At 62.3% G+C, this 111264-nt stretch carries 106 protein-coding genes, 3 tRNA genes, 2 rRNA genes, 1 pseudogene and 1 riboswitch (2 of these 113 running past the window's edge); of the genes and pseudogenes, 68 read left to right on the top strand and 44 right to left on the bottom strand.

From position 1 onward, the window contains the following. From AB7813_RS17305 to AB7813_RS17290, 4 genes are all read left to right on the top strand, one after another. Positions 1-1672, top strand: partial view of a propionyl-CoA synthetase gene (locus tag AB7813_RS17305; RefSeq protein WP_439065155.1) — the 3' portion only. Its footprint begins 239 nt before the window's first position; only the last 1672 of its 1911 coding nucleotides appear in the window; its start codon lies off the left edge, out of view; the stop codon is at positions 1670-1672. 64 nt (positions 1673-1736) lie between these two features. After that, complete coding sequence (locus tag AB7813_RS17300; RefSeq protein WP_439065154.1) at positions 1737-2003, top strand: hypothetical protein; 267 nt, start codon at positions 1737-1739, stop codon at positions 2001-2003. Between the two features lie 180 nt (positions 2004-2183). Then, on the top strand, positions 2184-2876 hold the full coding sequence (locus AB7813_RS17295) for an OmpW/AlkL family protein (RefSeq protein ID WP_439065153.1): 693 nt from the start codon (positions 2184-2186) through the stop codon (positions 2874-2876). Between the two features lie 222 nt (positions 2877-3098). Beyond that, positions 3099-3317 (top strand): alkylphosphonate utilization protein, encoded by a 219-nt coding sequence (locus tag AB7813_RS17290; protein ID WP_011665834.1) that lies wholly within the window; start codon positions 3099-3101, stop codon positions 3315-3317. A 3-nt stretch (positions 3318-3320) separates the two neighbouring features. On the opposite strand, the gene AB7813_RS17285 is transcribed toward AB7813_RS17290, so the two are convergent. After that, positions 3321-3659 carry a potassium channel family protein gene (locus AB7813_RS17285; protein WP_184512154.1) on the bottom strand — a complete coding sequence of 113 codons (339 nt, stop codon included), beginning with the start codon at positions 3657-3659 and terminating at the stop codon, positions 3321-3323. A gap of 166 nt (positions 3660-3825) precedes the next feature. Here AB7813_RS17285 and AB7813_RS17280 point away from each other — a divergent pair, with 166 nt between their 5' ends. After that, a complete protein-coding gene (locus AB7813_RS17280) occupies positions 3826-4416 on the top strand; it encodes an SMI1/KNR4 family protein (RefSeq protein WP_439065152.1) in 591 nt (196 codons plus the stop codon). 102 nt (positions 4417-4518) lie between these two features. Here AB7813_RS17280 and AB7813_RS17275 read toward each other — a convergent pair whose 3' ends face one another. Beyond that, a complete protein-coding gene (locus tag AB7813_RS17275; protein ID WP_089267677.1) occupies positions 4519-5214 on the bottom strand; it encodes a DUF1013 domain-containing protein in 696 nt (231 codons plus the stop codon). Positions 5215-5459: 245 nt separating this feature from the next. On the opposite strand from AB7813_RS17275, the gene ispH reads away from it, so the two are divergent. Genes ispH through rnhA form a run of 3 tightly spaced genes read left to right on the top strand, consistent with a single transcriptional unit; the run spans position 5460 to position 7857 of the window. Next, the gene (gene ispH, locus AB7813_RS17270; RefSeq protein ID WP_089267676.1) at positions 5460-6425 is read left to right on the top strand and encodes a 4-hydroxy-3-methylbut-2-enyl diphosphate reductase; all 966 of its coding nucleotides are present in this window, start codon (positions 5460-5462) and stop codon (positions 6423-6425) included. Between the two features lie 5 nt (positions 6426-6430). Further along, positions 6431-7411, top strand: a complete 981-nt coding sequence (locus AB7813_RS17265) for a homoserine kinase (protein WP_439065151.1) — start codon at positions 6431-6433, stop codon at positions 7409-7411. Next, positions 7408-7857 (top strand): ribonuclease HI, encoded by a 450-nt coding sequence (gene rnhA / locus AB7813_RS17260; RefSeq protein ID WP_089267674.1) that lies wholly within the window; start codon positions 7408-7410, stop codon positions 7855-7857. The genes AB7813_RS17265 and rnhA overlap by 4 nt, the downstream gene beginning before the upstream one ends. A 191-nt stretch (positions 7858-8048) precedes the next feature. On the opposite strand, the gene AB7813_RS17255 is transcribed toward rnhA, so the two are convergent. From AB7813_RS17255 to AB7813_RS17230, 6 genes are all read right to left on the bottom strand, one after another. Next, positions 8049-8534: a peroxiredoxin gene (locus AB7813_RS17255; protein ID WP_439065150.1), complete on the bottom strand. Its 486-nt coding sequence runs from the start codon at positions 8532-8534 to the stop codon at positions 8049-8051. Between the two features lie 205 nt (positions 8535-8739). Beyond that, positions 8740-9285: a DUF924 family protein gene (locus AB7813_RS17250; RefSeq protein WP_439065149.1), complete on the bottom strand. Its 546-nt coding sequence runs from the start codon at positions 9283-9285 to the stop codon at positions 8740-8742. A gap of 54 nt (positions 9286-9339) precedes the next feature. Continuing rightward, a complete protein-coding gene (locus AB7813_RS17245) occupies positions 9340-11028 on the bottom strand; it encodes a long-chain fatty acid--CoA ligase (RefSeq protein ID WP_315844052.1) in 1689 nt (562 codons plus the stop codon). Between the two features lie 135 nt (positions 11029-11163). Next, on the bottom strand, positions 11164-12660 hold the full coding sequence (locus tag AB7813_RS17240) for a D-alanyl-D-alanine carboxypeptidase family protein (RefSeq protein WP_439065148.1): 1497 nt from the start codon (positions 12658-12660) through the stop codon (positions 11164-11166). A gap of 207 nt (positions 12661-12867) precedes the next feature. Then, complete coding sequence (locus AB7813_RS17235) at positions 12868-14664, bottom strand: glucan ABC transporter ATP-binding protein/ permease (protein WP_093757446.1); 1797 nt, start codon at positions 14662-14664, stop codon at positions 12868-12870. Positions 14665-14769: 105 nt separating this feature from the next. Continuing rightward, positions 14770-15843: an ABC transporter substrate-binding protein gene (locus AB7813_RS17230; protein WP_439065147.1), complete on the bottom strand. Its 1074-nt coding sequence runs from the start codon at positions 15841-15843 to the stop codon at positions 14770-14772. A gap of 253 nt (positions 15844-16096) precedes the next feature. On the opposite strand from AB7813_RS17230, the gene AB7813_RS17225 reads away from it, so the two are divergent. The 4 genes from AB7813_RS17225 (at position 16097) to AB7813_RS17210 (ending at position 18342) form a co-directional block, all read left to right on the top strand. Continuing rightward, positions 16097-16510, top strand: coding sequence for a hypothetical protein (locus AB7813_RS17225; protein WP_439065146.1), 414 nt, complete (start codon positions 16097-16099; stop codon positions 16508-16510). A 150-nt stretch (positions 16511-16660) separates the two neighbouring features. Then, positions 16661-17059 carry a phosphoribosyl-ATP diphosphatase gene (hisE, locus tag AB7813_RS17220; protein ID WP_089267666.1) on the top strand — a complete coding sequence of 133 codons (399 nt, stop codon included), beginning with the start codon at positions 16661-16663 and terminating at the stop codon, positions 17057-17059. A gap of 67 nt (positions 17060-17126) precedes the next feature. Then, positions 17127-17708 carry a YqaA family protein gene (locus tag AB7813_RS17215; RefSeq protein ID WP_089267665.1) on the top strand — a complete coding sequence of 194 codons (582 nt, stop codon included), beginning with the start codon at positions 17127-17129 and terminating at the stop codon, positions 17706-17708. A 46-nt stretch (positions 17709-17754) separates the two neighbouring features. Beyond that, a complete protein-coding gene (locus tag AB7813_RS17210; protein ID WP_244558551.1) occupies positions 17755-18342 on the top strand; it encodes a hypothetical protein in 588 nt (195 codons plus the stop codon). Positions 18343-18344: 2 nt separating this feature from the next. On the opposite strand, the gene AB7813_RS17205 is transcribed toward AB7813_RS17210, so the two are convergent. Further along, the gene (locus AB7813_RS17205; RefSeq protein WP_439065145.1) at positions 18345-18908 is read right to left on the bottom strand and encodes a TetR/AcrR family transcriptional regulator; all 564 of its coding nucleotides are present in this window, start codon (positions 18906-18908) and stop codon (positions 18345-18347) included. A 155-nt stretch (positions 18909-19063) separates the two neighbouring features. Here AB7813_RS17205 and AB7813_RS17200 point away from each other — a divergent pair, with 155 nt between their 5' ends. Continuing rightward, complete coding sequence (locus AB7813_RS17200) at positions 19064-19708, top strand: glutathione S-transferase (RefSeq protein WP_439065913.1); 645 nt, start codon at positions 19064-19066, stop codon at positions 19706-19708. Between the two features lie 22 nt (positions 19709-19730). On the opposite strand, the gene AB7813_RS17195 is transcribed toward AB7813_RS17200, so the two are convergent. Continuing rightward, positions 19731-19964: a hypothetical protein gene (locus tag AB7813_RS17195; RefSeq protein WP_184512146.1), complete on the bottom strand. Its 234-nt coding sequence runs from the start codon at positions 19962-19964 to the stop codon at positions 19731-19733. On the opposite strand from AB7813_RS17195, the gene AB7813_RS17190 reads away from it, so the two are divergent. The 7 genes from AB7813_RS17190 to AB7813_RS17160 all read left to right on the top strand — a co-directional run bounded on the left by AB7813_RS17190 (position 19942) and on the right by AB7813_RS17160 (position 28249). Beyond that, complete coding sequence (locus AB7813_RS17190; protein ID WP_439083953.1) at positions 19942-20910, top strand: NAD(P)H-dependent flavin oxidoreductase; 969 nt, start codon at positions 19942-19944, stop codon at positions 20908-20910. The two genes, AB7813_RS17195 and AB7813_RS17190, sit on opposite strands and share 23 nt — an antisense overlap. Positions 20911-20934: 24 nt before the next feature. Next, positions 20935-21708: a thioesterase family protein gene (locus AB7813_RS17185; RefSeq protein WP_439068638.1), complete on the top strand. Its 774-nt coding sequence runs from the start codon at positions 20935-20937 to the stop codon at positions 21706-21708. 79 nt (positions 21709-21787) lie between these two features. Then, positions 21788-23284: an ATPase domain-containing protein gene (locus tag AB7813_RS17180; RefSeq protein WP_089267662.1), complete on the top strand. Its 1497-nt coding sequence runs from the start codon at positions 21788-21790 to the stop codon at positions 23282-23284. A gap of 59 nt (positions 23285-23343) precedes the next feature. Next, positions 23344-25338 carry an ATP-binding protein gene (locus tag AB7813_RS17175; protein ID WP_439065144.1) on the top strand — a complete coding sequence of 665 codons (1995 nt, stop codon included), beginning with the start codon at positions 23344-23346 and terminating at the stop codon, positions 25336-25338. Positions 25339-25454: 116 nt separating this feature from the next. Next, the gene (locus tag AB7813_RS17170) at positions 25455-25703 is read left to right on the top strand and encodes a hypothetical protein (RefSeq protein ID WP_068729285.1); all 249 of its coding nucleotides are present in this window, start codon (positions 25455-25457) and stop codon (positions 25701-25703) included. Positions 25704-25806: 103 nt separating this feature from the next. After that, positions 25807-26484, top strand: a complete 678-nt coding sequence (locus tag AB7813_RS17165) for a hypothetical protein (RefSeq protein ID WP_184512142.1) — start codon at positions 25807-25809, stop codon at positions 26482-26484. 136 nt (positions 26485-26620) lie between these two features. Continuing rightward, positions 26621-28249, top strand: a complete 1629-nt coding sequence (locus AB7813_RS17160; RefSeq protein WP_089267659.1) for an inorganic phosphate transporter — start codon at positions 26621-26623, stop codon at positions 28247-28249. 239 nt (positions 28250-28488) lie between these two features. Here AB7813_RS17160 and AB7813_RS17155 read toward each other — a convergent pair whose 3' ends face one another. After that, entirely contained in the window at positions 28489-29649 is a 1161-nt protein-coding gene (locus tag AB7813_RS17155) for a patatin-like phospholipase family protein (RefSeq protein WP_439065141.1), read from the bottom strand. 205 nt (positions 29650-29854) lie between these two features. On the opposite strand from AB7813_RS17155, the gene AB7813_RS17150 reads away from it, so the two are divergent. The 4 genes from AB7813_RS17150 (at position 29855) to AB7813_RS17135 (ending at position 34086) form a co-directional block, all read left to right on the top strand. Further along, positions 29855-30637: a 3-hydroxybutyrate dehydrogenase gene (locus tag AB7813_RS17150; RefSeq protein ID WP_089267658.1), complete on the top strand. Its 783-nt coding sequence runs from the start codon at positions 29855-29857 to the stop codon at positions 30635-30637. A gap of 36 nt (positions 30638-30673) precedes the next feature. Beyond that, positions 30674-31447: an acetoacetate decarboxylase gene (locus AB7813_RS17145; RefSeq protein WP_439065139.1), complete on the top strand. Its 774-nt coding sequence runs from the start codon at positions 30674-30676 to the stop codon at positions 31445-31447. Positions 31448-31687: 240 nt separating this feature from the next. After that, complete coding sequence (locus AB7813_RS17140; protein WP_439065138.1) at positions 31688-32719, top strand: transporter; 1032 nt, start codon at positions 31688-31690, stop codon at positions 32717-32719. Between the two features lie 5 nt (positions 32720-32724). After that, positions 32725-34086: a carbohydrate porin gene (locus AB7813_RS17135; RefSeq protein WP_439065137.1), complete on the top strand. Its 1362-nt coding sequence runs from the start codon at positions 32725-32727 to the stop codon at positions 34084-34086. 141 nt (positions 34087-34227) lie between these two features. Here AB7813_RS17135 and AB7813_RS17130 read toward each other — a convergent pair whose 3' ends face one another. From AB7813_RS17130 to AB7813_RS17120, 3 genes are all read right to left on the bottom strand, one after another. Beyond that, entirely contained in the window at positions 34228-35244 is a 1017-nt protein-coding gene (locus AB7813_RS17130) for an LLM class flavin-dependent oxidoreductase (protein ID WP_439065136.1), read from the bottom strand. Between the two features lie 98 nt (positions 35245-35342). After that, positions 35343-36257 carry an alpha/beta fold hydrolase gene (locus AB7813_RS17125; protein ID WP_439065135.1) on the bottom strand — a complete coding sequence of 305 codons (915 nt, stop codon included), beginning with the start codon at positions 36255-36257 and terminating at the stop codon, positions 35343-35345. Positions 36258-36432: 175 nt separating this feature from the next. Continuing rightward, complete coding sequence (locus AB7813_RS17120) at positions 36433-37659, bottom strand: hypothetical protein (protein WP_441228245.1); 1227 nt, start codon at positions 37657-37659, stop codon at positions 36433-36435. A gap of 307 nt (positions 37660-37966) precedes the next feature. Between AB7813_RS17120 and AB7813_RS17115 the strand changes: the two genes are divergently transcribed. Further along, positions 37967-39184, top strand: coding sequence for an MFS transporter (locus AB7813_RS17115; protein WP_175366019.1), 1218 nt, complete (start codon positions 37967-37969; stop codon positions 39182-39184). 85 nt (positions 39185-39269) lie between these two features. Here the strand turns inward: AB7813_RS17115 and AB7813_RS17110 are convergent. Then, positions 39270-39354, bottom strand: a tRNA-Leu gene (locus AB7813_RS17110). Positions 39355-39531: 177 nt separating this feature from the next. Here AB7813_RS17110 and AB7813_RS17105 point away from each other — a divergent pair. After that, a complete protein-coding gene (locus tag AB7813_RS17105; RefSeq protein ID WP_439065133.1) occupies positions 39532-40065 on the top strand; it encodes a disulfide bond formation protein B in 534 nt (177 codons plus the stop codon). A 31-nt stretch (positions 40066-40096) separates the two neighbouring features. On the opposite strand, the gene AB7813_RS17100 is transcribed toward AB7813_RS17105, so the two are convergent. The 3 genes from AB7813_RS17100 to AB7813_RS17090 form a co-directional block, all read right to left on the bottom strand. Continuing rightward, the gene (locus AB7813_RS17100; RefSeq protein ID WP_439065132.1) at positions 40097-42367 is read right to left on the bottom strand and encodes a TonB-dependent siderophore receptor; all 2271 of its coding nucleotides are present in this window, start codon (positions 42365-42367) and stop codon (positions 40097-40099) included. A gap of 188 nt (positions 42368-42555) precedes the next feature. Next, the gene (locus tag AB7813_RS17095) at positions 42556-43620 is read right to left on the bottom strand and encodes an AbrB family transcriptional regulator (RefSeq protein WP_093757429.1); all 1065 of its coding nucleotides are present in this window, start codon (positions 43618-43620) and stop codon (positions 42556-42558) included. 115 nt (positions 43621-43735) lie between these two features. Beyond that, entirely contained in the window at positions 43736-44011 is a 276-nt protein-coding gene (locus AB7813_RS17090) for a PsiF family protein (protein ID WP_439065131.1), read from the bottom strand. Between the two features lie 195 nt (positions 44012-44206). On the opposite strand from AB7813_RS17090, the gene AB7813_RS17085 reads away from it, so the two are divergent. The 5 genes from AB7813_RS17085 to AB7813_RS17065 all read left to right on the top strand — a co-directional run bounded on the left by AB7813_RS17085 (position 44207) and on the right by AB7813_RS17065 (position 47568). Then, complete coding sequence (locus tag AB7813_RS17085; RefSeq protein WP_231079026.1) at positions 44207-44728, top strand: hypothetical protein; 522 nt, start codon at positions 44207-44209, stop codon at positions 44726-44728. 78 nt (positions 44729-44806) lie between these two features. Next, positions 44807-45190, top strand: a complete 384-nt coding sequence (locus AB7813_RS17080; protein WP_231079028.1) for a CidA/LrgA family protein — start codon at positions 44807-44809, stop codon at positions 45188-45190. Continuing rightward, positions 45190-45912, top strand: a complete 723-nt coding sequence (locus AB7813_RS17075; RefSeq protein ID WP_231079029.1) for an LrgB family protein — start codon at positions 45190-45192, stop codon at positions 45910-45912. Before AB7813_RS17080 ends, AB7813_RS17075 begins: the two co-directional genes overlap by 1 nt. Before the next feature lie 165 nt (positions 45913-46077). Beyond that, positions 46078-46857 (top strand): sulfite exporter TauE/SafE family protein, encoded by a 780-nt coding sequence (locus tag AB7813_RS17070; RefSeq protein ID WP_068729255.1) that lies wholly within the window; start codon positions 46078-46080, stop codon positions 46855-46857. Between the two features lie 33 nt (positions 46858-46890). Next, complete coding sequence (locus AB7813_RS17065) at positions 46891-47568, top strand: DsbA family protein (RefSeq protein WP_093757425.1); 678 nt, start codon at positions 46891-46893, stop codon at positions 47566-47568. 89 nt (positions 47569-47657) lie between these two features. On the opposite strand, the gene AB7813_RS17060 is transcribed toward AB7813_RS17065, so the two are convergent. After that, positions 47658-47873: a hypothetical protein gene (locus AB7813_RS17060; protein WP_068730379.1), complete on the bottom strand. Its 216-nt coding sequence runs from the start codon at positions 47871-47873 to the stop codon at positions 47658-47660. Between the two features lie 134 nt (positions 47874-48007). Between AB7813_RS17060 and AB7813_RS17055 the strand changes: the two genes are divergently transcribed. Next, entirely contained in the window at positions 48008-48664 is a 657-nt protein-coding gene (locus AB7813_RS17055; RefSeq protein WP_439083956.1) for a DNA-3-methyladenine glycosylase family protein, read from the top strand. Between the two features lie 38 nt (positions 48665-48702). On the opposite strand, the pseudogene AB7813_RS17050 reads toward AB7813_RS17055, so the two are convergent. Further along, positions 48703-49121, bottom strand: a pseudogene (locus AB7813_RS17050) (winged helix-turn-helix transcriptional regulator). A gap of 74 nt (positions 49122-49195) precedes the next feature. On the opposite strand from AB7813_RS17050, the gene AB7813_RS17045 reads away from it, so the two are divergent. Continuing rightward, positions 49196-49987, top strand: coding sequence for an SDR family oxidoreductase (locus AB7813_RS17045; protein WP_439083957.1), 792 nt, complete (start codon positions 49196-49198; stop codon positions 49985-49987). Positions 49988-50093: 106 nt separating this feature from the next. Continuing rightward, on the top strand, positions 50094-51188 hold the full coding sequence (locus AB7813_RS17040; protein WP_439083958.1) for a DUF2855 family protein: 1095 nt from the start codon (positions 50094-50096) through the stop codon (positions 51186-51188). Positions 51189-51198: 10 nt separating this feature from the next. Here the strand turns inward: AB7813_RS17040 and AB7813_RS17035 are convergent, their stop codons facing one another. Beyond that, complete coding sequence (locus tag AB7813_RS17035) at positions 51199-52953, bottom strand: chloride channel protein (protein WP_439083959.1); 1755 nt, start codon at positions 52951-52953, stop codon at positions 51199-51201. 221 nt (positions 52954-53174) lie between these two features. On the opposite strand from AB7813_RS17035, the gene AB7813_RS17030 reads away from it, so the two are divergent. Then, the gene (locus AB7813_RS17030) at positions 53175-53732 is read left to right on the top strand and encodes an HNH endonuclease (RefSeq protein WP_089267641.1); all 558 of its coding nucleotides are present in this window, start codon (positions 53175-53177) and stop codon (positions 53730-53732) included. Positions 53733-53756: 24 nt separating this feature from the next. Here the strand turns inward: AB7813_RS17030 and AB7813_RS17025 are convergent, their stop codons facing one another. From AB7813_RS17025 to AB7813_RS17010, 4 genes are read right to left on the bottom strand one after another with little or no spacing between them, the layout of a single operon-like run. Continuing rightward, entirely contained in the window at positions 53757-54734 is a 978-nt protein-coding gene (locus AB7813_RS17025; RefSeq protein WP_439083960.1) for a tripartite tricarboxylate transporter substrate-binding protein, read from the bottom strand. A gap of 57 nt (positions 54735-54791) precedes the next feature. Next, a complete protein-coding gene (locus tag AB7813_RS17020) occupies positions 54792-55688 on the bottom strand; it encodes a polysaccharide deacetylase family protein (RefSeq protein ID WP_441228244.1) in 897 nt (298 codons plus the stop codon). 36 nt (positions 55689-55724) lie between these two features. After that, the gene (locus AB7813_RS17015; RefSeq protein WP_309942758.1) at positions 55725-56621 is read right to left on the bottom strand and encodes a fumarylacetoacetate hydrolase family protein; all 897 of its coding nucleotides are present in this window, start codon (positions 56619-56621) and stop codon (positions 55725-55727) included. Continuing rightward, positions 56618-57313: a GntR family transcriptional regulator gene (locus tag AB7813_RS17010; RefSeq protein WP_439065127.1), complete on the bottom strand. Its 696-nt coding sequence runs from the start codon at positions 57311-57313 to the stop codon at positions 56618-56620. Before AB7813_RS17010 ends, AB7813_RS17015 begins: the two co-directional genes overlap by 4 nt. Positions 57314-57529: 216 nt before the next feature. On the opposite strand from AB7813_RS17010, the gene AB7813_RS17005 reads away from it, so the two are divergent. Both AB7813_RS17005 and AB7813_RS17000 read left to right on the top strand, forming a co-directional pair. Further along, positions 57530-58606 carry a phospholipase gene (locus AB7813_RS17005; protein ID WP_439083962.1) on the top strand — a complete coding sequence of 359 codons (1077 nt, stop codon included), beginning with the start codon at positions 57530-57532 and terminating at the stop codon, positions 58604-58606. Between the two features lie 101 nt (positions 58607-58707). Continuing rightward, the gene (locus AB7813_RS17000) at positions 58708-59679 is read left to right on the top strand and encodes a S1C family serine protease (RefSeq protein WP_120287257.1); all 972 of its coding nucleotides are present in this window, start codon (positions 58708-58710) and stop codon (positions 59677-59679) included. 85 nt (positions 59680-59764) lie between these two features. On the opposite strand, the gene AB7813_RS16995 is transcribed toward AB7813_RS17000, so the two are convergent. From AB7813_RS16995 to AB7813_RS16980, 4 genes are all read right to left on the bottom strand, one after another. After that, complete coding sequence (locus tag AB7813_RS16995) at positions 59765-60727, bottom strand: DUF1775 domain-containing protein (protein ID WP_439083963.1); 963 nt, start codon at positions 60725-60727, stop codon at positions 59765-59767. Positions 60728-60771: 44 nt separating this feature from the next. Next, complete coding sequence (locus AB7813_RS16990; RefSeq protein ID WP_439083965.1) at positions 60772-62970, bottom strand: TonB-dependent receptor family protein; 2199 nt, start codon at positions 62968-62970, stop codon at positions 60772-60774. Positions 62971-63040: 70 nt separating this feature from the next. After that, entirely contained in the window at positions 63041-63424 is a 384-nt protein-coding gene (locus tag AB7813_RS16985) for a DUF2946 family protein (RefSeq protein WP_439083966.1), read from the bottom strand. Positions 63425-63501: 77 nt separating this feature from the next. After that, positions 63502-64389 carry a cation diffusion facilitator family transporter gene (locus AB7813_RS16980; protein ID WP_175366000.1) on the bottom strand — a complete coding sequence of 296 codons (888 nt, stop codon included), beginning with the start codon at positions 64387-64389 and terminating at the stop codon, positions 63502-63504. Positions 64390-65041: 652 nt separating this feature from the next. Here AB7813_RS16980 and AB7813_RS16975 point away from each other — a divergent pair. Both AB7813_RS16975 and AB7813_RS16970 read left to right on the top strand, forming a co-directional pair. After that, positions 65042-65626, top strand: coding sequence for a L,D-transpeptidase (locus AB7813_RS16975; protein WP_439074535.1), 585 nt, complete (start codon positions 65042-65044; stop codon positions 65624-65626). A gap of 164 nt (positions 65627-65790) precedes the next feature. Then, positions 65791-66852 carry a DUF2252 family protein gene (locus tag AB7813_RS16970; RefSeq protein ID WP_439083968.1) on the top strand — a complete coding sequence of 354 codons (1062 nt, stop codon included), beginning with the start codon at positions 65791-65793 and terminating at the stop codon, positions 66850-66852. Between the two features lie 21 nt (positions 66853-66873). Here AB7813_RS16970 and AB7813_RS16965 read toward each other — a convergent pair whose 3' ends face one another. Beyond that, entirely contained in the window at positions 66874-67614 is a 741-nt protein-coding gene (locus AB7813_RS16965; protein ID WP_439083969.1) for an SDR family oxidoreductase, read from the bottom strand. A 124-nt stretch (positions 67615-67738) separates the two neighbouring features. On the opposite strand from AB7813_RS16965, the gene AB7813_RS16960 reads away from it, so the two are divergent. From AB7813_RS16960 to AB7813_RS16950, 3 genes are all read left to right on the top strand, one after another. Then, positions 67739-68632 carry a LysR family transcriptional regulator gene (locus AB7813_RS16960; RefSeq protein WP_439083970.1) on the top strand — a complete coding sequence of 298 codons (894 nt, stop codon included), beginning with the start codon at positions 67739-67741 and terminating at the stop codon, positions 68630-68632. Positions 68633-68640: 8 nt separating this feature from the next. Next, positions 68641-69531, top strand: coding sequence for a tRNA glutamyl-Q(34) synthetase GluQRS (gluQRS, locus tag AB7813_RS16955; protein ID WP_439083971.1), 891 nt, complete (start codon positions 68641-68643; stop codon positions 69529-69531). A 90-nt stretch (positions 69532-69621) separates the two neighbouring features. Beyond that, positions 69622-70884 (top strand): ATP-binding protein, encoded by a 1263-nt coding sequence (locus tag AB7813_RS16950; protein WP_439083973.1) that lies wholly within the window; start codon positions 69622-69624, stop codon positions 70882-70884. Here AB7813_RS16950 and AB7813_RS16945 read toward each other — a convergent pair. After that, positions 70811-71671 (bottom strand): YihY/virulence factor BrkB family protein, encoded by an 861-nt coding sequence (locus AB7813_RS16945; RefSeq protein ID WP_210269064.1) that lies wholly within the window; start codon positions 71669-71671, stop codon positions 70811-70813. The genes AB7813_RS16950 and AB7813_RS16945 overlap by 74 nt on opposite strands. 199 nt (positions 71672-71870) lie before the next feature. On the opposite strand from AB7813_RS16945, the gene AB7813_RS16940 reads away from it, so the two are divergent. The 5 genes from AB7813_RS16940 (at position 71871) to AB7813_RS16920 (ending at position 75543) form a co-directional block, all read left to right on the top strand. Further along, a complete protein-coding gene (locus AB7813_RS16940; RefSeq protein WP_068730376.1) occupies positions 71871-72065 on the top strand; it encodes a twin transmembrane helix small protein in 195 nt (64 codons plus the stop codon). Between the two features lie 33 nt (positions 72066-72098). Further along, positions 72099-72671 carry a cob(I)yrinic acid a,c-diamide adenosyltransferase gene (locus AB7813_RS16935; RefSeq protein ID WP_089267625.1) on the top strand — a complete coding sequence of 191 codons (573 nt, stop codon included), beginning with the start codon at positions 72099-72101 and terminating at the stop codon, positions 72669-72671. A gap of 138 nt (positions 72672-72809) precedes the next feature. Next, positions 72810-73559, top strand: coding sequence for an electron transfer flavoprotein subunit beta/FixA family protein (locus tag AB7813_RS16930; protein WP_089267624.1), 750 nt, complete (start codon positions 72810-72812; stop codon positions 73557-73559). Next, positions 73559-74494, top strand: a complete 936-nt coding sequence (locus AB7813_RS16925) for an electron transfer flavoprotein subunit alpha/FixB family protein (RefSeq protein ID WP_089267623.1) — start codon at positions 73559-73561, stop codon at positions 74492-74494. The genes AB7813_RS16930 and AB7813_RS16925 overlap by 1 nt, the downstream gene beginning before the upstream one ends. A 167-nt stretch (positions 74495-74661) precedes the next feature. After that, the gene (locus AB7813_RS16920) at positions 74662-75543 is read left to right on the top strand and encodes a 3-hydroxybutyryl-CoA dehydrogenase (protein ID WP_089267834.1); all 882 of its coding nucleotides are present in this window, start codon (positions 74662-74664) and stop codon (positions 75541-75543) included. A 279-nt stretch (positions 75544-75822) separates the two neighbouring features. On the opposite strand, the gene AB7813_RS16915 is transcribed toward AB7813_RS16920, so the two are convergent. After that, positions 75823-76206, bottom strand: coding sequence for a tautomerase family protein (locus tag AB7813_RS16915; protein WP_439059914.1), 384 nt, complete (start codon positions 76204-76206; stop codon positions 75823-75825). A 109-nt stretch (positions 76207-76315) separates the two neighbouring features. Between AB7813_RS16915 and AB7813_RS16910 the strand changes: the two genes are divergently transcribed. Further along, complete coding sequence (locus AB7813_RS16910) at positions 76316-77167, top strand: LysR family transcriptional regulator (RefSeq protein ID WP_439065115.1); 852 nt, start codon at positions 76316-76318, stop codon at positions 77165-77167. 72 nt (positions 77168-77239) lie between these two features. Beyond that, entirely contained in the window at positions 77240-77434 is a 195-nt protein-coding gene (locus tag AB7813_RS16905; RefSeq protein WP_439065114.1) for a putative motility protein, read from the top strand. A gap of 17 nt (positions 77435-77451) precedes the next feature. Here the strand turns inward: AB7813_RS16905 and AB7813_RS16900 are convergent, their stop codons facing one another. Further along, on the bottom strand, positions 77452-78420 hold the full coding sequence (locus AB7813_RS16900; RefSeq protein WP_439065113.1) for an AraC family transcriptional regulator: 969 nt from the start codon (positions 78418-78420) through the stop codon (positions 77452-77454). 68 nt (positions 78421-78488) lie between these two features. Between AB7813_RS16900 and AB7813_RS16895 the strand changes: the two genes are divergently transcribed. Continuing rightward, complete coding sequence (locus AB7813_RS16895; RefSeq protein ID WP_089267618.1) at positions 78489-79703, top strand: MFS transporter; 1215 nt, start codon at positions 78489-78491, stop codon at positions 79701-79703. Positions 79704-79744: 41 nt separating this feature from the next. Here the strand turns inward: AB7813_RS16895 and AB7813_RS16890 are convergent, their stop codons facing one another. The 3 genes from AB7813_RS16890 to tlpA all read right to left on the bottom strand — a co-directional run bounded on the left by AB7813_RS16890 (position 79745) and on the right by tlpA (position 81340). Next, complete coding sequence (locus tag AB7813_RS16890) at positions 79745-80122, bottom strand: VOC family protein (RefSeq protein WP_089267617.1); 378 nt, start codon at positions 80120-80122, stop codon at positions 79745-79747. 19 nt (positions 80123-80141) lie between these two features. After that, on the bottom strand, positions 80142-80501 hold the full coding sequence (locus AB7813_RS16885; RefSeq protein WP_089267616.1) for a DUF1428 domain-containing protein: 360 nt from the start codon (positions 80499-80501) through the stop codon (positions 80142-80144). Positions 80502-80653: 152 nt separating this feature from the next. After that, positions 80654-81340, bottom strand: a complete 687-nt coding sequence (gene tlpA / locus AB7813_RS16880; RefSeq protein ID WP_439083974.1) for a thiol:disulfide interchange protein TlpA — start codon at positions 81338-81340, stop codon at positions 80654-80656. Positions 81341-81469: 129 nt separating this feature from the next. Here tlpA and argH point away from each other — a divergent pair, with 129 nt between their 5' ends. The 4 genes from argH to AB7813_RS16860 all read left to right on the top strand — a co-directional run bounded on the left by argH (position 81470) and on the right by AB7813_RS16860 (position 87462). Next, complete coding sequence (gene argH / locus AB7813_RS16875; protein WP_439065912.1) at positions 81470-82867, top strand: argininosuccinate lyase; 1398 nt, start codon at positions 81470-81472, stop codon at positions 82865-82867. A 92-nt stretch (positions 82868-82959) separates the two neighbouring features. Then, a complete protein-coding gene (gene lptM, locus AB7813_RS16870) occupies positions 82960-83244 on the top strand; it encodes an LPS translocon maturation chaperone LptM (protein WP_068730373.1) in 285 nt (94 codons plus the stop codon). A 6-nt stretch (positions 83245-83250) separates the two neighbouring features. Further along, complete coding sequence (lysA, locus tag AB7813_RS16865) at positions 83251-84516, top strand: diaminopimelate decarboxylase (protein WP_068729188.1); 1266 nt, start codon at positions 83251-83253, stop codon at positions 84514-84516. A gap of 324 nt (positions 84517-84840) precedes the next feature. Continuing rightward, a complete protein-coding gene (locus tag AB7813_RS16860) occupies positions 84841-87462 on the top strand; it encodes a TIGR02302 family protein (RefSeq protein WP_439065112.1) in 2622 nt (873 codons plus the stop codon). A gap of 145 nt (positions 87463-87607) precedes the next feature. Here AB7813_RS16860 and AB7813_RS16855 read toward each other — a convergent pair whose 3' ends face one another. Next, positions 87608-87985, bottom strand: coding sequence for a response regulator (locus AB7813_RS16855; RefSeq protein ID WP_175365986.1), 378 nt, complete (start codon positions 87983-87985; stop codon positions 87608-87610). 15 nt (positions 87986-88000) lie between these two features. Further along, complete coding sequence (locus AB7813_RS16850) at positions 88001-88864, bottom strand: MJ0042-type zinc finger domain-containing protein (protein WP_439065111.1); 864 nt, start codon at positions 88862-88864, stop codon at positions 88001-88003. Positions 88865-88992: 128 nt separating this feature from the next. Between AB7813_RS16850 and ftsE the strand changes: the two genes are divergently transcribed. The 4 genes from ftsE (at position 88993) to AB7813_RS16830 (ending at position 92222) form a co-directional block, all read left to right on the top strand. Continuing rightward, entirely contained in the window at positions 88993-89652 is a 660-nt protein-coding gene (gene ftsE, locus AB7813_RS16845; RefSeq protein WP_068729180.1) for a cell division ATP-binding protein FtsE, read from the top strand. Continuing rightward, positions 89645-90616, top strand: coding sequence for a cell division protein FtsX (locus AB7813_RS16840; RefSeq protein ID WP_068729178.1), 972 nt, complete (start codon positions 89645-89647; stop codon positions 90614-90616). Before ftsE ends, AB7813_RS16840 begins: the two co-directional genes overlap by 8 nt. 80 nt (positions 90617-90696) lie before the next feature. Then, the gene (locus tag AB7813_RS16835) at positions 90697-91422 is read left to right on the top strand and encodes a YdcF family protein (RefSeq protein WP_093757394.1); all 726 of its coding nucleotides are present in this window, start codon (positions 90697-90699) and stop codon (positions 91420-91422) included. A 26-nt stretch (positions 91423-91448) separates the two neighbouring features. Further along, positions 91449-92222, top strand: coding sequence for a lysophospholipid acyltransferase family protein (locus tag AB7813_RS16830; protein WP_120287238.1), 774 nt, complete (start codon positions 91449-91451; stop codon positions 92220-92222). 7 nt (positions 92223-92229) lie between these two features. Here the strand turns inward: AB7813_RS16830 and AB7813_RS16825 are convergent, their stop codons facing one another. Further along, complete coding sequence (locus tag AB7813_RS16825; RefSeq protein ID WP_120287237.1) at positions 92230-92787, bottom strand: gamma-glutamylcyclotransferase; 558 nt, start codon at positions 92785-92787, stop codon at positions 92230-92232. A gap of 127 nt (positions 92788-92914) precedes the next feature. Between AB7813_RS16825 and AB7813_RS16820 the strand changes: the two genes are divergently transcribed. Then, positions 92915-94105 carry a DUF2125 domain-containing protein gene (locus AB7813_RS16820; RefSeq protein ID WP_439084265.1) on the top strand — a complete coding sequence of 397 codons (1191 nt, stop codon included), beginning with the start codon at positions 92915-92917 and terminating at the stop codon, positions 94103-94105. Between the two features lie 127 nt (positions 94106-94232). Here the strand turns inward: AB7813_RS16820 and AB7813_RS16815 are convergent, their stop codons facing one another. From AB7813_RS16815 to AB7813_RS16805, 3 genes are read right to left on the bottom strand one after another with little or no spacing between them, the layout of a single operon-like run. Further along, complete coding sequence (locus AB7813_RS16815) at positions 94233-95171, bottom strand: prephenate/arogenate dehydrogenase family protein (RefSeq protein ID WP_439059905.1); 939 nt, start codon at positions 95169-95171, stop codon at positions 94233-94235. 1 nt (position 95172) lies between these two features. Further along, a complete protein-coding gene (gene hisC / locus AB7813_RS16810) occupies positions 95173-96276 on the bottom strand; it encodes a histidinol-phosphate transaminase (RefSeq protein ID WP_093757389.1) in 1104 nt (367 codons plus the stop codon). Positions 96277-96302: 26 nt separating this feature from the next. Further along, positions 96303-97154 carry a chorismate mutase gene (locus AB7813_RS16805; protein WP_439083977.1) on the bottom strand — a complete coding sequence of 284 codons (852 nt, stop codon included), beginning with the start codon at positions 97152-97154 and terminating at the stop codon, positions 96303-96305. A gap of 203 nt (positions 97155-97357) precedes the next feature. Further along, positions 97358-97437: riboswitch (SAM riboswitch) on the top strand. 87 nt (positions 97438-97524) lie between these two features. Here AB7813_RS16805 and metX point away from each other — a divergent pair. From metX to AB7813_RS16790, 3 genes are all read left to right on the top strand, one after another. Continuing rightward, the gene (gene metX, locus AB7813_RS16800) at positions 97525-98727 is read left to right on the top strand and encodes a homoserine O-acetyltransferase MetX (RefSeq protein ID WP_439083979.1); all 1203 of its coding nucleotides are present in this window, start codon (positions 97525-97527) and stop codon (positions 98725-98727) included. Positions 98728-98729: 2 nt separating this feature from the next. After that, a complete protein-coding gene (metW, locus tag AB7813_RS16795; RefSeq protein ID WP_231079073.1) occupies positions 98730-99416 on the top strand; it encodes a methionine biosynthesis protein MetW in 687 nt (228 codons plus the stop codon). Positions 99417-99757: 341 nt separating this feature from the next. Further along, positions 99758-100390, top strand: a complete 633-nt coding sequence (locus AB7813_RS16790) for a TIGR02594 family protein (RefSeq protein ID WP_439083981.1) — start codon at positions 99758-99760, stop codon at positions 100388-100390. A gap of 6 nt (positions 100391-100396) precedes the next feature. On the opposite strand, the gene AB7813_RS16785 is transcribed toward AB7813_RS16790, so the two are convergent. Beyond that, positions 100397-101170, bottom strand: a complete 774-nt coding sequence (locus tag AB7813_RS16785) for an MOSC domain-containing protein (protein ID WP_120287234.1) — start codon at positions 101168-101170, stop codon at positions 100397-100399. Positions 101171-101401: 231 nt separating this feature from the next. Here AB7813_RS16785 and clpB point away from each other — a divergent pair, with 231 nt between their 5' ends. After that, positions 101402-104038: an ATP-dependent chaperone ClpB gene (clpB, locus tag AB7813_RS16780; RefSeq protein WP_439065108.1), complete on the top strand. Its 2637-nt coding sequence runs from the start codon at positions 101402-101404 to the stop codon at positions 104036-104038. A gap of 71 nt (positions 104039-104109) precedes the next feature. Next, positions 104110-104748 (top strand): NAD(P)H-binding protein, encoded by a 639-nt coding sequence (locus AB7813_RS16775; protein WP_439065107.1) that lies wholly within the window; start codon positions 104110-104112, stop codon positions 104746-104748. Positions 104749-104837: 89 nt separating this feature from the next. On the opposite strand, the gene AB7813_RS16770 is transcribed toward AB7813_RS16775, so the two are convergent. Further along, a complete protein-coding gene (locus tag AB7813_RS16770) occupies positions 104838-106901 on the bottom strand; it encodes a M23 family metallopeptidase (RefSeq protein WP_439065106.1) in 2064 nt (687 codons plus the stop codon). Positions 106902-107737: 836 nt separating this feature from the next. Between AB7813_RS16770 and AB7813_RS16765 the strand changes: the two genes are divergently transcribed. The 4 genes from AB7813_RS16765 to AB7813_RS16750 form a co-directional block, all read left to right on the top strand. Further along, positions 107738-109224 (top strand): 16S ribosomal RNA (locus AB7813_RS16765). Positions 109225-109439: 215 nt separating this feature from the next. Next, positions 109440-109516: transfer RNA gene (locus AB7813_RS16760), tRNA-Ile, on the top strand. A 108-nt stretch (positions 109517-109624) separates the two neighbouring features. Continuing rightward, positions 109625-109700 (top strand) — tRNA-Ala (locus AB7813_RS16755). A 457-nt stretch (positions 109701-110157) separates the two neighbouring features. After that, positions 110158-111264 (top strand): 23S ribosomal RNA (locus AB7813_RS16750); it runs 1713 nt beyond the window's last position. The 16S and 23S rRNA genes sit together here with 2 tRNA genes alongside, the layout of an rRNA operon.

Genomic DNA, 111264 nt, shown 5'->3' with positions numbered 1-111264 from the left:
CGACTCGCCGCTGACGGGTGAGGTCCGGAAATTCACCTATGCAGAGATGCTGCATGAGGTGCAGGTGCTCGGCGCCATCCTGCAGGATCACGGCGTCGGGAAGGGCGATCGCATCATCCTCTATATGCCGATGGTGCCTGAGGCTGTGGTCGCCATGCTCGCCTGTGCGCGCATCGGCGCGGTACATTCGGTGGTGTTCGGCGGTTTCGCGGCGAAGGAGCTCGCGACACGCATCGACGATGCGCGGCCGAAACTGATCCTGTCGGCGAGCTGCGGCATCGAGCCCGGCCGCATCGTGCAATACAAGCCGCTGCTGGATGAAGCGATCACGCTCGCCAGTGCGAAGCCGGATGGCTGCATCATCCTGCAGCGGCCGCAGCATGGCTGCGATCTGGTGGCCAGCCGCGATCACGACTGGGCCGAATTGCGCAGCAAGGCGATGGCGGCGAAGAAGTCTGCGGAGTGCGTACCGGTGCTGGCGACGGATCCGCTCTATATCCTCTATACGTCCGGCACGACCGGAAAACCGAAGGGCGTGGTGCGCGACAATGGCGGTCATGCCGTCGCGCTCGCATGGTCGATGTGGAATCTCTACGGCGTGAAGCCGGGCGAAGTCTGGTGGTGCGGCTCCGACATCGGCTGGGTGGTCGGCCATAGCTACATCGTTTATGCGCCGCTGTTCCATGGTGCGACCTCAATCATGTATGAGGGCAAGCCGGTCGGCACGCCCGATGCCGGCGCGTTCTGGCGTGTCATCTCCGAACACAAGGCCGTTGCTTTCTTCACGGCGCCGACCGCCTTCCGCGCCATCCGCAAGGACGATCCGGACGGCAGTTTCATTCGCAAATATGATCTCTCGCATTTCCGCACGCTGTTCCTGGCCGGCGAGCGCGCCGATCCACCGACGGTAGACTGGGCCGAGAAACAACTGAAGGTGCCGGTGATCGATCACTGGTGGCAGACCGAGACCGGCTGGTGCATCGCCGGCAATCCGGTGGGCCTTGGCCAGTTGCCGGTGAAGCATGGTTCGCCGACGGTGCCGATGCCCGGCTACAAGATCGAGGTCGTCGATGAAGCATCGAAGCCGCTGCCCGCCGGCACCATGGGCTCCATCGTGATCAAGCTGCCGATGCCGCCGGCCTGTCTGCCGACATTGTGGGAGCAGGACGCGCGCTGCAAGGAAGCCTATTTCAACGAATTCCCCGGCTACTACAAAACGTCCGACGCCGGATACCTGGATGAAGACGGCTATGTCTATGTGATGGGCCGCACCGACGACATCATCAATGTCGCCGGCCACAGGCTCTCGACCGGCGGCATGGAAGAGATTCTGGCCTCGCATCCCGACGTCGCCGAATGCGCCGTGCTGGGCATCAAGGATACCATAAAGGGCGAGGTGCCCTGTGGCTTCCTTGTGCTGAAGGCCGGCGTTGCACGGCCGGTTGCTGACATCGAGAAGGAAGTGGTCGCGCTGGTGCGCGACAAGCTCGGCCCCGTCGCGGCCTTCAAGCTCGCCATCGCTGTCGGTCGCCTGCCGAAGACGCGGTCCGGCAAAATCCTGCGCGGTACCATCAAGAAGATCGCGGACGGTGACAGCTGGACCATGCCCGCGACCATCGAGGATCCGAAGTCACTGGACGAAATCGGTGCGGCGCTGAAGGGCAGGGTCTGAGCAGACCTTACAAATCCCGCATTTCGCGCTAAACACGGCGTCACTCACGTGACAGGAACCATGCATGCGACTGACCTCGACCTCTCTCATCGCGCTGACGCTGACAGCAATGCTGCTCAGCGCCTGCGCGCGCCGCACCGATGTTCCGATGTCGAGCCTTGGCGATGACGATGACGCGATCTGCCGCGCCAATGGTGTCGTTGTCGGCTCGCCGGAATATGCGGCCTGCCGCAAGGACCGCGACGTTCAGCGCAGCAATGCCATCAATCGTGCCGACCGCGCGCAGCGCAATCTCGGCGAATACATGCTGAACAATCCGAACCGGCCGTAACACCGGCGATTGATATTCCGCAAAATTGTGTCTCCCAAAGGCAACGACCGCGCAGCGAGACGCTGTGCGGTCGTTTGCTTTTGATTGAGATCAACGTGTGAGCGCCGCAGCGAGCGTCTTTCGGATTTGATCGGGTGAGATCGTTCACCCCGAACGAATCGAAAGACAGGGCACTTCGCGATGAAGAGAATTCTGACGACCGTGTCGTTGCTGATGGCGGCAACGGCGATGACCAGCATGGCGACAACGGCAGGGGCCGCCGATCTTCCGGCCGCGACGCCGTACACCAAGGCGCCGTTGGTCGAGGCGTGGAATCCCTGGATGATCCGCCTGCGTGTGCTCGGCGTCATTCCGGAGAATGGCGGTACGGTTCACCAGGTGCCGGGCTCCAGCCTGAAGACCTCCGATCAGGTTGTTCCCGAACTCGACATCTCATATTTCTTCACGCCGAACCTCGCAGCCGAACTGATCCTTGGCGTCACCAAGCACCACGTCACCGGCGACGGCGCCATCGCCGGCCTCGATGTCGGCAAGGCGTGGCTGCTGCCGCCGACGCTGACCTTCCAGTATCACTTCACGCAGTTCGGCGCCTTCAAGCCCTATATCGGCGCCGGTGTGAATTACACCTGGTTCTTCAGCCAGAGTGCGAGCGGTGTGGGCGTAACCAGCAGCCGTCTGAAAGACACCGCGGCGCCGGTGCTGCAGTTCGGCTTCGACTACATGATCGACAAGCATTGGGGCTGGAACGTCGACGTGAAGAAGATGTGGATGCGCCCGGATTGGGAAGGCACGCTGGCCAGCGGCGCGGCGATCACCGGTCAGGTCAAGCTCGATCCATGGCTGGTCGGCACCGGCATCACCTACAAGTTCTGATCCCTGGTATTTCTTGCTTCCCCTCTCCCCTTGTGGGAGAGGGTGCCTGAGCGAAGCGAAGGCGGGAGAGGGGGCGTGTTTTGCACCACCCCCTCTCCCGTCTCGAACCCGCTTCGCGTGTTCGATCCACCATGGCGGACGAATTCGTCCGCCAGCTCCCGCCTTGCGCAGCTTCGCTGCGCGGGGAAAGGGGAAGACAGGCACCCCCGCAAAGGACGCATCATGGATATCAAGGTCAGGGATTCGAACGGCGCGCTGCTCGCCGAAGGCGATACCGTCACGCTGATCAAGGACCTCAAGCTGAAAGGCTCGTCCACCGTGCTCAAGCGCGGCACCGTGATCAAGAACATCCATCTCACCGACAACGAAGACGAGATCGAAGGCCGCACCGACAAGGTCAAGGGCCTGGTGCTGCGCACGGAATTTCTGAAGAAGGCGTGAGGATTACTTCTCACGCTTTCTGTCATCATATCGCTCTCGGAACGTCGAGAGCCGTGACAGGAACGCCAGCATCAGTCCGATGCCACAGATCGAGAACAGCATCGTGAAGATCTTGGCGATGGCCGTGGTCGGCGACAGCGTGGCGTCGCCAACCGTGGTCAGGGCCATCACACTGAAATAGGCGGCGTCGATCCATCGCCAGTGCTCGACAATGCGGAAGAAGATCGTGCCGCCGGTCATGGCGATGGCCAGCAGGAACAGGATCGCGCGAAATTCGGGATCGCGCAGGCCGCGGCGGAAGCCGGCCAGCAAGCGCATCAGACCAAGCCAGAGAGATGCCATCGTCGCCACTCCATGCGTTGCCGTCCATGCGCGATGTCGCAGGATTCGATGGCGTTTGGAAAGTGAAGATTATGCGTCGGGCGCGGCCATGAACCTTGCCTTACCTCTGCAGCACCAAGGAAGGCACCGCTCAGGCGGAATCCCTAACGCATAAGCGGAGTACATGATGGCGAACGAGTTCAGGTTCGAAGACTATCCCGATGCGATGACATTCAAGCCGGTGATGGACAAAGCCATAGCGGCCTTTGCCGCGGAGCAGGGCATCGAATTCTCGTCCGATTATACGGCGTTTCTGAAAGCGCATAACGGCTTCTATTTCGATCTCGACACAGCCAGCCCGCTGGCCGATGGCGTCGAGACATTCGATTCGGTGCGCTACCTCCGCGGTCTCGACACCGGCTTCGAATACAACGACCTGCGCGTGTTCCTCGCCGATGCCGATCTCTGGGACAAGGCCTTCCGTGCCTTCTGCTATCCGGTGGCGGAAAGTCACGGCGGCGATCCGATCGTCGAAATCTACAAGGGTAAGGCGAAGGGTAAGATCTACTTCGTCGATCACGAGGTCATCCCGGACGTCAGCGAACTGGCTGATGCAGGCGTGAACCTGGAGAATGCCGACGACGTCCTCGCTTACATGATCGACAGACAGGGCTGCTTCATCGAAGTCGCCACGTCGTTCTCGAATTTCATCGGCAAGCTGGTGGCATATGACGATGACGGCAGCATCAATGTCAGCATCCGTCGCCCGCTGGCGTGAGCGGGCGGCGCATCACCTGAAACAAAAAAAAACGCGGCGGGATGAACCGCCGCGTTTTCAATTCTGTCCTTGCCGCCGCGCATCTGCGCGCAGCGCAGGCGCTTATTCGTCGTCGTCCTGCTTCTTGCTGCCGCCGATGCCCTTCAGCTTGGCGAACACGGCGTCGACATTGAGGTCGCCGCTGCCGCTCTCGGCGGTCTCCAGCTCATCCTTGCGGGTGGTTTCCGAGGCCGGCAGTAGGGTCGCGCCGCCGTAAGCCTGGTCGGTCGGCTTTTCCTTGGCCGCGCGCTGCACCTCGAAATCGAGTTCGATCTGCGAGCACAGGCCGAGGGTCACCGGATCCATAGGGGTCAGGGTCGAAGCATTCCAGTGGGTGCGGTCGCGGATCGAGGCGATGGTGGTCTTGGTGGTGCCGACCAGCCGCATGATCTGGCTGTCTTTCAGCTCGGCATGGTTACGCACCAGCCACAGGATCGCGCTCGGGCGCTCATGACGGCGCGACACCGGGGTGTAGCGCGGGCCCTTCTTCTTGGCGGCTGGCGGCAGGATCACCTTGCTCTCTTCGAGCTTGAGCCGATAATTCTTGTCCTTCTCGCCCTTTTCGATCTCATCGCGGGTCAGCTGCCCGTTGGAAATCGGGTCCATGCCCTTGATGCCCTGGGCGGCGTCGCCGTCGGCAATGGCGCGGATCTCGAGCGGGTGCATCTTGGTGAAATCGGCGACCTGATCGAAGGTCAGCGCCGTATTGTCGACCAGCCACACGGCCGTCGCCTTTGGCATCAGCGGGGCATTGCTCATGGCACATCTCCTTTGCGCTTCGCCCACCTCTTTCGGAGGCGAAGCCGTCTGGTCATCGGTGATGACGGGAATTAAGGCTCTATATAATCTGTCAGAGGGCAACCGCGCAATGCCCGGCAGTTCGGCCTTGACAGCGCCGCAAACCGGCCCCAAGTCCTTATTCAGACAAGCTCTTTGGCTGAATTTTGCCAATCTGACCCATCGCACCTGCCATTTTGGTGCCCAGGCCCCTGGATCGCCCCGATATGACGACCAAACCGTCCCTGAAAATCGTTCTTTGTTCGCCGCGTGGCTTCTGCGCAGGCGTCGTCCGGGCGATCGATACGGTCGAACGCGCACTCGCCATCCATGGCGCGCCTGTCTATGTCCGGCATGAGATCGTCCATAACAAGTATGTGGTGGACAGCCTCAAGACCAAGGGCGCGATTTTCGTCGAGGAACTCGCCGAAATCCCGGACAACACCTCCGCGCCGGTAGTATTTTCCGCCCATGGCGTGCCGAAATCGGTTCCCGAGGATGCCCGTCAGCGCAATTTCTTCTCGCTGGACGCGACCTGCCCGCTGGTGACCAAGGTGCACCGCGAGGCGGCGATCCACTTCAAGCGCGGCCGTGAGATCCTGCTGATCGGGCATTCGCATCACCCGGAAGTGGTCGGCACCGTCGGCCAGCTGCCGCCTGGCGCTGTGCAGCTCATCGAGACCGCTGGAGACGCCCAGACCTTCCAGCCGAAGGATCCGAACAATCTCGCTTTCGTGACCCAGACGACGCTGTCGATCGACGACACCGCCGAGATCGTCGAAGTGCTGAAGAGCCGCTTCCCCACGATCAACGGGCCGCACAAGGAAGACATCTGCTACGCCACCACCAACCGCCAGCTTGCCGTGAAGAAGGTGGCGCCGGTGGTCGATGCGCTGATCGTTGTCGGTGCGCCGAACTCGTCGAACTCGCAGCGTCTGCGCGAAGTGGCCGAGCGCGAGGGATGTCGCGTCTCGGTGCTGGCACAGCGCGCGAGCGATCTCGACTGGAGCATGTTCGAGGGCATCACCAGCCTCGGCATCACCGCGGGCGCCTCGGCGCCGGAAGTGATCGTCGAAGAAATCATGGATGCCTTCGCGCAGCGTTATGAGCTGCATGTGGAGACGGTGTCGGCTGCTGAAGAAAACGAATTCTTCCCGCTGCCGCGTTCGTTGCGTCCCGAGGCCGCGGCGTAACCGCGATGGCGGTCTATACCGATGTTGCCGCCGATGATCTCGCGGATTTCCTGAAGAGCTACGATGTCGGCGAATTGCTCTCCTACAAGGGCATCGCCGAAGGCGTCGAGAATTCCAACTTCCTGATGCACACCTCCAAGGGCGCGTATATCCTCACGCTCTATGAGAAGCGCGTCGAAGCGGATGACCTGCCTTACTTCCTCGGTCTGATGGCGCATCTCTGCGCGCGTGGCGTGAATTGCCCGCAGCCGCAGAAGAATCGCGACGGTGCGGTCTATGCATCGCTCGCCGGCCGGCCCGCCGCGATCATCAACTTCCTCGAAGGCATGTGGCCGCGTCGTCCCAACGCGATGCATTGCGCCGGTGTCGGCGAAGCGCTGGCGAAGATGCATGTCGCCGGGCGCGATTTCCCGTTGGTGCGCAAGAACAATCTGTCGGTCGATGGTTGGCGCGGTTTGCTCGACCTCGCGGCGCCGCGTGCCGATACGGTTCAGCCCGGGCTGCGCGCTTTCCTGCAGACCGAACTCGACTATCTTGCCGCGCATTGGCCAACCGATCTGCCGGAAGGCGTGATCCATGCGGATCTGTTTCCGGACAACGTGTTCTTTCTTGGCGACAAGCTCTCCGGCCTGATCGACTTCCCGTTCGCCTGCAATGACATGCTGGCCTACGACGTGGCGATCTGCCTGAACGCCTGGTGCTTCGAGCCGGATCTGTCGTTCAATGCCACCAAGGCGCGCGCTTTCCTCAATGCCTATGAGGCGGTGCGTCCGTTGACCAGTGCCGAGCGCGCGGCGTTTCCGCTGCTGGCACGCGGCGCGTCGATCCGTTTCTTGCTCACGCGTCTGGTGGATTTCCTCAATGTGCCGGAAGGCGCCTTCGTGAAGCCGAAGGATCCGGTCGAGTATGTCCGCAAGCTGCGCTTCCACCAGTCGGTGACGTCGATGGCCGACTACGGCGTCGAAGTGGCGAGGCAGCCCGCGTGACCACTGCGACGCCTGTGACGATCTATACCGACGGCGCCTGTTCGGGAAATCCCGGTCCCGGCGGCTGGGGCGCGATCCTTCGTTTCGGCGATGCCGAGAAGGAATTGAAGGGCGGCGAGGCGCACACCACCAACAACCGCATGGAGCTGATGGCGGCGATCTCGGCGCTGGAAGCGCTGAAGAAGCCGTGTTCGGTGGATCTGCACACCGACAGCCAGTATCTGCGCAACGGCATCATGAGCTGGATTCACGGCTGGAAGAAAAACGGCTGGAAGACGTCGGACAAGAAGCCGGTGAAGAATGTCGACCTGTGGCAGCGCCTCGACGCCGCGCTGAAGACCCATGATGTGCGCTGGCACTGGGTCAAGGGCCATGCCGGCCACGCGGAGAATGAGCGTGCCGATCAGCTGTCGCGGGATGGGCTGGCGGAGAACCGGGGCCGGTAGAAGCGGGCTCTCTTTTCCCCTCCCCCCTCGTGGGGGAGGGTGCCTTCGCGAAGCGACGGCGGGAGAGGGGGCTGCATCCCCGCGCTCAAACCCTCTCCCGTCTCGAACCCGCTTCGCGTGTTCGATCCACCCTCTCCCGCGGCGCGCAGCTTCGCTGCGCTGGGGGAGAGGGGATGTAAGAGGGCTTTAGCTCACAGCTGGCCGAGCAGGGTGTCGCCGCCGGAGACTTCGACCTTGCCCGGTGCCGGCTCGAGGTTGAGCTTGGTCACGTTGCCGTCTTCCACCAGCATCGAATAGCGATGCGAGCGGATGCCGAGGCCGTTGCCCGATGCGTCGAGCTCCATACCGATCGCCTTGGTGAAGTCGGCATTGCCGTCGGCGAGGAACACCGCTTCGTCGCGCAGATCGGTATCTTTCTTCCAGGCGTTCATCACGAACACATCGTTGACGGAGATGATCGCGATGGTGTCGACGCCCTTGTCCTTGATGGCATAGGCGTTGAGGAAGATGCTCGGCAGATGCATTTTGTGGCAGGTGCCGGTATAGGCGCCGGGCACCGCGAACAGCGCCACTTTCTTGCCCTTGAAGATGTCGTCGGTGGTCTTCACGGCCGGACCTTCGGAGGTCATGACACGGAGCTTGGACTCGGGCAGCTTGTCGCCAACTTGAATGGTCATCGTCGATCTCTCCTGAAAGTAAGGGTGAGTGTGTTTAGACCGGCTGCATGACGCGGGCAATATTGAGGGGCGCTCAAAGGCAAGGCAGGGGCTTCTCATCTTCGTCATTGCGAGCGTAGCGAAGCAATCCAGAAAGCAACAAGGGAAGACTGGATTGCCGCGTCGCTTCGCTCCTCGCAATGACGAAGAGGGTCGGAGGCCAATTCTACCCGCCGAAGCCGCCGGCATCCAGAAACGCCTGTTCCTCCGCAGTGGTGTTGCGCCCCAGCACCCGGTTACGGTGGGGGAAACGGCCGAAGCGCCGGATGATGTCGGCGTGCTCGTCGGCGAATTTCAGATTGTCGGTCTCGCCGGTGGCGCGAAACAGTGCGCAGCAGCGCTCCTGATCGACGAGGTCTTCCGAATGCATCAGCGGCATATAGACGAACTGCTGCATCTGCTGGTCGACGCGCTGATCGACGCCGCGCGCGACGGCCCTGATCGTGAGCTCGCAAGCGAGGCGATCGCTGGAAAAGGCCCGCGCATCGTTGCGGAACATGTTGCGGGGAAACTGGTCAAGCACGAGGATCAAAGCGAGCGTGCCCTCGTCACTGGCCTCCCATGACGCAAGGTTGCCTGCGACGGCCTCATCCCACAGCGCGCGAAAGCGGCGGGTGATCTCGGCATCGAAATCGTCGTTCTTGGCGTACCAGCGGTCCCAGCCGGCGTCTGTCCAGAAGGCGATGATGTCGGCGGGAGTCGTTGCAGTCATGCTGAAATCCATAGGGTGGGCCATGCGAAAGCGGGCCCACCCTATAGCAGTGTGTCAGGCCGCTGAGGCCTGCTTCTTCTCGTCGCGGAGTTCGCGGCGCAGGATCTTGCCGACATTGGTCTTCGGCAAAGCGGTGCGGAATTCGATCTGTTTCGGCACCTTGTAATTGGTGAGCTGGGTGCCGCAGAATTTGATGATGTCCTCGGCGGTGACGTTCGGGTCCTTCTTGACGACGAAGGCCTTCACCGCCTCGGTGGTCTTCGGATCGGGCACGCCGATCACGGCGCATTCCAGCACGCCGGGATGGCTGGCGATGACGTCCTCGACCTCGTTCGGATAGACGTTGAAGCCCGAAACCAGCACCATGTCCTTCTTGCGATCAACGATCTTGGTGAAGCCATCGGGGCTCATGATGCCTATATCGCCGGTGCGGAAGAAACCGTCCGCGGTCATCACCTTGGCGGTCTCGTCGGGCCGGTTCCAGTAGCCCGACATGATCTGCGGACCCTTGGCGCAAATCTCGCCGGGCTCGCCGAGCGGCACTTCGTTGCCGTCGTCGTCGCGGATCGAGATGTAGGTCGATGGCACCGGCACGCCGATGGAGCCGTTGAACTGATCGACATCGGCCGGGTTGCAGGTCAGCGTCGGCGAGGTTTCCGACAGTCCGTAGCCTTCGGCGACGAAGCAGCCGGTCGTCTTCAGCCAGCGCTCGGCCACCGCCTTCTGCACCGCCATGCCGCCGCCGTTGGAAATCTTCAGCTTGGAGAAATCGACCTGGTCAAAACCGGGCGTATTCAGCAGGCCGTTATAGAGCGTGTTGACGGCCGGGAAGCTGTTGACCTGATACTTCATCAGCTCCTTCACGAAGCCCGGCATGTCGCGCGGGTTCGGGATCAGGAGGTTGACGCCGCCGGCGCGCACGGCCAGCAGGAAGCAAGCCGTCAGTGCGAAGATATGATAGAGCGGCAGCGCACAGACGATGAAAAGCTGGTCCACATGCGGCGGCTTGCGCAGCGCCGGCTGCAGCCAGGCATCGTTCTGCAGCACATTGGCCAGGATGTTGCGATGGCGCAGCGTCGCGCCCTTGGAAACGCCGGTGGTGCCGCCGGTATATTGCAGGAAAGCGACGTCGTCAGGCCCGAGCACCGGCTTCTTCATCTTCATGCTGCGGCCGGCGGAGACTGCATCGTTGAACCAGACGGCGCCCGGCAATTCATAAGCCGGCACCATTTTCTTTACCCGCCTGACCACGAGATTGACGATCACGCCCTTGAAGCCGAGCATGTCGCCCATGCTGCCAAGGATGACGTGCTTCACATTGGTCTTGGCGATCACCTGCTGCACGGTAGAGGCGAAGTTCTCCAGCACGATGATGGCTTCGGCGCCGGAATCCTTGAGCTGATGCTCGAGCTCGCGCGGCGTGTAGAGCGGGTTGACGTTGACCACGGCATAGCCGGCGCGCAGCACCGCGGAGGTGGCGATCGGATATTGCAGCACGTTCGGCATCATCAGCGCGACACGGGCGCCCTTGGCGAGGCCCTTGCTCTGCAGATAGGCGCCGAGCGCCAGGGACATTTCGTCGAGCTCACGATAGGTGATCGACTTATCCATGCAGATGAAGGCTTTGCGATCGCGGAATTTGGCAAAGCTCTCTTCGAGCAGATCGACCAGCGACGGATACAGGCTGACGTCGATGTCGGCTGGCACGCCTGCCGGATATTGTTTGAGCCAGATGCGCTCCATGACACTTCCCCCTCGATTTGATTATTTCGTCGAAGTATTGAGCAAAGCTGCCCTTGATAGCAAGGCGCGGCGCAACATGACGCAGCCGGAAACCGGCCGCGTTAACGATGATAGTTGAGCCTTGTCGACGAAGGTCTAAGTGCGCGGAGCTGCCGCAGCCGGCTTGGCTTCGCCGGTGGTAGCTTTCGGTGCGGGTTTGGCCGCTGCCTTCGGCTTGGCCGGCGTTGTGGCCGGAGCGCCGGTGGCCGCCGTGGCAGGCTTGGCAGCCGCGGGCTTGGCGGCGGCTGGCTTAGCTGCAGCGGCCGGTTTCGGCGCGGCTGCATCCGGTTTCACTGCTGCCTGTTTTGCAGCCGGTTTGGCCGCAGGCTTGGCGGCTGGTTTCGCCTCGGCCGATGCTGCGGTTTTGGCGTCCTTGCTGTCGGCTGCCGCGTCCGGCTTCTTGGCGGCGGTCTTGGTGCCCTTCTTGCCCTTGGGCTTCGGCGTCTGCCGGGCTTCTTCCACCGCATTGGCGGCGATCAGGTCAGCGCCGGTCTTCTTAGGCCCAATATAAACGATCACCGGCTCGACCGGTGCGGCGGCTGCGGCGATCATGTCGACCGGGCGCAGCGTTGGCGGCTGCAGACCGGCGGTGAAGAACGACATGGCCTGGCTGCTGGCTTCGTTGCTGGCGACGACTTCATCATCGGCGTCGCTGGCCGGGCGCTTGCGTTTCGGTCCGCACATCTCGTCGCGCAGGTTGGGCGGTGCGGCGTCGATCGGTGCGAGGGCATCCACGGTGCCGAGCGCCGGCTGCAGCCAGGTCAGGCCGCCTGTGCCGGTGTTGAAGCCGCGCTCCAGCAGCTGCGCTGCCTTGACGGCGCGCGCCTGGCCGGACGAGGCGCCGAGCACCACCGCGATCAGCCGCTTGTTGCCACGGGTGGCGGTGGCGACGAGATTGTAGCCGGAGGCGCAGATGAAACCGGTCTTCATGCCGTCGGCGCCGGGATAGCGGCCGATCAGCTTGTTGAAGTTCGGCGTGATGCGGCGGCCGAATTTGATCGCGGGAATATGGACGAAATATTCGTATTCCGGCAGGTCGCGAATGATCGCACGCGCAAGGATCGCGAGGTCGCGCGCCGAGGTCACCTGTTCGTCCGCGGGCAGGCCGTTCGGATTGACATAGTGGGTTTGCGTCATGCCGAGCTTCTGCGCCGTGGCATTCATCATCGCGGAAAATCCGTCGACGGAGCCGCCGACGCCTTCGGCGAGCACGACGGCCATGTCGTTGGCCGACTTCACCATCATCATCTTCAACGCGTTATCGATGGTGACCTGCGTGCCGGCCTTGAAGCCCATCTTCGATGGCGACTGCGCGGAGGCGATCGGCGACACTGTCACCACCGTGTCGAGGTTGATGCGTCCCTGCTTCACCGCCTGCAACGTGACATAGGTCGTCATCAGCTTCGTGACGGAGGCGGGGTGCCACGGATAGGTCGCGTTCTCGGCCTGCAGGACCTTGCCGGTATCGGCTTCGACGAGCAGAAGCGCTTCAGCACTGGCCGTGCGCGGCGCAGTCACGCCGAGCGCAAGTGCCGCGGTGAGAATGAACCAGTTGAGTGATAGCAGGCGGCGCGATGCGAAGTGAAACTGCACTATCCGATTCCGGTCCTTTGCGGCCCGCCTGCAGTGCTCCAGCACCGCGCGCAGCAATTCTTGGATTTGAGGTTCGGGGCTCTCATGTCGGTCTGCCGTCACGCGGTGACGGCTGCAAACCTATACCGGCCGAGAGCATCAGAACAGTGGCGAGCCGGTTAAATCGGTGATGAAAGGGGCCAAATTTCGACCGGTTCTCCAAAGACATCAAAGGGGTTCGGCAACATCGGGCAGCGCCATGCTGGCGCGTGCGTCCTCCTGAACCATGAACTGGGCGGCGGCCAGACTGGCGAAATAGCCGCCCTGCATCACGAGTTCATCGAAAGTTCCCGCTTCGATCACGCGGCCGTTCTCAAATACGAGGATGCGCGTGGCGTTGCGGATGGTGGACAGCCTGTGCGCGATCACGAAGGTGGTGCGGCCCTTCATCACTTCATCGAGAGCGACGTTGAGCTTGGCCTCGGTCACGGCATCGAGCGCGCTGGTGGCCTCGTCGAGGATCAGGATCGGCGGGTCCTTCAGCAAAGCGCGCGCGATCGACAGCCGCTGCCGCTCGCCGCCGGACAGCATGCGGCCGCGCTCGCCGGCATTTGTGTTGAAACCGTTATCGCTGCGCTCGATGAAATCGAGCGCCTGGGCGCGTGCGGCGGCAATGCGCAGCTCTTCATCGGTCGCGTCCGGTTTGCCGACGCGCAGGTTGTCGGCGATGGAGCGATTGAACAGCAGCGCCTCCTGGAACACGACGCCGATGTTCCGGCGCAGGCCCGACAGGGTGAGTGCACGGACATCCATACCGTCGATCGAGATGATGCCGGATTGCGGGTCGAAGGCCCGGTGCAGCAGTGCGATGGCGGTGGATTTGCCCGCGCCGGTGGCGCCGACGAGCGCGATGGTCTCGCCGGGCAGCGCCGTGAAGGACAGATCCGCGATGGCCGGCCGCTTGCCGTCATAGGAGAACGACACGTCGTTGAATTCGACCATGCCCTGCAGCCGGCCGGGGTCCATGGCGTCGATACGGTCGCGCACGGCAGGCACGGCATCGAGGACGTTCATGAAATCGCGCAGCCGCGGCGCCTCCATGAAGATGGTGTTGATGAAGGAGACCACCTGTTCGAGCTTCTGGATCAGCATCGTCGCAAAACTGACGAACATCACGATCTCGCCGACGGTGGTGAGACCCTGCTGATGCAGCGCGATGCCGACGGTGAAGATCGCCAGCACCGTGATGGTGGTGGAGGCGCGCGTCATCACCGAGACCAGTGCCCACCACGACAGCACCGGCATTTGCTTTTCGAGCAACTGGCTGGAGACGCCGCGCAGGCCCTGCACCTCGGCATCGATGCGCGTGAAGCTCTGCACCAGCGCGACGTTGCCCAGCGCATCGGAAGCACGCGCGGAAAGGTCGCCGTAATGCTCCTCGACGTCGCTCTGCATGCCCGATGTCTTGCGCACGACCATCGTGGTCAGCACCGTGAATACGACGCACAGGATCACGAGCAGGATGGCCAGTCGCCAGTTCAGATAGATCGACAGCGGCAGCAGCACGAACAACGAGACGATGGAGGCGAAATGTTCGCGGAAGAAGCCGAGCCAGACACGCCACAGCGCATCGGTGCCGGCCAGCATCACTTTCATCAGGCGCCCTGAATGCGTACCGGTGTGGAAGGTCAGCGGCAATTGCATGATGTGTTCGAAATAATCGGTCAGCACCGCCTGGCGCTGGCGATGTGCGAGGCGATCCGCATGAAGTGCCACCACCGCGCCGCAGACGATGGTGAACAGGCCGAACGCAACCCAGGCCGCCAATAGCGGCCAGGGCGATGCGCTGTCCGTCTGCATCGCTGCCGTCGAGAGATTGCCGGAGAGCACGTCGATGATCCGGCCGAACAGCACCGGTTCGGCGAATTGCGCGCCGGCGAGCAGCAGATTGGCGCCCGCAAGGATCCAGCCGAGGCGCTTCTCCTTGCCGAGCAGCTCCAGCACACGGGTGTAAAGACGGATCATGGGAGGTCACTCAGCGCAGCGCGAACGGGATAACCGATTGCGCATAGTCTAGGCGGGGATGGCAGCCGAATACAGCTTCGGGAAAAGTTGTTCAGTTGAACTTCTTCAGTTCATCTTGCGGCCGACCGAGCCCGGCAGGAAGCTGTCATCGAAGATGTCCGCGGCTGAGGGGCGCTTCTTGAAGGTAAAATCTTCGGCGATCTCGTTGAGTGACGTCTCAAAGCGCGCGGCGTCGATGCCACCCAGCCCGTCGCGGCGGACGTCGTCGGTCAGGATATTGTCGGTAATGGCAATGTGGAGCCGCGTCAGTTCAAGGTCGCGCGAACCGTTCTCCATCTGGGTCATGACGTCGGTGATCGCCTTGGCCGGATCCTGGATCGCCAACTGCGTCCCGGCGGTGACGGCGCGAATGAATGCTTTCACGGCCTCGGGTCTGGCGGTAGCGAATTTCGGATTGACGATCAGCGCGAGGCCATAGGCGGCAGACCCGAACTCGGCGAAACGAAACACCGCCAGGTCATCGGCGGGGACGCCGCGGTCGCGCAGGTTGACCGCCGAGAGATAGGAGAAGCCGGTGACCGCATCGACCTGACCGGCCGAGAGCATCGGTTCGCGCACCGCGGCGCTGATCCTCTCCAGCTTCACGGCTGCAAGCTTGATGTTGTTTCGCTTGGCCAGTGCCGGCCATAGCCGGATCGCGAGATCGCGATCAGCGACCCCAAGCACTTTTCCTTCAAGGCTGCCGAGCGAGATCACGCCGCGGCTCTTGCGGGCGACGATGGCATAGGGTGCTACGTTGAGTAGTACGAAGACGGCTTTCACCGTCGCGGCATCGGAATCGCCGCGATAGCGGATCAACGCATTGAGATCGGCCAGCGCCATGTCGCAGGCACCGGAGGCGACCCGCGCGATGGTCTCCTTCGATCCTGCGGCGACGGTGGTGGTTACATTCAGGTTCTCGGCCCGGTACAGGCCGCGGGCATCGGCCAGCACGAAGGGGGCGGCAATCGCATCGACCGCGCGATCGAGCGCAAACTGCATATTGGTCGGTGTCTTGTCGTCAGCCGCCCTGGTGTCGTCGGCGGCCTGTCCCGATGATGCGCAAAAAGCGACGGAGCCCAGCGCACTCAGCGAGAGGAGGACATGCCGCCGGGAAATGTTGGTCGCGTTTCTGGGCATCAAGATACTTAACGACTGACGGACCGGCAGTTACCCCGCCGGGCATGTCTGATTGATGGCGGTATGGTGCGACATCTTGCGCGTCGTTTCTAACCGTAAAAGGCTGAACGGGAGATGACTGCCCCGATTTGGACACCGATCGTTCAGCTGCCGTTGGGGTTGGGGAACCCATAGTGGCCGAAGTGGTTGGCTATACAGAGGCCCATAGGGCCAGACGACCACGGAGGACATTGAGATGTTCGTACGAAATAGATTGTTTAATAAGACCGGCCACGCCGCCATCGTGGCGACCGTCGCGGCCATGACGATCTCGGCAATTGCGCCGACCGGAGCATTTGCGGCACCTGTCGCCAAGAGCACAAGCCAGGCTGTTGCAACTCACGGCACCAGCGATGCGACCGATTTCAGCAGCGCGCGCCGTCGCCACTATCGCGGTGGCGGCAATGCTGCCGGCCTTGCGGCCTTTGGCGCCATCGTCGGTACCATTGGCGCAATCGCTGCCACGCAGAGCCGTCGCGACTATTACTACGATAATGGCCCGGGCTACGGCTACTACGGTGGTGGCCCAGCCTATTATGATGGCGGTCCTGCCTATTACGGTGGCGTGCCGTATCGCGGCTATGGCGGTGGCCATGGTTATGATAATTCGCGTCGTATGACCTGGTAGTTCGCGATCGGTCACAACTTATTCCGTCATGCAACTGTCACTTAACTATCAAACGCCGGTCGCGCTTGCGGCCGGCGTTTTGACGTCGTTGCAGACACTTGAAGGCCAGGCGTTAACGCGCCGGCCACGGCTTTGGGATAGTGTAGTTGTATGAGTGATTCGCTCGACCGACTTTATCAGGCGGTGATCGCGGCCAAGGATCTCGATCCCTCGGTCTCGCGAACGGCCCGGCTTTATCAGCAGGGGCCGGAAAAGATGGCGAAGAAGCTCGCCGAAGAAGCCATCGAGGTCGTCATCGATGCGATCAACCGCAAACCGGACGCCGTGATCCGCGAAAGCGCCGATCTTCTCTACAATTTGACTGTGTTGTGGGCGGCCGCGGGCGTGCGTCCTGAGCAGGTCTGGGCCGAGATGAGCCGGCGTGAAGACATGCTCGGTATCGCCGAAAAGCTCCCGAAACCGCCGAAACGGCCCAAATCCATCGAGCAAAGCGCTGCGCGGCGGCCAATTGTCGCGCTCGAAGGTCGTCGCCTTCGCAAGTTGAGTTAAGCTTTTCGTCTCGCGCGTGTCAGCCCAGCCATAGACAAATCGGCGTCAGGATGGTTCATCGCGAACCATGCTCAGACGAATGTATGACTGGTGTATCGACGCCGCCCACAAGCCCTATGCCCTCTGGATTTTGGGCATCGTGTCCTTCGCGGAAAGTTCGTTCTTTCCGGTGCCGCCGGATGTGATGCTGATTCCGATGGCGCTGGCCCGGCCACAGAAGGCCTGGCTCTATGCGGGCATTTGCACCATTACCTCAGTGCTCGGCGGCGTGGTGGGATATCTCATCGGCGCGGTGCTGTATGACTCCGTTGGCCAATGGGTCATTCATTTCTATGGCTACGGCGACAAGGTTGAGGCATTCCGCGCCGGCTATGCCGAATATGGCGCATGGATCATCCTGCTGAAGGGGTTGACGCCGATCCCCTACAAGCTTGTCACCATCACGTCAGGCTTCGCCAACTATAATATCTGGATGTTCATCGCGCTGTCGGTGGTTGCCCGCGGCGTGCGCTTCTATGTCGTCGCCATCCTGCTCAACCGCTACGGCGTCTGGATTCGCGAGACCATCGAGAAGCGTCTGGGTCTGTGGGTTGCGCTGGGCGTCGGCGTTCTGGTGCTCGGCTTCATCATCGCATTCCGGCTGTTCTAGATCTGGATGCTTCCCCCGGCGCAGGTGCCGGGATACGTTCCGCATCATGTTCGATTTGACCCGTCTGTTGGCTCCGGTAACCCGCAACTGCGTCGTCGCTGCGATCGCGGTGCTGACCGTGGGCGCAGCTACGATGTGCGCCTGGTCGCAGGCGATGCAGCAGCAGCCGGCTCCGCAGAAGTCGATCACGATTCAGGTTGTCCCGGCTCCCTCGGCCGCACCCCCGCCTGCCGCGGCTTTCGCGCCGGCTCCGATGGCTGAACAGGCGCCGCCGCCGTCACCGCCCCCGGCGCCCGAGAATCCCGGCCTGTTCAACGAGATCGGCAAGCTGTTCAAGAATTCCACCTCGCTGCTGCCGTCGCTGCCCACCATGCCGTCGCTCGGCACCGACAGCCTGACCAAGCTGAACACGGTGGTGAAGGGACGGGTGGCTTGTCCGGTCGCTGCCAATGGCGCACCCGACTGCAAGGCGGCCTCAGACAAACTGTGTCAGAGCAAGGGCTTCAAGGACGGCAAGAGTCTCGACACCGACGCAGCGCAAAGCTGCTCGCCCAGGGCCATGATCCCCGGCCGCGCGCCGGAGCCGGGCGACTGCAAGACGGAAAATTACGTCACCCAGGCGCTCTGCCAGTAGGTCTATGCCGGCAACAGACCCGCTGCGCGATAGCTCTCGATGAGCGCGTCATAGAGTGAGACATCCGCGCGGCTTCTTGCCATCAGCTGAGCGCCGGTGATGGCGGCGAAGATGGCGCGCGCACGCGGTTCGCTCTCATCAAGACTCAGCGCGGTCACAGCGGCGAGAACCTTGCTCAGCCATGCCACGTTGATATCGGTGAAGGTCCGGATCTCTTTCTTCACCGGCTCCGGCAGGTCGTCATACTCGGCGGCCATGAAGCTGCACAGGCACATGCGGTTGCTGCTCTCCAGCGCCTTGCGGAACGTGCCGGGATATTGGCGGAGGCAGGCGGCCGGATCCTTGGATTCGGCCAGCAGCGTCTCCAGATAGGCGGCCGAGTCCTCCCAATAGCGCCTGGCAACGGCGGCGCCGAGATCGGCTTTGCTCGGGAAGTGGTGGTAGATGCTCGCAGCCTTGATGCCGACCTCTGCCGCAAGATCACGGAAATTCAGGCCGCTATAGCCATGGGCCTGCGCGGTCAGTTTCGCAGCCACCAGGATGGCTTCTCTGGAATTCGAACTCATATCCCGGTCTCACAACCCCGTGTTTACGGCCTACCAAGTGATAGATAGGCGTTGACGCCTGTAAATCAAAGCCGTAAATCACCCTACCAACTGATAGGTAGGATAAACTAATGAATACTCAGATCTACAATGGCGACGCGACAAAGCTCCCGATGATGACGATTCACGATTGGAGCACAGGGCCTTACCCGGCGCGCGTCCGGATCGCTGTGGCCGAGAAGAACCTCCGATCGCGTATCAATTTTGTGTCGGTCGATCTCACGAAGGGCGAGCACAAGAAGCCCGAATTCCTCGCCAAGAACTATTCAGGCACGCTGCCGGTGCTCGAACTCGACGACGGCACTTTCATTGCCGAGTGCACGGCCATTACCGAATATCTCGACGGACTTGAGGGCGCTCCCGTGCTCACCGGGAGTACGCCGCGCGAGAAGGGCTTGATCCACATGATGAGCAAGCGTGCCGAGCTGGAGTTGCTCGACGCCATTAGTGTCTATTTCCATCACGCGACACCGGGGCTCGGACCCCACGTCGAGATCTATCAAAATGCCGAGTGGGGTTTCCGCCAGCGCGACAAGGCGCTCAGGGGGATGGCGTACTTTGACGGGGTGCTGAAAAAGCAGCCGTTCATTGCCGGCGAGTTTTTCTCGATGGCCGATATCACGGTAATTGGCGGTTTGATCTTCGCCGGTCTCGTGCAGCTCGAGGTGCCTGCGGAGTACGAGGCTCTCCACGCCTGGTACGCAAGGATGAACGAGCGTCCCAGCGTCAAGAACCGTGTGACGATGTCAGAACCCGCTTGATGGGGCGCTTGCCGACAATCGATCAGTCATCCCGATAATGGGGCGCCACCTGGATAATGTGGTGCCCCATTATTCCGCGTACCGGACGAACGCCGTTCAGCCCGGCTTTTTTCTCCCGCAGCGCAATTGCCATCCGCCCCACGCTTCTGGCATCGTCCGCCCGCACCCGGATCGACCGGGGGCAGGCGCGCAGGATCGCGCACAAATCAAGAAAAGAAGTCGAGGAATTTCCCATGTCGATGCCGGCTTTGTTCAAGAACCGCCTTTCGCTGCCCGTGATCGGTTCGCCGCTATTCATCATTTCGGTGCCGGATCTCGTCATCGCGCAGTGCAAGGCCGGTATCGTCGGCGCGTTTCCCGCGCTGAATGCGCGTCCGGCGGCGCTACTCGACGAATGGCTGCACCGGATCAAGGAAGAACTTGCTGCGCATGACAAGGCGCATCCGGATCGGCTCTCCGCACCCTTCGCGGTCAACCAGATCGTGCACAAGTCCAACAACCGGCTCGAGCAGGACATGGCGCTTTGCGAAAAGCATAAGGTGCCGATGATGATCACCTCGCTTGGTGCGCGTGAAGAACTCAATCAGGCGGCCCATGCCTGGGGTGGCATCGTGTTTCATGACGTCATCAATCAGCGTTTCGCGCACAAGGCGATGGAGAAGGGGGCTGACGGCCTGATCCTCGTTGCGGCAGGCGCCGGCGGTCATGCTGGCGAGATTTCGCCGCTCGCGTTCGTCGCCGAGACCCGGCAGTGGTTCGATGGTCCGATCGCACTGTCGGGCGCCATCGCCAATGGTCGCGCCATTCGCGCCGCGCGTATCCTCGGTGCCGACTTCGCCTATATCGGTTCGGCTTTCATCGCCACCACCGAAGCCAACGCGGTGCCGGGCTACAAGGACATGATCGCGGCCTCCGGCTCGGAAGACATCGTCTATTCGAATCTCTTCACCGGCGTTCATGGCAACTACCTGAAGCCGTCCATCGTCGCCGCCGGCATGGATCCGGACAATCTGCCGGAGTCCGATCCGACCAAGATGAATTTTGGCACCGACGCCAGTGGCGAGCGTGCCAAGCCAAAGGCCTGGAAGGAGATCTGGGGCAGCGGCCAGGGCATCGGCAGCGTGTCGAAGGTCGTGCCGGTGGCCGAGCTCGTTGCGCGCTTCAAGAAGGAATATGACGAAGCGATCGATCCGCCGCTCTGATCCTGCATTGAGAAGGCCGATCTGATGGACGCCATCTATCGCGTCGACGGCAATCATGTCGTCACCAGCCCGCATGCTGCGGGTCCGTGGAACGAGACCATGCAGCACGGGTCGGCGCCGTCGGCGCTGGTGACATGGCTTGCCGAGCAGATGCCCACCGCAAGCCCGATGCATGTGACGCGTGTCACCATCGACTTGTTGCGGCCGGTGCCGGTGGCGCCGCTCACTTTCGAGACCGAGGTGCTGCGGGAAGGCCGCAAGATCCAGCTGTGTGGCATTCGTCTCATGGCGAACGGCACCGTCGTGGTGCGTGCGACGGTGCTGAAGATCAGGGCGGAGGCGCAGGCGCTTCCGTCGGAGATCGCCGATCCGCCGGTCACGGTGCCGCCGCCGGATCAGGGTGGATTGCTGGAGCCACGTTACGCCAGCAGTCCCTTCGTCACCGGCATGACCATTCGCGCCGTGCGCGGCGGCTTCCTGTCGCTGGGGCCGGGCGCGATCTGGTACCGGGCCAACCGGCCGATCGTCGAAGGCGCCGGCCTCTCGCAGGTGATGCGTGCGGTGATCGCGGCCGACTTCAGCAACGGCTCGTCGCCGGTGCTGAGTTTCGACGACTGGACCTTCCTGAATGCCGACCTCACCGTGAGCCTGTCGCGTCCGCCGGTGGGCGACTGGATCCTGCTGGACGGGGAGAGCTGGATCGGGCCGGATGGCGCCGGTCTTGCTGCATCGAAGCTCGCCGATATCGATGGTTATTTCGGCCGGGCAGTGCAGAGCCTGGTCATTGAGAAACGTTGACGACCGCGCTTTTTAGAATTTTTGTCCTGGACAGGGAACCGATTGATATTGCCCCGGTTATCGCGCGTCAGGGGGCAGTATGAGTTCGACGCACGTGCAGGACGACAAAGCCAGGACCGGCATCTGGGGATTGGATAATATCCTCTCCGGCGGATTCTCCCGAGGTCACATTTTTCTGGTCGAAGGCGCGCCGGGGACAGGCAAGACCACGGTCGCGTTGCAGTTCTTGCTGGAGGGCGCGCGGATCGGAGAGAAGGGTCTCTACATCACGCTATCCGAGACGGATAGTGAGTTGCGCGATGGCGCAGCGTCCCATGGCTGGACCCTCGACAAGAGCATTGAAGTTTTCGAGCTCCTGCCGCCGGAAAGTCTGCTTGACGAGGATCAGCAACAGAGCCTGCTTTATTCGTCCGACCTCGAACTCGGCGAAACCACCAAGCAGATATTCGAGGCCGTGGAACGCACCCAGCCGAGCAGGGTCGTCTTGGACAGCCTGTCGGAAATCCGGCTGCTGGCGCAGAGCTCGTTGCGTTATCGCCGCCAGATACTGGCCATCAAGCATTACTTCGCAAAATTCGGCACGACGGTGATGTTGCTCGACGACCTCACAGCGGAAGTGGCCGACAAGACAGTGCACAGCGTCGCACATGGCGTGCTGCGGCTCGAAGAGCTGGCGCCCTCCTATGGCGCGGAGCGTCGGCGTGCGCGGGTGATCAAATATCGCGGTGTCAAGTTTCGCGGCGGCTACCACGATGCCACCATCACCACAGGCGGCCTTAACGTTTTTCCTCGGCTGGTCGCATCCGAATTCCGCAACAGCATGGATCGCAAGACCAAGTCGAGCGGCATTGCGCAACTCGACCAATTGCTGGGCGGCGGCATCGAAACAGGCTCGAGCACATTGATTCTCGGGCCCGCGGGCACGGGCAAATCACTCACTGCGATCGTCAATGTAGTCGCAGCGGTGAAGCGCGGCGAGAAGGCTGCAATGTTTATCTTCGACGAGGAGCTTGGACTGCTGTTCGATCGCATGAAGGGGATCGGAATCGATCTGCCTGCCATGCAGGAAAGCGGACATCTGTTTGTCGAACAGGTCGATGCCGCCGAATTGTCGCCCGGTGAATTCGCGCATCGCGTCCGTCGTCAGATTGACGAGCACAACATCAAGACCGTCGTGATCGACAGTCTCAATGGCTATCAGGCCTCGATGCCGGAAGAGAACTCGCTGATCCTGCACATGCATGAGCTGCTGCAATATCTCAACCGCAGGGGCGCAGCGACCTTCATGACGGTGGCGCAGCACGGCCTCGTCGGCGATATGAAGGCGCCGGTGGACGTCACCTATCTCGCCGATACCGTGATCCTGCTCCGTTACTTCGAAGCAAGCGGCAGCGTTCGCCGTGCGATGTCCGTGATCAAGAAGCGAACCGGTGCGCATGAGTCGACCATTCGCGAGTACCGGATCGACGGGCGAGGCCTCACGATCGGCGCGCCGCTCAGCGAATTCCAGGGCGTGTTGCGTGGCGTACCCATTTACAACGGTCAAAATTCTCTGCTTGAGGGATCCTCGGCGTGAAACCGGGGCGTTCCTCCGAGCGCGCTGTCATCCTTGCTCCCACAGGGCGCGATTCTGCAGTGGCTGCGGCATTAATCCGCGAGGCCGGTTTTTACGCGCAACCCTGCGCGGATTTTCCGACGCTGCTCGACGAGATCAAGGGCGGCGCCGGCGTGGCTGTCATTGCTGACGAGGCGATCAAGACCGTTGATCTGCGCGGCCTCGGCAACTGGCTGCATGATCAGCCGTCGTGGTCCGATTTCCCGATCATCCTGCTGACGCGTCAGGGCGGCGGACCGGAGCGCAACCCGGATGCCGCGCGGCTCGGACAGTTGCTCGGCAATGTGACGTTCATCGAGCGCCCGTTTCACCCGACCACATTGATTTCGATCGTCGGTTCGGCCGTCCGCGCGCGCCGGCGTCAATATCAGACGCGTGCCATTCTCGAAGATCTCGGCGACAGTCAGGGGCTGCTGCAGACGGCGCTCGATGCGGGACGGCTCGGCACGCTCGAACTGCATCTGCCCGAACTTCGGCTTGAGGTCTCGGATACGACCAAGGCATGCTTCGGCCGCCGGCCGGATCAGTCATTCACGTTCAGCGAGTTGCAGGCCGCGGTTCATCCCGATGATCGCGAGCAACGCCAGCAGGCGCTCGATGCGACGCTAATGGCCGGCGCGGACTACAATGTCGAATACCGCAATATCTGGCCGGACGGCTCGGTGCATTGGGTCGAGACGCGTGCGCGCATGGTCCGTGGGTCCGACGGCAAGCCGAAAACGCTCGTCGGCGTCTCCGTCGATATCACGGCGCGAAAGTCCGCCGATATCGATCGCGACAACTTGCTGGAGCAGTTGACGGCGGAGCGGTCTGCGCTTGCCGAGCTTACGGCGACGCTCGAACAGCGCGTCGAGGAACGCAGCAACGACCTGATGAAGGAAGTCGCGGCGCGCGAGAAGGCGCAGGACCAACTGCGCCAGGCGCAGAAGATGGAGACCATCGGCCAGCTCACCGGCGGCGTGGCGCATGACTTCAACAATCTGCTGATGGCGGTGATGGGTAATCTCGATCTACTGCGCAAGCGCATGCCGGATGATCCGCGCCTGAAACGACTGGTCGATGGTGCCATGCAGGGCGCCGAACGCGGCGCCTCACTGACGCAGCGACTACTGGCCTTCGCGCGGCAGCAGGATCTGAAAGCCGTGGCCGTCGATCTCGGTGCGCTGGTCCGCGGCATGAGCGATCTGCTCGAGCGCTCGCTAGGGCCGCGCGTGGCGCTGCGTCTCGATATTCCCGACAATCTGCCGCGGGCGCAGATCGATCCCAATCAGCTCGAACTCGCCATCCTCAATCTCGCGATCAATGCGCGCGACGCCATGCAGGACGGCGGCTCCATCGATATCAAGGTGAAGAAGCATAAGGTCGGCAAGGGCGACCCGATTCTGAAGCCCGGCGACTATCTCAAGGTGTCGATCATCGACAACGGCGCCGGCATGTCGCCGGAGACGTTGAAGAAGGCGATCGAGCCGTTCTTCTCGACCAAGCCTGTTGGCAAGGGAACTGGTCTCGGTCTGTCCATGGTGCACGGTCTGGCTGTACAGCTCGGCGGCACGCTCGATCTCTCGAGCGTCGTCGGCAAGGGAACGACGGCGACCCTCGTGCTGCCGGTCACCGACAGGAAGCCGGAGGCCGCCGATACGGCCCATGTCATGCGCCACGCCGCGCGCTCTGCCGTGATCCTGTTTGTCGATGACGATCCTCTCATCGCGATGTCGACGACGGAGATGCTGGAGGATCTCGGCCATCGCGTGATCCCCGCGACTTCGGGGCGGCATGCGCTGGAGATTCTGAAAAGCGACGAGCCGCTCGATCTGATGATGACCGATCACATGATGCCCGGCATGACGGGCATCGAGCTTGCGGCTTATTCCCGCGAAATGCGGCCGTCGCTGCCGGTCCTGCTCGCTACCGGCTATGCGGATTTGCCCGAAGGCGCTCAGCTCGATCTGCCGCGGCTTGCCAAGCCGTACCATCAGGATCAGCTCCGGGACCGGCTCGATCAACTGCTGGGCTAAGCCCACTCCGGCCGGGGTGGTATCAATCTGCCAGCGGCGCAGCAAAATTAACCATTCATTAAATCCTGTGGAACCAACAATGCCCCGATCGGGAATCAACCGATTCAGGGGCCATCATGGATATCGAAGCCTATTTCGCGAAGACGCCGGCCACGATCGAGGAGATCAAGGCACGCGTGGCCGCAGCTTTCGGCCGTCATCCGCTGTGCCGCGAGGTGCAGTTCGACATCGTCAGCACGCCCCGCGCCGGAAAGGGCGCAAACTGGACCATCAGTATGCAATCGGTCGCTCCGGATGCGCTGTGGGAAGCTTCCGATATCGTGAGCGATATCCAGGAAGCCTATGTTCTCGCCAACGCCGCCTGAACGTCTCTGAGTATTATCGCACCGTTCTGGTATGGTTAGGCCTTAATTAATCTCCATTTGTGAGGACAGGTACCTCTGGTAGTCCTGAATTTCGGAGACTGGCTTGACGCGTGCGCTGACCCTTCTTGTGCTGGGCTGCCTGTTGCTGACCGGCGTGGCTGTTGCGAGCATCCTCGGTCGCGATAGCATCCCATCGCTGTCGCTGTCATATGACGACAGTGCCGCGCAAAATTCGGTCGCGGTGTCGCGCGGACCGGTTTCCAATACGCAAGGCAAGAAAGACAAGTTGCCATTGGCCGGCGCCATGATGGCGTCGCTCGATCCGCAGCAGGTCCCGAGCGTTGACGGCAGTCCGTTGCGCCAGGCCTTTGCATCCGACAGTCCAATCGAAGTGCCCGGTTCGACGGTGCTTGCCCCGATCGTGGTGCCGCAGCCGACCGCCAAGCCCAAGGCCGCTGCCAAGCCGGTGCAGAAGACCTATACGCTGCTCAGCGATGCGCAGATTTCGGCGATCAAGACCCGGCTAAATCTGACGGCGTCGCAGGAATCGTACTGGCCCGGCGTCGAAGCGGCGCTGCGCAACGTGGCGCGCAGGATCCACGAGACCAAACAGGCCAGTCCGTCAGCCGGCGCGCCGCCGATCGATCCCGATAGCGACGAGGTGCAGCAGCTCAAGTCCGCTGCGATGCCGTTGTTGTTCCAGTTGCGTGAGGATCAGAAGCGCGAAGTCCGTGCACTGGCGCGCATGATCGGACTCGAAAAGGTCGCGTCGGCGATCTGACCCCTGTCATATACCGGCCGCATCGGTGACGCGGGACTGTCACAACCCGTAACAGACAAATTGTCGCGCCTGTCATCCGGGCTTCGCATCCGTGGTGCAGAGATTAACGCCTCTTAACCTGTAACGGGGGCGTTTCATGACCGATTTCACTGCCAATCAATCCATTTCCGGAGGCGCGGCTGTTGAGCCGGCGTCGCGGCCAAATCTCGACAAGGGTTTTAACCCGCTGACGATGATCCTGTTTTTCGGGATCCTGGCCGCCGGCCTCCTGTTCGTCGCCTACAGCATCTATGTCGACGTCAATGCCACCGGGACCCGCGTCACCAGCTATCTGCCCTACCTCCTGCTGTTCGTGGCGCTGCTGATCGCGCTTGGCTTCGAATTCGTCAACGGCTTCCATGACACCGCCAATGCGGTCGCCACCGTCATCTATACCCATTCGCTGCCGGCGGAATTCGCCGTGATGTGGTCGGGCTTCTTCAACTTCCTCGGCGTGCTGTTCTCCACGGGCGCGGTGGCTTTTGGCATCGTTTCGCTGCTGCCGGTGGAATTGATCCTGCAGGTCTCCAGCGGTGCCGGCTTTGCCATGGTGTTCGCGCTGCTGATCGCGGCGATCATCTGGAATCTCGGCACCTGGTATCTCGGCCTGCCGGCCTCCAGCTCGCACACGCTGATCGGTTCGATCATCGGCGTCGGTATCGCCAATGCGCTGATGCGCGGCCGTGACGGTACCTCGGGCGTGGATTGGGGCAAGGCCACCGAAATCGGCTACGCGCTGCTGCTGTCGCCGTTGTTCGGCTTTGCCTGCGCCGCCATCCTGCTGCTGGTGCTGAAATTCCTCGTGCGTAACCCGGCTTTGTACGCAGCACCGGACGGCAACAAGGCGCCGCCGTTGTGGATCCGCGGCATCCTGATCGCGACCTGCACCGGCGTGTCCTTCGCACATGGTTCGAATGACGGACAGAAGGGCATGGGCCTGATTATGCTGGTGCTGATCGGCACCGTGCCGACCGCCTATGCGCTCAACCGCGCATTGCCGGAATCCCGCGTCGCGCAGTTCCAGGTCAACTCCATCGCGGCCGCCAAGGTGATCGCAGCCAAGGGGGCCGGCCACAGCATCATCGGCGATCCCCGTCCGGCGGTGACCACCTATGTTTCGCAGCGCAAGATCAGCGAAGGCACCTATCCGTCGCTCGCCGTTCTCGTGCAGCAGGTCGGCGATCAGGTTCGCAGCTACGGCACGCTCGACAAGGTGCCCGCGGAATCCGTCGGCAACACCCGCAACGACATGTATCTCGCATCGGAAGCCATCCGCTTCCTGATGAAGGACAAGGAAAACGACCTCAACAAGGAAGATGTCGCGACCCTCAATGCCTATAAAGGCTCGCTCGATGCCGCGACCAAGTTCATCCCGGATTGGGTGAAGATCGCTGTGGCCATCGCGCTCGGCCTCGGCACCATGGTCGGCTGGAAGCGCATCGTCGTCACCGTCGGCGAGAAGATCGGCAAGACGCATCTGACCTATGCGCAGGGCGCTTCGGCCGAACTCGTGGCTGCGGCCACCATCGGCGCGGCCGACGTGTTCGGTCTGCCGGTTTCGACCACCCACGTGCTGTCGTCCGGCGTCGCCGGCACCATGGCGGCGAACGGTTCGGGCCTGCAGATGGCCACGATCCGCAACCTGCTGATGGCCTGGGTGCTGACGCTGCCCTGCGCCATCATGCTCTCGGCCTCGCTCTACGTGCTGTTCAGCCAGTTGTTCTGAGGATAGACGAGGCCGCTGCGGAAACGTAGCGGCCTCGCTTTTTTTGCACGGTCGAAAGAGAGGCCCGCGCCGTTAATGCGCGGGCTTTTTCTTGTGGGGTAAGTACCCTTCGCCGTCATTGCGAGCGCAGCGAAGCAATCCAGAAGCAAAAAGCGAGGATTGGATTGCTTCGTCGCAAGAGCTCCTCGCAATGACGGGGAGGGGCCGGCGCTGAGCTTTTGTGAGAAGCGCTGCTGCCTCTACGAACTGCTCTCGCGATGCACGTCGTGCACCACGATGCCCTTGCCTTGCTCCGGCAGCGCCAGCCAGTCGCGGCGCTTCAATGTGCGGCGGGTATCGTCGAGGCCGCTCTGCCAGTGCTCGCGCATCGAGGTCGCCGAGAACTCGTGGTCCTTGGAATCGCCCTCATAGGCCTTCTGCTGATAGATCATCTGCAGGATGGTGATCTCCGGCAGATCCGACAGGCTGTCACGCCGCGCGCGCTCCTCGTCGCTGAGCTGGTCGTCGGGAATGCGCTGCAAGATCTTGTAGAGCTCCGACTTCAGATTGTTCATGCGCCGATAGATGTCCGTGTTGTGGCGGGTGCGGGACGAGTAGACGATGTCCTTGTGCCGGGCCAGAACCTCCTGGATATCCCGGGGCAGCACGCCACGGGCGCTGAACAGGTCGACCTGGAACACCAGCGAGTTCATCCTGTCTTCCTGGTCGAGCAGGTGCTGCAGCGGCGTGTTGGAGACGATGCCGCCATCCCAGAAATGATCGGTGCCGATCTTCACCATCGGCAAAGCTGGCGGCAGTGCGCCTGATGCCATCACGTGTTCGGGCGCGATGACTTCCTTCTTGTTGTCGAAATACAGGAAGTTGCCGGTGATGACGTTCACTGCGCCGACGGCGAAGTGGGTCTTGCGCGAGTTGATGAGATCGAAGTCGACCAGTTCGAGCAGCGTGTCGCGCAGCGGCGAGGTGTCGTAATAGCTTGTCGCCGTCTTTGCACCGGCCGGGCTGAACCACGGATTGACCTCGTGCGGCTTGAAGAAGCCCGGCTGGCCGAGGGTCGTGGTCATGAAGGAGCTCGCGAGATTGCGGGCCTTGCGGTAGACGTCGCCGTCCGGTGTGTAGTGCCAGACCTTGCGGGCGGTGATGCGGTCCCAGAAGATCTGCAGCTTCTCCAGCCGGTCTTCCGGCGGATTGCCGGCGATGATCGCCGAATTGATAGCGCCGATCGATACGCCGCACACCCAGTCCGGCTCCATGCCTTGCTCATGTAGCGCCTGATACACGCCGGCCTGATAGGCGCCGAGGGCGCCGCCGCCCTGCAGCACCAGTGCTACACGATCGCAGCGGTCAGGGCGCCAGCCGGTCTCGGCCGTCATGTCTGAATCGGGTGTCCGCGCATCCATCTGGGTCTTCTCCTCAACGATCACATGATGTTGGCGGCAGAATTTAGATGAGCAGTGACGGCGTTGTGACAAATAGCAAATTCGATCATTGCGCATCAGTCCATGAAGCGCGTCACGCGGCTGAAGGAAATTCCTCATACCGCCGTCAAACAGGATCGCTAGCAAAGAAGCAGATATTAACGTTTTCTTACGAAGGGTTGCGCGCATGCTGTCTGGAAAGTCCGCCATTATCACCGGCTCCACCAGCGGCATCGGCCTTGGCATCGCGCGCGGCCTCGCGGCCAGCGGCGTCAATATCGTGCTCAACGGCTTTGGCGATGCCAATGAGATCGAGGCGATCCGCAGCGAGCTTGCCGACAGCCATCAGGTCCGGGTGCTCTATAGCGGCGCCAACATGGCCGACGGCAATGACATCGCGGCGATGATGGCACAGGCGGAGCAGGAATTCGGCGGCGTCGATATCCTGGTCAATAATGCCGGCATTCAATATGTCGCGCCGCTCGAGGAATTCCCGGTCGAGAAATGGGATGCGATCGTGGCGATCAACCTGTCGAGTGCGTTTCACACCACGCGTCTCGCCATCCCCCACATGAAGGCGAAGTCCTGGGGCCGTATTGTCAACATTGCCTCGGCCCATGCGCTGGTCGCCTCGCCGTTCAAGTCGGCCTATGTCGCGGCCAAGCATGGCATTGCCGGCTTGACCAAGACGGCGGCGCTGGAAGTCGCCGAACACGGCATCACCGTGAATGCGGTATGCCCGGGTTACGTGATGACACCGCTGGTCGAAAAGCAGATCCCGGAACAGGCCAAGGCGCGCGGCATCACCGAGCAGCAGGTGATCTCGGACGTGCTGCTCGCCGCCCAACCCACCAAACGTTTCGTGACCGTCGAGGAACTGTCCTCGGTCGTCAATTTCCTCTGCACCGACCACGCCCGTTCGATCACCGGCATCACGCTGCCGGTCGATGGCGGGTGGACCGCGCACTGAGTTTAAACCAGCGATTTCACACCCAAGGAGTTTCCGATGCGCCAGGAAGACATCCTCCGTTTGCCGTCGATGCCGATGGCCGGCCCGAGCTATCCCGCCGGTCCCTATCGCTTCATCAATCGCGAATTCCTCGTCATCACCTATGAGACCGATCCGGACCTGATCCGGATGGGTCTTCCCGAGCCACTGGAGCCGATCGAACAGCCGATCGTGCATTATGAGTGGATCAAGATGCCGGATAGTTCAGGCTTCGGCAGCTACACCGAGACCGGCCTCGTGATCCCCGCACGCTTCAAGGGCGAGGACGTCAACTTCGTCTCGCAGATGTATCTGGACGATGATCCGCCGATCGCTGCCGGGCGCGAGATCTGGGGCTTCCCGAAGAAATACGCCCATCCGAAACTCGAAGTGGTCAAGGACACGCTGACCGGTACGCTGGAATATGCCGGGCAGCAGGTTGCCATGGGCACGATGGCCTACAAGCACGGCGCCATGGCCGGCAACGGCGAGGCCACCCTTGCCACGCTGTCCAAGACCCAGATCAATCTGAAGCTGATCCCGGGCGTCGATGGCAGCGCGGAAGTCTGTCAGCTGGTGGCGATCAACCTGACTGATATCACCGTGAAGGGCTCATGGTTCGGCCCGGGCCGTCTGCATCTGATCCCGCATGTCAACGCGCCGGTCGCCGACTTTCCGGTGCGCCGCGTGATCGGTGCGCATCATTTCCTGGCCGATCTGACATTGCCCTATGGCCGCGTCGTCTATGACTACAACAAGCAGAGCGATACACTCGCCGAAGCCGCTGAATAGAGCATGATCCGGAAAAGTGGAAACCGGTTTTCCGAAAGATCATGCTCAAAACAAAGAGATGAGATGATGGTCCGATTTTTTCTAATCGGATCATCATCTCATCTCGGCTGACATATCCCTGTAACAAGGGTGTCATTAAGTGCCTGCGGCGGACTGACACAGTCGGAGAGCCGCAGGCAGATATTTTATTTTTTTGGTGGCGCATGCGTATTGCGTGGCGTGAAAAACGGTGGGTGTCCGATGCAGCTTGAAGTGCCGGTCACATCTGCAGAGGTGACGTCCACACTTGGCTTGACCGATCCGATCCCGGGTCTGGTCTGGGCCTTCCGGATCCATTCCGACGGCAAGCCAGAGCCGTTGCCGGTCGATGCCGGCATCGATCTCGTCCACGGCGGGTTGCTCTGGCTGCATTTCAACCTGACTGACGCGCGCGCGCTGCAATGGCTAGCGCAGATCTCATTGCATGCGCCGGAGCAGGCCCGTGCCTTGTTGCTGTCCAAGGACACATATCAGCAACTCCATGCCACCGATGACAGTATCTATGGTGTGATCTCGGACCTGTTGCGCGATATCGACGAGGCGACCGAAGACACTGGTTATCTGCGCTTCGTGATGACCGAGCGCTTGCTGATCAGCGGCCGGCATCACGCGCTGTGTGCCGTCGATGCGACGCGCCGTTCGCTTGAGCAGGGCCAGCGGGTCGACAGCATGGCCGCGCTGCTTGAGACGATCGTGGAGAATGTTGCCGACACCATGGACGGCGTCGCCGACAGTCTGGCGATATCGCTCGACGAGATCGAGGAGCAGGTGGTCTCCGGCGACTCCCGTGACATGTTGCAGAAGCTCGGCCGTCTGCGCCGGACCTGCGTGCGGCTGCATCGGCAGCTGTCCGGGCTGCGCATCGTATTCCAGCGGCTTGAGGCCAAAGGTCAGCGTGAGTTGAAACCGTCGCTGCAACTGCGTGCCGGCAAGCTGGCGCAGCGGCTCGATGGACTGGATCACAATGTGGTCGAGATGCGCGAACGCAGCCGGCTGTTGCAGGAAGAGCTGCATCTGCAGATCGAGGAACGCGGCAATGAAAGCCTTCGCGTTCTTTCAGTGCTAACCGCGCTTCTGCTGCCGCCGACGCTGGTCACCGGCATTTTCGGTATGAACACCAAGGGCCTGCCGCTGACCGATGTCGAAACCGGATTTCTCTGGGCCGGCGCGCTGATATTGATTTCGTCAGCATCGGCCTATGCCGTGATGAAGCGCCTCAAGATCATCAGGTAGCTATCATGGTTGGTGTGTTTTCGTGCTGGATGGTCCGTGCGATGATGGCGCTCGCCGGCCTTGTCGCCTGTGGCACGGTCTCGCTGTCATCGGCGCATGCCGGCGACTGGCGCGATAGCGGCCTGAAGCCGATCAATGACCGGCTCGCCGAATGGGGCGTTGCACTGTCGGCGACCTATATAGGCGAGGCGCTCGGCAATGCGTCCGGCGGCATCCGGCGCGGCGCGGTCTATGAGGGACGGTTCGATTTTGGCGTGGATGTCGATCTCGACAAGGCGGTTGGCTGGAGCGGCGCGACCTTTCACGCCAATGTCTATCAGATCCACGGACCTGGCCTGTCGCGCGACTATATCGGCAATCTGATGCTGGTGAGCGGCATCGAAGCGCTGCCGGCGACGCGGCTCTATGAATTCTGGATCGAACAGTCGCTGTTCGGCGGCAGACTGCTGGTGAAGGTCGGTCAGCAGCCATCCGATATCGAGTTCATCGACAGCAAGTATGACGATATCTTCGTCAATTCGGCGCTGGGCTGGCCCGGCATTACCGGCGTGATCCTGCCGGCGGGCGGACCCTCGCCGCCACTCGCCGTGCCGGGCGTTCGTTTCAAGGCCAGTCTGTCGGATGCGTTCACGGCCTATCTGGCGGTGTTCAATGGCAGTGCGGCTGCGCCCGGCCCGAATGATCCGCAGATCGCCAACGCGCATGGTCTCGCATTTCGCGTCAACGATCCGCCGTGGATCATCGGGCAACTGAAATATGCCTACAAGCTCGGCCCGTCGGAGTTGCCTGGATCGATCACCGGCGGCGGCTGGGTGCATCTGGCCGAATTCGATGACGAGCGCTGGACCGCACAGGGCCGGTCGCAGGCCGATCCGGCCGGCACCGGCGAGCCGCTGATGCGGCGCGGCAATCGCGGCGTTTTCGCCGTTTACGAACAGCGGCTCGCTTTCAGTGCACTCGGCCCGGACAAGGGCATCGGCTTCTTTGCGCGCACATCGATCAGCCCGTCCGATCGCAATCTGATCAGCTTCTATCTCGATGGCGGCATTCAGGTGTCGGGTTTCTCGGCAGAGCGGCCGGATGACAGGTTCGGAATCGCGATGACTTATGCGCGTATCTCGGATGGCGCGCGCGGGCTTGATCGTGATGTGCAGCTTTTCACCGGAATTCAATCGCCCATCCGCGATTTCGAAGCCGTGCTGGAAGTAACCTATCTCGCTGCGGTCGCGCCGGGTGTCGCGGTGCAGCCGGTGTTTCAATATGTGATGCATCCCGCCGGCGGCGCCGTCGATCCCAACGATGCCACGCAGACAAAGCGCATCAAGGACGCCGCGGTGTTCGGCGTCCGCACCACCATCAATTTCTAGAGTTTCTCGTCATTCCGGGATTTGCTAGAGCCGGCTTGCCGGCGGCGGCAAAGACCCGGAATCCCGTCATGTTCAACATTCTGAGATTCCAGGTTCGCGCGCGCGAAGATGCGCACGCGCCCCGGAATGACGAGTTTTTGGCTATTCAGCAGCTACGGCTTTCGGTGTCTTGGTGAGGCCCGCAGCCGCCTCGGCGATCATCTCATAGGACTTGAGCCGCGTGGCGTGGTCGTAGACGTCCGAGACGATCATCAACTCATCCGCGCCGGTCTCCTCGACCAGCGCGGCGATGCCGGCGCGAACCGTCTCCTTCGAGCCGATGATCGAACGCCGCAGCATGCCCATGGCCTGCATCTTCTCGGCCGGCGCCCAGTAGGTCTCGATATCCTCGATCGGCGGCGCGCTTAGCCCGCGGGTGCCGCGGAACATGTTGGTGAACGACATCTGCTGCGTGGTCCACAACCGCTTGGCCTCGGCATCGGTGTCGGCGGCGATGATGTTGACGCCGACCATCGCATGCGGCTTCGTCGACTGTTCGGAGGCTTCGAAGTGCTGGTGATAGATCTGCAGGGCCTGCAGCAACTGGTCGGGCGCGAAATGCGAGGCGAAAGCGTAGGGCAGGCCGAGCGCCGCGGCGAGCTGCGCGCCATAGGTCGAGGAGCCGAGAATCCATAGCGGCACGTTGGTGCCCGCGGCAGGCACCGCCTGCAGGCGCTGGTTTGGGCCGGCCGGGGCGAAATAGGCCTGCAGCTCCTGGATGTCCTGCGGGAAATTATCGGAATTCTGCAGCGAGCGGCGCAGCGCCCGCATGGTCATCTGGTCGGTGCCGGGTGCGCGGCCGAGGCCGAGATCGATGCGGCCGGGAAACAGCCGCGCCAATGTGCCGAACTGTTCGGCGATGACGATGGGGGCATGGTTCGGGAGCATGATCCCGCCGGCACCGACGCGAATGGTTTTGGTCCCCGCCGCGATATGGCCGATCACCACCGATGTGGCGGCGCTGGCGATGCCGATCATGTTGTGATGTTCGGCGACCCAGAAGCGCTGATAGCCCCAGCGCTCTGCATGACCGGCGAGATCCCGGGAATTGTCGAGCGCACCGCGCGCATCGGTGTCCTGGGTAACGCGGACGAGGTCGAGGATCGAAAGTGCGGTCATGACGGGGCTCCCATTGCCCTTGCCATGTGGGCATGGCTGGGGCGGATTGCCAGCCGGCTGCGCGCCCGGCATGGCAGCCCGGCGTTACTCCCGAGCTGTCAGGCCAGGCTCGCGTGGAAGGCGCGGACGATTGCGGCGCATTCGGCCGGCTTTTCCATCTGCATGAAATGCGAAGCGTCAGGCACGGTGGTGAAGGTGAAGCCGCCATCGCGCGCGAAGGCACGCTCCATGTCGACGAACGGGCTAGTTCTCGCCTTTGGTTCACCGGCGACGAGCTGCACCGGCAGCCTGACACTGCACATCCGCTCCCAGGCACCTGGGAGATCCTGCATGGTGAAGATGCTGGCCTCGAATTCCCTGGCGCAGGCGAGTTCATAGAGCTGCCTGTCGTCGTTCCAGCGCAGCGTGGATGCGGCGAGTGCCTGCAGTCCGGCATCGTCGACGCCGGCAAATGCCGAGCTGCGGCGATAGGACTCGAATAGCTCCTGCACATTCGGAAAGGTGGTGCGACGCTGCGCAGCGCGTCCGGCGAGTCTGTCATTTTCCGTGCGGAAACTCTGGAACTCGGGATAACTCGCTGGCGGCGTCGCCGGCGGCTCGAAGCCGACGAAGCCGATCCACGGCGTCTCGTATTCGGCGGCATGCAGCAGGGTCGTCAGTGCGCTCATCGAATGAAATGCGCCGAGGCTCGGCGCCGGGCCGAGTTCGCGCGTGATCCCTTGCATGATCGCCTCATAGTCGCGGATGAGCTGCGGCCAGACATGCGGGATGGGCTGGCGATACGGACTGCTCCGGCCGTGATGACGGAAGTCGAACACCACGGTCTCATAGTCATCCGTGAAGAGGCGCCAGAAGCTTTGAAAAGCATCGATGGCGAGGCCATTGCCATGGCTGCAGATGATCCGTGGACCTTTTCCATAAACGCGTATGCTGGCTGTGGCGCCATCTTCGAGCAGAACCTGAAAAGCGTGCGTCTCGGCCGCAAGGGCCGGAGCGGAAGGCGCATAGTCCATATGGGGGAGAATCCGTTATATTTTGGAGCAAAAGGCGAAGCTGTCGTATGCTTGGCCGGACCGCAGAGTCTAAAAGACCTTGTCTGAAAGACTTTGCTGCTCACCGTCAGTTCGTACGCAGTTTCAGGATACAAAGCGCGGCGGGGTGGTTCAAGCCACAGCAACTCATACCAGCTCAGCTGGAACGCCGGATGATCGCCACGCGCCCGTCCAGCGGGATCGTCGTGTGCCCGTCGGTCACCGGCACGCGGCGCCACTCGGCATCGTCATTCGGACGGTTGAAGGAGAGCGAAGCGGCAGGGCCATCGACGGCGATGTCGAGCGGCTCCGTGGGCACCGGGATGTCTTCAGCCTTCTCCACATTCCAGCAGCGCACCGCGCGCCATACCGCAAGCAGCGGTTGTCCCTGCGCATCCTGAAACGCGATATGCCGCAGGTCCGGTGCCGTGGATGCCACGCGTAGCGGCGGATCGTTGTTGGCGCGGCGTGCGCCTTTCAGTGCGGACAGGAGATTCCGGATCGCATGGTAGCCAGGCTTCGGCGAGCCGTCATTGCGGACGAGGCCCCAATGATGTTCTCCGTCATTGGGATCGGTACCGCCATCGAAGAATTCGTAGAGGAATGTCCGGAGAATGCCGAGGCGGAAGTTGTTGAGCAGCAGCCGTGGCAGATAGAGCGCCGCCGCCGTTTCCGAGACGCCGGAGGTACCGGGCTTCACGACATTGCAATAGCCGCATTCGGTTGCCAGTGCGGGTGCGCCGGGTTTGAACGCGTCGCGCATATTGTGCAGATACCAGGACACGGCGGCGTAGTCGTTGGTTGTTTCCGGCTCTTGCGCCTTCTGTACATAGGAATGGATCGCGACGGCATCGCTGAACTGCGCGGCCGGGCGCAGCAGCGCGACGTCGGCGGGCTTCCAGTTGATGACGCTTGGCGACAGCAGCGGCAACTCCGTCGCCGCATATCGCGCGCGCAGCGCATGGTGCACCTCGCGCTGATAGTTCACGACGACATTGCTCCAGCCCGGCTTCGCCAGCGGCAGCGACAGAAACCAGTCGCTGTTGCCCTCGTTCTGGCCCTCCATCGCCGAGACGCGCTCGATGCCCAATGCGGCGAGATAGGTCATCATCTCCGGCACGGTGTTGGTCGCCGGCGACACCACAACATTGAACAGGATGTTCGAGCGTTTGTTCAGCGCGCGCCAGCGATCGAGATCGTTGCTAGGTCGCAACTCGTCGCGCAGATGGCGAATGCCTGATGCCGCAAGCAGATCGTGAAACCGGTCGAAATGACTCGCATATGGCTCGCTGCTGATATGCACATTGACGCCGACGCTGTCGGTGAAGGTATCGGACGGGCCGGGAAGCGACAGCGCGACCAATGGACTGGAGCGCAGCATCATCGACGCCGCGCCTCCCCTCAGGATGGCTCGTCTGCTCAGGCCGGGCATTTCGATCTCGCACGCATGAAGCCCCAGTGACGCCTCGGGGCAGTCTGAGCCTGTTAGACTTAATAAACCGCCGATCGACAAGAGATGTTCTCGTCAGCGATCAACCGAATCGGTCCACTGGCCCGCAAGATCACTGTCATCGCGGCAACGAACAACTGTATGCGCTCGCAAAAACGTGAGCTGCGTTGGCCGTCGGCCTGTCGGCTCCGGCCCGTCCCGTGCGTCTTCCACTCTAAGACCGCTGAAGTGGAGACCAGGAATGACCAATTCTCACTATCGCTGGGTAATCGTCGCCGCGGGCGGCCTTCTGGGCTGCGTCGCGATCGGCGGCATGTTTTCGTTGCCGGTGTTCCTGCAGCCGATCGCGCGGGATACCGGCTGGTCGGTCACCGGTATATCCAGCGCCATGACAATTGGCTTCCTCGCGATGGCTGTCACCAGCATGATCTGGGGCACCTTGTCCGACCGATTGGGGCCACTCCCGGTGGTGTTGACCGGGTCGGTCGTCCTCGCGTCAAGCCTGGTGCTGGCGAGCCTCGCGACATCTCTGGTCGCATTTCAATTTGTCTTCGGGTTGATGGTCGGCGGCGCCACCGCCGCGATCTTTGCGCCGATGATGGCGACGGTCACCGGCTGGTTCGATACGCATCGCAGCCTGGCCGTCTCGCTGGTTTCGGCGGGGATGGGCATGGCGCCCATGACCATGTCGCCGCTGGCGGCCTGGCTCGTTTCGAACCACGATTGGCGCACCTCGATGCAGATCGTGGCCCTCGTCGTGGCCGCGATCATGATTCCAGTCTCGCTGCTGGTGCGCCGCGCGCCGGCGCTGGAGTGCGCGCCTTCCGCTCCATCCGCCGAGCCGGCGCGGGCAGAGATGTCGCGCGCGCAGGCGCTACGCTCGCCACAGTTCATCATCCTGCTGCTGACGAATTTCTTCTGCTGTGCCACGCATTCTGGGCCGATCATCCATACTGTGAGCTACGCGATCAGCTGCGGCATACCGCTTGTCGCTGCGGTCACGATTTATAGCGTCGAGGGTCTGGCAGGGATGGGCGGCCGTATCGCCTTCGGCCTGCTCGGCGACCGTTTTGGCGCCAAGCGTGTACTGGTCCTTGGCTTGCTCGCCCAGGCGTTCGGGGCGCTCGGTTTTGTCTTCGTGCGTGAGCTCGGCGGGTTCTACACCGTGGCGGCGGTCTTTGGCTTCATCTACGCCGGCACCATGCCGCTCTACGCCGTTCTCGCACGCGAAAACTTTCCGCTGCGGATGATGGGCACGGTGATCGGCGGAACGGCCATGGCCGGCAGCCTTGGCATGGCGACTGGACCTCTCGCCGGAGGTTTGATCTACGACGCGTTCGCCAGCTACGCTTGGCTCTATATCGGCTCCTGGATCATGGGGCTCGGCGCTTTCCTGATTGCAATGACATTCAGGCCGATGCCGGTGGCGAAAGCGGAGCCCGCACCTCTGCCGGCGTGAGGACAAATCCTCCAGTCGTCATTTGCGGGTAACGCGCTTTTCGGAAATATAGCCCGTCGTCAACGGATTATTGCTGATGAGCTGTTGGTGCCCCTGGCCGGAATCGAACCAGCACTCCTTGCGGAACTCGATTTTGAGTCGAGCGCGTCTACCAATTCCGCCACAGGGGCCTTCGGACGCCGGCCGGAGACCGGGGGCGCGAAGCGGGCGGAATATAGCGGGCGCTCCGGGCGGGTCAACCTGCGGTTTGGCCAGATTGGCCGCCGCGCACACTCCAGTGTGATCGGGGCTGCCTCGACAGGCTGGTGAGCCCGGGATAGGACGCAGCAGCCACTCCGGAGAGCACCGTGACTGCCCAGACCGCACACACCTCCACGCCTGCGTCGTCGAACCCGGCGCTGGTCGCTGCATTGGCGGTCGGTCTGATTGCATTGGCGACGCTGGCGGGGGCCTGGTTCTTCCAGCTGGTGCTGGATATCCGGCCGTGCCCGCTCTGCCTCGAACAGCGCTATGCCTATTATCTCGCGATTCCGCTGGCGGTGCTGGTGGCGATTGCTGCCGCCAGGGACGCGCCGCGCGGCCTGGTTGTGACCGGCCTCGTTGTGCTGGCGCTGGCGGCGCTCGCCAATGCGGTGCTCGGCGGTTATCACGCCGGCGTCGAATGGACATTCTGGCAGGGTCCAACGGACTGTTCGGGTCCGGTGGTCGATCTCGGCAAGGCCGGCAGCCTGCTGGAGCGCCTCGACACCGTGAAGGTGATTCGCTGCGACGAGGTGCAGTGGCGTTTCCTAGGCCTGTCGCTGGCCGGCTACAATGTGCTGATCTCGCTGGCGATGGCGGCGATCGCACTGTGGGGCGCCGGCAAGACCGCACGGCGCTGATCCGCCGCCGGTCGTGCCCGCTGGCGCAGCGCTACCAGCGATAGCGCAGCGTGCCGATCACCGTGCGTCCCTGGCTCAAATAGCAGTAGCCGGAATTGCAGACCGCAACCTGCTCGTCGGCGACGTTGTTGGCGTTGATCGAGGCCTGATAGCCCGCAAACTTCGGTCCAAGCCTGGCGAAATCGTAACGCGCGGCCAGATCGAACAGCGTATAGCCGTTGTTGCGTGAGGTGTTGTCGTTCGACGTCCAGGTCGCGTCGATATAGCGGACACCGGCACCGAGACCGAGGCCTTCAAGCGAACCGTTCAGGAAGGTGTAGTTCATCCAGCTTGACGCGGTGTGCTTCGGCGTCACCGCAGGGGTCTTGCCGAGCTCGGTCGCGATCGAGCTCTTGGTGATCTCTGCATCGGAATAGGTATAGGCCGTCACCGTTTCGAGCTCCGGTGTGAGTCGCGCGCGCGCCTCGAGTTCGAAGCCCTGCACGCGGATCTCGCCGACCGAGGCGTAATAGGCGATGCTGTTGACGAAGCCGGCGAGCTTGGCAGCGTTCTTCTCCTTGAGGTCGTAGATCGACGCCGTGAGCAGCACGTCGGGCCGTGGCTGATACTTCACGCCGCCCTCGATCTGTTCGCCTTCGGAGGGTGCCAGCACGGTGCCGTCGATGCTGAGCGACGTGACCGGCTGGAACGAGGTCGCGTAGCTCACATAGGGTGCGATGCCGTTCTCGAAGTGATAGAGCAGGCCGGCGCTGTAGGAGAACGCGTTGTCGTTGCGCGCACCTGTGACGGCGCCCGTATAGGAATTGATTTGCGTGCGATCCGCCCAGTCCTGACGACCGCTGAGCGACAGGTGCCAGTTGCCGAGTCGCATCTGGTCCTGCAGATAGACGCCGACCTGTTCCTGCGTCGAACGCGAACCGGACGTATAGCCCGGGGTTGGGCCGGCAATGCCGTAGACGGGATTGAGGATGTTGAGCGCATAGCCGGGATTCACGGCGCCCAGGCCGAGCTTGAAGTCCCAGGTATTGTGATCGTAATTCACGCCGAACAGTGCGCGGTGGGCGATCGGGCCGGTGGCAAAGTCGGCCTGCAGCGCATTGTCGGTTTGCCAGCTCGTCTGGTCGTCGCCGACGGCCACGGCACCGCGGTCATAGACGGTTGACGTTGCCGTCGCGAAGCTGCCGCTGAGATAGCGCGATTCCGCATGCAGCGTGCCGAACCGGGTGTGCTGGCGGAACGTGAAGACATCATCAAAGCGATGTTCGAGCTTGTAGCCGACCTGCGCCTGCTGCAGCCGCAGATAGTCGTATTTCGGATCGCTCGATCGCAGCTTGATGGTCGCGCCGTTGACGTTCACCAGCTGGCCGTCGCGATTGAGCATGGCGACGCTGGCGTCAGTTTCGTCCTTCTGCAGGATGGCATAGGCCGTCAGCGTGGTGTCGATGGTCGGTCGCCAGGTGATCGATGGCGCCAGCATCAGCCGTTCGTCGGCGATGTCGTAATTGGTCTCGCCGGCGCGGCCGAGGCCCACCAGGCGATACAGCAGCGACTTGTCGGAATTGGCGCCGCCGATGTCGAACGCCGTTTGCATGCGGCCATAGGTGCCGCCCTGCAGTGAAATCTCGTTGACCTGATTCTCGACCGGGAATTTGGATCGGCGATCGACGAGGCCGCCGGGGACGGACTGCCCATAGAGCACGGCAGCCGGGCCCTTGATCACCTCGATGCTGTTGAGCTGATAGGGTTCGGTCCGGAATGTGGTAAAGCCGGCGGCGAACTGCTTCAGCCCGTCGCGGAAGTCGCCGAGCGTCGTCGTCGAGAAGCCGCGGACATAGATCTGATCGAAACGCGGATCGTAGCCGAAGCCGCCGGTGGTGACGCCGGCTGTATAACGAACCGCCTCCGGAATGCTGGTGACGCCGCGATCATCGAGTTCCTTGCGGTCGATGACGCTCACCGAGCGCGGCGTGTCGATCAGCGGCGTATTCGTCTTCGATGCCGAGCTGGCCTGACCTGCGACATAGCTGTTGTTGTCGGCGCTATAGATGCGCTCATTAACCGATGGCGCGGGTGAAATCTGCGGTGTCGTCGTGCGTGTGCGTCGTGTTGCGCGTGCCGATGTCTGAGATCTCGCTGCTGTCGTGCTGCGTGCGCGCTGCTGTGGCTGCGGAGCATCCACCGTGACTGGCGGCAGGCTGGCCTGCGCGAATGCGTCACGCGGAAGTTCGATTGCCAATGCCATCACACTGACGGTGCAAAGCAGTGCAGTCTGCTTCGTCGATTTTCTTGTTCTCAATTTCATTTCAACGCCTCGATGATACTGGTCACGCCAGCTTGATCGAGCGTCTAACTTGATTGGTTCTGCGACGCACTACGGTGCGCGGTAGAATATATCTAGACCTTGCAACGCAGGCATCTGCGTCGCTGCAAGGCACTCATACTTGTTAGATCAATTCCATTGTTTCGATCGATGTCCGCGACGACTGAAGATCAATCGTCGATATCGTCCTGCGCCTTGCCGAACAGATGCACGATTCCGGGCGTGACGATCGAGACATAGATGAAGCGCGACAGATGATGCGCGCCGACGAATACCGGATCGATATGCAGTGTCAGCGCCAGTGCGAGCATGGCGTCCATGGCGCCGGGCGCGAAGGCGACGACGACATCGCTCAGCTTCACAGTCGTGGTGAGCGCGATGATCGTCACGAACACGGCCGAGATGGCGATGGCCACCGTGAATGAGCCGAGCGCCGCCCAGACATGGCTGAGAATGGTGCGCGGCGAGATCTTGCCGAAACGTGAGCCGATCAGGCTGCCGATGCCGACGAGAGCCGTGATATAGGCCCATTGCGGCAGCGTGCCGTGGACCCAGCCGGTGCCGTGCAGGACCGACGAGGCCATCATCGCGCCGAACATCCAGCTCGCCGGAAACTTGATCCAGCGCATGAACAGCGCGACGGCAACGGCCGCGGCAGCCAGTTCGGCGAGTGCGAGCGGCGAGGCTTCCGGTCCGCGCGACGGCAGCGGACCGTGGCCCATCAGGCCGGTGGCGGCGAGCAGCAAGGGGACCATGGCGGTGAGGATGATGACGCGAAAAATCTGCACCACGGCGATGCCCGGCACGTCGGCATTGCGCTCGGTGGCCAGCATGATGATCTGCGACAGCGCGCCGGGGCTGCCGGCCAGCAGCGCGGAGGTGCGGTCCCAGCCATGGACGCGCTGCAGATAGATGCTGCTGCCGAAGGTGGCGCAGAACGTGGCCAGCGCCAGTAGAGCGATGGTCACCGGATAGGCGCTGAGATTGTGCACCATCTCCGGCGACACCATCGAGCCGAGCGACAGGCCCAGTGTCATCAGGATGACATGGGCCATCGGCTGCGGCAGGCCGACCGGGCGGCCGAAGATGCCGTAAGCGGCGACCGCGATCATCGCGCCGGAGATCAGGCCGCCCGGCAATTCCGCCCAATAGAATAGCGCGCCGCCGGTCGTGCCGATGACGAGGGTCTCAAGGGTGGTGCGGATCTGAAGGGAGCTGGGAAGAGCGATGGCCATTTGCACGGAAAGCTGAAGGAGCCCGCTTTATGGCAAAGTCCGCACCTGTCGACAAATGCAGTGTGGTCTACCTGTCCCTCGCTTTCCGGGCGAGGGACAGGCGCATGACGAGAGTTTAGTTCGGTTTGGCGGTCTTCTTGCAATCCGAGCGGAATTTGCGGCGCTCGGTGCCATGCAGGCCCTTGGCATCGGCCTGTTTCGAACATTCGAGTGACGCTGCGGTGCGGGGTTTCTCGGCTGTCTTGTCCGCAGGCGCCATCTTCTCGGCGGGGGCCGCCTTGGCGGGCGCAGTCTTGGTGGCCGCCGGCGCAGGTGTCTGAGCGGTGGCCGCGCCGACCAGGAGGAAGGAGGCGACGGCAGCGGTAGCTAGGCTGGAAGCGAATCGGATCATGGCAGCACCTCGAATTGAACAGGGAGGACAGGGTGGGCGCGCCGGGCTGAACGGCAGGTGAATGAGTTGAAATATATCTGATGGTGCGATCACGATAATTTTTCGCGGGGAGCTGCGATGTCGTTGCCACATGCAGCGGTAGCGATAGGATGCCTTCGTCTACTTTTACTTTGTGTAGCAAAGGGAGAGAATGCCATGACAATGCCTGTCAAATTCGCCTGCGCGATTGCAGTATCCAGTTTTGCTTTGCTTGCCTTCAGTCCGGCCCATGCACTCACCGCAACTGAATGCAGTGCAAAATATCAGGCGGCCAAGACCGCCGGCACGCTGAACGGCCAGAAATGGAATGACTTCCGCAAAGCCGAATGCGGGACCGATGCCGCTGCGACGACGCCCGCCGCTGCGCCTGCTGCAACAGCGGCGCCGAAGGCTGCCGAAGCCAAACCTGCCGAAGCCAAGCCCGCAGCGGCTCCCAAACCTGCTGCAGCCCCCAAGCCGGCAGCCACGACAGCTGCGGCTCCGGCAGGCCCTGCCACCTTCCCGTCGGTGGTCGATCCGAAATACGCCAAGGAGACGGCTGGCAAAGCGCGGATGCACACCTGCGTGGATCAGTACAATGCCAACAAGGCCGCCAATGCCAATGGCGGCATGAAGTGGATCGAAAAAGGCGGCGGCTACTACAGCGAATGCACCAAGAAGCTGAAGGGTGCCGCCTGATCGGATCAGCCGCGCGCTGGGGTTGATCGACATCACTTGCTTCGCGGGCGATAACGATCCGTCACCCGCGGAGTCCCTATGATTGCCAGTCTGTCCCTGATCCTGCTGTGCCAGCTCGCTGGCGAGATCGCTGTGCGCGCTTTTGCATGGCCGGTGCCCGGCCCGGTGCTCGGCATGTTGCTGCTGCTCGTTCTGCTGTTGCTGCGTGACCGCGCCATGCTGTTCGCGCAGGGGCCGCTGCAGGGCGGCGGCGTGGAGAATGCCGCGAAGGGCCTGCTCGCGCATCTGTCGTTGATGTTCATTCCCGCCGGTGTCGGCGTGGTGCAGAAGCTCGATCTGCTGGCCGAGCATGGCACCGCCATCGTCGGCGTTCTGGCGGTCTCGGTCGTGATCACGCTGCTGGTGACGGTGGCGACGTTTCTCATCATCAGCCGGGTCATGACACGCGGGCGAAGCGCGTGATGACCGCCAATCCGTTCTCACTCTGGGTCTATCTTTCGCAGCAGCCGCTGCTGTGGTTGACCGTGACGCTGCTGGTCTATGCGACGGCGGATGCGCTGTCGCTGGCGACCGGCCGGCATCCGTTTGCCAATCCGGTATTCCACTCGATGTGGATCATCGCCGTGTTCCTGCTGCTGACCGGGACGTCCTACACGACCTATTTCAGCGGTGCGCAATTCGTGCACTTCCTGCTCGGTCCGGCGACCGTGGCGCTCGCGGTGCCACTCTATGAGAATCGCAAGGTCGTGGCGGCAGCGATCGTGCCGATGCTCGCCGCGCTGGTGGTCGGCTGTGCCACGGCGATCGTCTCGGTTGTGTTGCTGGCAAAGGCCTTCGGCCTGCCGCAAAATGTGGTGCTGTCGCTGGCGCCGAAATCGGTCACCGCCGGCGTCGCCATGGGTATCAGCGAGTCGCTCGGCGCTGACGCATCGCTGACCGCGGTGGCGGTGGTGCTGACCGGCATCATGGGCGCGATCATCGTCACCCCGATGATGAACCGCATGGGCATCACCGATTATCGCGCCCGTGGCTTTGCCGTCGGATTGGCGTCGCATGGGATCGGCACAGCGCGGGCCTTTCAGGTCGATGCGGTGGCCGGGGTCTTCGCCGGCATTGCGATGAGCCTGAATGCGCTGGTGACCTCTCTACTGGTGCCGCTCGCCGTCACCCTGCTGGTGCGCTGATGGTCACGACAGCGTTTTCCCGGCAGGCGGATTTGTGATGCCGGCTGCATGGAGCCGGGCCGGAAAGGTCATTATGGTCACACCGTTGCGCGCATGATCCGAACAAGTGGACACTGATTTTTTCGAAAGATCATGCTCAGATGAGAAGATGAGAATCAGCCGTTCATGATGACTGTGATGCAAGGGGCGCTCGGCCTGGCTTCGGGCGCACTGGTCGGCTTCTCGCTCGGCCTGGTCGGTGGCGGCGGCTCGATCCTCGCTGTGCCGCTGATGGTCTATGTTGTCGGCGTGCCTGAGCCGCATGTCGCGATCGGCACCAGCGCCATTGCGGTTGCGGCCAATGCGGCGGTCAATCTCGGCAATCATGCGCGTGGCGGCAATGTGCACTGGTCCTGCGCGCTGGTGTTTGCTGCTGCAGGAATCGCCGGTGCGCTCGGAGGCTCGATTCTCGGCAAGCAGGTGGACGGGCAGAATTTGCTGGCGCTGTTCGCGGTCCTGATGCTGGTGATCGCCGTGCTGATGCTGAAGACGCGCGCCCAAGTCGGCGAGCACCGCGTCGAGATCAGCATGTCGAACACGCCTTCGCTGCTTGCGCTGGGTCTTGTCACCGGCGCGCTGTCCGGCTTCTTCGGAATCGGTGGCGGCTTTCTGATCGTGCCGGCGCTGATGGCGGCCACGGGCATGTCGATCATGAGTGCGATCTCGTCATCGCTGGTGGCGGTCACCGCATTCGGTCTCACCACGGCATCGAGCTATGCCTGGTCCGGGCTGATCTCCTGGAAACTTGCGCTGGTGTTCATTCTGGGTGGTCTGCTCGGCGGACTGTTGGGAACCAGCCTGGCGCGGCATCTGTCGCTGCGGCGGGGCGCGTTGAATACCGTTTTTGCGTCTATCATTATCGTCGTGGCGCTCTATATGTTGGCCCGCAACATCTACATCACCTGAGCGCTGGCGCATGATGCGTCTTCGGAGAACATCATGACCGCCGCAATCCGCGAGACCTCGAAGACCGCCACGACACGGCGCGCTGCGCTCGGGCTTTTCGGTGGCGCCATGCTGCTCGGCGCGTCCGGCAAGGTCCTCGCGGCATCTGGTGCCGCCAAGGACGAAGACGTCCTTAACGAAGCCGCGGTACTCCGCGATCCGGACATCCCGGCCGCAGGTAACCCGAAGGGCGACATCACCATCGTCGAATATTTCGACTACCAATGCCCCTATTGCCGCAAGATCGCCCCCGACCTGCGCGCCCTGGTGAAGGAAGACGGCAAGGTTCGCCTGGTGTCGAAGGACTGGCCGATCCTCGGGCCGGTGTCCGTCTATGCGGCCCGTCTCGTGCTCGCTGCCAGATACCAGAACAAGTTCATCGAGGCGCAAGACGCCCTGATCAGCCTCGATACCAAACTGACCGAGGCGATCGCGCGTGATCGGCTCGCCAAGGCCGGTATCGATGTCGATCGCGCCGTCGCCGATCTGCAGAAAAATCAGGATGCGATCGTTGCCAAGCTGAAGCAGATCGATGAGCAGGCGACGGCTTTCGGCTTTAACGGCACGCCGTCCTTCATCGTCGGCAAGTTCCGGATTCCCGGCCCGATCACCAAAGAACAGTTCGTTCTTGCGATCGCCGATGCGCGTAAAGCCGCGGCTGCGAAGAAGTAAGCTTCAGCGGGTTCAGGCAGAAAAATGCCCCCGCTCATCGGCGAGGGCATCTTTGATCGGCTGAACCAGTCTTCTCGTTGCTGATGTGCTTACGACTTCACTTGCGAGGTCAGCTTGGCCCAATCCTGCTTGGTGCGCGTCTTCAGTGCTTCCCACTCATTGGCAGCAACATCCCAGTTGACGATCGTCCGGCGCTCCTGCGCCGTCTGGCCGTTCGCCACTGACGAGGTCGACATCGAATCGTAGATGTAAACGCCGATGCCCAGGATCAGCGCACCCAGGATCATTCCAAAAAACGTCCGCATGGCGGTAGCCTCCATTGAACGCAAACAACGCGACGTCCGGGGCTTTGGTTCCCGGTTGCATGGTGCGCTATTGCCGCAGCGCATTCATTGGCAGGATTGATCTTGCGGTCACGCCGTGGTGATCCTTGGGGATCATGACCGTCCATCTTACCGATCAATCCGTGCTCGACGACGCCGTTATGGAGCTGGTGAAGCTCGACCCGCGTCTGAAACCGATCCTGGCCATGGCCGGGATGCCGGCACTTCGGCAACGTGCGCCGGGCTTCGAAGGGCTTGCGCAGATCGTCTGCGGGCAGCAGGTCTCGGTGGCGTCGGCTTCAGCGATCTGGGGCCGCGTCTCGGGCGCCTTCTCGCCATTCGATCATCACGCCATCCGCAAGGCGCGTACCGATCGCCTGGGCCGGCTTGGCCTGTCGGCGGCGAAGATCAAGACGTTGAAGGCGCTGGCGCGCGAACTCGTCGAGGAGCGGTTGAATCTCGATGTGCTCGCCGAGGAAGACGCCGACGCCGCGCATAACACGCTGGTCGCATTGCATGGCATCGGTCCGTGGACGGCCGACGTCTATCTGCTGTTTTGTCTCGGCCATGGCGACGCATGGCCGGCGGGCGATGTCGCCATTCAGGAATCAATCAAGGTCGGGCTCGGTCTCAAGGAGCGTCCGACCGTGAAGCAGATGGCGCCGCTGGCAGAACTATGGCGTCCGCTGCGCGGTGCGGCGGCGCATCTGTGGTGGGCTTACTATCACGCCATCAAGAAGCGCGAAGGCGTGATCGGCAAACCGGCGAAGTGAACACGTCGCGGGCCGCAGCATCGACTGCGCGGGCCAGGCTATTCCTCGGCAGGAGGCGAGGTGGATGTCCCCATGGCAGATACTGCGGCGTCGGACGCTGGCTTCCATACGAGCCATGTGAGCAGTGCGTCGAGCGAAGGGCAAAGAGACTCGCCCCAATCCGTTAGCGCATATTCAACCTTCGGCGGCACCTGTGCATGCACGACGCGTCGAACGATGCCGTCGGCCTCGAGCTGCCGCAATTGCTGCGCGAGCATCTTCTGCGAGGCCGCAGGGATTGCGCGTTCGAGTTCGGAGAAGCGCAAAATTCGGCGCCGAACAGACGAAACAGGATTTCCAGCTTCCAGCGTCCGCCGATCATCTTCAGCGACTGCTCGATCCCGTCCGATGCGGTCGTCGCAGTCCACGGTTCCTTACCTGGAGGTAAGCCCCCCACTTTCTCGTGCGTTCTTGTCATTCGGCAAACATATCCGCATTTCCCTCGCAGACAATGCGCCGCGCTGTGCGGATGTGAAAATGAGGAACTGGACGATGACAAATCATCAGGCGGGCGGCGAACTCGCTGGCAAGCGGGCGCTCGTGACCGGTGGGACCAAAGGTATTGGTGCTGCCGTCGTCGCGTGCCTGCTGGCACAGGGTGCAGTGGTGCTCACGACAGCGCGCAACAGGCCGGCTGGCATGCCAGACCATGCCGGCTTCGTCGTTGCTGACGTTGCCACCGCCGACGGGTGCACGGCGCTCGCCGACGCGGTCCTGAAGCGCCTCGGCGGCATCGATATCATTGTCCACGTTGTTGGCGGGTCGTCCGCGTCTGCGGGCGGTTTCGCAAAGCTCGATGACGCTGCTTGGCAGCGCGCAATGGACCTGAATCTCTATGCTGCCGTCCGATTGGATCGCGCTCTGTTGCCGTCGATGCTGGAGCAGAAATCCAGCGTGATCATTCATGTCACTTCGATCCAGCGTGTGTTGCCGCTGCACGATGCCACGATGGCCTACGCGGCAGCGAAAGCGGCACTTGGAAACTACAGCAAGGCGCTATCAAAGGAAGTTAGCCCGAAAGGCATCCGCGTGGTGCGCGTCTCGCCGGGCTGGGTGGAAACCGAGGCCGCCGTCGGGCTGGTGCGGACGATCGCCGACGAGAACAGCATCGATTATGAGGGCGCGCAGAGAATGCTGATGGATTCGCTCGGCGGTATTCCGCTCGGACGTCCGGCTAGGCCGCACGAAGTCGGGGACCTCGTGGCATTTCTGGCATCGCCGCGCGCGGCATCAATCACCGGTGCAGAATTCGTGATCGACGGCGGCACGGTTCCCACGGTGTAGTCGAACAGCGTTTGAAACGGACGTTGTTTTAAACAACCCCGCTGTCGCAAAACAGACATTGGTGAAAGGAATGATCGCTGCAGGGAAAACGCAGCGGAGTTCGATCATGAACGCGTATACGCAATTCAACATAGCCAAGAATAATTTTCAGAACACCGTGCTGGTGCAGATGTCGCTGCCGCGACTGGACGAGCTGTCCGATGATTGCCTTCTGGTCGAGGTCGAACGCTTCGCTTTCACCGCGAACAACGTCACTTATGCGATGCTGGGTGATCGGATGAAATACTGGCAGTTATTCAAGGCGCCTGATGGCTTCGGCAATATTCCGGTCTGGGGTTTTGGCAGGGTGATCGCGTCGATGCACCCGCAGATCGCCGAAGGCGAGCGGCTGTTCGGTTATTTTCCGATGGCCTCGCATCTGGTGATCGAGGCCGCGGATGTCAGCAAGCGCGGCCTGCGCGACGGCGCGGCGCATCGGCAGGGCGTGGCGCCGGTCTACAATGCCTATGCGCGGGTGACGGACGATCCGGCCTTTGCCGGGCGCAATGGCGACTATCAGGCGTTGCTGCGGCCGCTCTTCATGCTCTCGTTCCTGGTCGATGATTTTCTCGCCGAGGAGGAATTCTTCGGTGCACGCACTGTCATTCTCTCCAGTGCCTCCAGCAAGACAGCCTTCGGTCTCGCGCATCTGCTGCACAGCAAGCGCAAGCCGGTTCGTGTGATCGGACTCACATCAACGGGCAATGCCGATTTCGTGCGGTCGCTCGGCTGCTACGACGATGTTGTGCTCTACGATCATATCGATACGCTGCCCGCCGATCAGCCGGTGGCCTTCGTCGATATGGCCGGGAATGCCGACCTGCGCGGCCGGCTGCATCGGCACCTCAAGGACAAACTCGTTTATAGCGGGCGCGTCGGGCTCACCCATCAGGATGCAGCGGTGGATGAGGAGCTTCCCGGCGCCAAGCCCTCATGGTTCTTCGCGCCGGACCAGATTCGCAAGCGCGCCAAAGAATGGGGACCGGGCGGCATTGATACCCGCTTCAACGCGGCGTGGTCGGGATTCCTGCCGCTGCTGGAACAGTCGCTCACGGTTGCCGAGAGCCGTGGCCCTGTCGCCGTCGAGAATATCTATCGCGATACACTGGCCGGCCGGGTGCCGCCCGATCAGGGGCATATGCTGTCGCTCGCGGGCGGCTAACGGCGGACCATCACATCTCGCCGAGGGCTTCGCGGCGGCGCTGCTCGGACTCTTCGGCGTAGCGCCGTGTCGCGTGGGCTTCCGAGAGCGTGCCGAGCACGCGGTGGCTTTCGGCCTCGACCACCGCCAGCGATTCCGCTTCGGCGCCCTCGAATACCACCATGGCGTCGCGGATGTTCATGTCCGGATGCAGGACGACGTCGCGACAATGCAGCAGGCTGTCGAGCCGAAAGGCTGTCACGTCAGGCGAATGCGCTTCAGCGACGATGGCGAGGCCGACATAGCGGCCTTCGGGATCGACGGCGACGACCTGGGTCTTCGAGCCGAGCGGGAACTTCTCGCGAAATTCGTCGAGCGGCATGGTGGAGTCGACAGTCGGCACGTCCGGGCGGAGCAAGCGCTTGACGGTGAGATCGCGGATCCAGCCCACGTCTGCGGCGCTGCGGATGGTCTCGCCGCGCAGATGCAGGCGCCATGTGGCGAAAGAGTAGCCGAACAGTTCGCGCGTCATCTGGGTGGAGATGATGACGGCGACCAGCACCGCAGTGGTGAGCCAGAGATTGCCGGTGGATTCGAGCGCGATGAAGGACATGGTGAGCGGGCCGCCGATTACGGAGGCCGACAGCGCGCTCATGCCGATGATGGTGTAGACGGCGGGATCGATGGTGAAGCCGGCGCCGATCGCATTGAAGCCGACCGCGAACAGATGGCCGCCGAGCGCGCCGAGAAACAGCGTGGCAAAAAACAGACCTCCACGAAAACCTGTCCCGAGCGAGATGATCGAGGCGAGCGTTTTCAGCGCCATCACGAAGGCCACCAATGCGACAGGATAGGCCGTCATGCCGCCGAAATGCAGCGCGCCGTGTCCGGATGCCATGACTTGCGGCGTCAGCAGCGCCATCAATCCGACCAGCAGCCCGCCCAGCGCCGGACGCAGCGGCGGCCACAATTTGATTTTGGTGAGCAGCGCTTCGGTCCAGGCGACGACACGCATGATGCCGATGCCGAAGGTTGCGGCGAAGACGCCGAGCAAGGCCGCCACCGCGAGGTCATGCCCGAGCACGTCGCCGAACCGGCCGGCAACGACGCCAAGCGACAGCGGATCGAAGGCATGGGCTACGAAATAGCCGGTCACCGCGGCAACGCCGACCGGCATCAGACTCGCCGATGTGTAGCCGCCGATCACCAGTTCGAAGGCATAGAACGCGCCGGCCAGCGGCGCACCGAATGCGCCGGCGATCGCGGCCGCCGCACCGCAGCCGACCATCACGCGCTGGTCGCCGCGACGCAGGTGGAAGGCGCGCCCGATAGAGGCACCGAGCCCGCTGGCGAGCTGGGTGTAGCCGGCCTCGAGGCCGACCGAGGCTCCGACGCCGCTGGACCACACGGTTTGCAGCGCGACGATGATGCTGCCGCGGAACGACATCCGCCCCCCATGGAGCGCGTTGGCCTCGATCGGGTCGACCTCGCGGGCCGGTCGCCAGCGCGAAAGCCACAGGAAGGCGACGCCCAGCAGCAGCCCGCCAAAGGTGGGAACCAGAATCGCGCGCACCGGATCGATCCAGAACTGGCTGGAGAGTCGCTGCCCCCATTCCAGATTGAACAACACCGCGTGAAGAACGCTGACCGCAGCGCTCATGGCGGCCACTACGAGACCCCCGATCACGCCGATCAGCGCTGCCAGAATCGCAAGGCTGGTTTCATGCGCACGGACAAAGGCGCGCAGCCGTTGCGGGGCCTCGAGATAGCGGGAGGATGGGACCATCGGGCAGCGTCCGGTATTTGCGGCCGCGAACCGGGCGCGCGCCACGGGGTTTAGCGGCAGGCGCTGCGACAGACCACCCGCAGTTCCCAGAAAAGCGACCCAACGCGGCGCTTTTGTGAGGGGATAAGGTCTGCCCTATGCCCTTCACAACCCTGTCACGCTGCCTGTAGTATGTGGAGACAGGTTGCTTCGCAGCCATATGTGGGGGTCAGGAGCGTTACTTGAACGCACATGTCTCGCAAGGCGGTTGGCCGGTTCTGGTCCTCAATGCGGACTTCCGGCCGCTGAGTTACTACCCACTGTCGCTGTGGTCGTGGCAAGACGCGATCAAGGCAGTGTTTCTCGACCGTGTGAATATCGTAGAGCACTACGATCACGCGGTGCGGAGTCCTTCGTTCGAATTTCAGCTGCCCAGCGTGGTGTCGCTGAAGTCGTTCGTGAAGCCGACGACGCATCCCGCCTTCACCCGGTTCAACGTCTTCCTGCGCGACCGCTTCTCCTGCCAGTATTGCGGCTCGCATGACGACCTGACCTTCGATCATATCATCCCACGCTCCAAGGGCGGCCAGACCACCTGGGAGAACGTTGTTGCGGCCTGTTCGCCTTGTAATTTGCGCAAGGGCAACATGACCACGCAGCAGGCGCGCATGTTCCCGCGCCAGACGGCGTTCGCACCGACGGTGCACCAGCTGCATCGCAACGGCCGGCTGTTTCCGCCGAACTATCTGCACGGCAGCTGGCTGGACTATCTCTACTGGGATACGGAACTGGATCCGTAGGCGTCGGGCGCTACGCCAAGATCGCTATTCCTGCTTCAGCTCGAGCTTGCGGATGATATCGCCCCATTTGGTGATCTCTCCGCGCACATAGGTCTGAGAGTCGGTCACCGAACCACCAACGGCCGCGAAGCCGATGCGGTCGAATTGTTCGCGAACACTTGCATCTGCAAGCGTCTTGTTCACGTCGGCGTTGAGCTTGTCGATGACGGGCTGCGGCGTCCTGGCCGGCACCAGGAATGCCACCCAGGTTGCATCCTCGTCGTCACTCAGTCCGAGCTCGCGCGCGGTCGGGACATCCGGAAGCGATGGCATGCGCTCGCGGCTTGTCACGGCCAGCGCCTTGACCTGTTTGCCCTTCACGAGCTCCATCGCCGCGGGCAAGGCGACGCTGGCCAGAGGCGTGTGACCGCCCATCACCGCATTTAGCGCGGGACCTGCACCCGTGAACGGCGCATGCACGATATTGGCCTTGGCGTTGAGCTTAAATATTTTTTCGGCCGACAGATGCGGCGTAGTGCCGACACCGGCAGTGCCATAGGTGAAGTTTTCCTTGGCGGCAGAGGCGATCACCTCGCGCAGGGTCGATGCTGTGAGACTAGGCGCGCCGACGATCAGATTGGGCGTGGTCGCCGCGACCACCACGGTCTTGAATTCGTCCGGCGAATAGCCGGCCTTTGCCGACAGGCTCGGATTGACGGCGAATGCGCTTGTCGTCACCAGCACGGTATAGCCGTTGGCTTCGGCCCTTGCAGCCGCGGCAGCCGCGATATTGCCACCGGCACCACCGCGATTCTCGATAACGACGGGTTCGCGCCACAGGTCGTTCAGTTTCTGTCCGACAATGCGCGCAATGATATCGGCGGGGCCGCCCGGCGCGAAAGCGACGAGCAGGCGCACCGGCTGCGCCGGGTAGGGCTGCTGGGCGACGGCGGGACCGATCGCCGTCAGCAGCGCAGCGGTGATCACGACCGCGCTGGATGCGCGCTTGAAGAAGTGCGTCATGAGATTCCTCCTCGATGTTTTTTCGGGAGGCTTTTGCGCCTCCTCAACGGGTGTGGTTCAGAACACCTCGTCCTTGAACCACCGGCCCTGCGCCAGCGCGTATTCGGCAATCTCCATACGCGTGCCGATCCAGATATCGTCGCGCTTGCGCGCCAGCTTGATCATGGCGTCGTAAACCCACGCGCCTGCCGGCCGACCGAACACATGGGTATGCGCGGTGACATCGAGCATGAACGGTGCCGCGTCGGCTTGGCTTGCATTGTCGAGGATGGCGCGGAACTGGTCGATCAGCGTCGCCGGCGCATTGCCGTAGCGGATGCTGTGCGGCAGATCGTTCACGTCCATCGTCAGCGGAATGCCGACGATGCGTTGTTCCGGCGCATCTTTCTGCGTGATAATCGAGGGCAGGTCGTCGTCATTGCAGTCGCCGAACCAGACATAGCCTTCCTCAGCGAGCAGCTTTGGCGAAATCAGGCTTCCGGTGCCACGTGGGCTGATCCATCCTTTCGGACGTTCGCCGGTGACGGCGGCGATGAGGTCACCGGTGCGGCGGATATTGGCGCGCTCACCGGCCTCGTCGAAATAGACCGGGATGACATCCATGCCATAGGAATGCGCCACGATCTCGTGACCGGCGGCATGAAGCTCCTTCAGCACGGTCGGGTGGGTTTCGGCCAGCACGCCGTTGACCATGATGCTGGTCTTCACATCGTTTGCGGCAGCGATGCGCGTGAGGCGCTGGATGCCGCGTACGGCGCCGTAGCTTGCCCAGGAATGCGCGTTGGTATCGAAAAAGCCGGGCTGCAACACGTTGCCCATCGGCCCGATGCCCGGTGCCTTGCCGGGCGACCAGGCCTCATAGGCCAGATTGAAGACGATGCCGATGCGTGCGCCATTCGGCCAGCGAAAGTCCGATGTTGCACGCTGCACGCGGAATGTCCGGGAATCACTCATGTTGTTGTCCTTGTTTTTGGCGCGTGCGGTGCCGTGTCAGGCCACGATGCTGTTGGACAGGATGCCGATGCCTTCGATCTCGGCTGTGACGCGATCCCCCTTGAGCAGGAAGCGCGGCGGCGTCATCGCATAGCCGACCCCGGACGGAGTTCCGGTGGCGATCACGTCTCCAGGCTCCAGCGTGAGGCCACGCGTCAGATGTTCGATGATGGCTGGGATATCGAAGATCATGCGGCTGGTGCGGCTGTCCTGGCGGACCTCGCCATTGACCGTGCTGAAGATCCTGATGTCGGCAACATTCGGCAGCGCGGACGCATGGACCACAACCGGCCCGAATGGGCAGGAGCGATCGAGGCCTTTGCCTTTGAACCACTGGCCGTAACGGCGTTGCATGTCGCGGCCGGTGATATCGTTGATGATCGAATAGCCGAACACATGATCGAAGGCGTTCTGCGCGGAAATATTGCTGCCCGGCTTGCCGATGATGACGGCGAGCTCGACTTCGTAATCGAGCTGTTCGGTGACATTGGCATGCTGCGGAATCGTCTCACCTGAAGCGATCACGGCGGTCGGCGGTTTGGTGAAGAATTCCGGCACGCTTGGCAACGGGGCGGGCGCCTTGCCCTGCGCGCGCATGCCTTCGTCGATATGATCCTTGTAATTGCGGCCAACACAGAAAACGTTCTTCTTCGGCCGCGGGATCGGTGCCATCAGCGTCAGAGATGCGAGTGCAACAAGGTTCGCGGCATTCGCGGTGGATGCGAGACCACGCACGATGGCGAGCCCCGCTTCGCCGGCTTCGGCGAGATCGCCGACATGGCGCGGCGCGGAGGCCTGGCCATCCGGCCACGCCTTCGTCAGATCGAGAACGTTGTCATCGGTCAAGAGGCCGAGATGCGATCCGTCTGCGGCTGCAAAAGTGAGGAAGATCATGGTGTGGTCTCATTCTGTCCGGGGAGGTCGAATTCTTTCAATGACGCCGCTGCCTGGTCGCGCAGCAAACGGACATGCCGTCGCGCGAGTGTTTCCGCGCGGTCGGGATCGCGCTGTGCGATCGCGTCGATGATGTCGTGGTGCTCATGAAACGATTGCGAGCCGCGATTGAGACGCTCGATAAAGCGCAGTCCCGCCATTTTCAGATGGCCGAATGAGTCCCATGTTTTGCCGAGCAGGGCGTTGCCGCTCTCTTTGATCATCAGCGCATGAAAGGCAGTGTTGGCAGCGGCATATTCGGTGGGGCGTGCCAGCGCGCCGGCTTCATCGAAATCGGCGAACACGGCCCGCAGGCGGGGCGCGACATCATTCGCACCGTTGAGGGCGACTTCGCGCGCTGCCAGACCTTCCAGCATTTCTCGGATCGACAGCCATTCGAGATATTCCGGCAGCGATGTCGGCATCAGCCGTGCGCCGCGGCGCGGGCGAAACGTGATCAGCCCTTCCTGCTCGAGCCTGCGCATGGCCTCACGTACGGGCGTCCGGCTGACCCCGAGCTCTGCCGCAAGCTCCTCTTCTCGAAGTCGCAAGGGGGCCGTGAGGCCGGCCGCACGCACCCCCAGCCGAACTTTCAGGGCCGTATAGACTTCGTCTCTCAGATAGGGCCTGGCGGCGATCGGGCTGATGCTCATGAATTTTGTATATGTATACAAAATCGAGAAGTCCATGGTATTTCAATGTTGCGTCGCAGCGATCTTGCCGAATGTGAGTGACTTGGCTGATCGGTAACTGGGGCTGACAGATCTCGCCGGCGCGGAGATGGCCGCTTTGCCGTCGTATCAGTATGGTCTCTGGCTTCTTGCTCGGTCCTGGATTGATGGGACCAAACGATCTGCCCGGAGCTTCCGATGAGCGACATAGTCGTCGACGATATCGTTGTTCTGCTGCCGCCCCTGCTGCAGTCGCTCGAGGCGCTGCAATTCGTTGCGCGCAATCTGCATCCGCCGACTTTCGGTGCCGTCATGGAAGCGGTGGGCGAGCCTGATCAGGCGCTCAAGGCGGTGCGCGCAGAGCTCAACGCATGGCCGGATGATTTTAGCGATCTACGGGCGCATCTCGATGCGGCGAGCGACGCGGCGCTGACGGCCTTTACCGGCCTGCGCGCGGCCCAGCAGCCCGGCGGCGATCTGCCGATGGTGTTTCGTGCGCTACGTCACGCCACGCGCGCGCAGGAATCGCTCTATGCCACGGTGGCGCGGCTGCCGCCGGTGAGTACGTTCTTTCTTCCGCCTGACATGCGCGAGAACACGGCACTGCTTGAACGACTGGCCTCGCCTTCGGCAGAGAACACCGGCGTCATTCATGATGGTGAGCCCGGACGTCGCGGCGGTTTCTCGATGTACGTGCCGGAGACCTACACGCCGGATCGTGCCTGGCCGCTGGTGATGGCGCTGCATGGCGGCAGCGGCAACGGCCGGGCTTTCTTGTGGAGCTGGCTCGCCGATGCGCGCAGCTCTGGCGCGATCGTCATCGCGCCGACGGCGATCGGCAGTACCTGGGCGCTGATGGGCGACGATGCCGATACGCCAAATCTTTCGCGCATTCTCGATCTCGTGCAGACGCGCTGGCATATCGATCCCGCGCAGCTCCTGCTGACCGGCATGAGCGATGGCGGCACCTTCTGCTATGTCAGCGGCCTGCGCGCCGAGTCGCCCTTCACCCATCTGGCGCCGGTGGCCTCGACCTTCCATCCGCTGATGGCGCAGTTTGCCGATGCAGATCGCCTGCGCGGCCTGCCCATCCATCTCGTCCATGGCCGTCTTGACTGGATGTTTCCGGTGCAGACCGCGCGCGAGGCACAGCAGGCGCTCACGATCGCCGGCGCCGATGTCACCTATCGCGAGATCGACGATCTCAGCCACTGCTATCCGCGCGAGGTCAATGCGGTGCTACTGGCGTGGCTCGCACAACGTCCCGGTGCGTAACCAAACGCCGCAGGGTCGCTAAGTTCACAGGCTGGACTTCCACGTCCGCGATCGGTTCTTATATGGCGGGGGCTACCCATCCCGGACAAAGGAGATTTTGCATGCCTTCACTGACCGAGTGGAAAGTGCCCCCGGGTGTGCAGCCGCGTGCTGAGGATTACGGATTCGACCTCGAACAGGCGCTGGAGGCGGTGGTTGGGCTGCATTGCATCATCCCGGAAGATGCTTTCACGGCAGATACGCTCGGCACCGAGCGCGCCGGCAATGGCGTGCTGATCGGTGACGGTCTCATTCTCACCATCGGCTATCTCATCACCGAGGCCGAAACGATCTGGGTGCATCTCGGCGACGGCCGCGTGGTGCAGGGCACGGCGCTGGGCGTCGATCAGGAAAGCGGTTTCGGACTCGTGCAGGCGCTCGGCGAGATCGACATCGCGCCGCTGCCGCTCGGCGAGTCGGCGAGCGCGAAGATCGGCGATCGCGTGGTGGTCGGCGGTGTCGGCGGACGCACGCGGTCCGTGGCCGGCAAGATCGCCGCGACACAGGAATTCGCCGGCTATTGGGAATACCTGCTCGACGACGCGATTTTCACGCATCCGGCGCATCCGAACTGGGGCGGTGCCGCCCTGATCAATGCCAAAGGCGAGTTGATCGGCATCGGCTCGCTGCAGATCGAGCGCGAGCACGGTGGCAAGAACGAACATCTCAACATGGTCGTGCCGATCGACTTGCTGAAGCCGGTCCTCGACGATCTCAAGACCTATGGTCGTGCCAACAAGCCGCCGCGGCCGTGGCTCGGGCTGTATGCCGCCGAGGTCGAGGACAAGGTCGTCGTTGTCGGGATCGCCAGGAAGGGCCCGGCGGCCCGGGCCGAGCTCAAGACCGGCGACGTGATTCTTGCCGTAAACGGTGAGGAGGTATCCGATTCCGTCGAATTCTATCGCGCACTCTGGGCGCTAGGTCCGGCCGGTGTCGACGTGCCGCTGACGCTCTATCGCGGTGGCGATACATTCGATGTCGAATTGGTATCGACGGACCGCTCCAAGATGCTGAAAGCTCCCCGGCTGCACTAACGCCAGGATACACGCGACGCAATCGCGGCCTGTCGTAGACATCAGGCGCACCGCAACATGTGCGGTGCGCGGCGTCTTGACGTGATCAGTGCGCGTGTCCGCCGCCGGCCGGTGCCGAGGCGCCGACGGCGTTGACCTCGAGTTCGATGTCTACCTTGCCGGCCTTCTCGAACTGTAGCTGTGCCTTCACCTTGTCGCCCTTGGCGAACGGCTTGGCGAGATCCATCAGCATCAGGTGATAGCCGCCGGGCTCGAGCTTCACGGTGGCGCCGGGCTTGATCTCGAGTCCGTCATTGAGTGGGCGCATCTTCATCACGCCATCGGTCACGCTCATCTCATGCACCTCGATGCGGCTGCCGCCGGTGAATGTGCCACCGAGCAGCTTGTCGCTGGTCTTGCCGTTGTTGGTGATGGTGAGATAGCCGCCGGCGACCTTGGCCGCGGGCGGTGTGGCACGCGTCCAGGGCGTCATGATCATCAGGTCGCCCGCATGGACCATGCCGGCCATCTGCGCCATTGCATCATGTGGTGATGCCGCGGCAAGGCGAACGATCGGCGCCGGTGATTTCAGACTGTGCGGATCCTGCCCCGCAGCCGGGATCTGCGCCCAGTCTTCCGAGCCCTGCTCGCAGGTCTGCAGTGTCGGCACATACAGCGGTGCATCAGCCTTCAATGCGGCAGGCAGATAGGCCGAGAATACGAACTCGTCATAGAAGTCGTTGTCGAGCTTCCCGGTCCAGGTGATTTCCTTGACGCCTTCCGATGCCTTCATGCCGTGCATGAAATCGTAGGACTGCGCATAGGCGCCTTTCTTCACGGCGATGGTCCAGCCCGGCTTCGGCATCGGCTTCACTGCGATCATCCCTTCCGGAATCTGCACGGTGATTTTCGTCGTCGGCGAGGCGCCACAGCCATGCGGCACGGCGAGCACCGCGCGATAGGAGCCGCCGACCGTGGCCGGGCCGCTCTGCACGAAGACATGGGCATAAGCAGGCGATGCCACTGCGCCCAGCGCAGTGAGAAGCAACAGCATGGAGCGGTTGGTCATGGAACGTCCTTTCGTGGATTGAAGCATAGCGGAATTCATCATCTTCACCACCTCGCCTTGACGCCGGCATAGATGGCGCGGCCGGTGCCGGGTTCGAACAGCGGCGATGTCGCCGTGGCCTGATTGAGAATGCTGGCGGAGGCGATGTAACGGGTATCGAGCACGTTGCGTGCTTCGATATAGCCTGAATATGTGCCGCCATTGTCGACGCCGGCTTTCAGGCCGAGCAGCGCATAGGGTTCGGTCTTCAGCGTATTGGCGCTGTCGACATAGTAAGCTTCCGGCACCCATTCGACATTGGGGCCGAGATAGAAGCCGTTGGCGTGCTTGTAGAGCAATTCCGCGCGCAGATAGTGCCGCGGCGCGCCCGGCAGCAGGTTGTTGCCGAAAGTCGCGTCATTGTCGAAGCGGAAGTCGTTGAACGTATAGGCCATGTTCAGCCAGAGCTTGTCGGGATGCGGCGAGGCATCGAACATGCCCTTGAACACGGCGATGCCAAGGCCGGCCTCGATGCCCTGATGGATGGTGCGATCCGCATTGGTGACGTTGCAGTTGCCGAAGGCGCTGTAAATGCATTGCAACTCGTCGGTGATGTTGGCGCGGTAACCCGTCAGCTCCCATGTCAGGTCGGGACGCCGTCCACGCGTGCCGATCTCATAGGTGGTCGCACGCTGTGGCCGGATGCTGGTGAAGGGAATCGTCGGGATGCCCGGGCCGTTCGAACTCTCGCCGAAGCTCGGCACTTCCGCACTGCGCGAGATATTGGCGTAGGCCTGCCAGGTCGGATCGATATTCCAGAGCACGCCGCCTTTCGGACTCCACAGGTTGAATTCGGTGGCGCCGGACTGGTCGCCATCGCTCAGGAAACGGTCCTGCCGATTGCGCGTGGCGTAGAGAAACTGTGTGCCGCCAATCAATGCGACGGTGGGCAGCACATAGAACGAATTCTCGACATAGACCGAGGTGTTCTTCGAACGGTCAATGGAGGACGACGCCAGCGCGCCCTTCTGGCCCGCGACATTGACATACTGGTTGTTGTCGATCCGGCCGTTGATGACATTCACGCCCGCGACGAACACGTTGCGATAGCCGCCGATATTGCGGTCGTCGGTGACCTTCGCGAAGCCGCCATAGTCTTGATAGCTGTAGTCCAGATACTGGAAGATCGGATGCATCAGGTGCCGATCGACGGCGAAGGCGCCGAAATCGATCGTGGTGTTGTCGAGACGGATGGTGGTTTTGTTGGCGAGGCGTACGGTGTCGATATTGCGCTGCTGATCACCGGTGAGATTGCCTGCCGCCGCGGTGGTCGGCGAATTCAGCGCGCTGTCTTTGCTCACCGAGCCGGGAATGCGCTGACGTACGCTGTTCGCATTGAGATAGAAACGCGTCTCGAAGTCCGGCGAGAACTGGTAGCCGACATTGCCGCTGACGCGGGTTGCCTCGCCATTGCTGTGATCGCGGAAGCCATCGGCGGACTGCGTCGAGGCCGTGATGAAACCGTCCCACGGACCATTGGCGCCGCCGGTGTTGGCTTGCAGGCGGCGGAAGCCGAAAGCACCCATGTCGACCGACGCGCCGTTCGGAAAAGGATCGCGGCCGGTGGGTGTCACGAAATTGATCGCGCCGCCGAGCGAATTGGCGCCGAAGCGCAATGCGTTGCCGCCCTTGAACACCTCGACATATTTATAGGCGGTCGGGTCGATCTCCTGGAAATCGCCATAGCCGTCGGCGGTGTTGATCGGGATGCCGTCCATATAGAGCTGCACGCCGCGCAGATGGAAATTGCGCGACAGACTCGATCCGCGGATCGACAGGCGGGTGTCGTCGCCCCATTTCGGCTGCGCGAACACGCCCGGCACATAATCGAGGATGTCCTTGATGGTGTTCGACGGCGTCGATGTTCGCCACGCATCCGCCGTTACCAGCGCGACGCCGCCGGGCGTCTGCTGGATCTCGCGGAGTGCCTGCTGCGCGGTGAGCACCGTAAGGGCCCCTGGGACGGTCGGGGCCTGCGCGCCGACAGATGCTGGCGGTGCCGCAGGGGTGCTGCGGACCGTACGGGCGTTTGGCGCCGCGTTGCGTGGCTTGCGCGTGGCTGCAGCGCGCTGCTGCGCGGGTGCATCGACGGTAACCGCCGGAAGCGATGTTGAAAGGGCCGATTGGGCCGACACCGCGCCTGGAATGAGCGCGGCCGCGGATGCGAGCAGGACGCTGCGCAGCCGCATGGAAACGGATAGCATGGGGAAAACTCCACCGGGATTGAACTGAGCAACGCGCGCGCTGATGCGCGGCGTCTGACGGCGTGGAACGTCAGCTCAGGCGCGGCGGCGCGCGGGCCCGGTGGTCGGAGGTTGCGGCGGTCGCGACGATGCGATCGTCGAGGGCGGCAACGGGAGCGATCGCGATGGCGATGCGCGAGACGAGGAAAGTCGCGGAGGCAGGCGGAGCGCCCGGCGCATGGGTGCCGACGCAAATCGGGCAATGCACCGCCGGAGCGCCTGACGTCTTGCCGGCGTCGTCAGGGGATGCGGCAAGGTCAGGATGGGTGAGGCAGAGCTCGAAGCCTGCGGCCTGCGCGGTCGGCGAGATCGCGGCGAGCAACAGGCTCGACAGCACGACATTGAGCACAAGCGCATAGGCAGCGGCCAAAGATGCCACGGCCCCAAACCAGCGTTTGCGCGAAACATGTGTCACGGGAACGATCCTCGCCTCCCGATTAACACGGGGGCGGAACCTGTCAAAGCCGTTCGTGGAGCGAAGTTACCCGAAATCTAGAGAACGACGATGCCGGAATGCTTGGCCTTGTCGTCGGGTTCGACATGGATGGTGATCAGAGCCTCGCCGATCTCCTGGCGGATCGCGGTCTCGAGCTTGTCGCAAATGTCGTGCGCGGCGCTCACGGTGGTCGATCCTGCCACCACCAGATGGAAATCGATAAAGGTCATGCTGCCGGCGCGGCGGGTGCGCAGGTCATGCGCCTCGATGGCGCCGTCGGCATGGGCCGATATGGTCTGCTTGATGCTCGCGAGCATGGCTGGCGGGATGGCCTCATCCATCAATCCGCTGAGCGACTCCTTCATCAGGCCCCAACCGGCCCACAGGATGTTGAGCGCGACGAGCGCCGCAAGGATCGGATCGAGAATGGCGATGCCCGACAGTGCCGCTACTCCGACGCCGCCGAGGACGCCGATTGAAGAATACACGTCGGACAATAAATGGCGGCCGTCCGCTGCGAGAGCCGGCGAGCGGTGAATGCGACCTTGCCGGATCAGGACCCATGCCCAACCTGCATTGATGACACTCGCCGCTGCGTTGAGCAGAAGCCCGACCCAGGGTGCTTCGACAAGGCGCGGTACAAGATAGCTTTGATAGGCTTCGCGCAGGATCAGGATCGCGGCGAGCACGATCAACACGCCTTCGAGCACGGCCGAGAAATATTCAGCCTTATGATGCCCGTAGGGATGATCGTCGTCTGCCGGTTTCGCGCTCAGCGTGGTTGCGAGCAAGACGACGATCGCCGTCACGACATTGACGATGCTTTCAATCGCATCGGACAGCAGTGCGACGCTGCCGGTCAGATGATAGGCAGCGTATTTCATACCGAGGACCAGCAGGCCAACGGCAATGCTGCCTTGCGCAAGACTGCGAACGCTTGTCATCTGAAAATCTCGTTGGGGTAACGCGAAGTCTCACGCGGCTGTGTGCTCTAATATGCCGATCACAACGATGCAAGCCGTGAAATCCAGCTGCAAGTGCTTCGCATTATAAGGCGCGTGTACTTCGTCGAGCACGTGGTCCTCCCAATGGACATGATATCGATCTCGTCATGCGCGTGGCGTTTGTAGCGGTTGTCCGCGCATTGATAGTTGCGGGACGACATCGTGCTGGATCGTGTCGTCATGGCGTGGTCCTCAATGTCGCCGGTCTCAACAAGGCCGGCGAGACCCATGTGGAGTGTTCCGGCCCGCTTCGGCGGGCATCGCTGCTGCGGTTCCGTGGGAAGGCTCGCGCTGCGCGCCGGCCGACCCTCAAAGGCGATCGATCAACCTGAGGTTATTCGTGAGCCTGCGCGGCTGTGGCGCGATCACCACAGCGGCGTGCAAAGTGCAGTCCAGAGCTGTTCCATGAGCGAAATGACACGCTGTTGAGCCTGATTTGATCGCTCAGCCCTGTATGAGGTGCGGGTCGTCCGGGTTGGACGCGTTGCAGCAAGGGTTGGGAATGACAGGTTTGGGTGGATCACGCGGGCTGCGCCTTCTGGCGCTTTTGATGTTGCCCGCTGTGTTGGCAGGATGTGCAAGCAGCGGGGGGATGATGTCGTCCACCGGCTTTGGCGGTCCGTCCGCCAGCTATGCCGAGTTGAATGACGGCGGGCACACGCTGCCGGCCATCGACGTTTCCGGAATCGATTCGGCGATGCTGCGTCAGCGCGTCGCCTACCGCACCAAGGAGCCCGCAGGCACCATCGTGGTCGATACGGCCGCACGGCATCTCTATCTCGTGGAAGGCGACGGCAAGGCGATGCGCTATGGCATCGGCGTCGGCAAGGCCGGCCTCGCTTTCGCCGGCGCTGCGGTGATCAAGCGCAAGGCCGAGTGGCCGCACTGGAGCCCGACGGAAAACATGATGAACCGCGAACCCGCGCGCTACCGCAAGATGGCGGGCGGCATGGAGGGCGGCATCGATAATCCGCTCGGGCCGCGTGCGATGTATCTCTACCAGGGCGACCGCGACACCATGTTCCGCATTCACGGCACCACCGAGCCCGAGACCATCGGCCACGCCGTTTCCAGCGGCTGCATCCGGCTGATGAACCAGGATGTGGTCGATCTCTACAGCCGCGTGAAGATCGGTAGCCGCGTCGTCGTGATCCAGGGCGGCCGCGCCGAGTCCTGAGACGCGCCTTTGACCGAGAATTCAAAACGCCGGGTGTCTCTGATACCCGGCGTTTTGCGTTCGACGCCGCGAATTTTGCCATAGCCGGTTTCGTTGCACCGTTTTATGGTGCATCCTGAATTCAATACATCTTTTGATTGTTTTTGAGCGACCGCGAGGCCCAGATGTCTTTTCGCGAAGATAACAGCGCGTATGAGGATTGGCTGCGTGGCCAGTGCGACGTCGTGGAAAAGGACCTCAGGCTCAAGCACCGACTGATGCGCGAGGACCCCTTCGTCTTTTTGCGTGGCACGTATTTTCGGTGGGCAAGGAAGATCGAAGACCTCTGCCCGACATTATGCGATGCGCCGCATGTCCTGTGCGTCGGCGACGTCCATCTCGAAAACTACGGCACTTGGCGGGACGCCGAAGGGCGGCTGGTCTGGGGCATCAACGATTTCGATGAGGCGGCGAAGATGCCGTATCTGTTCGATCTCGTTCGTCTTACGACCAGCGCGCTGCTTGCGCCGGGCATGAGGCTTGGGAGAGCGGCAATCTCGCGTGCCATTCTCGCCGGCTACCGCAAGGGTCTGGCCGATCCCCATCCGGCTTTATTGGATCAACGCGAATTCTGGATGCGGCCCTATGCCGTTCGCGCACGCAAGAAGCCGGCGAAGTTTTGGAACGAGGTGAAGAAGTATCCGACCGCCAAGCCGCCCGCAAAGGTCGTCCAGGCACTGAAAAAGTCGCTGAAGGGCGCAACGATCGAGAGATTTGGCAGCCGTGTCGCGGGCACCGGCGGCCTCGGACGGCCACGATACGTGGCCGTCGCCACTGCGGAAGGGGGTTTCTGCCTGAGGGAGGCAAAGGCGCTCGTCCCTTCGGCATGGCTGTGGGCACATGGTAGCAAGTCGAGCATTTCGCATCTTCACGCCCTGGCGTTTGGACGCTATCGCGCGCCGGATCCGTTTCTGGCCATTGACGGCAAGTTCGTGATCCGCCGGCTGGCGCCGGATTCCCGCAAGATTGAACTCGGCAAGAGTCCGGGCGCCGAGCTGGCCAAACTGACCACGCAGCTATTGAACGCGATGGGGCAGGATCTCGCTGCCATTCACGTCGCGAGCAAGATCGGCGCTAAGGCTTTGCGCGCCGATCTCAGGAAGCGCCCTCCGGGATGGCTCGGAAAAGCCGCCAAGACCATGTCGGAACTGGTGGAGAGCGACTACCGCGCCTGGAAGAAGAAATGACGCGCGGCAGTCGCTCCGATCTCACACAAGCCCGCCATTGGCGCGCAGCACCTGGGCGTTGATCCAGCCGCCTTCAGGGCCGACCAGGAAAGCAACGGCATTGGCGATGTCCTCGGGTGTGCCGAGACGCTCCATTGGCGTCGCCTTGGCGAAACGCTCGATCAGTTCCGGCGACTTGCCATTGAGGAACAGGTCGGTTGCGGTCGGACCGGGTGCGATGGCGTTCACGGTAATCGAGCGGCCACGCATCTCTTTGGCCATGATGCCCGTCATGGTTTCGACCGCAGCTTTGGTGGCGGCATAGATGCCGTAGCTCTCGAGCTTGGTGCCAACCACGCCCGTGGAGAAGTTCACGACCCTGCCCCCGTCGCGCAGCCGCTTCGCCGCCTCGCGCATGGTGTTGAACGTGCCTTTCAGATTGACCGCGATCTGCTGGTCGAACGATGCGTCGTCGGCGTCGGCGAATTTCGCGAGCTTCATGATGCCGGCATTGTTGATCAGCACGTCGATGCCGCCAAAGGCGGTCTCCGCTGCATCGAACATCCCGCGCACAGCGGCGGGATCGCTGACATCGGCCTTGGCGGTAAGCGCGCGGCCACCCGCGGCTTCGATCTTTTGTGCGACAGCCTCGGCCAGCGCGGCATTGCCGGAGTAATTGACGATGACCGTAAAGCCGTCGCGGCCCAGCCGCTCGGCGATGGCTGCGCCGATGCCGCGGGATGCGCCCGTCACGATGGCTACTTTGTTGGATTGGTTGGTCATTTCGCTTCTCCTCGATGGGGGGCCGACTGGCCGAGCCGCTCTGATGGGAGAAACCTAGGCCATTCCATTTTCCGGATAATGATGCATTATCTGGCATCACAATCCGGATTTAGCGAACAAACCGATGGACCGTTTCGAGACAATGCGGGTGTTCACCCGGGTGGTGGAGCGGCGCAGCTTTACGGCGGCAGCGGAAGATCTCGGCCTGCCGCGGTCGACCGTCACCGACGCCGTGAAGCAGATCGAGGCACGGCTCGGCGTGCGGCTACTCGAGCGCACCACGCGGCTGGTGCGGCCGACGCTGGACGGCGAGGCCTATCACCAGCGCTGCCTGACGCTGATCGCCGATCTTGAAGACGCCGAAAGCGCGTTCTGCGGGGCCAAGCCCAAGGGGCCGCTGCGGGTCGATATGAACGGCACGCTGGCGCGCAATTTCGTGCTGCCGCATCTGCCGGACTTTCTCGCCGAATATCCTGATATCCAGCTCTATCTCAGCGAGGGCGACCGGCTGGTCGATCTGATCCGCGAGGGCATCGACTGCGTGGTGCGTGTCGGCGAGCTCCGCGACAGCGATATGGTGGCGCGGCGGCTGACCATGATGGACGAAGTCACCTGCGCCGCGCCGTCCTATCTCGCGCGCATGGGCGTGCCTTTGTCCATCGATGCGCTCGAAGGCCATCGCATGGTCGGCTATCACTCCTCGGCGACGGGCGCGGTGCTGCCGCTGGAATTTCAGGACAGCGGCGCGCTGCGTCTTGTCTCTTTGCGGGTGGCGATCACGGTGAACAGCGCGGAAAATTACGTGGCCATGGCGAAACTCGGCTTCGGCCTGGTGCAGGTGCCGCACTATCGGATCAAGGGCGAACTCGCCGATGGCACGCTGGTCGAGGTGCTGCCGCAACATCCGCCGACGCCGTCGCCCGTGTCGCTGCTCTATCCGCGCAATCGCCAGCTCTCGCCGCGGGTGCGTGTGTTCATGGACTGGCTGACGCGTGCTTTCGCGCGCGACCTGATCTAGGCAAACCTGTGATGGCCCCTGTTTTTCGCTTCGCACCCAGCCCCAACGGCTACTTGCATCTCGGCCACGCCGCTTCGGCGCTGCTGAATTTCGATCTGGCGCGCGAGGCCGGTGGCCGGTTGCTGCTGCGGATCGAGGATATCGATGCCACGCGCTGCCGGCCGGAATTCGAGGCGGCGATCTACGAGGATCTTGCCTGGCTCGGCATCGCCTGGGAGATGCCGGTACGGCGACAGTCGCAGCATTTCGCCGACTACCGCGCCGCGACCGAGCGGCTCGCCGCCATGGGACTGCTCTATCCGAGCTTCGAGAGCCGCGCTGAGATCGCGCGCATGATCGCGGCGGAAGAGGCGAAAGGGCCTTGGCCACGCGATCCCGATGGTGCGCCTCTCTATCCCGGCACTGCCAGATCGTTGTCGCCGCAGGCCGTCGCCGAACTCAGACAGGCAGATACGCCGATGGCGTTGCGGCTCGATATGACCAAAGCCATTGCGGCCAGCGGTCCGCTCACATGGACCGAGCAGGACACGGGTCCGGGCGGCGAGACGGGCACCGTCACCGCGCAACCGGATGCCTGGGGTGACGTGATCCTGGCCCGCAAGGAAACGCCGACCAGCTATCATCTCTCGGTTGTCCTCGATGATGCGCTGCAGGGCGTGACCCATGTGGTGCGCGGCCAGGATCTGTTCTGGTCGACCAGTGTGCACCGGTTGCTGCAGCAACTGCTCGGCCTGCCGCAGCCGGTCTATCGGCACCACCCACTGGTGCGCGATGGCACCGGCGCAAAACTGTCGAAATCGACCGGCTCCACCAGCCTGCGGGAGTTGCGGGCCGGGGGCACTACACCAGCGGATATCCGCCGCATGGTCGGGCTACCTGACCCGTCTGCCGCAAGTTAGCTGCAAGAAATTCGCAAGCCGGACCAGGCCCGCGGCGTGACTCCGCGCGCCCCGCCGTGGCATGGTGCCGCCGGGACAGGTGGGCAACATATGGCGCTGACATCGCGCTCTCCGCGCAAGATGCGGACGCGCACCAAGCAAACGCTGAAAAAGCGCGTGGCAAAGAAGCGTGCGGCGAAGAAGCCTGCATCGAAGCCGCGCGCCAAGCGCATGTCCCCGCGTGCCGATACGATGGTGGAAACCGCGCTGGCGGTGTTTGCCCATGAGGTGCGCACGCCGCTGACCGGCATTCTTGCGGTCAGCGATCTGCTGGCCACCTCCGATCTCGACGAGCGTGAGCGGCGCTGGGTCGAGACGATCAAGGCTGGCGCCGAACATCTGGCGGGTCTCGCGACATTGTTCGTCGATGCGGCGCGCAGCAGCAAATCCAGATTCGAACTGCGGCAGGATTTCTTCGATCTGCGCGCGCTTGCCCGCAACATCGGCGACTCGCTCGCGGGCCGCGCGGCTGCCAAGGGACTGCTGTCGCGGGTCGCGATCTCCGACAGACTGCCGGTGTTTGTGGTCGGCGATCCTGTGCGGCTCCGCGCGGCGCTGGAAAATCTAATCGACAATGCGGTGAAATTTACCGAGCAAGGCAATGTGGCGCTGAAGGTCTCGCCTGTGCGCATGGCGGGCAAAGTGGGCGTATCCTTCACCGTCTCCGATAGCGGCATCGGCCTCACGCTGGCCGAGATCAAGCGCCTGTTCAAACCGTTCTCGCAGGCCAATGTCTCGATCGCGTCGCGTTTTGGCGGTGCCGGCCTCGGCCTGTCGTCAGTCAAACAACTCGCCCGCGCCATGGGTGGCGACATCACGGTGGCGCAGAGCCGCGGTGGTGGGACAGTGTTCACGCTGACGGTCGGCCTCGACAAGACGAGTGGTCCGATCGCTATCATGTCGAGCGACGATGATGCTTCTGTTGCGCCGGGACAGGCGCTGCGGGTGCTGAGCGTCGAGGACAATCCGTTTGGTCGCGTCGTGCTCAATGCCATTCTCACCGAACTCGGTCATCAGGCCGAGTTTATCGGTCGTGGCGAAGCAGCTGCGGAGCGCGTCGCGCAGGGCACGTTCGATGCGGTGCTCATGGACATGGTGCTGCCGGGTATCGACGGCGTCGAGGCGATCCGGCAGATCCGTGCGCTGAAGGCGCCGCATGGCCGCGTCGCGATCATTGGGGTGTCCGGTCGCAGTGAAGACGAAGCCGCATCGCGTCAGGCAGGCGCCGACGCGTTCCTGATCAAACCGGTGTCTCCGCGGGCGCTAGCGACTGCGCTGCTTGAAGCGAGACGCCGTGGGGCAGCCGCGACTTGATGATGGCGGCATTGAGTTCGCCCCCGAACACGAAGATCGCCGCAATAAAGTACAGAAACACCAGCGCGATAATCACCGACGCCAGGCCGGCATACATCGTCACGTAATTGTTGGCGAAGCGCGCCAGATAAAGACCGAAGCCGATACCCGAGGCCAGCGACGCCAGCATCGTGAAGATGATGCCCGGCAGGATTTGACTGAAGGTGCGGCGGCCTGCCGGCAGCCACACATGCAGGATGAACAATGCGATCACCATGGCGACGATGGTGATGCCGTAACGCGCCACCGTCAGCAGCCGCTCGTTGTTCTCGACCATCAGCGGCACATAGCGCCGTACGATTTCCAGCATCAGCGGGCCGAGCACGATCAGGAACGCCATGGCCAGCGCAGTGACGGCAGCGACCAGCGTGTAGCCGATCGACTCCAGCCGCAACCAGTACCAGCGCCGCAGCTCGATCACCGAATATGCGCGGTTTAGTGCGACTCGCAGGCTCTCGACGCCGTTGGAGGCGAAATACACTGCGAGCACGAGACCGATGGTCAGCGCATCGCCGCGGGTAGTGGTCAGCACGTCGTGGATCTGCGAGGACAGGGCGCCGGCCACCTGATCGGGCCAGACCTCCAGCAGCAGGCCGACGGCCTGATCGGCGAGATTCTTGGAGCCGAAAAAGCCGGCCAGCGAGGCCAGCACGATCAGGAACGGAAACAGCGCCATCAGGGTGGAGAGGGCGATATGGCTGGCGATCGCCCAGCCGTCATCGGCAAGAAACGTATAGAAGGCGTCCATCACAACATCGTAGACGGTGCGTATCTGCCCCACGTGCCACCTGGTTCGGGATCGGTCCGGCAAATCACCGGCCCTCATGTTAGCTTCTGATATCTAACGCGAAAAAGCCAGATCGTTGCATTACGGCGCGCGCGTAACCGCTGTGCCATTTTGACGGTCGGCGATAGCGCAGCCTGTGGCGCAGTGTTATGTAGCTGATATGACGTCAACGCTCAGCAATATTATCCTCCCCATCGCGGTCGGCGCCGTTGCGCTGGTCCTGCTGCTTGGCCTGTTCAACATGATGCGCGGCGGCTCGCCGGATCGCTCGCAGAAGCTGATGCGGTGGCGCGTGGTGCTGCAATTCGTCGCCATTATCCTCACCATGGCCACCGTCTGGGCGATGGGCCGCTGACGCAAATTCCTTAACTGGCGCTGGATCAATTCGATGGTCGTTCTCAACCGCATCTACACCCGCACCGGCGATGACGGCACGACGGCCCTCGGCACCGGCGAACGTCGGCCGAAATACGATCTCCGCGTCAGCGCCTATGGAACCGTGGATGAGACCAATGCGGCGATCGGCGTGGTGCGATTGCATCTCGCCCATGCGCGGTCCCTAGATGCGATGCTCGGGCTGATCCAGAACGATCTGTTCGATCTCGGGGCCGATCTCGCGGTTCCGCAGCGCGAGGGCAAGGCCGAGCGGCTGCGCCTGCTGGCGAGTCAGGTCGAGCGGTTGGAGAACGATATTGACATGCTCAACGCGCCGCTGGCCGATCTGACCTCGTTTGTTTTGCCTGGCGGAACTCCAGCCGCCGCTCACCTTCATGTAGCCCGCACGATCTGCCGTCGTGCGGAACGGATCATAGTGGAACTCGCCGCCCAGCCCGATGAGCCGGTCTCGGATGCTGGTATCCAGTATATGAACCGGCTGTCGGACTTCCTGTTCGTCGCCAGCCGCTCGCAGAACGACAATGGTGCCGGCGATGTGCTCTGGGTGCCCGGCCAGAACCGGTAATTTCGGCTAAATCGGCTGGCCTAGAGACATTCGATTTTAGGGTCTGGCGCGTTGACCCCGTGTGGCAGGGGCTTTAGGTTCCGCGCCCAAGCTTCCGAGCAAGCTCTGAAACAATAAAACTCACACGAAAGAGGATCGATGAAGGTTCTGGTCGCGGTCAAACGGGTGGTCGATTACAACGTCAAGGTTCGCGTCAAGAGCGACGGATCGGGCGTCGAACTGTCCAACGTCAAGATGTCGATGAATCCGTTCGACGAAATCGCTGTCGAGGAAGCCCTGCGCCTGAAAGAGGCCGGCAAGGCAACCGAAGTGGTGGTGGTGTCGATCGGTCCCGCACAGGCGTCCGAAACCCTTCGCACCGGCCTCGCGATGGGCGCGGACCGTGGCATCCTCGTCAAGGTTGAAGGCACCGTCGAGCCGCTCGCCGTGGCGAAGATCCTCAAGGCCGTCGCCGATGAGGAAAAGCCGGGCCTGGTAATCCTCGGCAAGCAGGCGATCGACGACGACGCCAACCAGACCGGCCAGATGCTGGCCGCGCTGCTCGGCTGGCCGCAGGCGACCTTCGCCAACAAGCTGGTTGTCGAAGGCGACGACGTCACCGTGACCCGTGAAGTCGATGGCGGTCTGCAGACCGTCAAGCTCAAGGGACCGGCCATTGTCACCACGGACCTTCGTCTGAACGAGCCGCGCTACGCGTCGCTGCCGAACATCATGAAGGCGAAGAAGAAGCCGATCGACGAGAAGACCGCCGATGGTTACGGCGTCGATATTTCTCCGCGTCTTGAGATCATCAAGACCAGCGAACCGGGCGGCCGCAAGGCCGGCGTCAAGGTCAAGGACGTCGCCGAACTGGTATCGAAACTCAAGACTGAAGCCGGGGTGCTCTAATGCCGACATTGCTGCTTGCCGATCACGACAACGCCACCCTGAAGGATTCCACCAACAAGGCGCTCACCGCTGCCACCCAGATCGGCGGCGAGGTGCACATCCTCGTTGCCGGCCAGAATGCGAAGCCGGCCGCGGAAGCTGCCGCCAAGCTGCAGGGCGTCACCAAGGTACTGCTCGCCGACGACGCCTCTTATGCCCACGATCTTGCCGAGCCGCTGGCCGCGCTGATCGTGTCGCTGGCGCCCGCCTATGACGTGCTGATCGCCGCTGCGACCACGCGCTCGAAGAACGTGATGCCGCGCGTCGCCGCTCTGCTCGACGTGATGCAGGTGTCGGAAATCACCAAGGTCATCGCACCCGACACCTATGAGCGTCCGATCTATGCCGGTAACGCGATCCAGACCGTGAAGTCCAAGGATGCCAAGAAGGTCATTACGGTGCGTACCTCGACCTTCGGTGCAGCCGGTGAAGGCGGCAGCGCGGCGGTGGAAGACGCCAAGACGGCCGAGAATCCGGGTTTGTCGACCTTCGTCGGCGAGGACATGGCCAAGAGCGATCGTCCGGAACTGACCTCGGCGAAGATCATCGTGTCCGGTGGCCGTGCCATGCAGAGCCGCGAGAACTTTGCCAAATACATCGAGCCGCTCGCCGACAAGCTCGGCGCCGGTGTCGGCGCCTCGCGCGCCGCGGTGGATGCCGGTTATGCCCCGAACGACTGGCAGGTCGGCCAGACCGGCAAGGTCGTGGCTCCGGAGCTGTATATTGCCATCGGCATTTCCGGCGCGATCCAGCATCTCGCCGGCATGAAGGACTCCAAGGTGATCGTCGCGATCAACAAGGACGAAGACGCGCCGATCTTCCAGGTCGCCGATTACGGCCTGGTCGCCGACCTCTACCAGGCCGTGCCGGAGCTGACCGAAGCACTCGGCAAGTAGAGGCCCAGCGGGCAAGGATTTGGCAAATAAGGCCTTGCTGAATTAGGGCTTTGCGCCTCAATTAACGACATCGGCCGGAGTGACTGACTCCGGCCGATATTTTATGTAAAGATAGCTTTCCGAACGCGGCATGCGCGGGCGGCGTGTTCCCAGAGATGACAAGCAAGATGGCGGTTATGATCAAGAAAGTCGGCGTGATCGGCTCGGGCCAGATGGGCAATGGCATTGCGCATGTGGCTGCATTGGGCGGCCTCGAAGTTGTGCTGAACGATGTCTCTGCCGACCGCCTGAAGTCTGCCATGGCGACGATCAACGGCAACCTGTCGCGTCAGGTGTCGAAGAAGGTCATCACCGAGGATGCACGCAAGGCCGCGCTGGATCGCATCACCTCGTCGGACACGATGGACGGCCTTGCCGATTGCGATCTCGTGATCGAATCCGCCGTCGAGAAGGAAGAGATCAAGCGCAAGATCTTCCACGATCTCTGCGCTGTGCTGAAGCCGGAGGCAATCATCGCCTCCAACACATCGTCGATCTCGATCACGCGCCTCGCCGCGTCGACCGACCGTCCCGAGAAGTTCATCGGCATTCACTTCATGAATCCGGTGCCGTTGATGGAGCTGGTCGAACTGATCCGCGGCATTGCCACCGATGACGCGACCTTCGATGCGTCCAAGGACTTCGTCACGAGGCTCGGCAAGCAGATCGCCGTCTCGGAAGATTTCCCGGCCTTCATCGTCAATCGTATTCTTTTGCCGATGATCAACGAGGCGATCTACACGCTGTATGAAGGTGTCGGCAATGTCGAAGCCATCGATGCGGCGATGAAGCTCGGTGCGCATCACCCGATGGGCCCGCTCGAACTCGCCGACTTCATCGGCCTCGATACGTGCCTGTCGATCATGCAGGTGCTGCACGAAGGCCTTGCCGACTCCAAGTATCGGCCGTGCCCGCTGCTGGTGAAATATGTCGAAGCCGGCTGGCTCGGTCGCAAGACCCAGCGCGGTTTCTACGACTACCGCGGTGAGAAGCCGATCCCGACGCGTTAAGGCGAAGCGCTCGTCTTTTTTAAGATAGACGCTGTCATTGCCGGGCTTGACCCGGCAATCCACCTTTACGCATGCAAGGAAGAAGGACGGATCCGCGGGTCATCCAGCGAAGCTTGCTTCGCGCTGCCTGCGGATGACGACGGTGTGTGTGGTTGGCCTCGCGGCCAAGTTAAACCAACATCCGCATCAAGCTCACCGTCGCCGGCACCATCCCGACGATCGTCGCCATGCCCATGCCGACTCCGCACAGATGCGCCATCAATGTCTCGCGCTGCGTAATCATGTCACGTACTGCGCCACGCCATGGCCAAACGACCAGTTCTCCGGCAGCACCTCGACGAGGTTGATGAAGACGTCTTCGGGCCGCAGGCCCGGTCTGTCAGTCAGCTTCTCGACGATCCGTTTGTAGAGCGCCTGCTTCTGCTCACGAGGGCGGGTGTTACTGACCGTCAGCTGGATGATGACCAGGTCATCGGTCCGGCGAATGCCGAGATAATTCGGATCATAGATGAAAGTGCCATCCTCGTGCTCCGAGATGGTGACGAAACGATCGCCCTCCGGGACGTTGAAGGTCTCGCGCAGCGCCTGATAGACGCCTTCGGCGATCGCCTCCCGATAGGCGGCGGGCTTGCCCTTCTTCAGTGAAATGCGAACCAGCGGCATGGTGGTCTCCTGTCGTTCAAATCCGATCCAACAAACCTAATCCCATATTGATCATTGGAAAATCGTATGAAATAATATTTCAATGATGTCAGATTGAAATGATTGGCCGATGAAAGCGCTCGATATCGAGGCCGTGCAGGCCTTCGTGCTGGTGGCCGATCTCACCAGCTTCACCCGCGCCGCCGAGGCGATGGGAAGCACGCAGTCGGCGATCAGCCTGAAGATCAAGCGGCTGGAAAGCGGGCTGGGCAAGCGCCTGCTGGAGCGAACGCCGCGGCTGGTGCGCCTGTCGTCGGAGGGAGCGGCTTTTCTGGCCTCCGCGCGAAATCTCGTCGCGGCGCATCAGTCGGCGATGGGCTCATTCGCTGCGGAGCGGCGGCGTCTCGTGGTGGGGATCAGCCATCATCTCGTCGGCGCCGATCTTGCCGACGTGTTGAAACGCATGAGCGCGACCGATCCGTCCCTGGTGATCGAATTGCGGATCGAGTCATCGCGGGTCCTGCTGTCAGCCTATGACGCTGGCGATCTCGACGCGGCGATCGTGTTGCGGGTCGACAGGCGACGTGGTGACGGCGAGGTCTTGATGGAAGAACCATTTGGCTGGATGGGCACACTGGATTTTCGGCACGCGCCCGGTGAGCCGCTACGACTCGCGGCGCAGTCCGCGCCATGTACGGTCCGTTCGGCGGCGATTGCGGCACTCGATGGGGCTGGCATTCGGTGGACCGAAGCCTTCGTTGGCGGCGGCGTTGCGACCATCGGCGCGGCGATCTCCGCCGGCCTCGCCGTTGGTGCGCTGGTCCGCCGTGTTGCTCCCGCCGGCAGCATCGATCTTGGCCCACGCCTCGGTCTGCCGAAATTGCAGGATGCCGAGACGATGCTGCATTCCAGCCTCACCGATGCGAGGGCGCGCGGCGCGCTGCGCACACTGGGCGCAGCATTTCGGGCGAATGCTGGCTGATTGTTGCACGAGGTCAACATTCGTTAACCCCGCATCGCTATACCGGCGGTACGACGTTACGGAGTGTTTCTGATGGATATGGCTTTGGTTGCCAGCGCGCTTGCCATGAAGGCAGCGGGAACGCAGCAGCAGATTTCGACCTCGATCATGAAGTCGAATGCCGACATGGAAAAGAACACTGTGCTCTCGCTGCTCGGTGGCGCGCAGCAGGCCTCGCAGGCCAATCTCGGCGCGGGCGTCGGCGGCAACGTCGATATCGCCGCCTAAGGCGCTGTCGAACCTGGCTACTGCTCTTTGGAAGCAGCAGTCAGCGTCGCGCGAAAATGGCTCGGTGGCGCGCCAATGATGCGCTTGAAGGCGCGGCTGAACGCGGCTTCCGATTCATAGCCAAGCCGACGTGCGACGACCGCGATCTTCAAGCGGTCGCGAGTGAGCCACTGCTTTGCTTCCTGCATCCGCAATTGCGCGACGTAACGGGCCGGTGTCTGGCCGACGACATTGGCGAAGCGCAACGCAAATGCCGAGCGTGACGCATGCATGACGTTGGCCAGCGCCTCGACGGTCCAATCCCTGGTCGGGTCGCGATGGATCGCAGCGAGAACCCGGCCGATACCGGGATCGCGCGCTGCCGCGACCCAGCCGGCAGAGCCGCAGCCCTTCTCCACCCAGTTGCGGATCAGTGCAGCGGCGACAACATCGGCCAGCCGCGTCAGCATGCCGCCGGCACCGACGCGATCCAGCGCCAGTTCGGACGTCATCGCCTCAAGCAGATGCGGGATGGCGGGCTCGTCGGTGGCAAGTTCGTGCATCTGCATCAGCTCAGGCATCATCAGAAGTAACGGGTGCTGGCTGTCGAGGTTGAAGGTCATGCCGGCACCGAACAGCACGGTTTCTTCGCCATCTCTATTGCCACCGCTGCAGGTGTCGAGGATGCCGCAGCACACCGGCTCGAACTGGCAATTCTCGACCGGTGCCGGGAAGGCATCGGGTGAACTCGCCAGCGCGTGTTCCGCGCCGCGCGGCAGCAAGACGGCATCGCCTGGTTCAAGGCGGACCCACGCGTTATCCAGAGTTCGCAGCCAGCAGCCGCGCTCGGCGACGAAGTGGAATTGCGCCTTCGGCCGTGCCGGGAATACCAGCCCCCATGGCTCGGTCATGCGGCAGCGGACGTAATCGACGCCCTCAATCTTCAAGCCCCGGAGCATTTCAGTCAGGGGGTGAGTGGCGACAGTTGTGGACGAATGATCAAGCATTGAGGGTTTTCTAGCATGGAAACTCCAGGAGGTCACCTCCATCTCCGGGGTCCCTGCTGGAGACTGCCATGACTGATTCCGCCACTGCCGCACTTGATGCCGATGTTTCTCCAATAACCAATGAGCGGACGAACGCAGCCTGGGCGGCTGTTGTCTCCTTAATGCTTGGCGCGTTCAGCCAGGTCACGGCTGAATTCCTGCCCGCCAGCCTGCTCACGCCGATCGCCACCGATCTCGGTGTCTCGGTCGGCGCTGCCGGGCAGGTGGTGACCGCGACCTCCCTTGTCGGGATCATCGCCGGACTTGCGACGGCCATTGTGACACGCGCCATGGATCGCCGCGTCGTCCTGTGGTCGCTCACGGTGCTGCTGATCGTGTCCAATCTGCTGTCGGCTACCGCGAGCAACCTTCCAATCCTGTTGCTTGCCCGCGTGCTGCTCGGCATCAGTCTCAGCGGCTTTTGGGCAATGGCAACGGCCACCGCGATGCGGCTTGTTCCGGCGGAGGCGCTGCCGCGCGCGATCTCGCTGATTTTCAGCGGCGTTTCGATCGCCACCGTCAGCGCTGCGCCCATCGGTGCATATCTTGGAGATCTGTGGGGCTGGCGGAACGTGTTCTTGCTGGCGGCCGCTGTCGGCGCCGTCGTGCTCGTCTTTCAGGTGCTGACGCTGCCGCGCTTGCCGCCGCTCACATCACCGGATGTGCGCACGCTGTTCGTGCTGATGCGTCGGCCCAGTGTCCGGCTTGTGATGATCGCAATCGCCGTCAGTATCTCGGGCCACTTCGCCGGATTCACTTACGTCCGGCATTTCCTCGAACAAGTGCCGCAGCTTCCGGTCACTGCGATCTCGCTCGTCCTGCTGGCTTATGGCGTTGGCGGTTTCTTCGGCAATTTCGCGGGCGGGGTGCTTGTCGCCCGTAGTGCGAAACTTGCGATCGTCACGGGATCTGCGGCCATCGCCGTGCTCGCGCTGGTGCTGTTTGTCTTTGGCGCTTCGGGCCTTGTCGCGGGCATCGCGGTTGGTCTCTGGGGTTTTGCCTTCGGCGTGCTGCCGGTTGGCTTCCAGACATGGATGGTGCGGGTCGCATCGGACGAAGCTGAATCTGCGGGCGGCCTGCTCGTCTCGGCTTTCCAGGTCGCGATCACGGTTGGCGCAGTCGTTGGCGGCATTCTAGTCGATGGTTTCGGCCCGTTCGGTGCCGTTGGTTATCTCGCAGCGGCGACACTGGCGGGCGCGCTGCTCGTATTGCTGTCGCGCAGCGGCGGCGAAGTGCCGGCCTGAAGCGCGAAGGGAGGCAGCAGCCTGCTGCCTCCCGGCTTCTCTTACGCGACCGGTGTGATCCAGCCGATCCCGGCACCGCCGGGCTGCAGCAGGATTGCGAGCCGGCCGACATCGGGAATGTCGAATACCGGCCGCATCAGCGTCGCGCCGGCCGCGACAGCTTTCTTCACACGCGCATCGACGTCGTCGACCGCGAGATACGGCATCCAGCCATCGGGGACATTCTCGTAGCCCGGGCCTTCCGCGTGGAAGATGCCGCCGACCGGCACATTGTCCATCATTGCGATCCAGTAGATGCCGCCGCCCGCCAGCTTCTTGGCCTGATAGGTCCAGCCGATGGTCTCCTGATAGAAGGCTTTCGCGCGCTCGGGATCGCGCGTCACGAATTCATTCCAGTTGAAATGGCCGTGCGGCGTCATGGCGTCCTCCGTTGTTGCGTCAGACTGAAACCAGCGTCTTGAAGCCACCATAGATCATGCGCTTGGCATCGAACGGCATCGCCTTCGGATCCATCATCTTGGCGAGGCGCGGATCCTTCATCACTTTGGCGTTGATGCGGTCGCGATCTTTGCGCGTCTTGTAGATGATATAGGAAAACACAACGGTCTCGTCGGGTTTCAGTTTCACGCTGCGCGGGAACGATGTCCATTTGCCGACGCTGACGTCATCGGCGACACATTCCTGATAGTCGAGTGCGCCGTATTCGCGCCAGATTTTGCCGGCCTTGCGCGCGATGGCGGCATAGGCTTTCAGCTTCTTCTTCGGCACCGGAACGAGGAATCCGTCGATATAGGCCATTGGTCGTTTCTCCCTGCTGTCATGCGTCGGCGCCGGGCGCGCGTGGCCCGGTTGTTTTCAAGACGAACGCAATTGCGTTCATCCGACAGCATTCTGGAGAATTTTGCGATCCGCGCAGGCGGCCGTATGTCGCAGTCGTCTGTGCCGCTACCTCAGAAGCTTGCCGCGGCGGGCTTCACCGCCGCTTTCAGCAGCTTGATGGCATCTTCGCTGTCCCACTCGGCAGGGCCGGCGATGGTCGCGATCTCGCAGCCCTTGCCGTCGATCAGCACCGAGGTCGGCATACCCAGTGCACGGCCGATGCCCTTGAGGTCCTGGAACACCTTGGCTGAGGTGTCGGTGAAATAATCCAGCCGGTTGAGGCCGCCGTCTTTCAGAAAGGCCTTCGGCTTCTCGGCGTCGCGGGTGTCGATATTGATCGCAACGACCTGGAAATCCGGGCCGCCGAGCTTGGTCTCGAGGTTGTTCAGCGCCGGCATTTCCTTGCGGCAGGGCACGCACCAGGTGGCCCACAGGTTCACCAGCACCGTCCGGCCGCGCCAGTCGGACAGCTTCTTCTCCTGGCCGTCGGCATCCCTGAAAGCGAGGTCCGGCAGTTTCAGCGGCGTTCTGGCCATGGTCAGGCCGGCGACTTCGCCGCGCGCCAGCGGTTCGATCTTCTTCGACAGTGCGATGGCCGGCGCGCAGGTCGGATCGCTCGGCGCAGCCTGCTGCCGCAGCCGATCCATATTGGATACCGCGGCAAAGCCGATCACGGCGCCGACGAGCACCGCGCCGAGCACGATCAGGCGGCGTTTGGCCGGACGGGGGGCAGGCTGGTCGGGCATAGGGTTTGTCATTCGGTCTCAGTTAGGGCTATGCAACGGTTGGCGACGGACGATCCGTCGGCTGCGGTTAAAGATGAGTGACAATTCATGGCTTCGCGCAAGGGCAACGGCAAGTCCAGCAATGACGGTAAGGGCTCCAATGTGAGCAACAAGATGTGGGGCGGGCTGTTCGATGAAAGCCCCGACGCCATCATGGAGGAAATCAATGTCTCCATCGACGTCGATCGCCACCTCTATGCCCAGGACATCACCGCGTCCAAGGCCCATGCTGCGATGCTTGCCAGGCAAGGGATTATCACCGCGAAAGATGCGAAAAATATCGCAGGCGGTCTAGACACGATCCTGTCAGAGATCACCAAGGGGGCGTTCACATTCAAGCGTGCGCTCGAAGACATTCACATGAATGTGGAGAGCCGGCTCGGCGAGCTGATCGGCCCGGCCTCCGGCCGCCTGCATACCGCGCGTTCGCGCAACGACCAGGTCGCGACCGACTTCCGTCTGTTCGTGCGCGATACCATCGACGAGATCGATGCGGCCTTTGCGTCGCTGCAGCGGGCACTGGTCGATCGTGCGCTGGAGCATGCCGACACGGTGATGCCCGGCTTCACCCATCTGCAGACCGCGCAGCCGGTGACCTTCGGTCATCATCTGCTGGCCTATGTGGAAATGGTGTCGCGCGATCGCGGCCGCTTCGCCGATGCGCGCAAGCGCCTCAATGAAAGCCCGCTCGGCGCCGCTGCGCTGGCCGGTACCTCATTCCCGATCGATCGCCATGCCACAGCCAAGACGCTGGGCTTCGATCGCCCGATGGCGAATTCGCTCGATGCGGTGTCGGACCGCGATTTCGTACTCGAGACGCTGTCGGCGGCTTCGATCGCGGCCGTACATCTGTCGCGCTTCGCCGAGGAGATCGTGATCTGGACCTCGCCGCTGGTCGGCCTCGTCAGACTCTCGGACAAGTTCACCACCGGCTCCTCGATCATGCCGCAGAAGCGCAATCCGGATGCGGCCGAACTGGTCCGCGCCAAGACCGGCCGCGTGATCGGCTCGCTCACCGGATTGTTGATTGTCATGAAGGGCCTGCCGCTGGCCTATCAGAAGGACATGCAGGAGGACAAAGCGGGCGCGATGGAGGCCTATTCGGCGCTATCGCTGGCGATCCGCGCGATTGCCGGCATGGTCCGCGATCTCGTGCCCAATGAGGAGCGCATGAAGCTTGCTGCCGGCGAGGGCTATGCCACCGCCACCGATCTGGCGGACTGGCTGGTGCGAACGCTGAAAATGCCGTTCCGCGAGGCGCACCACGTCACCGGCCGGATCGTCGGCATCGCCACCAAGAAGGGCGTGGCGTTGCACGAGCTCGACCTGAAGGAGATGCAGGCGGTCGAGCCGAAGATCACCGCAGAGGTGATGAAGGTGCTGTCGGTGGAATCCTCGGTGAAGAGCCGGGTCAGCTATGGCGGCACGGCGCCGAAGAATGTGACGTCGCAGGCGAAGGCCTGGCTCAAGCGACTGGAAAAAGAGCGGAAATTGGGCTGAGCGGGCTTGGCGTGCGAAAATTCAATGGATTTCGGGGTCTCGCCAGAGCGCAGCAATCTTTGTATGGTGCGCCCGCATTTGGGGATTTCGCTGTGACTTGTCCGACCCGCCCTGCGTCCGCGCGATGGGCCATTCTCGTTCTGACCGCTTCTGCTTTGGCGCTGGCTGGCTGCGGCCGTAAAGGCGGCCTCGATCTGCCGCCACAGGCGTCTGCGCAGCCGATGGGTACCGGCGCTCCAGCGGCGGATCCCGATGCACAGTCGGCTGCCAGCAAGGGCAGGGACGTGTTCGCGCCCTCGAACGGTGTCGATGAGGGCCCGCCGGCGGCGACCCGTGGTCGCAAGAAGCCGTTCCTGCTCGATCCGATCCTGGACTAACTCGCCATGCGCCATTTCGACTATCGCAACGGCGTGCTGCACGCCGAAGGCGTTGATATTGCCGAAATGGCGGATGCCGTCGGCACGCCATTCTATTGCTATTCGACCGCGACGCTGGAGCGGCACTACCGCGTCTTCACCGAGGCCTTTGCCGATACAAAGGCCCTCGTCTGTTACGCCATGAAGGCGAATTCCAACCAGTCGGTGCTGCGCACGCTGGCGAAGCTTGGCGCTGGCGCCGACGTGGTCTCCGGTGGTGAGTTGAAGCGGGCGCTGGCCGCCGGCATCCCGCCGAAGAAGATCGTGTTTTCCGGCGTAGGCAAGACCGCGGACGAGCTGCGGTTGGCGCTCGACGAGGACATTCTCTGCCTCAATATCGAGTCGGAGCCCGAGCTCGCATTGCTGTCGGAGATCGCCAGCGAGACCGGCCGTACAGCGCGGATCTCGATCCGCGTGAATCCCGATGTCGATTCCGGCACGCATGCCAAGATCTCCACCGGCAAGTCCGAAAACAAGTTCGGCATTCCCATCAGCAAGGCACGCGAGGTCTATGCCCGTGCCGCGAAGCTGCCGGGCATTGAGGTGACCGGCGTCGACATGCATATCGGCAGCCAGATCACCGATCTCGCCCCGATGGAGCAGGCATTTCGCATCCTGGCCGATTTCGTCACCGTGCTGCGCAACGACGGCCACACGATTTCGCATGTCGATTTCGGCGGCGGCCTCGGCATTCCCTATTACGAGGACCGCGCCGCGCCGCCGGAGCCGATGGCCTATGCGGCCATGGTCAAGCGCGTGACGCATAATCTTGGCTGCACGCTGATGTTCGAGCCCGGCCGCATGATCGTCGGCAATGCCGGCATTCTTGTCGCGCGCGTGATCCATGTGAAGCATGGCGACGGCAAGACCTTCGTCATCATCGATGCTGCCATGAACGATCTGATCCGGCCGACTCTGTACGAGGCCTATCACGAGATCCTGCCGGTAGCGGCGCCCGCACCCGGTGCAAAGCTGTCGGCCGTCGACGTCGTCGGCCCGGTCTGTGAAACCGGTGATTATCTGGCGCTGGACCGCAAGCTGCCGGAGCTGAAGTCCGGCGATTTGCTCGCGATCATGACCGCCGGTGCCTATGGCGCCGTGCAGGCGGGAACCTACAATACCCGCGCGCTGGTCCCGGAAGTGCTGGTGAAGGACGACCAGTATGCGGTGGTTCGCCCGCGCATCGAAGTCGAGCAGCTGATCGCCATGGACAAGGCCGCGCCCTGGTTGTGAGGCGGTGATTTACCTCTCCCCGCTCTGCGCGGGGAGAGGTCGCCGCGCCTTCGCGGCGGGTGAGGGGCGGGGCACGGGGCTCTCTTCAAGCTCAAGCGAGGTAAGCGGATCTCGAGGAGCCCCTCACCCCACCCTCTCCCCGCAAGAGCGGGGCGAGGGAGCGCACTGCGGGCGTTCCCCTACAAAGACCCCTCACGCCTTCGTGACCCCAATCGCTCCGAATCGACTTAGGCTCAGGCTTTGCATGTGCACGGATGGCCCTTGTGCCATGCCTCATTGCCGCCGCCGTGCTAGTGTGTCGTGCGGTAACATCGGAGATCGTCGTTGAGCGCTGCGCCCCCCGACCGACCAGACCCCCAACGCGACGTACATGCCGATCGTCAGGCGGCGGCACAGCTTCAGCTCGCGCAGGCGCTGCAGCGCGCCCGGCTGGCGATTGGCTGGGAGCGGGGGTGGCCGCATCTGGCCCGGCTGCTCAGTGTCGTCGGGTTGTTTCTGGCGGCGTCCTGGGCCGGTCTGTGGCTGACGCTTCCCTTCACGGCGCGTGCCATCGGTCTTGCGTTGTTCGTCATCGCTGCGCTGGCGACGCTCGTTCCTCTCCTGAAGTTTCGCTGGCCATCGCGTGAAGAGGGCTTGTCGCGCCTCGATCGCGGCACCGGCATTGCGCATCGTCCCGCAACGGCGCTGACCGACACGCTGTCGTCGCAGGACCCGATGGCCCGGGCGCTGTGGCTGGTTCAGCGCGAGCGTACGCTGGCCTCGCTCAAGAAAATCCGCGCTGGCCTGCCGTCGCCGCGCCTCGCGATCCATGACCCCTGGGCGCTGCGCGCCATCGTGATCGTGCTGCTGTTCGCCACCTGGTTTGCCGCCAGTGGCGAGCGCGGCGCACGCATCATGGCGGCGTTCGACTGGAACGGCGTGCTGGCGCCGGCGAATGTGCGTGTCGATGCCTGGATCACGCCGCCGCCTTACACCGGCAAGCCGCCGATCATCCTGTCTGCCGCCAACAAGGATGCGTCCACGGCCGATGCCGCTGCATTGCCGGTGCCGTCGGGCTCGACGCTGATCGTGCGCTCCAGCGGTGGTGCGCTTGATGTCGTTCTCACCGGCGGCGTCGCTGACGTGGCGCCGACGGCGGAAGCCCCGAAGGGCACCAACGAAAAGCATTTCACCATCACGTCTGACGGGACGGCACATGTCCGTGCGCCGTCCGGCCAGCCGCAGTGGAAGTTCACGGCAACGGGTGATCGTCCGCCGACCATCGCGCTCGCCAAGGACCCGGAGCGTCAGGCGCGGGGTTCGCTGCAGATGTCCTACAAGCTCGAGGACGACTACGGCGTTACCGAAGCCCATGCGCAATTCGCCGCGCGTCCCGCCGAGAGCAAGGATGGCATCAAGGAAGCCGCCAAGCCGCGGCCGCTGTTCGATGCGCCGTCATTTGCGCTGGTGCTGCCAAATGCGCGCACGCGCAACGGTGTCGGCCAGACCGTCAAGGATCTCAGCGAGGATCCCTATGCCGGCGCCGATGTCACGCTGACGCTGACCGCGAAGGATGAGTCGGGCAACGAGGGCAAGAGCGAGCCGTTCAACATGCGGCTGCCGGAGCGGCTGTTCACCAAGCCGCTGCCGCGCGCGCTGATCGAACAGCGCCGTATCCTGGCACTCGACGCCAATCAGCGCGGTCAGGTCTCCTTCGCGCTGCAGGCCCTGATGATCGCGCCGGAAGCTTTCACGCCGGAAGCCGGCCAGTATCTCGGGCTGCGCAGCGTTGCCACCCAGATCGAACGCGCCCGCACCGATGCGGCCCTGAAAGAAGTCGTCGCCAGCCTGTGGGCGCTCGCCGTCACTATCGAGGACGGCGACATCACCGATGTCGACAAGGCGCTGAAGGCGGCACAGGACGCGCTGAAGCAGGCGCTGGAGCGCGGCGCCAGCGACGAGGAGATCAAGAAGCTCACCGAGAACCTGCGTGCGGCGCTGGATAACTTTCTGAAGCAGCTCGCCGAGCAGATGAAGCAGAATCCGCAGCAGCTGGCGCGTCCGCTCGACAAGAACACCAAGGTCATGCGGCAGCAGGACCTCAACAACATGATCGAGCGCATGGAGCGGCTGTCGCGCTCCGGCGACAAGGATGCCGCCAAGCAACTGCTCGAACAGATGCAGCAGATGCTGGAAAACCTGCAGATGGCGCAGCCCGGCCAGTCCGGTGACAGCGAGATGGATCAGGCGATGAACGAGCTTGGGGACATGATCCGCAAGCAGCAGCAGTTGCGCGACAAGACCTTCAAGCAGGGCCAGGACCAGCGCAACGAGCGCCGCCGCGGCAAGCAGGGCGAGCAGGGTATGGGCGATCTGCAGCAGGATCAGCAGAATCTGCGCGACCGCCTCAAGCAGCTGCAGGACCAACTCGCCAAGCAGGGTATGGGTCAGGGTCAGAAGGGCCAAAAAGGACAGCAGGGGCAAAAAGGACAGCAGGGCCAGCAAGGGCAGGGCCAAGGTCAAGGCGGCGACGATCAGGCGGACGCCGATGGTGACGGCGACGGTGATGGTCTCGGTGATGCCGACAGCGCCATGGGCGATGCCGGCGGTCAGCTTGGCGAGGGCAATGCCGATGGCGCTGTGGGTTCGCAGGGCAAGGCACTCGATGCGCTCCGCAAGGGCGCCCAGAAGCTCGCGCAGGCCATGCAGCAGGGCGAAGGTGAAGGCCAGAACGACGGCCCCGGCAACAATCCTGGCCGCCAGCAGAGCGGTGGCCGGCAAAGCGATCCGCTCGGGCGTCCGCTGCGTGGCCGCGAACTTGGCGACGACCTCACGGTGAAGATTCCTGGCGAGATTGACGTGCAGCGCGTGCGGAGAATCCTGGAAGAGCTGCGTCGTCGCCTCGGCGACACGACGCGGCCGCAGCTCGAACTCGATTACATCGAGCGGCTGCTGAAGGATTATTGAGGGCGGACGTCGGTCTGCGCCAGCGCGTAGGATGGGTAGAGCGTCTTCGCGAAACCCATCACTTTCCGTGTGGTGGCTGATGGGTTTCGCTTCAGCGCAAGTGCGCCTGCGCTCTACCCATCCTACGAAGACGGCGGGCGCCCGCTTATCCCTTGTTCTTCACCGCCAGCGCGTCCGCCACGGCCGTGCGGATATCCGCCACGGAAAACGGCTTCGTCACCACATCGTGCACAATGGCATTCAGGCCCGTCGCGCGCTCGCGCTGGTCGGCGTAACCGGTCATCAGCAGGATTGTCAGTTCGGGAAAATCGCGCGCGACGGCCAGCGCCAGCGCGATGCCGTCCATGACAGGCATCTTGATGTCGGTCAGCAGCAGGTCGAATGCGCCGCCCTGCTCGGTAAGGATTTCCAGCGCCTCGGCGCCGTCTTCGGCCGTGACGATCTCGTGGCCATCCATGGCGATGGCGCGGCCGACCAGCAGCCGCATCGATTCTTCGTCATCAGCAATCAGGATACGCGCCACGACAACTCCTTGGACTTACGCGCCGGCGACGTCGCGCTTGGTGAAGAAACGCACATCGATACTGCGGCCCTCGGCCGGCGGCGAGGCCAGCCGCGATCGAAACCATGTCTTGTCGCCGGGATTGAGGCCGAGCTGTTCGAGCACGGCGTTCCAGCCATATATTTCAGTCCCCTTCTCGTCGCGTACCACGAAACGCAGGCGCGGCAATGCGGTGGGCGTGCGGGTTTCGGACACGATCAGGCCTTCGATGAGCAAGACCGACTTGCCATCGACGGTCTCGGTGGTGACCTTGACGTCCTTGAAGGCAAGCCCCCGTATATTCACGTCGAGGCCGACCGCCTGATAGAAAGTCGCGGTCTGCGGCATCAGCTTGACCAGATCGACGCGCCAGATCACCAGTGCGAGCAACAGCGACGCCATGGCCGCGGTGGCGATCGGCAGGCTGTGACGTGGCATGACGAACAACCGCGGCAGCGACGGCACGAAACGGCCCAGCACGGCAAGGCGCGACGGCGGGGTGGCCCGCATCGCGGCCACCGCGTCGTGCTGCGCCAGCGTGGCCCAGTCGGCCTCCTCGGTACGATCATTGGCGTCGACCGGCCAGTCGGCCGAAATCGACGGGCTTTCCACCACCGGAACGTTCGGTGCCGAAGCGTCGTCGTCCTCGGTCACGCCCCAGGCGCTCATGTCCTCGTTCGGATCGGGCTCGCTGGCCTTCGCCGCCATGGCGGGAACACGGGCTTCGGCGCGGGAGAGATCCTCCGGCCGCGCCAGCCAGACTTCCTTGCAGCGGGCGCAGCGCACCGTCCGTCCGGCATCGCCGAACGTAGCCGGGTTCACGGCGTAGGACGTCGTGCAATTGGGGCAAACGATATGCATGGAGCCGATAGCCGATGACATGGCCGGCAGGCTACAAGACGACCGTTAACGAATCGGAAACCATAACGGCCGCACAAGCAATTGACCGTCTTTTTGAGGCTTTTTGAACCCATCGAACGGAGCTGAATGTGGTCCGGTTCGAAAATGTTGGTTTGCGCTACGGGCTTGGCCCGGAGATTCTGCGCGACCTCAATTTCCAGATCCCTGCGCATTCGTTCCAGTTCCTGACCGGTCCCTCTGGCGCCGGCAAGACCTCGCTGCTGCGCCTGCTGTTCCTGTCGCTGCGGCCGACCCGCGGGTTGGTCAATCTGTTCGGCCAGGATATCTCGCTGCTCGGCAAGGACGAGATCGCCGACTTGCGCAAGCGCATCGGTATCGTGCTGCAGGATTTCCGTCTGCTCGACCATATGACGACCTATGAGAATGTCGCGCTGCCGTTCCGGGTGATGGGGCGTGAGGAGTCCAGCTATCGGCGCGAAGTCATCGATCTCTTGAAATGGGTCGGGCTCGGCGATCGCATGGATGCGCTGCCGCCGATCCTGTCGGGCGGCGAGAAGCAGCGCGCTGCGATTGCGCGCGCGGTGATCGCACGGCCCATGCTGCTGCTGGCGGATGAGCCGACGGGCAACGTCGATCCGACGCTGGGCCGGCGTCTGCTGCGGCTCTTCATCGAGCTCAACAAGTCCGGCACCGCGGTGATTATCGCGACCCACGATATTACATTGATGGATCAATACGACGCGCGGCGCATGGTGCTGCATCAAGGCCGGCTGCATATCTATGAGTAGAATCGGCGAAGAACACGGCCCGCTGATGGACCTCGGCACCGATCGCCCGCAGGTCCCGGCGAAGGCGCGCAACGCATCCCCGATCGTGCCGCGCGGCTCGATCGCCGGCCGCGCGCTGGTGGCTGTTGTCGCCATCATGACCTTCCTCGCCTCCATCACCACAGGCGCGGTGCTGCTGATCAGCGCCTCGGCGTCGGAGTGGCAATCGGAAGTCGCCAGCGAAATCACCATCCAGGTGAAGCCGCAGGGCGGCCGCGATCTCGACCGCGACACACAGGCGGTGACCGATGCCATTCGCGGCCAGCCGGGGATTGTCGAGGTGCAGCCCTATAGCAGGGAGCAATCGGCGCAGTTGCTGGAGCCGTGGCTCGGCACGGGACTGTCGCTCGACGAGCTACCTGTGCCGCGCGTCATCATTGCACGTGTCGCGCCGGGGACGGCGCTGGACATTATCGGATTGCGCAAACGGGTGACGCAGGCCGTGCCCTCGGCCAGCGTTGACGATCATCGCGCCTGGGTCGAGCGGATGCGGTCGATGACATCGGCAACGGTGCTGGCCGGGCTTGGCATCCTTGCGCTCGTTATTATCGCCACCATTATCTCTGTATCCTTTGCGACGCGCGGCGCGATGGCGGCGAACCGGCCGATCGTCGAGGTGCTGCATTTCGTCGGCGCGGGCGATCGCTATATCGCCAATCGCTTCTTCCGCCACTTCCTGCGGCTTGGCCTGCAGGGCGGTATCATTGGCGGCGGTGCCGCGATGCTGATGTTCGGGTTTTCAGAGTCGATCGCGAGCTGGTTTTCCGGCACGCCGGTGGGCGATCAGTTCGCCGCATTGCTGGGGACGTTCTCGCTGCGGTCGTCAGGTTATCTCGCGGTGGCAGGGCAGGCGCTGTTGATAGCAGGAATTACCGCCTGGGCATCGCGCCGCACTTTGTTCTCGACGCTGAACGACATCGAGTAACGCGCCAGGCACAGGCGATGGCATCGCCAAGGCGCCGAAAAATACCTAAGATTGCTGCCAAAGGACCAAACGCCAGACCGATGACCTTGCTCGACGACCAGAACACCACGGAGATGCCCGTTGCCGCGCCACCGCGGCGGCGCGTCATCCGTGCGGCACTCGTGGTCGCATTTGCACTGTCCTTCATGGTCGGCGCCATCGGTTTCGTTGCGTTTCTTGCGCAACTGCGCAGCGGCGAGCTGAAGCCGTCGGCGAATGCCGACGGCATCGTGGTCCTGACCGGCGGATCGTCGCGCGTCGCGGATGCGCTCGAACTGCTCGCCAACGGTTTCGGCAAACGGTTGCTGATCTCCGGCGTGCATCCGACCAATGGCGCCGCCAATATCTCGCGCACGCTGCCGGACAGCCAGCGGCTGCTGGATTGCTGCGTCGATCTCGATCGCTCCGCCGTCAACACCCGCAGCAACGCGGTGGAGACCAAACGCTGGGTCCATGAGCGCGGCTTCAAGTCGCTGATCGTGGTGACCTCGAATTATCACATGCCGCGCGCGATCGTCGAAATGTCACATGAGATGCCGGATATCGAGCTGATCCCGTTCTCGGTGATTGGCGACAAATGGCGTGACGAGCCGTGGTGGACCAGTGGCCCGACGCTGCGGTTGCTGCTATCGGAATATGTCAAATATCTCGCGGCCGAAGCGCGGGTGCGGCTGGCGAATATCGGTATTGATCTGATGCCGGATTCCGGCAGCGACCAGCAGAGCGACGCGCCGCAGCGCCGGCCGGCCACGGCGTCTGCGAATTGAACTGCAATTGAGCTGATCGGAACACCATGACTTCGATATTCGTGCGTTCGTTGATCTACAACGTGCTGTTCTATGTGCTGCTGGTGTTCTGGATACTGGTGGCGATTCCAACCTTCGTGATGCCGCCTCGCGCCTTCATGGCGATCGCGAAGGCGTGGGCGACCAGCAGCATCTGGCTGATGCGTATCGTCTGCAACACCAGGGTCGATTATCGCGGACTCGAGAAAATTCCGGCGGGGCCGCTGGTGGTGGCCTCGAAACATCAATCGATGTGGGAGACCTTCGCGCTGATGCCGTTCTTCGACCGGCCGCTGTTCATCTACAAGCGCGAGCTCGGGCAGATTCCGTTCTTTGGCTGGTATCTGAAGAAGTCGAAAATGATCGGCGTCGATCGCGATGGCGGTGCGCGTTCGCTCATCGATATGGCCAAGCGCGCCACCGAGGAAATCCAGCTCGGCCGTCAGCTCATTATCTTTCCCGAAGGCACGCGTCGGCCTGTCGAGGCACCACCGGATTACAAACCCGGTGTCGCGCAGATCTACGCCAAATCCGGCGCGCCGTGTCTGCCGGTGGCGCTGAATTCCGGCCTCTTCTGGCCGCGCCGCACCTTCCTGCGCTATCCCGGCACGCTGGTGGTGGAGTTTCTCGATCCGTTGCCGGCCGGCCTGCCACGCAAGGAATTCATCGCGGCGATCAGCACGTCGATCGAGGCCGCCACCGATCGTATCGTTGCGGAGGCGCGCGCGGAGCAGGCGACGATCTTCGGGCGCGTGCCGAATGTGGCGGTGAAAGAGAGCTAGCGCTTATTCACTCGTGCAGCATGGCTGCGAGCTGATGGAGCTGTGCGTCGCGAAAACCTTCGGCCTCGATGGCCTTCACGGTCGACAGCACGTAATCGCGGTTCAGCCCGGAACGACCGTGGCCCTGCCGCACGAAGTGCAATTGCTCGCTGAGGCTCAGGCGCCCTGCATATTGCACATGGCCGCGGTCGACCACATAGGCCAGCGCGCTGACGCGGGTACGCTCCACGTCATCGAGCCAGACGGAGCGCATGACCTCGCGATAGACATGGGTGGTCTGCTCGCGCTCCCTGAGATAGGCGATGGTGTCATGGCGCAGCTTGGCCGCCACGCGAAAGGCAATGCCGCGGCAGGCGCCGCCGCGGTCCAGGCCGAGCACGAGGCCGGGCTTTTCCGGCGTGCCGCGGTGGTCGAAGGAATAGACGCAGAGCGCCCGATGTTCGCCGATCAGCCGGGCCGGCACCTGTTCGATGAACTCGAAGCCCGGCCGCCACATCAGCGAGCCATAGCCGAACACCCAGAGATCGCTGTCGGAATCGGGCTGGGCGGTGATTTTCGCGGTCATGATGCCGACCTAGCAGAAACCTTGGGCCCGGGCGATCTTGATTTCCTGCAATGTGGCCCTGCGACCGCAGGATAACCCCATGAAAGGGATCGCCGATTTGACAAAATCATGCGATCTACGTCCCGCCATGTCCGAATATGCACAGCCCACCCAGCGCCGCCTCTGGCCGATTTTCATCCTGCCCGTCATCATCGTCGTCCTTGCGGCGGCGTGGAGCGGCTTCTGGTTCTATGCCGCGTCCAAGGTCGACGAAAACGTCGATATCTGGCGCTCCCGAGAGGCCGCGGCTGGCCGCGTCTATGATTGCGCCAACCGTTCGGTCTCCGGCTTCCCGTTCCGGCTCGAAGTCCGCTGTAGCGGTGTCAGCGTTTCGCTGACCTCGCAAACGGCCGCCCAGAATGCGAAGCAGGTGCCGATCACCGCGAAGCTCGGTGAGATCGTTGTGGTTGCGCAGATTTACACGCCGCGGCTCCTGGTCGCCGAATTCACCGCGCCGGCAGTTCTGTCCGAGCGCGGTCAGCCGGCGATGGTAATGAATTGGGGCTCGGCGCGCAGCAGCATCACCGGTCTGCCCGGTACGCCTGACAGCGCCGACATCGTGTTCGACGACGTGTCGCTCGACCGTTTCGCCGGCTCGGTGCAGGCGCCGACCGCACGTGCCAAACAGGTCGAATTGCATGGCCGCACGGCAGCGAATTCGACGCCGGACAAGCCGGTGATCGAGACGGCCCTGCAGATCAGGAGCGGCAGCATTGCCGATGTTCATCCGATCCTCGCCGCGCCATTCGACGCCGATATCCGCGCATTGCTCAGCGGACTCAAGGATGTCTCGCCCAAGCCCTGGCCGCAGCGTTTCCGCGAGCTTCAGGCTGCAGGTGGACGCGTCGAGATCGTGCAGTCGCGCGTCCAGCAGGGCGAGATCATCTCGCTGGCGACGGGCTCGCTCGGTCTGACCGCCGCGGGCAATCTCGACGGCGAATTGCAGATGACCGTGGCGGGACTGGACAAGGCTATCGCCGCCCTCGGGATCGACAAGTTGCTCGAGATGGGCGTGCCTCAGGAGGCGCTGGATCGCATTGCGCCCGGCGTGAAGTCGCAAGACGTCAACAACATCCTCGGTGCGCTTGATCGCGCGATCCCCGGTCTCGGCAATGTCGTGCGCAAGAATGCCGGCAGCGGCCTTGCCGCTGGCGTCAATTCGATCGGGACTGCGGCTGTCTTGGAAGGCAAAGCGGCGCGGTCGTTCCCGCTGAAATTTGTCGATGGCGCGGTGTTCCTCGGGCCGCTGCGCGTGGCGCAGATCCCGCCGTTGTTTTAAGGCGTGAGGTTCGCCGGCCTCTCCACGTCATTGCGAGGAGCGAAGCGACGCGGCAATCCAGAAGCTGCAAAGCAAGTAAGGCTGGATTGCTTCGCTTCGCTCGCAATGACGGCTGTTGGTCCTGCGATCAATCCTTCTTCGTCAGCGCCTGATGCTTGCGCCCGAAGTCCGGCGCCGCTTCATCCTGACCGATACTCACGATGCCGCGGCGGATCGCGCGGGTGCGGGTGAAGTGCTCGAACAGCGCATCGCCATCGTCGCGGCGGATGGCACGGGTCAGCTTCGACAGGTCTTCCTGGAAGGTACCGAGCATTTCCAGCACCGCGTCCTTGTTGGCGAGGAACACGTCGCGCCACATGGTCGGGTCTGATGCAGCGATACGGGTGAAATCGCGGAAACCGCCCGCGGAGAACTTCAGCACTTCCGACCTCGTGACGTCTTCGAGCTCGTCGGCCGTGCCTACGATTGTATAAGCGATCAGATGCGGCAGATGGCTGGTGACCGCGAGCACCAGATCGTGATGCGCGGCCTGCATGATCTCGACATTGGCGCCCAATGCAGCCCAGAAACCGGTGAGCTTCTCGACGGCCGCGGGATCCGCGCCCTCAGGCGGCGTCAGAATGCACCAGCGATTGCTGAACAGTTCGGCGAAGCCGGAATCCGGACCGGAGTTCTCCGTGCCAGCGACCGGATGCGCGGGAATGAAGTGGACGTTGTCCGGCAGATATTCGGACATCGCGTGCAGCACGGAGGCCTTCACCGAACCGACGTCGGAGACGATCGCACCGGGCGCGAGATGTGCCGCGATGCTTTTCGCCACGTCGCCTGCCACACCGACGGGTACGCAGGCGATGACCAGATCGGCATCCTTGACCGCGCTGGCATTATCGTCGGCGATGCGGTCGGCGAGCTTGATTTCCACGGCGCGTGCACGCACGGCCGCCGAATTGTCGGTGGCAACGAGTTCACCGGCAAGACCAAGCTGCTGGATGCCGCGCGCCAGCGACGAGCCGATCAGGCCGAGGCCGATCAGCGCGATACGTTTGAAGGGCGGCGTGGCGCTCACGTCATTGCCCCGAATTCGATGCCATGAATTCACGCAGCGTCTCGATCACCAGCCTGTTGGCTTCCTCGGTGCCGATGGTCATACGCAGCGAGTTCGGCAGGCCGTAATTGGTCACGGCGCGCAGCACCAGCCCGCGCCTGGTCAGGAACGCATCGGCATCTGCTGCGGTCTTGCCGGTCGCCGGAAAATGCATCAGCAGGAAATTGGCCACGCTTGGCGTCACCTCGATGCCGAGCTTGGTGATTTCCTCGGTCAGGATGCCGATCCACTTGGCGGTGTATGTGCGCGACATCTCGACATGGCCGGTGTCCTCGATCGCCCCCACCGCGGCCATCATCGCCGGCGCCGAGACGTTGAACGGCCCACGAATCCGGTTCATCGCATCGACGATGTGCGCAGGGCCGAACATCCAGCCGATCCGCAAGGCGGCCAGGCCGTGCACCTTCGAGAAGGTGTAGGTGGCGACGGTATTCTCGGTGGTCTTCGCCAGCTCCAGGCCGTTGTCGTAGTCGCCCTTGGTCACGTAATCCCAGTATGCGGCGTCGAGCACCAGCAGCACGTGCTCCGGCAGGCCGGCGCGCAGGCGCTTGATCTCGGAGGACGGCAGATAGGTGCCGGTCGGATTGTTCGGATTGGCCAGCCACACCAGCTTGGTGCGCGGCGTGACGCAGTTCAGGATCGCGTCGACGTTGCAGGTGAAGTTGGTTTCCGGAGCGACCACATTGGTGGCGCCGTTCGCCTGCGTGGCGATCGGGTAGACCAGGAAGCCGTGCGCGGTCGAAATCGCCTCGTCGCCGGGGCCGAGATAGACATGCGCAATCAGGTTGAGAATTTCGTCGGAGCCGGCGCCGCAGATGATCTGCGCGGGATCGAGGCCGAAGCGGTGGCCGAGCGCCTCGCGCAGCACCTTCGACGTGCCTTCCGGATAATCCTCGAGATGCGCGACAGCGGTGGCGAAGGCGTCCTTGGCGCGCGCCGACGGACCGAACGGGGTCTCGTTGGCCGACAGCTTGTAGGTCTTGCGGCCGGGCTCCACCACCGGGCTCTTGCCAGGGGTGTAGGGCGCGATATCGAGAATGCCGGGCTTCGGCACAGGACGGGACATCTTCAACTCCAGAACGTCAGATTGGCTTACGAACGCGGTGCGTCGCTGGCGGCCACGGTATAGCGGGTTGCGTGGCTGCCGACGAGGGCCGTGGAGCGCACCGAGGCGCCGGCTTCGATCAGCGCCGACTTGATCGTGTCGAGGTTTGAGGCCGATGTGATCGAGATCAGCAGCGCGGCGCCGTCAAAGGCGGTATCCGGCACGGCGACGATTTCGGCCAGCGGCGACAGCGCGCGCGCGGTCTCGGCATTCCAGCCTGACACCCGCACGCTCCACATCTCGACTTCGGTCACCATGGCGCTGTCGGCGACGCGTGACACCACGAACACCGGCAATGCGGCCGGATGGTCGGCGCGTTCAATGAACGGCAGGCGTGCGATGATCTTCGGCGCGCCCAGGGCTTCCAGCGGGATCCACCACGGCGTGCGGCTGGACGTCGCCGAGACCAGCGCGAGATCGCCCTTGGACTTGGCCACGGCCTCGACCGCTGCGGCGGCGCTGAAATGCGCGACGTAAGGCACCGTGAAGCCGAAATGAAAGCGCGCGGAATCCCGCATCGCGCTCTCGCCGAGCGACAGATCCGCATGCACCGAGAACGGCGCCTGAACGTAAGTGAAAGTCGAGATGATCACCCGCCAGATGCTCTCGACGGTGTCGATCGGCAGGATGCCGCGATGGCGCTGCACCAGACGGCGCATCATGTCGGCCTCGCGCGCCGGCCGGAAGGCCGAGCCGACCTCCTGGGTCTGCTTCACCGAAATCAGCCGGTCGATGATGTCGCCGCGCTGCATCAACAGGGCGTGAACCTGCGCGTCGATGCTGTCGATCTCTTTGCGCAGTTCATCCAGCGAGGGCGGGGCGGGTGGTAATTTCGACATGTTCAAAACCTTCGGGACGGGAGGCGTGATAGGTCCCGTCGAGCTTGCCGGGCCGGCTCCGGGGAGCCGGCGGGCACGGCCATTGATTAGGTAAGACGGTGCCGGAAAGCAAAGAAAACATGGAAGATTTGGCCGCAGGGCAGTTGGGCAATTTGACCGGGGTATGCCCATATTGACGGCAGGCGGGTGTGGGACTAGTTTCTGGTCTCTTCCGTGGTCATTTGAGCCGGCCGGCTTGCAGCCACGTTAAACAACTCGCTAAACAGGCCGGGGACAGTTTGATCCCGGCCGAGCTATTTGTTCAGGCCGGGTTTTTTATGGCCTGATTCCGGTTTTGGTTTGAGAACCTCCTGAGGAGGCCGGTATCAAGATGGTAAATGTCGAACTGGTGAAGAGTCCGGTTGTCCGCCCCGATGAGCGTGGACACGAAGCCGATCATCCGACCTCGCTGGTCGCGGGTTTTGGCATGGATCAGCCGCTGCGGCTCGATTGCGGCGTCGACCTCGCCCCGTTCCAGATCGCCTATCAGACCTACGGAACGCTCAACGCCGACAAATCCAATGCCATCCTGGTCTGCCACGCTTTGACCGGCGACCAGCACGTCGCCAATATCAATCCGATCACCGGCAAGCCCGGCTGGTGGCAGACGCTGGTCGGCCCCGGCAAGGCACTCGATACCGACCGCTACTTCATCATCTGTTCGAATGTGCTCGGCGGCTGCATGGGCTCGACCGGTCCGGCCTCGACCAATGCTGCCACCGGCAAGATCTGGGGACTGGATTTTCCGGTCATCACCATTCCCGACATGGTGCGTGCGCAGGCGATGCTGATCGACAGTCTCGGTATCGGTCAGTTGTTTTGCGTCGTCGGCGGCTCCATGGGCGGTATGCAGACGCTACAATGGACCGCGGCCTATCCGGAGCGCGTGTTCTCCGCGCTGGCGGTTGCCTGCAGCACGCGGCACTCGGCGCAGAACATCGCGTTCCACGAATTGGGTCGTCAGGCCGTGATGGCCGATCCCGATTGGCGCGGCGGGCGTTATTTCGAGGAAGGCACACATCCGCATCGCGGCCTCGGCGTCGCGCGGATGGCCGCGCATATCACCTATCTGTCGGATGCCGCCTTGCACCGCAAGTTCGGCCGCCGCATGCAGGACAGGGAGTTGCCGACATTCTCCTTCGATGCGGATTTTCAGGTCGAGAGCTATCTGCGCTATCAGGGCTCGTCCTTCGTCGAGCGCTTCGATGCCAACTCCTATCTCTATCTGACGCGTGCGATGGACTATTTCGATATCGCAGCCGACCACAACGGCAAGCTTGCGGAAGCGTTTCGCGATACGCAGACGCGTTTCTGTCTGATGTCGTTCACATCCGACTGGCTGTTCCCGACGGCAGAATCGCGCGATGTCGTGCACGCGCTGAATGCCGGCGGCGTCCGCGTGTCCTTTGCGGAGATCGAAACCGACAAGGGTCATGATGCCTTCCTGCTCGACGTGCCCGAGTTCCTCGATATCGCCGGTGCATTTCTGAACTCCGCAGCCTCCGTGCGCGGCCTGCCGGTTACGGGGACATAGAGATGGCGTTTCCACAACAGACCTTGCCGCTGAACTCTGCGGTGGCGACGCCGGCGCCGCGCGGCACGCAGGACTATCGCGGCGATCACCTCCTGGTTGCGGAGATGATCAAGCCGGGCTCGAAGGTGCTCGACGTGGGCTGCGGCGATGGCGATCTGCTGCAGCTGCTGGAAAGCCGCGGCATTGACGGCCGCGGCATCGAATTGTCGCGCGAAGGCGTCAACCGCTGCGTCGGCAAGGGTCTTGCCGTGGTGCAGGGCGACGCCGATACGGACTTGATCAACTATCCCGACGATGCGTTCGACTACGTGATCCTGTCGCAGACGCTGCAGGCGACGCGGCAGCCGCGCGTCGTGCTGGAAAATCTGCTGCGCATCGGCCGCAGCGCGATCGTGTCGTTTCCGAATTTCGGCTTCTGGAAAATGCGCGTGCAGTTGCTTGTCGGCGGCCGCATGCCACGTACGGAGAATCTGCCGGCGACGTGGTACGACACGCCGAACATTCACTTCTGCACCATCAAGGACTTCGTGCAGCTGTGCGACGAGATCAACGTGAAGATGGAGCGCGCCGTTGCGCTCGATCTCTATGGCCGTCCGCTGCGCCTCAATGCGCCGTGGTGGTTCTGGAACATGTTCGGGGAGCAGGGCGTTTTCCTGCTGAGCCGCGCGAGTAAATCGGCGCAACCCTGATCGCGTGTAGATTTCTGCCTGATGGAAACAGAAATACCGCATTTGATGCGGTTTTTCACGCCGTGTGTCGGCCTGCGATACACGCCAAAGATGTGCGTAAAAGCTAATTCGAATAGGTAATATAAGCGCCCATTCTGTCGAATGGGTGGCTGCTATGTCTATACGTATGGCGTCCGTTGAAGTTGAAGCGATTCACTCCGATGTCGCCGTTAAAAAATCGTCACTTGAACCGTTCTAGGTCTTGTTATCGCCATACCAACTTCGTTACCACGCCCGTCCCGATTGTTGGCCCGCGTATTTGGGCCGATGGGGTTCGGGGGTGTTAAGAGGAAAAATTCGGTATGGTTCAGTTCTTTGCGTATCGCCGTGCACTTCGCATCTCGGCTCTTGCGGTGTGTTCGGCGGCAGTTCTCGCGTCAGTCTCTCCCGCGTCGGCACGTCCTCATCACGGCGCTTCGCGTCATTCGCACCACGTCGGCAAGTACACACACAGCACGCGGCATCGCGCGCGGTATGCACGGCGCAGTGCCCGAGTCGAACAGCAGGCGCCTTCGTTCGGCGACTCCACAAATTTCAATAACGCCAATGCAAGCATGAACCAGCCTTCCGGCGGCTTCGGCGGTTCGGGCATCGTCGATGCAGCGCGCAGCTTCATCGGCCGCGGCAATCCGACGGCGCGCGGTCGCTTGTGGTGCGCAGCGTTCATGAACCTCGTATTGAAGCGCACCGGCCATCAAGGCACCGGGTCTGATATGGCGCGCTCGTTCTCGAGCTATGGCCAGCGCATCTCCGGTCCGCAGGTCGGCGCCATCGCCGTGATGTCGCGCGGTCGTCGCGGCGGTCATGTCGGTGTCGTCTCCGGCGTCGATGCCAAGGGCAATCCGATCATCGTCTCCGGCAATCACGGCAACCGCGTCGCCGAGTCGGTGTATTCGCGTGGTCGCGTTTACGCCTACGTGATGCCGACGAGCTGAGTTCGTCTATTCTGCGACGACGATCTTATCGCCGGCGGTGATCGTGCCGCCGGTGATGACCTCAGCGTAAATTCCGCAATCGGCATGACCATAGGTCTGCAGCAGCGTTTTCGGAATCGTCAGATCTCGTGCGGCCGTATCCGGATCGACATTGGTCGCTGCACAGCGGACGATGCGCTTCACCACTTTGAACCGGGTGCTGCCGATAGCGAGCGTCCGATCGATCAGGTCGAATTCATGCCAGGCCGGCCAGCCCGCTACATGCACGTTGCCGCGAAAGCGTAGCGGATGCACCGGCTGTCCGACGGCCTTTTCGAGATCTTTGACGCTGGCGAGGTTGATGATCGACACCACCTTGCGCGGCACATCCGAAAAGCTATGGCCGTCCGCGAACAACACCCTGGGTGGTCCGCGCAATTCATCGGCAAAATTCTTCGCGAAGAACGCTTCGATCTCTGCACGTCCTTCGGTCGTCTGCAGGTCGGCTCGCGCCACCGCTAGATTGTCCTGCCGGATTGTCAGCGTATGGCTGGCGTCGTCGTAGTGGCTGCGGAGCGCCGCCAGGCGCTCGTTGCGCATCAGCATCAGAAACTGGGTCTTGGGAAAATATTGCGGTGCTGCCGGGTCGAACCCGATCGGGCCGTTCTCGATGGCATAGCGCCGGTCGGCCGGCAGGGTCTGACCGGGCTTCAGCGTGACTTGTTCCAGAGGCTCGGGCGTCAGGCCCTTCACCGGATAGCGGTAGATGCTGGCAACGCTGGCGTAAGACTGTTCTGGCATGGTTCCGGTCTTAAGAGATTTGGGCCCGCGGCGCCATCGCCTGGCCGATTGGAATTTTATGCGGACCCCTTCCGTTTCGGGAACTGGCTGCCCACATTTGCATCAAGCTGGTTTTGACGCCAGCGACGACCGCAGCCGGTTGACCACCATCAATGCGGCCTGCGGATACCCAATGAAGATGCCCCATCCGTGCTTTCGAGGCGGACAGGGCAGGCCGAGGGACAACACACAATGAATATTGAGAAATACACCGAACGGGTGCGCGGCTTCATCCAGTCGGCGCAGTCACTGGCCGTGCGCGAGGGACATCAGCAATTCTCGCCGCTGCACATTCTGAAAGTCCTGCTGGACGACAGCGAAGGTCTGGCCGGTGGCCTGATCGACCGCGCCGGCGGCAACTCCCGCGCCATCCTGAAGGCGACGGAAACCGAGCTGGGCAAGATGCCCAAGGTCTCGGGCGCAGGGGCCGGGCAGGTCTATCTGGCGCCGGCGACCGCGCGCGCTTTCGATGCCGCCGAAAAGGCCGCCGAAAAAGCCGGCGACAGTTTCGTCACCGTGGAGCGGCTGCTGCTTGCGCTGGCGCTCGACAAGGATTCGGAGGCCGGCAGCCTGCTCAACAAGGGCGGCGTCACGCCGCAAAATCTCAATGCCGCGATCAATGCGCTGCGCAAGGGCCGCACGGCGGATTCCGCCACGGCCGAAAACGCTTATGACGCGTTGAAGAAATATGCCCGCGACCTGACCCAGGCTGCGCGTGATGGCAAGCTCGACCCGGTGATTGGCCGCGACGAGGAAATCCGCCGCACGATTCAGGTATTGTCGCGGCGAACCAAGAACAATCCCGTGCTGATCGGCGAACCCGGCGTCGGCAAGACCGCCATCGTCGAAGGTCTCGCGCTGCGCATCCTCAATGGCGACGTGCCGGAGAGCCTGAAGGACAAGAGCCTGCTGTCGCTCGATCTCGGTGCGCTCATCGCTGGCGCGAAATATCGCGGCGAGTTCGAGGAACGGCTGAAGGCGGTGCTCGGCGAGGTGACCTCGGCCGAGGGCGGCATCATCCTGTTCATCGACGAAATGCATCAGCTGATCGGCGCCGGCAAGGGCGATGGCGCGATGGATGCGTCCAACCTGCTGAAGCCTGCGCTCGCCCGCGGCGAATTGCATTGCATCGGCGCCACCACGCTCGATGAATATCGCAAGCATGTGGAGAAGGACGCGGCGCTGGCGCGGCGTTTCCAGCCGATCTTCGTGGCTGAGCCGACTGTGGAAGACACCGTCTCGATCCTGCGCGGCCTCAAGGACAAATACGAACAGCATCACGGCGTCCGCATCACGGACTCTGCGCTGGTCGCTGCCGTGACGCTGTCGAACCGCTACATCACTGATCGCTTTTTGCCGGATAAAGCCATCGACCTGATGGACGAGGCTTCGGCGCGATTGAAGATGCAGGTCGATTCCAAGCCCGAAGAACTCGATTCGATGGACCGCGAGATCATCCGGCTCAAGATCGAGCAGGAGGCGCTTGGCAAGGAAACCGATGCAGGCTCGAAGAGCAGGCTCGAAACGCTCAAGAAGGAACTCGCCGAGCTCGAAGAGAAATCGGCCGCGCTCACCCAGCGCTGGTCGGCCGAGAAGAACAAGCTGTCGAATGCGCAGAAGCTCAAGAGCGAGCTCGATGGCTTGCGCCTTGAATTGGCCGATGCGCAGCGCCGCGGCGAATATCAGCGCGCCGGTGAGCTGGCCTATGGCCGGATTCCCGATCTTGAAAAGCGTCTGGCCGATATCGAAGCCAACGAGAATTCCGAGATGATGGAAGAGGCGGTCACCGCCAATCACATCGCGCAGGTTGTTTCGCGCTGGACCGGCGTGCCGGTCGACAAGATGCTCGAAGGCGAGAAGGACAAGCTGTTGCGGATGGAGCTGAGCCTCGGCGAGCGCGTCGTCGGCCAGGCCGAAGCCGTGCGTGCTGTGGCGACGGCGGTGCGTCGGTCGCGGGCAGGCCTGCAGGATCCGAACCGGCCGATCGGCTCGTTCATGTTCCTCGGCCCCACCGGCGTCGGCAAGACCGAGCTGACCAAGGCGCTGGCGTCGTACCTGTTTGACGATGACACCGCGATGGTTCGTCTCGACATGTCCGAATATATGGAGAAGCACTCGGTCTCACGCCTGATCGGCGCGCCTCCGGGCTATGTCGGCTACGATGAGGGCGGCGCGCTGACCGAAGCTGTGCGGCGGCGGCCCTATCAGGTCGTTCTGTTCGACGAAGTCGAGAAGGCACATCCAGATGTGTTCAACGTGCTGCTGCAGGTGCTCGACGATGGTCGTCTGACCGATGGTCAGGGCCGCACTGTCGATTTCCGCAATACTCTGATCATCATGACGTCGAATCTCGGTTCGGAATTCCTGGTCAACCAGCCCGAGGGCGAGGATACGTCAGCGGTGCGCGACCTGGTGATGGGCAATGTCCGCGCCCATTTCCGGCCGGAATTCCTGAATCGCGTCGATGAGATCATCCTGTTCCACCGCTTGCAGAAGAGCGAAATGGGCCGAATCGTCCAGATCCAGTTTGCGCGGCTCACCAAGCTGCTGGAAGATCGCAAGATCACGCTGGTGCTGCACGACGATGCCCGCGACTGGCTCGCCGACAAGGGCTGGGACCCCGCTTACGGCGCCCGTCCCCTCAAGCGCGTGATCCAGCGCAACGTCCAGGATCCGCTGGCCGAGATGATCCTCGCCGGCGACGTCAAGGACGGCGACCATGTCGACATAAGCGCCGCCGGCAACGTCCTGACCTTCAACGGCAAGCCGGCCCGGACCGCGGAGATCGCTGAGTTCGAGGCGCCGGTGCCGAAGCGGCAGCTGAACTAACGGCACGGGTTTAAACGCAACGAAACGGCCTGAACCTCACGGTTCAGGCCGTTTCCACGTCGGAGAAGATCATGACCCGCATCCTCGTGGTCGGCGCCACCGGCCTTGTCGGCCGCCATGTCATCGCCAAAGCGCTCGCCGACAGTCGGATCACGCGCATCGTTGCGCCGACGCGGCGGCCGCTCGCGGCGCATGCGAGGCTCGACAACCCGCTGGTCGATTTTAATCGGCTGCCAGCCGAGGCCGACTGGTGGGATGTCGATGGCGTGATCTGTGCGCTCGGGACGACGCGCGCCAAGGCCGGCTCGGATCAGGCGTTTCGCGTTGTGGATCATGATTACCCGCTTGAAGTCGCCCGGCTGGCGCGCAAGCACGGCGCTAGCCGTTTCGCGCTCAATTCGTCGGTGGGTGCCAATGCGCGCTCAAAGCTGCTCTATCCGCGTACCAAAGGCGAAGTGGAGGAAGCGCTGAAGGCGATCGGCTTTCAGTCTTTGACGATTGTGCGGCCAGGCCTGATCGGCGGTGATCGCGACGAATTCCGGCTGGGCGAGCACGTCGCTGCGGCGGTGCTCGGTGTGCTGGGTCCGGTTCTGCCGCGCAGCTACCGGATCAGTCCGGCAGACAAGATCGCCGCCGCATTGATCGAGGCAGCCGTGACCGGCTCGCCGGGCGTTCACCTGATCGGGTCTGCAGAGCTCGCCGCGGATTGATCGCCGGACCTCAGCGTCTCTTTTGCCACTGTCCCGAGCGTCCCCTAGCCCACGCGGCTGACGCGCAGAACAACGCGAAAAATACGGATTTAGCGGCTGGTCGTCGGCCGTGCTGGTGGCACCGCGCCGGTCACGCCTGCGTCGGACACGCGGGCGCCCGGGCCACGCATGGTCATCTGACCGTCGATCCGGTCACGTTCCTTCTCGAAGCCGGCCATCATCGGACCTTCTAGCGAGCGGCCACGCGGCAGTTTCACGCGCATCGGATCGACGAAGCGGCCGTTGACCAGAATTTCGTAGTGAACATGGGCGCCGGTGGACATGCCGGTGGAGCCGACGAAGCCGATGACCTGACCCTGCCGCACGCGCTTGCCGGGCTCCATGCCCTTGGCAAAGGCCGACATATGGCCGTAGGCGGTCTCGTAGCCGTTGTTGTGCTTGATGCGGATATATTTGCCGTAGCCGCCTTCCCAGGCTGCTTTTTCGATCACGCCGTTGCCGGATGCGAAAATCGGAGTGCCGTAGGGCGTCGACCAGTCCACGCCGGTATGCATCTTGGTGTAGCCGAGGATCGGGTGGCGGCGTCCGCCGAAGCCCGAACGCATGATGGCGTTATTGACGGGTTTGCGGACCAGAAACTTCTTCGCGCTCTTGCCGGTCTCGTCATAGTAGTCGACGACCGAGTCGTCGGTGGTCAGGAAGCGATAGTATTTTTTGGTTTCGCCGCCCACCGTAAGCGAAGCGAACAACACTTCGGTCTTTTCGGTGATGGTGGCGCCTTCGTCTTCGCCGGCAAAGAACACGTCGAACGAGTCGCCGGGCTGTACTTTGCGCTGGAAATCCACGTCGTAGGAGTAGATCCGGATCATGTCCTCGATGACAGTAGCCGGGACCTTGTTGCGCAGTGCCGTCTCGTAAATGCTCTGATAGAGCCGCACGCCGGTGCCGTCATCCTCCTCGTCATCATCCGATGCGCTTGGCGCTTCGGCGACGGTGTTCATGCTGGAGACGTCGACGGCGACGTATTTGCCGAGATCGGAGAGAGCGGCGACAGCTTCGATAGTGGAGTCGTTGGCGACGATCACGCGATACGGCTGTAAGCGCTGGCCAGGTCCGGCCGGCGACATCAGGATTCGAACTTTCTGGCCTTCCTTCAGTCCGCCGTCGCGGCCGCGGGCACCCAGCGTAGTGGCAATGGCCTTGGCTTCCTCGGGCATCGCGCCCTGGTCGCGCAGGATGGTCAGGATGGTGTCGCCCTTCTTGACGATGTGAATACGCTCGCCATTCGGGTTGCCGCCGGTCGCCTGATCCTTGGTCTTGGCCAGCAGCGTGACGTTTTCCGGCACGATACGGGTTTCGAAGCCGGCATAAGGATCGGCTGTGGTCCCTTCGGCGGCATAGGCCATCTTCATGTCGGGCTGGCCGCCGATATCGCCGGTGGCGCTGGCGACCGTCGTGTAGCGAACGCCGGTATTGCCGCGCCAGTTGGAGGCGTCGCGCACGCGCATCAGGACTTCATCGATGGCAACACTCGCGCCGATCTTGGCTTTCGGCAGTACCTGACCGAGATCGCGGGTGACGAAGGAGACTTCGGCATCGGGCTCGACGGCATTCGGATTGACCGCGGCGTCGTCGCTGTTCGGGGCGGGGCTGCCGACATCGGTTAGCAGGCGCTGTGCATTGAAGGGCGGGATCTTGGCGCTGAGATCGCTGGTCGCCATCGCCAGATTGCCCGAAATCCGGATGAAGGGCCGCACGCGCATGACGTCGCGATTGCCGACGCGGGTGACGGTGGAGACTTTGAGTACCTGGCGCGCGGCGGAAGAGTCGCTCGGCGGCGGCAGGCGGTCACTCTTATGCAGGCTTGCTTGTTTGTCGGTGGCACTGAAGGCGCCGCGCAGCGCGCCTTCGACACGCTCCGGTACCTTGGCAAAGGTCATCTCGCCGTCAAGCGACGCAAAAACGGCGCCGCCGATCAGAGCCGCGCCGCAGAGACCTGTGAGGATAGTACCACTGAACCATTGTACCGAGACGCGGCGACGATCGATGACTGCGGCTTCGGAGCCATCAACGGATAGCGGCGGCTCGTGGCCGAGATCAATCATCCCGGTCTCACGATTATAGGCGCCACCGCGTGACAGTCCGTGATTCAAGCCGACATCCCCCGAATTCCCAGCATCATGCGAAGAGTCTTCCCCAAGCACATCGCATCGACGGTCGAACAGTGCGCGCCAAAATGCTGGCCGAATGGACGAACGTCAATGCTGCAAACTCTTTCGCTGTGTTCTCTTTGGCCCAAAAGCGCACTGCGATGACGCAGCTCGTTCTTTCGAGAGACCGTTGGGCCCAGATCCGGTTCGACCACCCCCAAAAAGTTTCAGAGGCGACGCAGAATCTTTGCACAAGGCATGCTCAGAACGTCGGAGGAATGTGGCTCTTGTACGGCGTCACCCCTGTAAAACCTACGCTTTTTGGGCCCTGAGGCCTCCTCCACAGCACGTGACGATTTTCTGACGAATGGCGTTGACAGTTTCGGGTGAGGGGGCCTATAACCCGGCCACTGAGCGCAGCGGCGCCGGGGCCTACCAGCCCGGGCGGTTGTTCGTGTCTCGGAAGCTCATCACCGCGAAGAGTGTTTCAGTAGCCGATAGGTGTCGGCTGCTGATCTGTTGTCGGGTGATTGAGTGACAAGATTTTCTCCCTCCTGGGGAGATTGACGCATCTGCGTCGGGCTGTTTGACAAGTTAAATTGAAGAAAGAGAAACGTGGACGGCGGAGTCCTTGCGGGTCTCGTTCGATGGGAGCTTCGGCTTCTTGAGACGGGGCCGGACGAAAGACTTCGGCGGTACACGTTTTGAACAAAGGTTAACACCATCGTTGTTAGCGCTGTGAAGCGCGGACAGCAGATTGGCCGAACTTCGGTTTGGTTGATTTAGTATGGTGGGACCTCGTCAATACGTTGTGATCAGCCGGTTTAAAGTTTCAAGTCCAACTTGAGAGTTTGATCCTGGCTCAGAGCGAACGCTGGCGGCAGGCTTAACACATGCAAGTCGAACGGGCGTAGCAATACGTCAGTGGCAGACGGGTGAGTAACGCGTGGGAACATACCTCTTGGTTCGGAACAACACAGGGAAACTTGTGCTAATACCGGATAAGCCCTTACGGGGAAAGATTTATCGCCGAGAGATTGGCCCGCGTCTGATTAGCTAGTTGGTGGGGTAAAGGCCTACCAAGGCGACGATCAGTAGCTGGTCTGAGAGGATGATCAGCCACATTGGGACTGAGACACGGCCCAAACTCCTACGGGAGGCAGCAGTGGGGAATATTGGACAATGGGCGCAAGCCTGATCCAGCCATGCCGCGTGAGTGATGAAGGCCCTAGGGTTGTAAAGCTCTTTTGTACGGGAAGATAATGACGGTACCGTAAGAATAAGCCCCGGCTAACTTCGTGCCAGCAGCCGCGGTAATACGAAGGGGGCTAGCGTTGCTCGGAATCACTGGGCGTAAAGGGTGCGTAGGCGGGTTTTTAAGTCAGAGGTGAAATCCTGGAGCTCAACTCCAGAACTGCCTTTGATACTGAAAGTCTTGAGTATGGGAGAGGTGAGTGGAACTGCGAGTGTAGAGGTGAAATTCGTAGATATTCGCAAGAACACCAGTGGCGAAGGCGGCTCACTGGCCCATAACTGACGCTGAGGCACGAAAGCGTGGGGAGCAAACAGGATTAGATACCCTGGTAGTCCACGCCGTAAACGATGAATGCCAGCCGTTAGTGGGTTTACTCACTAGTGGCGCAGCTAACGCTTTAAGCATTCCGCCTGGGGAGTACGGTCGCAAGATTAAAACTCAAAGGAATTGACGGGGGCCCGCACAAGCGGTGGAGCATGTGGTTTAATTCGACGCAACGCGCAGAACCTTACCAGCCCTTGACATGTCTATGACCGGTACCAGAGATGGAACCTTCCCTTCGGGGCATAGAGCACAGGTGCTGCATGGCTGTCGTCAGCTCGTGTCGTGAGATGTTGGGTTAAGTCCCGCAACGAGCGCAACCCCCGTCCTTAGTTGCTACCATTTAGTTGAGCACTCTAAGGAGACTGCCGGTGATAAGCCGCGAGGAAGGTGGGGATGACGTCAAGTCCTCATGGCCCTTACGGGCTGGGCTACACACGTGCTACAATGGCGGTGACAATGGGATGCAAAAGGGCGACCTCTCGCAAATCTCAAAAAGCCGTCTCAGTTCGGATTGGGCTCTGCAACTCGAGCCCATGAAGTTGGAATCGCTAGTAATCGTGGATCAGCATGCCACGGTGAATACGTTCCCGGGCCTTGTACACACCGCCCGTCACACCATGGGAGTTGGTTCTACCTGAAGGCAGTGCGCTAACCGCAAGGGGGCAGCTGACCACGGTAGGGTCAGCGACTGGGGTGAAGTCGTAACAAGGTAGCCGTAGGGGAACCTGCGGCTGGATCACCTCCTTTCTAAGGATGGATCTTCAGAAGCTTGCTTCTATCGATCCTCTTTTGAAACATCAGTGGCCAGACATTGGATCAATGTCTGAGCTGCATAGGCGGGACACCGCCGTCTTCGTTTCTCTTTCTTCGCGGACGAACACACGCTGGGGCGTGCTCGTGCTGCTTATTGGCGTTTGATCGCAAGGTCATGTCGATGAGCCGAGCGCAGTCCTTTGTTGTTAGGGCTTGTAGCTCAGTTGGTTAGAGCGCGCGCTTGATAAGCGTGAGGTCGGAAGTTCAAGTCTTCCCAGGCCCACCATATTTGCGCGCTTTGCTTTCAAGGCTGCTGCTGACGTCGACATCACATGCGCAAGCATCGCATCTGCAAAACGTTGTTCTTTAGCGTTGAGCATTCGTCTTCTGGAACGGGGGCATAGCTCAGCTGGGAGAGCGCGTGCTTTGCAAGCATGAGGTCGTCGGTTCGATCCCGTCTGCCTCCACCAGAAACTTTGGTTGGATGCTGATGAGTGATCGAGACGAAAACAACTTCAAGACATTCAGTGTGTTCAGACAGTGCGCGCCATATGGGCAGCGCCTGATTTAGTCCGCGGTATAACTTCGCTTGTCGGTCTTACGAGATCGACTGCGGGATTTATGACATCGTAAAGAGGAGATCGTTCCGAGGTTCGGATCTGCAAGCAATTGCGGGTGCCGCAATCATAATCTCCAGGAATTGAGTGCGAACGCTTTGCTTGCAAAGCTTCCGCATCGTTATTCCTTTTCAACGAAGCTTGACCGCCTCGTTGTCGGTTCGATCTTACGAAGCAAACTGGTCTTTCTAAATCATATCCAGCTGCATGAAGTGCGCACGGCTTGACCGCCGGGGTGCGGATTTTGCGTTTAGGCGCAAAGCAGCGTGCAGCAAACTCTGCCGAGTGTGTGGATATTGATAATGAGAGCAATCAAGTGTCTTAAGGGTATTCGGTGGATGCCTTGGCAATGAGAGGCGATGAAGGACGTGCTACGCTGCGATAAGCTATGGGGAGCCGCGAAGAGGCTTTGATCCATAGATTTCCGAATGGGGAAACCCACCTTCGATAGCCGAAACTCTAAGGTCATCATCACGCAAGTGAGGGTGGTTTTGGATTTTCGGTTATCAGTTGAAGGTATGAGACTCCTGAATACATAGGGGGTTTCAAGCGAACCCGGGGAACTGAAACATCTAAGTACCCGGAGGAAAGGACATCAACAGAGACTCCGTTAGTAGTGGCGAGCGAACGCGGACCAGGCCAGTGGCATATCAAAGACAACCGGAACCAGTCAGGAAAGCTGGACCTCAGAGGGTGATAGTCCCGTACGGGTAATGCAATGATATGTCCTTGAGTAAGGCGGGACACGTGAAATCCTGTCTGAACGTGGGGGGACCACCCTCCAAGCCTAAGTACTCCTCATTGACCGATAGCGAACTAGTACCGTGAGGGAAAGGTGAAAAGCACCCCGACGAGGGGAGTGAAATAGACCTGAAACCGGATACCTACAAACAGACGGAGCCCAAGATACGTTCTGGGTGACGTCGTACCTTTTGTATTATGGGCCAGCGACTTAATTTAACGAGCAAGCTTAAGCCGATAGGTGTATGCGCAGCGAAAGCGAGTCTGAATAGGGCGCTAAGTTCGTTGTATTAGACCCGAAACCTAGTGATCTAGCCATGGGCAGGTTGAAGGTGAGGTAACACTCACTGGAGGACCGAACGGGTGTCTGTTGAAAAAGACTCCGATGACCTGTGGTTAGGGGTGAAAGGCCAATCAAACTGGGAAATAGCTGGTTCTCCGCGAAAGATATTTAGGTATCGCCTCGGATGAATACCTCAGGGGGTAGAGCACTGAATGGGCTAGGGGGACTTACCGTCTTACCAACCCCAATCAAACTCCGAATACCTGAGAGTACTATCCGGGAGTCACACAGCGGGTGCTAACGTCCGTTGTGGAGAGGGAAACAACCCGGACCTACAGCTAAGGCCCCTAATTCGTGGCTAAGTGGGAAAGGATGTGGGAATCCCAAAACAAC

It is taken from the genome of Tardiphaga sp. 20_F10_N6_6 (assembly GCF_052076045.1).
Taxonomy (GTDB): domain Bacteria; phylum Pseudomonadota; class Alphaproteobacteria; order Rhizobiales; family Xanthobacteraceae; genus Tardiphaga; species Tardiphaga robiniae.
Note: the sequence above shows the minus strand (reverse complement) of the source record. Positions and strands in the feature narration are given on the sequence as shown.

What these genes read in the sequence shown, in the direction of transcription:
- metX (WP_439083979.1), top strand. Translation starts at nt 97,525, where the DNA reads ATGGTAAATGTCGAACTGGTGAAGAGTCCGGTTGTCCGCCCCGATGAG.
- ispH (WP_089267676.1), top strand. Translation starts at nt 5,460, where the DNA reads ATGACGACCAAACCGTCCCTGAAAATCGTTCTTTGTTCGCCGCGTGGC.
- AB7813_RS17185 (WP_439068638.1), top strand. Translation starts at nt 20,935, where the DNA reads ATGGACGCCATCTATCGCGTCGACGGCAATCATGTCGTCACCAGCCCG.
- AB7813_RS16775 (WP_439065107.1), top strand. Translation starts at nt 104,110, where the DNA reads ATGACCCGCATCCTCGTGGTCGGCGCCACCGGCCTTGTCGGCCGCCAT.
- AB7813_RS17045 (WP_439083957.1), top strand. Translation starts at nt 49,196, where the DNA reads ATGACAAATCATCAGGCGGGCGGCGAACTCGCTGGCAAGCGGGCGCTC.
- AB7813_RS16950 (WP_439083973.1), top strand. Translation starts at nt 69,622, where the DNA reads ATGGCGCTGACATCGCGCTCTCCGCGCAAGATGCGGACGCGCACCAAG.
- AB7813_RS16970 (WP_439083968.1), top strand. Translation starts at nt 65,791, where the DNA reads ATGTCTTTTCGCGAAGATAACAGCGCGTATGAGGATTGGCTGCGTGGC.
- AB7813_RS17025 (WP_439083960.1), bottom strand. Translation starts at nt 54,734, where the DNA reads ATGACGCACTTCTTCAAGCGCGCATCCAGCGCGGTCGTGATCACCGCT.
- AB7813_RS16805 (WP_439083977.1), bottom strand. Translation starts at nt 97,154, where the DNA reads ATGTCGAAATTACCACCCGCCCCGCCCTCGCTGGATGAACTGCGCAAA.
- AB7813_RS17285 (WP_184512154.1), bottom strand. Translation starts at nt 3,659, where the DNA reads ATGGCATCTCTCTGGCTTGGTCTGATGCGCTTGCTGGCCGGCTTCCGC.
- AB7813_RS17280 (WP_439065152.1), top strand. Translation starts at nt 3,826, where the DNA reads ATGGCGAACGAGTTCAGGTTCGAAGACTATCCCGATGCGATGACATTC.
- AB7813_RS17120 (WP_441228245.1), bottom strand. Translation starts at nt 37,659, where the DNA reads ATGATGCTGCGCTCCAGTCCATTGGTCGCGCTGTCGCTTCCCGGCCCG.
- AB7813_RS16840 (WP_068729178.1), top strand. Translation starts at nt 89,645, where the DNA reads ATGAGTAGAATCGGCGAAGAACACGGCCCGCTGATGGACCTCGGCACC.
- AB7813_RS17000 (WP_120287257.1), top strand. Translation starts at nt 58,708, where the DNA reads ATGCCTTCACTGACCGAGTGGAAAGTGCCCCCGGGTGTGCAGCCGCGT.
- hisE (WP_089267666.1), top strand. Translation starts at nt 16,661, where the DNA reads ATGAGTGATTCGCTCGACCGACTTTATCAGGCGGTGATCGCGGCCAAG.
- metW (WP_231079073.1), top strand. Translation starts at nt 98,730, where the DNA reads ATGGCGTTTCCACAACAGACCTTGCCGCTGAACTCTGCGGTGGCGACG.
- AB7813_RS17155 (WP_439065141.1), bottom strand. Translation starts at nt 29,649, where the DNA reads ATGGATGCGCGGACACCCGATTCAGACATGACGGCCGAGACCGGCTGG.
- AB7813_RS17170 (WP_068729285.1), top strand. Translation starts at nt 25,455, where the DNA reads ATGGATATCGAAGCCTATTTCGCGAAGACGCCGGCCACGATCGAGGAG.
- AB7813_RS16820 (WP_439084265.1), top strand. Translation starts at nt 92,915, where the DNA reads ATGTCCGAATATGCACAGCCCACCCAGCGCCGCCTCTGGCCGATTTTC.
- AB7813_RS17235 (WP_093757446.1), bottom strand. Translation starts at nt 14,664, where the DNA reads ATGATCCGTCTTTACACCCGTGTGCTGGAGCTGCTCGGCAAGGAGAAG.
- AB7813_RS17145 (WP_439065139.1), top strand. Translation starts at nt 30,674, where the DNA reads ATGCGCCAGGAAGACATCCTCCGTTTGCCGTCGATGCCGATGGCCGGC.
- AB7813_RS17290 (WP_011665834.1), top strand. Translation starts at nt 3,099, where the DNA reads ATGGATATCAAGGTCAGGGATTCGAACGGCGCGCTGCTCGCCGAAGGC.
- AB7813_RS17230 (WP_439065147.1), bottom strand. Translation starts at nt 15,843, where the DNA reads ATGCCCAGAAACGCGACCAACATTTCCCGGCGGCATGTCCTCCTCTCG.
- AB7813_RS17135 (WP_439065137.1), top strand. Translation starts at nt 32,725, where the DNA reads ATGGTTGGTGTGTTTTCGTGCTGGATGGTCCGTGCGATGATGGCGCTC.
- AB7813_RS17090 (WP_439065131.1), bottom strand. Translation starts at nt 44,011, where the DNA reads ATGATCCGATTCGCTTCCAGCCTAGCTACCGCTGCCGTCGCCTCCTTC.
- AB7813_RS17275 (WP_089267677.1), bottom strand. Translation starts at nt 5,214, where the DNA reads ATGAGCAATGCCCCGCTGATGCCAAAGGCGACGGCCGTGTGGCTGGTC.
- AB7813_RS16905 (WP_439065114.1), top strand. Translation starts at nt 77,240, where the DNA reads ATGGATATGGCTTTGGTTGCCAGCGCGCTTGCCATGAAGGCAGCGGGA.
- AB7813_RS17295 (WP_439065153.1), top strand. Translation starts at nt 2,184, where the DNA reads ATGAAGAGAATTCTGACGACCGTGTCGTTGCTGATGGCGGCAACGGCG.
- AB7813_RS16975 (WP_439074535.1), top strand. Translation starts at nt 65,042, where the DNA reads ATGATGTCGTCCACCGGCTTTGGCGGTCCGTCCGCCAGCTATGCCGAG.
- AB7813_RS17215 (WP_089267665.1), top strand. Translation starts at nt 17,127, where the DNA reads ATGCTCAGACGAATGTATGACTGGTGTATCGACGCCGCCCACAAGCCC.
- AB7813_RS16850 (WP_439065111.1), bottom strand. Translation starts at nt 88,864, where the DNA reads ATGCATATCGTTTGCCCCAATTGCACGACGTCCTACGCCGTGAACCCG.
- AB7813_RS17130 (WP_439065136.1), bottom strand. Translation starts at nt 35,244, where the DNA reads ATGACCGCACTTTCGATCCTCGACCTCGTCCGCGTTACCCAGGACACC.
- AB7813_RS17070 (WP_068729255.1), top strand. Translation starts at nt 46,078, where the DNA reads ATGATGACTGTGATGCAAGGGGCGCTCGGCCTGGCTTCGGGCGCACTG.
- lysA (WP_068729188.1), top strand. Translation starts at nt 83,251, where the DNA reads ATGCGCCATTTCGACTATCGCAACGGCGTGCTGCACGCCGAAGGCGTT.
- AB7813_RS17115 (WP_175366019.1), top strand. Translation starts at nt 37,967, where the DNA reads ATGACCAATTCTCACTATCGCTGGGTAATCGTCGCCGCGGGCGGCCTT.
- AB7813_RS17245 (WP_315844052.1), bottom strand. Translation starts at nt 11,028, where the DNA reads ATGGAGCGCATCTGGCTCAAACAATATCCGGCAGGCGTGCCAGCCGAC.
- AB7813_RS16930 (WP_089267624.1), top strand. Translation starts at nt 72,810, where the DNA reads ATGAAGGTTCTGGTCGCGGTCAAACGGGTGGTCGATTACAACGTCAAG.
- AB7813_RS17160 (WP_089267659.1), top strand. Translation starts at nt 26,621, where the DNA reads ATGACCGATTTCACTGCCAATCAATCCATTTCCGGAGGCGCGGCTGTT.
- AB7813_RS17005 (WP_439083962.1), top strand. Translation starts at nt 57,530, where the DNA reads ATGAGCGACATAGTCGTCGACGATATCGTTGTTCTGCTGCCGCCCCTG.
- AB7813_RS16830 (WP_120287238.1), top strand. Translation starts at nt 91,449, where the DNA reads ATGACTTCGATATTCGTGCGTTCGTTGATCTACAACGTGCTGTTCTAT.
- AB7813_RS17250 (WP_439065149.1), bottom strand. Translation starts at nt 9,285, where the DNA reads ATGACTGCAACGACTCCCGCCGACATCATCGCCTTCTGGACAGACGCC.
- AB7813_RS17085 (WP_231079026.1), top strand. Translation starts at nt 44,207, where the DNA reads ATGACAATGCCTGTCAAATTCGCCTGCGCGATTGCAGTATCCAGTTTT.
- AB7813_RS16940 (WP_068730376.1), top strand. Translation starts at nt 71,871, where the DNA reads ATGACGTCAACGCTCAGCAATATTATCCTCCCCATCGCGGTCGGCGCC.
- AB7813_RS16910 (WP_439065115.1), top strand. Translation starts at nt 76,316, where the DNA reads ATGAAAGCGCTCGATATCGAGGCCGTGCAGGCCTTCGTGCTGGTGGCC.
- AB7813_RS16785 (WP_120287234.1), bottom strand. Translation starts at nt 101,170, where the DNA reads ATGCCAGAACAGTCTTACGCCAGCGTTGCCAGCATCTACCGCTATCCG.
- AB7813_RS17255 (WP_439065150.1), bottom strand. Translation starts at nt 8,534, where the DNA reads ATGACCATTCAAGTTGGCGACAAGCTGCCCGAGTCCAAGCTCCGTGTC.
- AB7813_RS17010 (WP_439065127.1), bottom strand. Translation starts at nt 57,313, where the DNA reads ATGAGCATCAGCCCGATCGCCGCCAGGCCCTATCTGAGAGACGAAGTC.
- AB7813_RS17060 (WP_068730379.1), bottom strand. Translation starts at nt 47,873, where the DNA reads ATGCGGACGTTTTTTGGAATGATCCTGGGTGCGCTGATCCTGGGCATC.
- AB7813_RS17075 (WP_231079029.1), top strand. Translation starts at nt 45,190, where the DNA reads ATGACCGCCAATCCGTTCTCACTCTGGGTCTATCTTTCGCAGCAGCCG.
- AB7813_RS16920 (WP_089267834.1), top strand. Translation starts at nt 74,662, where the DNA reads ATGGCGGTTATGATCAAGAAAGTCGGCGTGATCGGCTCGGGCCAGATG.
- AB7813_RS17065 (WP_093757425.1), top strand. Translation starts at nt 46,891, where the DNA reads ATGACCGCCGCAATCCGCGAGACCTCGAAGACCGCCACGACACGGCGC.
- AB7813_RS16915 (WP_439059914.1), bottom strand. Translation starts at nt 76,206, where the DNA reads ATGCCGCTGGTTCGCATTTCACTGAAGAAGGGCAAGCCCGCCGCCTAT.
- AB7813_RS17190 (WP_439083953.1), top strand. Translation starts at nt 19,942, where the DNA reads ATGTCGATGCCGGCTTTGTTCAAGAACCGCCTTTCGCTGCCCGTGATC.
- AB7813_RS16890 (WP_089267617.1), bottom strand. Translation starts at nt 80,122, where the DNA reads ATGACGCCGCACGGCCATTTCAACTGGAATGAATTCGTGACGCGCGAT.
- AB7813_RS16885 (WP_089267616.1), bottom strand. Translation starts at nt 80,501, where the DNA reads ATGGCCTATATCGACGGATTCCTCGTTCCGGTGCCGAAGAAGAAGCTG.
- AB7813_RS16990 (WP_439083965.1), bottom strand. Translation starts at nt 62,970, where the DNA reads ATGCTATCCGTTTCCATGCGGCTGCGCAGCGTCCTGCTCGCATCCGCG.
- AB7813_RS16825 (WP_120287237.1), bottom strand. Translation starts at nt 92,787, where the DNA reads ATGACCGCGAAAATCACCGCCCAGCCCGATTCCGACAGCGATCTCTGG.
- AB7813_RS17040 (WP_439083958.1), top strand. Translation starts at nt 50,094, where the DNA reads ATGAACGCGTATACGCAATTCAACATAGCCAAGAATAATTTTCAGAAC.
- AB7813_RS17020 (WP_441228244.1), bottom strand. Translation starts at nt 55,688, where the DNA reads ATGAGTGATTCCCGGACATTCCGCGTGCAGCGTGCAACATCGGACTTT.
- tlpA (WP_439083974.1), bottom strand. Translation starts at nt 81,340, where the DNA reads ATGACAAACCCTATGCCCGACCAGCCTGCCCCCCGTCCGGCCAAACGC.
- AB7813_RS17095 (WP_093757429.1), bottom strand. Translation starts at nt 43,620, where the DNA reads ATGGCCATCGCTCTTCCCAGCTCCCTTCAGATCCGCACCACCCTTGAG.
- AB7813_RS17125 (WP_439065135.1), bottom strand. Translation starts at nt 36,257, where the DNA reads ATGGACTATGCGCCTTCCGCTCCGGCCCTTGCGGCCGAGACGCACGCT.
- AB7813_RS17265 (WP_439065151.1), top strand. Translation starts at nt 6,431, where the DNA reads ATGGCGGTCTATACCGATGTTGCCGCCGATGATCTCGCGGATTTCCTG.
- AB7813_RS17300 (WP_439065154.1), top strand. Translation starts at nt 1,737, where the DNA reads ATGCGACTGACCTCGACCTCTCTCATCGCGCTGACGCTGACAGCAATG.
- AB7813_RS16935 (WP_089267625.1), top strand. Translation starts at nt 72,099, where the DNA reads ATGGTCGTTCTCAACCGCATCTACACCCGCACCGGCGATGACGGCACG.
- AB7813_RS17140 (WP_439065138.1), top strand. Translation starts at nt 31,688, where the DNA reads ATGCAGCTTGAAGTGCCGGTCACATCTGCAGAGGTGACGTCCACACTT.
- AB7813_RS17180 (WP_089267662.1), top strand. Translation starts at nt 21,788, where the DNA reads ATGAGTTCGACGCACGTGCAGGACGACAAAGCCAGGACCGGCATCTGG.
- AB7813_RS16900 (WP_439065113.1), bottom strand. Translation starts at nt 78,420, where the DNA reads ATGCTTGATCATTCGTCCACAACTGTCGCCACTCACCCCCTGACTGAA.
- AB7813_RS16945 (WP_210269064.1), bottom strand. Translation starts at nt 71,671, where the DNA reads ATGGACGCCTTCTATACGTTTCTTGCCGATGACGGCTGGGCGATCGCC.
- AB7813_RS17150 (WP_089267658.1), top strand. Translation starts at nt 29,855, where the DNA reads ATGCTGTCTGGAAAGTCCGCCATTATCACCGGCTCCACCAGCGGCATC.
- AB7813_RS16835 (WP_093757394.1), top strand. Translation starts at nt 90,697, where the DNA reads ATGACCTTGCTCGACGACCAGAACACCACGGAGATGCCCGTTGCCGCG.
- AB7813_RS17205 (WP_439065145.1), bottom strand. Translation starts at nt 18,908, where the DNA reads ATGAGTTCGAATTCCAGAGAAGCCATCCTGGTGGCTGCGAAACTGACC.
- AB7813_RS17015 (WP_309942758.1), bottom strand. Translation starts at nt 56,621, where the DNA reads ATGATCTTCCTCACTTTTGCAGCCGCAGACGGATCGCATCTCGGCCTC.
- AB7813_RS16965 (WP_439083969.1), bottom strand. Translation starts at nt 67,614, where the DNA reads ATGACCAACCAATCCAACAAAGTAGCCATCGTGACGGGCGCATCCCGC.
- AB7813_RS16790 (WP_439083981.1), top strand. Translation starts at nt 99,758, where the DNA reads ATGGTTCAGTTCTTTGCGTATCGCCGTGCACTTCGCATCTCGGCTCTT.
- AB7813_RS17200 (WP_439065913.1), top strand. Translation starts at nt 19,064, where the DNA reads ATGACGATTCACGATTGGAGCACAGGGCCTTACCCGGCGCGCGTCCGG.
- AB7813_RS17100 (WP_439065132.1), bottom strand. Translation starts at nt 42,367, where the DNA reads ATGAAATTGAGAACAAGAAAATCGACGAAGCAGACTGCACTGCTTTGC.
- AB7813_RS16980 (WP_175366000.1), bottom strand. Translation starts at nt 64,389, where the DNA reads ATGACAAGCGTTCGCAGTCTTGCGCAAGGCAGCATTGCCGTTGGCCTG.
- AB7813_RS16925 (WP_089267623.1), top strand. Translation starts at nt 73,559, where the DNA reads ATGCCGACATTGCTGCTTGCCGATCACGACAACGCCACCCTGAAGGAT.
- AB7813_RS17080 (WP_231079028.1), top strand. Translation starts at nt 44,807, where the DNA reads ATGATTGCCAGTCTGTCCCTGATCCTGCTGTGCCAGCTCGCTGGCGAG.
- AB7813_RS17035 (WP_439083959.1), bottom strand. Translation starts at nt 52,953, where the DNA reads ATGGTCCCATCCTCCCGCTATCTCGAGGCCCCGCAACGGCTGCGCGCC.
- AB7813_RS17210 (WP_244558551.1), top strand. Translation starts at nt 17,755, where the DNA reads ATGTTCGATTTGACCCGTCTGTTGGCTCCGGTAACCCGCAACTGCGTC.
- AB7813_RS16960 (WP_439083970.1), top strand. Translation starts at nt 67,739, where the DNA reads ATGGACCGTTTCGAGACAATGCGGGTGTTCACCCGGGTGGTGGAGCGG.
- AB7813_RS17055 (WP_439083956.1), top strand. Translation starts at nt 48,008, where the DNA reads ATGACCGTCCATCTTACCGATCAATCCGTGCTCGACGACGCCGTTATG.
- AB7813_RS16995 (WP_439083963.1), bottom strand. Translation starts at nt 60,727, where the DNA reads ATGACCAACCGCTCCATGCTGTTGCTTCTCACTGCGCTGGGCGCAGTG.
- AB7813_RS16895 (WP_089267618.1), top strand. Translation starts at nt 78,489, where the DNA reads ATGACTGATTCCGCCACTGCCGCACTTGATGCCGATGTTTCTCCAATA.
- hisC (WP_093757389.1), bottom strand. Translation starts at nt 96,276, where the DNA reads ATGTCCCGTCCTGTGCCGAAGCCCGGCATTCTCGATATCGCGCCCTAC.
- clpB (WP_439065108.1), top strand. Translation starts at nt 101,402, where the DNA reads ATGAATATTGAGAAATACACCGAACGGGTGCGCGGCTTCATCCAGTCG.